The organism is Paenarthrobacter nitroguajacolicus (genome assembly GCF_051027655.1).
GTDB classification, from domain to species: domain Bacteria; phylum Actinomycetota; class Actinomycetes; order Actinomycetales; family Micrococcaceae; genus Arthrobacter; species Arthrobacter nitroguajacolicus.
This window is the reverse complement of record NZ_CP073234.1, coordinates 2620931-2736273: the sequence shown is the minus strand read 5'-3', so window position 1 is coordinate 2736273 and position 115343 is coordinate 2620931. Positions and strand designations below refer to the sequence as shown.

Annotated in this window: 107 protein-coding genes, 2 tRNA genes and 1 riboswitch (2 of these 110 running past the window's edge); of the genes, 85 read left to right on the top strand and 24 right to left on the bottom strand. The window is 61.7% G+C overall.

The window, feature by feature from the left end:
- On the bottom strand, window positions 1–284 hold the beginning of the coding sequence (gene valS / locus KCX59_RS12980) for a valine--tRNA ligase (protein ID WP_179017841.1). The gene continues 2338 nt to the left of window position 1, outside the view; 284 of the gene's 2622 nt are visible here — the first part of the coding sequence; the start codon lies at window positions 282–284; the stop codon falls past the left edge of the window.
- A 72-nt stretch (window positions 285–356) separates the two neighbouring features.
- On the opposite strand from valS, the gene KCX59_RS12975 reads away from it, so the two are divergent.
- Window positions 357–1148, top strand: coding sequence for an SDR family oxidoreductase (locus KCX59_RS12975; protein WP_179017842.1), 792 nt, complete (start codon window positions 357–359; stop codon window positions 1146–1148).
- 5 nt (window positions 1149–1153) lie between these two features.
- Here KCX59_RS12975 and KCX59_RS12970 read toward each other — a convergent pair whose 3' ends face one another.
- On the bottom strand, window positions 1154–2215 hold the full coding sequence (locus KCX59_RS12970; protein WP_179017843.1) for an endonuclease/exonuclease/phosphatase family protein: 1062 nt from the start codon (window positions 2213–2215) through the stop codon (window positions 1154–1156).
- Between the two features lie 329 nt (window positions 2216–2544).
- Between KCX59_RS12970 and ileS the strand changes: the two genes are divergently transcribed.
- Genes ileS through ndk form a run of 4 tightly spaced genes read left to right on the top strand, consistent with a single transcriptional unit; the run spans window position 2545 to window position 8112 of the window.
- Window positions 2545–5832 (top strand): isoleucine--tRNA ligase, encoded by a 3288-nt coding sequence (gene ileS, locus KCX59_RS12965; protein ID WP_179017844.1) that lies wholly within the window; start codon window positions 2545–2547, stop codon window positions 5830–5832.
- A 3-nt stretch (window positions 5833–5835) separates the two neighbouring features.
- A complete protein-coding gene (locus KCX59_RS12960) occupies window positions 5836–7197 on the top strand; it encodes a bifunctional folylpolyglutamate synthase/dihydrofolate synthase (RefSeq protein ID WP_091467963.1) in 1362 nt (453 codons plus the stop codon).
- 1 nt (window position 7198) lies between these two features.
- Window positions 7199–7651 carry a DUF4233 domain-containing protein gene (locus KCX59_RS12955; RefSeq protein WP_091467960.1) on the top strand — a complete coding sequence of 151 codons (453 nt, stop codon included), beginning with the start codon at window positions 7199–7201 and terminating at the stop codon, window positions 7649–7651.
- A gap of 41 nt (window positions 7652–7692) precedes the next feature.
- Window positions 7693–8112: a nucleoside-diphosphate kinase gene (ndk, locus tag KCX59_RS12950; protein WP_014922034.1), complete on the top strand. Its 420-nt coding sequence runs from the start codon at window positions 7693–7695 to the stop codon at window positions 8110–8112.
- Between the two features lie 79 nt (window positions 8113–8191).
- Here the strand turns inward: ndk and KCX59_RS12945 are convergent, their stop codons facing one another.
- Window positions 8192–8860: a vitamin K epoxide reductase family protein gene (locus KCX59_RS12945; RefSeq protein ID WP_179017845.1), complete on the bottom strand. Its 669-nt coding sequence runs from the start codon at window positions 8858–8860 to the stop codon at window positions 8192–8194.
- A gap of 471 nt (window positions 8861–9331) precedes the next feature.
- Here KCX59_RS12945 and KCX59_RS12940 point away from each other — a divergent pair, with 471 nt between their 5' ends.
- The 12 genes from KCX59_RS12940 (at window position 9332) to KCX59_RS12885 (ending at window position 22533) form a co-directional block, all read left to right on the top strand.
- Window positions 9332–12541 (top strand): Rne/Rng family ribonuclease, encoded by a 3210-nt coding sequence (locus tag KCX59_RS12940; protein ID WP_179017846.1) that lies wholly within the window; start codon window positions 9332–9334, stop codon window positions 12539–12541.
- Window positions 12542–12707: 166 nt separating this feature from the next.
- A riboswitch (TPP riboswitch) is annotated at window positions 12708–12806 on the top strand.
- The gene (gene thiD, locus KCX59_RS12935; RefSeq protein ID WP_179017847.1) at window positions 12797–14347 is read left to right on the top strand and encodes a bifunctional hydroxymethylpyrimidine kinase/phosphomethylpyrimidine kinase; all 1551 of its coding nucleotides are present in this window, start codon (window positions 12797–12799) and stop codon (window positions 14345–14347) included. Its footprint overlaps the riboswitch before it by 10 nt.
- A 375-nt stretch (window positions 14348–14722) precedes the next feature.
- A complete protein-coding gene (gene rplU / locus KCX59_RS12930) occupies window positions 14723–15031 on the top strand; it encodes a 50S ribosomal protein L21 (protein WP_024816904.1) in 309 nt (102 codons plus the stop codon).
- Between the two features lie 62 nt (window positions 15032–15093).
- On the top strand, window positions 15094–15357 hold the full coding sequence (rpmA, locus tag KCX59_RS12925) for a 50S ribosomal protein L27 (RefSeq protein WP_003803426.1): 264 nt from the start codon (window positions 15094–15096) through the stop codon (window positions 15355–15357).
- Between the two features lie 154 nt (window positions 15358–15511).
- Window positions 15512–17098 (top strand): GTPase ObgE, encoded by a 1587-nt coding sequence (obgE, locus tag KCX59_RS12920; RefSeq protein WP_179017848.1) that lies wholly within the window; start codon window positions 15512–15514, stop codon window positions 17096–17098.
- Complete coding sequence (proB, locus tag KCX59_RS12915) at window positions 17088–18269, top strand: glutamate 5-kinase (protein WP_179017849.1); 1182 nt, start codon at window positions 17088–17090, stop codon at window positions 18267–18269. The genes obgE and proB overlap by 11 nt, the downstream gene beginning before the upstream one ends.
- Window positions 18266–19627 (top strand): glutamate-5-semialdehyde dehydrogenase, encoded by a 1362-nt coding sequence (locus KCX59_RS12910; RefSeq protein ID WP_178994962.1) that lies wholly within the window; start codon window positions 18266–18268, stop codon window positions 19625–19627. The genes proB and KCX59_RS12910 overlap by 4 nt, the downstream gene beginning before the upstream one ends.
- A gap of 82 nt (window positions 19628–19709) precedes the next feature.
- Complete coding sequence (locus KCX59_RS12905) at window positions 19710–19949, top strand: hypothetical protein (RefSeq protein ID WP_011775040.1); 240 nt, start codon at window positions 19710–19712, stop codon at window positions 19947–19949.
- Between the two features lie 55 nt (window positions 19950–20004).
- Window positions 20005–20625 carry a nicotinate-nucleotide adenylyltransferase gene (gene nadD / locus KCX59_RS12900; protein WP_011775039.1) on the top strand — a complete coding sequence of 207 codons (621 nt, stop codon included), beginning with the start codon at window positions 20005–20007 and terminating at the stop codon, window positions 20623–20625.
- Between the two features lie 7 nt (window positions 20626–20632).
- A complete protein-coding gene (locus KCX59_RS12895; protein ID WP_179017850.1) occupies window positions 20633–21877 on the top strand; it encodes a hypothetical protein in 1245 nt (414 codons plus the stop codon).
- A gap of 58 nt (window positions 21878–21935) precedes the next feature.
- Window positions 21936–22340, top strand: a complete 405-nt coding sequence (gene rsfS, locus KCX59_RS12890) for a ribosome silencing factor (protein ID WP_054808905.1) — start codon at window positions 21936–21938, stop codon at window positions 22338–22340.
- A gap of 117 nt (window positions 22341–22457) precedes the next feature.
- Window positions 22458–22533: transfer RNA gene (locus KCX59_RS12885), tRNA-Ala, on the top strand.
- An 85-nt stretch (window positions 22534–22618) separates the two neighbouring features.
- Here KCX59_RS12885 and KCX59_RS12880 read toward each other — a convergent pair.
- Entirely contained in the window at window positions 22619–23209 is a 591-nt protein-coding gene (locus tag KCX59_RS12880) for a ScbR family autoregulator-binding transcription factor (RefSeq protein WP_178994966.1), read from the bottom strand.
- Between the two features lie 379 nt (window positions 23210–23588).
- On the opposite strand from KCX59_RS12880, the gene KCX59_RS12875 reads away from it, so the two are divergent.
- Window positions 23589–23661: transfer RNA gene (locus tag KCX59_RS12875), tRNA-Ala, on the top strand.
- 66 nt (window positions 23662–23727) lie between these two features.
- On the opposite strand, the gene KCX59_RS12870 is transcribed toward KCX59_RS12875, so the two are convergent.
- The gene (locus tag KCX59_RS12870) at window positions 23728–24105 is read right to left on the bottom strand and encodes a cupin domain-containing protein (RefSeq protein WP_178994968.1); all 378 of its coding nucleotides are present in this window, start codon (window positions 24103–24105) and stop codon (window positions 23728–23730) included.
- Between the two features lie 73 nt (window positions 24106–24178).
- On the opposite strand from KCX59_RS12870, the gene KCX59_RS12865 reads away from it, so the two are divergent.
- From KCX59_RS12865 to KCX59_RS12845, 5 genes are all read left to right on the top strand, one after another.
- Entirely contained in the window at window positions 24179–25432 is a 1254-nt protein-coding gene (locus KCX59_RS12865; RefSeq protein ID WP_179017851.1) for a class I SAM-dependent methyltransferase, read from the top strand.
- Between the two features lie 171 nt (window positions 25433–25603).
- Window positions 25604–26854: an ROK family transcriptional regulator gene (locus KCX59_RS12860; protein WP_178994972.1), complete on the top strand. Its 1251-nt coding sequence runs from the start codon at window positions 25604–25606 to the stop codon at window positions 26852–26854.
- A 137-nt stretch (window positions 26855–26991) separates the two neighbouring features.
- The gene (locus KCX59_RS12855; RefSeq protein WP_179017852.1) at window positions 26992–28356 is read left to right on the top strand and encodes an extracellular solute-binding protein; all 1365 of its coding nucleotides are present in this window, start codon (window positions 26992–26994) and stop codon (window positions 28354–28356) included.
- Window positions 28353–29222 (top strand): carbohydrate ABC transporter permease, encoded by an 870-nt coding sequence (locus KCX59_RS12850; protein WP_179017853.1) that lies wholly within the window; start codon window positions 28353–28355, stop codon window positions 29220–29222. Before KCX59_RS12855 ends, KCX59_RS12850 begins: the two co-directional genes overlap by 4 nt.
- On the top strand, window positions 29219–30037 hold the full coding sequence (locus KCX59_RS12845) for a carbohydrate ABC transporter permease (RefSeq protein ID WP_178994976.1): 819 nt from the start codon (window positions 29219–29221) through the stop codon (window positions 30035–30037). Before KCX59_RS12850 ends, KCX59_RS12845 begins: the two co-directional genes overlap by 4 nt.
- 7 nt (window positions 30038–30044) lie before the next feature.
- On the opposite strand, the gene KCX59_RS12840 is transcribed toward KCX59_RS12845, so the two are convergent.
- Window positions 30045–30248, bottom strand: a complete 204-nt coding sequence (locus KCX59_RS12840; RefSeq protein WP_243836799.1) for a hypothetical protein — start codon at window positions 30246–30248, stop codon at window positions 30045–30047.
- A 128-nt stretch (window positions 30249–30376) separates the two neighbouring features.
- Between KCX59_RS12840 and KCX59_RS12835 the strand changes: the two genes are divergently transcribed.
- The 6 genes from KCX59_RS12835 to KCX59_RS12810 are packed head-to-tail and all read left to right on the top strand — an operon-like array spanning window position 30377 to window position 35483.
- Complete coding sequence (locus KCX59_RS12835; protein WP_218649372.1) at window positions 30377–31375, top strand: AAA family ATPase; 999 nt, start codon at window positions 30377–30379, stop codon at window positions 31373–31375.
- Between the two features lie 12 nt (window positions 31376–31387).
- On the top strand, window positions 31388–32317 hold the full coding sequence (locus tag KCX59_RS12830; protein WP_179017855.1) for a DUF58 domain-containing protein: 930 nt from the start codon (window positions 31388–31390) through the stop codon (window positions 32315–32317).
- Window positions 32307–32783: a hypothetical protein gene (locus tag KCX59_RS12825; RefSeq protein ID WP_178994981.1), complete on the top strand. Its 477-nt coding sequence runs from the start codon at window positions 32307–32309 to the stop codon at window positions 32781–32783. Before KCX59_RS12830 ends, KCX59_RS12825 begins: the two co-directional genes overlap by 11 nt.
- Complete coding sequence (locus KCX59_RS12820) at window positions 32774–33781, top strand: vWA domain-containing protein (protein WP_179017856.1); 1008 nt, start codon at window positions 32774–32776, stop codon at window positions 33779–33781. The genes KCX59_RS12825 and KCX59_RS12820 overlap by 10 nt, the downstream gene beginning before the upstream one ends.
- The gene (locus tag KCX59_RS12815; RefSeq protein WP_179017857.1) at window positions 33763–34779 is read left to right on the top strand and encodes a vWA domain-containing protein; all 1017 of its coding nucleotides are present in this window, start codon (window positions 33763–33765) and stop codon (window positions 34777–34779) included. Before KCX59_RS12820 ends, KCX59_RS12815 begins: the two co-directional genes overlap by 19 nt.
- Window positions 34776–35483 carry a hypothetical protein gene (locus KCX59_RS12810; protein ID WP_179017858.1) on the top strand — a complete coding sequence of 236 codons (708 nt, stop codon included), beginning with the start codon at window positions 34776–34778 and terminating at the stop codon, window positions 35481–35483. Before KCX59_RS12815 ends, KCX59_RS12810 begins: the two co-directional genes overlap by 4 nt.
- Window positions 35484–35599: 116 nt before the next feature.
- Here the strand turns inward: KCX59_RS12810 and KCX59_RS12805 are convergent, their stop codons facing one another.
- Window positions 35600–36106: a DUF2004 domain-containing protein gene (locus KCX59_RS12805; protein ID WP_011775024.1), complete on the bottom strand. Its 507-nt coding sequence runs from the start codon at window positions 36104–36106 to the stop codon at window positions 35600–35602.
- 50 nt (window positions 36107–36156) lie between these two features.
- Window positions 36157–37122, bottom strand: coding sequence for a LysR family transcriptional regulator (locus tag KCX59_RS12800; protein ID WP_017200558.1), 966 nt, complete (start codon window positions 37120–37122; stop codon window positions 36157–36159).
- 394 nt (window positions 37123–37516) lie between these two features.
- Here KCX59_RS12800 and nrdH point away from each other — a divergent pair, with 394 nt between their 5' ends.
- The 5 genes from nrdH to nrdF all read left to right on the top strand — a co-directional run bounded on the left by nrdH (window position 37517) and on the right by nrdF (window position 41977).
- A complete protein-coding gene (gene nrdH / locus KCX59_RS12795; RefSeq protein WP_011775022.1) occupies window positions 37517–37759 on the top strand; it encodes a glutaredoxin-like protein NrdH in 243 nt (80 codons plus the stop codon).
- A gap of 63 nt (window positions 37760–37822) precedes the next feature.
- Window positions 37823–38293: a class Ib ribonucleoside-diphosphate reductase assembly flavoprotein NrdI gene (nrdI, locus tag KCX59_RS12790; RefSeq protein ID WP_091467904.1), complete on the top strand. Its 471-nt coding sequence runs from the start codon at window positions 37823–37825 to the stop codon at window positions 38291–38293.
- Window positions 38294–38325: 32 nt separating this feature from the next.
- The gene (gene nrdE / locus KCX59_RS12785; protein WP_179017860.1) at window positions 38326–40446 is read left to right on the top strand and encodes a class 1b ribonucleoside-diphosphate reductase subunit alpha; all 2121 of its coding nucleotides are present in this window, start codon (window positions 38326–38328) and stop codon (window positions 40444–40446) included.
- Window positions 40447–40681: 235 nt separating this feature from the next.
- A complete protein-coding gene (locus KCX59_RS12780; protein WP_243836797.1) occupies window positions 40682–40891 on the top strand; it encodes an ABC transporter ATP-binding protein in 210 nt (69 codons plus the stop codon).
- 111 nt (window positions 40892–41002) lie between these two features.
- Window positions 41003–41977, top strand: a complete 975-nt coding sequence (gene nrdF / locus KCX59_RS12775; RefSeq protein ID WP_090825132.1) for a class 1b ribonucleoside-diphosphate reductase subunit beta — start codon at window positions 41003–41005, stop codon at window positions 41975–41977.
- A 105-nt stretch (window positions 41978–42082) separates the two neighbouring features.
- Here the strand turns inward: nrdF and KCX59_RS12770 are convergent, their stop codons facing one another.
- Entirely contained in the window at window positions 42083–43450 is a 1368-nt protein-coding gene (locus tag KCX59_RS12770; protein ID WP_434122451.1) for an HNH endonuclease, read from the bottom strand.
- Between the two features lie 126 nt (window positions 43451–43576).
- Here KCX59_RS12770 and KCX59_RS12765 point away from each other — a divergent pair, with 126 nt between their 5' ends.
- Window positions 43577–44551 (top strand): dienelactone hydrolase family protein, encoded by a 975-nt coding sequence (locus KCX59_RS12765; RefSeq protein ID WP_179016500.1) that lies wholly within the window; start codon window positions 43577–43579, stop codon window positions 44549–44551.
- Window positions 44552–44557: 6 nt separating this feature from the next.
- On the opposite strand, the gene KCX59_RS12760 is transcribed toward KCX59_RS12765, so the two are convergent.
- Entirely contained in the window at window positions 44558–45646 is a 1089-nt protein-coding gene (locus tag KCX59_RS12760) for a PDDEXK nuclease domain-containing protein (RefSeq protein ID WP_179016501.1), read from the bottom strand.
- Between the two features lie 60 nt (window positions 45647–45706).
- Between KCX59_RS12760 and KCX59_RS12755 the strand changes: the two genes are divergently transcribed.
- Both KCX59_RS12755 and KCX59_RS12750 read left to right on the top strand, forming a co-directional pair.
- On the top strand, window positions 45707–46198 hold the full coding sequence (locus tag KCX59_RS12755; protein ID WP_179016502.1) for a DNA alkylation repair protein: 492 nt from the start codon (window positions 45707–45709) through the stop codon (window positions 46196–46198).
- A gap of 68 nt (window positions 46199–46266) precedes the next feature.
- On the top strand, window positions 46267–47769 hold the full coding sequence (locus KCX59_RS12750) for an FAD-dependent oxidoreductase (RefSeq protein ID WP_179016503.1): 1503 nt from the start codon (window positions 46267–46269) through the stop codon (window positions 47767–47769).
- On the opposite strand, the gene KCX59_RS12745 is transcribed toward KCX59_RS12750, so the two are convergent.
- Window positions 47766–48740, bottom strand: a complete 975-nt coding sequence (locus KCX59_RS12745; protein ID WP_179016504.1) for a hypothetical protein — start codon at window positions 48738–48740, stop codon at window positions 47766–47768. The genes KCX59_RS12750 and KCX59_RS12745 overlap by 4 nt on opposite strands.
- A 115-nt stretch (window positions 48741–48855) precedes the next feature.
- Here KCX59_RS12745 and KCX59_RS12740 point away from each other — a divergent pair, with 115 nt between their 5' ends.
- From KCX59_RS12740 to KCX59_RS12725, 4 genes are all read left to right on the top strand, one after another.
- Window positions 48856–49344 (top strand): VTT domain-containing protein, encoded by a 489-nt coding sequence (locus KCX59_RS12740; RefSeq protein ID WP_091467891.1) that lies wholly within the window; start codon window positions 48856–48858, stop codon window positions 49342–49344.
- 31 nt (window positions 49345–49375) lie between these two features.
- Window positions 49376–50179 (top strand): thioesterase family protein, encoded by an 804-nt coding sequence (locus KCX59_RS12735; protein WP_178993466.1) that lies wholly within the window; start codon window positions 49376–49378, stop codon window positions 50177–50179.
- The gene (locus KCX59_RS12730; protein ID WP_179016505.1) at window positions 50179–50928 is read left to right on the top strand and encodes a lipoate--protein ligase family protein; all 750 of its coding nucleotides are present in this window, start codon (window positions 50179–50181) and stop codon (window positions 50926–50928) included. The genes KCX59_RS12735 and KCX59_RS12730 overlap by 1 nt, the downstream gene beginning before the upstream one ends.
- 86 nt (window positions 50929–51014) lie before the next feature.
- Window positions 51015–53333, top strand: coding sequence for an FdhF/YdeP family oxidoreductase (locus KCX59_RS12725; protein WP_179016506.1), 2319 nt, complete (start codon window positions 51015–51017; stop codon window positions 53331–53333).
- Between the two features lie 35 nt (window positions 53334–53368).
- Here the strand turns inward: KCX59_RS12725 and KCX59_RS12720 are convergent, their stop codons facing one another.
- The 3 genes from KCX59_RS12720 to KCX59_RS12710 form a co-directional block, all read right to left on the bottom strand.
- Window positions 53369–54007 (bottom strand): MBL fold metallo-hydrolase, encoded by a 639-nt coding sequence (locus KCX59_RS12720; RefSeq protein ID WP_178993469.1) that lies wholly within the window; start codon window positions 54005–54007, stop codon window positions 53369–53371.
- Window positions 54004–55089 carry an S-(hydroxymethyl)mycothiol dehydrogenase gene (locus tag KCX59_RS12715; RefSeq protein WP_178993470.1) on the bottom strand — a complete coding sequence of 362 codons (1086 nt, stop codon included), beginning with the start codon at window positions 55087–55089 and terminating at the stop codon, window positions 54004–54006. Before KCX59_RS12715 ends, KCX59_RS12720 begins: the two co-directional genes overlap by 4 nt.
- A gap of 141 nt (window positions 55090–55230) precedes the next feature.
- Entirely contained in the window at window positions 55231–55488 is a 258-nt protein-coding gene (locus KCX59_RS12710) for a mycoredoxin (RefSeq protein ID WP_017197512.1), read from the bottom strand.
- A gap of 168 nt (window positions 55489–55656) precedes the next feature.
- Between KCX59_RS12710 and KCX59_RS12705 the strand changes: the two genes are divergently transcribed.
- Window positions 55657–56403, top strand: coding sequence for an SOS response-associated peptidase (locus KCX59_RS12705; RefSeq protein ID WP_243836841.1), 747 nt, complete (start codon window positions 55657–55659; stop codon window positions 56401–56403).
- A gap of 3 nt (window positions 56404–56406) precedes the next feature.
- Here the strand turns inward: KCX59_RS12705 and KCX59_RS12700 are convergent, their stop codons facing one another.
- Together KCX59_RS12700 and KCX59_RS12695 are read right to left on the bottom strand one after the other, a co-directional pair.
- Window positions 56407–56796, bottom strand: coding sequence for a hypothetical protein (locus KCX59_RS12700; RefSeq protein WP_091467874.1), 390 nt, complete (start codon window positions 56794–56796; stop codon window positions 56407–56409).
- A gap of 46 nt (window positions 56797–56842) precedes the next feature.
- Window positions 56843–57379, bottom strand: a complete 537-nt coding sequence (locus KCX59_RS12695; protein WP_179016507.1) for a TetR/AcrR family transcriptional regulator — start codon at window positions 57377–57379, stop codon at window positions 56843–56845.
- 52 nt (window positions 57380–57431) lie between these two features.
- Between KCX59_RS12695 and KCX59_RS12690 the strand changes: the two genes are divergently transcribed.
- The 7 genes from KCX59_RS12690 (at window position 57432) to pdxS (ending at window position 67014) form a co-directional block, all read left to right on the top strand.
- A complete protein-coding gene (locus tag KCX59_RS12690) occupies window positions 57432–58493 on the top strand; it encodes an FAD-dependent monooxygenase (protein ID WP_179016508.1) in 1062 nt (353 codons plus the stop codon).
- Window positions 58494–58574: 81 nt separating this feature from the next.
- Window positions 58575–58919 (top strand): DUF6504 family protein, encoded by a 345-nt coding sequence (locus KCX59_RS12685; protein WP_179016509.1) that lies wholly within the window; start codon window positions 58575–58577, stop codon window positions 58917–58919.
- Window positions 58920–58922: 3 nt separating this feature from the next.
- Entirely contained in the window at window positions 58923–62441 is a 3519-nt protein-coding gene (locus tag KCX59_RS12680; protein WP_179016510.1) for a DNA polymerase III subunit alpha, read from the top strand.
- A gap of 149 nt (window positions 62442–62590) precedes the next feature.
- Window positions 62591–64600, top strand: coding sequence for a threonine--tRNA ligase (thrS, locus tag KCX59_RS12675; RefSeq protein ID WP_091467866.1), 2010 nt, complete (start codon window positions 62591–62593; stop codon window positions 64598–64600).
- Window positions 64601–64619: 19 nt separating this feature from the next.
- Window positions 64620–65213, top strand: coding sequence for an HIT family protein (locus KCX59_RS12670; RefSeq protein ID WP_091467865.1), 594 nt, complete (start codon window positions 64620–64622; stop codon window positions 65211–65213).
- Entirely contained in the window at window positions 65203–65832 is a 630-nt protein-coding gene (gene pgsA, locus KCX59_RS12665) for a phosphatidylinositol phosphate synthase (RefSeq protein ID WP_091467863.1), read from the top strand. Before KCX59_RS12670 ends, pgsA begins: the two co-directional genes overlap by 11 nt.
- 255 nt (window positions 65833–66087) lie before the next feature.
- Entirely contained in the window at window positions 66088–67014 is a 927-nt protein-coding gene (gene pdxS / locus KCX59_RS12660) for a pyridoxal 5'-phosphate synthase lyase subunit PdxS (RefSeq protein ID WP_017197521.1), read from the top strand.
- A 198-nt stretch (window positions 67015–67212) separates the two neighbouring features.
- Here pdxS and KCX59_RS12655 read toward each other — a convergent pair whose 3' ends face one another.
- Window positions 67213–69225, bottom strand: a complete 2013-nt coding sequence (locus tag KCX59_RS12655; RefSeq protein ID WP_179016511.1) for a M3 family metallopeptidase — start codon at window positions 69223–69225, stop codon at window positions 67213–67215.
- A gap of 73 nt (window positions 69226–69298) precedes the next feature.
- Here KCX59_RS12655 and KCX59_RS12650 point away from each other — a divergent pair, with 73 nt between their 5' ends.
- Complete coding sequence (locus KCX59_RS12650; RefSeq protein ID WP_179016512.1) at window positions 69299–70564, top strand: CapA family protein; 1266 nt, start codon at window positions 69299–69301, stop codon at window positions 70562–70564.
- Between the two features lie 3 nt (window positions 70565–70567).
- Here KCX59_RS12650 and KCX59_RS12645 read toward each other — a convergent pair whose 3' ends face one another.
- Window positions 70568–71341, bottom strand: coding sequence for a type 1 glutamine amidotransferase (locus KCX59_RS12645; RefSeq protein ID WP_179016513.1), 774 nt, complete (start codon window positions 71339–71341; stop codon window positions 70568–70570).
- On the bottom strand, window positions 71338–72669 hold the full coding sequence (locus KCX59_RS12640) for a Mur ligase family protein (protein ID WP_178992608.1): 1332 nt from the start codon (window positions 72667–72669) through the stop codon (window positions 71338–71340). The genes KCX59_RS12645 and KCX59_RS12640 overlap by 4 nt, the downstream gene beginning before the upstream one ends.
- Before the next feature lie 102 nt (window positions 72670–72771).
- Between KCX59_RS12640 and pdxT the strand changes: the two genes are divergently transcribed.
- The 9 genes from pdxT (at window position 72772) to KCX59_RS12595 (ending at window position 82630) form a co-directional block, all read left to right on the top strand.
- Window positions 72772–73473, top strand: coding sequence for a pyridoxal 5'-phosphate synthase glutaminase subunit PdxT (gene pdxT / locus KCX59_RS12635; RefSeq protein WP_091467855.1), 702 nt, complete (start codon window positions 72772–72774; stop codon window positions 73471–73473).
- A gap of 3 nt (window positions 73474–73476) precedes the next feature.
- Entirely contained in the window at window positions 73477–74232 is a 756-nt protein-coding gene (locus KCX59_RS12630) for a YebC/PmpR family DNA-binding transcriptional regulator (protein ID WP_091467853.1), read from the top strand.
- A 65-nt stretch (window positions 74233–74297) separates the two neighbouring features.
- The gene (ruvC, locus tag KCX59_RS12625; protein WP_054809251.1) at window positions 74298–74876 is read left to right on the top strand and encodes a crossover junction endodeoxyribonuclease RuvC; all 579 of its coding nucleotides are present in this window, start codon (window positions 74298–74300) and stop codon (window positions 74874–74876) included.
- A 103-nt stretch (window positions 74877–74979) separates the two neighbouring features.
- A complete protein-coding gene (gene ruvA, locus KCX59_RS12620) occupies window positions 74980–75624 on the top strand; it encodes a Holliday junction branch migration protein RuvA (RefSeq protein WP_091467851.1) in 645 nt (214 codons plus the stop codon).
- The gene (ruvB, locus tag KCX59_RS12615; RefSeq protein WP_178992609.1) at window positions 75617–76693 is read left to right on the top strand and encodes a Holliday junction branch migration DNA helicase RuvB; all 1077 of its coding nucleotides are present in this window, start codon (window positions 75617–75619) and stop codon (window positions 76691–76693) included. Before ruvA ends, ruvB begins: the two co-directional genes overlap by 8 nt.
- Before the next feature lie 143 nt (window positions 76694–76836).
- On the top strand, window positions 76837–77220 hold the full coding sequence (yajC, locus tag KCX59_RS12610; protein ID WP_178992670.1) for a preprotein translocase subunit YajC: 384 nt from the start codon (window positions 76837–76839) through the stop codon (window positions 77218–77220).
- 114 nt (window positions 77221–77334) lie between these two features.
- Window positions 77335–79086 carry a protein translocase subunit SecD gene (gene secD / locus KCX59_RS12605; RefSeq protein ID WP_179016514.1) on the top strand — a complete coding sequence of 584 codons (1752 nt, stop codon included), beginning with the start codon at window positions 77335–77337 and terminating at the stop codon, window positions 79084–79086.
- Window positions 79086–80075 carry a protein translocase subunit SecF gene (gene secF, locus KCX59_RS12600; RefSeq protein WP_178992610.1) on the top strand — a complete coding sequence of 330 codons (990 nt, stop codon included), beginning with the start codon at window positions 79086–79088 and terminating at the stop codon, window positions 80073–80075. The genes secD and secF overlap by 1 nt, the downstream gene beginning before the upstream one ends.
- 161 nt (window positions 80076–80236) lie before the next feature.
- Window positions 80237–82630 carry a RelA/SpoT family protein gene (locus tag KCX59_RS12595; protein ID WP_017197534.1) on the top strand — a complete coding sequence of 798 codons (2394 nt, stop codon included), beginning with the start codon at window positions 80237–80239 and terminating at the stop codon, window positions 82628–82630.
- On the opposite strand, the gene KCX59_RS12590 is transcribed toward KCX59_RS12595, so the two are convergent.
- From KCX59_RS12590 to KCX59_RS12580, 3 genes are all read right to left on the bottom strand, one after another.
- Window positions 82627–83235: a hypothetical protein gene (locus KCX59_RS12590; RefSeq protein WP_179016515.1), complete on the bottom strand. Its 609-nt coding sequence runs from the start codon at window positions 83233–83235 to the stop codon at window positions 82627–82629. The two genes, KCX59_RS12595 and KCX59_RS12590, sit on opposite strands and share 4 nt — an antisense overlap.
- Before the next feature lie 102 nt (window positions 83236–83337).
- On the bottom strand, window positions 83338–84909 hold the full coding sequence (locus KCX59_RS12585; RefSeq protein WP_179016516.1) for a DUF349 domain-containing protein: 1572 nt from the start codon (window positions 84907–84909) through the stop codon (window positions 83338–83340).
- A 66-nt stretch (window positions 84910–84975) separates the two neighbouring features.
- On the bottom strand, window positions 84976–85770 hold the full coding sequence (locus KCX59_RS12580) for a peptidylprolyl isomerase (protein WP_179016517.1): 795 nt from the start codon (window positions 85768–85770) through the stop codon (window positions 84976–84978).
- Window positions 85771–85976: 206 nt separating this feature from the next.
- Between KCX59_RS12580 and hisS the strand changes: the two genes are divergently transcribed.
- The 3 genes from hisS (at window position 85977) to KCX59_RS12565 (ending at window position 90101) form a co-directional block, all read left to right on the top strand.
- On the top strand, window positions 85977–87335 hold the full coding sequence (gene hisS / locus KCX59_RS12575; RefSeq protein ID WP_178992613.1) for a histidine--tRNA ligase: 1359 nt from the start codon (window positions 85977–85979) through the stop codon (window positions 87333–87335).
- Window positions 87336–87445: 110 nt separating this feature from the next.
- On the top strand, window positions 87446–89251 hold the full coding sequence (aspS, locus tag KCX59_RS12570) for an aspartate--tRNA ligase (protein ID WP_178992614.1): 1806 nt from the start codon (window positions 87446–87448) through the stop codon (window positions 89249–89251).
- Between the two features lie 67 nt (window positions 89252–89318).
- Entirely contained in the window at window positions 89319–90101 is a 783-nt protein-coding gene (locus tag KCX59_RS12565; RefSeq protein ID WP_179016518.1) for a GNAT family N-acetyltransferase, read from the top strand.
- On the opposite strand, the gene KCX59_RS12560 is transcribed toward KCX59_RS12565, so the two are convergent.
- On the bottom strand, window positions 90098–90697 hold the full coding sequence (locus KCX59_RS12560; protein ID WP_178992616.1) for a Vms1/Ankzf1 family peptidyl-tRNA hydrolase: 600 nt from the start codon (window positions 90695–90697) through the stop codon (window positions 90098–90100). The genes KCX59_RS12565 and KCX59_RS12560 overlap by 4 nt on opposite strands.
- 41 nt (window positions 90698–90738) lie before the next feature.
- Between KCX59_RS12560 and KCX59_RS12555 the strand changes: the two genes are divergently transcribed.
- From KCX59_RS12555 to nusB, 14 genes are all read left to right on the top strand, one after another.
- Window positions 90739–92235 (top strand): replication-associated recombination protein A, encoded by a 1497-nt coding sequence (locus KCX59_RS12555; protein WP_179016519.1) that lies wholly within the window; start codon window positions 90739–90741, stop codon window positions 92233–92235.
- A gap of 204 nt (window positions 92236–92439) precedes the next feature.
- On the top strand, window positions 92440–93060 hold the full coding sequence (rpsD, locus tag KCX59_RS12550) for a 30S ribosomal protein S4 (RefSeq protein ID WP_011774968.1): 621 nt from the start codon (window positions 92440–92442) through the stop codon (window positions 93058–93060).
- 157 nt (window positions 93061–93217) lie between these two features.
- Window positions 93218–93592: a DUF948 domain-containing protein gene (locus tag KCX59_RS12545; protein WP_017197541.1), complete on the top strand. Its 375-nt coding sequence runs from the start codon at window positions 93218–93220 to the stop codon at window positions 93590–93592.
- 54 nt (window positions 93593–93646) lie between these two features.
- Window positions 93647–93877, top strand: a complete 231-nt coding sequence (locus tag KCX59_RS12540) for a hypothetical protein (protein WP_179016520.1) — start codon at window positions 93647–93649, stop codon at window positions 93875–93877.
- A gap of 115 nt (window positions 93878–93992) precedes the next feature.
- The gene (gene alaS / locus KCX59_RS12535; RefSeq protein WP_178992619.1) at window positions 93993–96671 is read left to right on the top strand and encodes an alanine--tRNA ligase; all 2679 of its coding nucleotides are present in this window, start codon (window positions 93993–93995) and stop codon (window positions 96669–96671) included.
- A 2-nt stretch (window positions 96672–96673) separates the two neighbouring features.
- On the top strand, window positions 96674–97264 hold the full coding sequence (gene ruvX, locus KCX59_RS12530) for a Holliday junction resolvase RuvX (RefSeq protein WP_179016521.1): 591 nt from the start codon (window positions 96674–96676) through the stop codon (window positions 97262–97264).
- Entirely contained in the window at window positions 97261–98985 is a 1725-nt protein-coding gene (gene mltG / locus KCX59_RS12525) for an endolytic transglycosylase MltG (RefSeq protein ID WP_179016522.1), read from the top strand. The genes ruvX and mltG overlap by 4 nt, the downstream gene beginning before the upstream one ends.
- Window positions 98982–99836: a shikimate dehydrogenase gene (locus tag KCX59_RS12520; RefSeq protein ID WP_178992622.1), complete on the top strand. Its 855-nt coding sequence runs from the start codon at window positions 98982–98984 to the stop codon at window positions 99834–99836. The genes mltG and KCX59_RS12520 overlap by 4 nt, the downstream gene beginning before the upstream one ends.
- 26 nt (window positions 99837–99862) lie before the next feature.
- The gene (aroC, locus tag KCX59_RS12515; protein WP_178992623.1) at window positions 99863–101062 is read left to right on the top strand and encodes a chorismate synthase; all 1200 of its coding nucleotides are present in this window, start codon (window positions 99863–99865) and stop codon (window positions 101060–101062) included.
- A 47-nt stretch (window positions 101063–101109) separates the two neighbouring features.
- Window positions 101110–101619 carry a shikimate kinase gene (locus tag KCX59_RS12510; RefSeq protein WP_091469547.1) on the top strand — a complete coding sequence of 170 codons (510 nt, stop codon included), beginning with the start codon at window positions 101110–101112 and terminating at the stop codon, window positions 101617–101619.
- Complete coding sequence (aroB, locus tag KCX59_RS12505; protein WP_179016523.1) at window positions 101616–102707, top strand: 3-dehydroquinate synthase; 1092 nt, start codon at window positions 101616–101618, stop codon at window positions 102705–102707. Before KCX59_RS12510 ends, aroB begins: the two co-directional genes overlap by 4 nt.
- Window positions 102704–103225 (top strand): tetratricopeptide repeat protein, encoded by a 522-nt coding sequence (locus tag KCX59_RS12500; protein WP_179016524.1) that lies wholly within the window; start codon window positions 102704–102706, stop codon window positions 103223–103225. Before aroB ends, KCX59_RS12500 begins: the two co-directional genes overlap by 4 nt.
- Before the next feature lie 155 nt (window positions 103226–103380).
- The gene (gene efp, locus KCX59_RS12495) at window positions 103381–103944 is read left to right on the top strand and encodes an elongation factor P (protein WP_024816828.1); all 564 of its coding nucleotides are present in this window, start codon (window positions 103381–103383) and stop codon (window positions 103942–103944) included.
- A complete protein-coding gene (gene nusB / locus KCX59_RS12490) occupies window positions 103944–104354 on the top strand; it encodes a transcription antitermination factor NusB (RefSeq protein WP_018777735.1) in 411 nt (136 codons plus the stop codon). Before efp ends, nusB begins: the two co-directional genes overlap by 1 nt.
- 86 nt (window positions 104355–104440) lie before the next feature.
- Here nusB and KCX59_RS12485 read toward each other — a convergent pair whose 3' ends face one another.
- Complete coding sequence (locus KCX59_RS12485) at window positions 104441–105724, bottom strand: PrsW family intramembrane metalloprotease (RefSeq protein WP_179016525.1); 1284 nt, start codon at window positions 105722–105724, stop codon at window positions 104441–104443.
- Between the two features lie 110 nt (window positions 105725–105834).
- Here KCX59_RS12485 and pyrR point away from each other — a divergent pair, with 110 nt between their 5' ends.
- The 9 genes from pyrR to gmk all read left to right on the top strand — a co-directional run.
- Entirely contained in the window at window positions 105835–106419 is a 585-nt protein-coding gene (gene pyrR / locus KCX59_RS12480) for a bifunctional pyr operon transcriptional regulator/uracil phosphoribosyltransferase PyrR (RefSeq protein ID WP_091467815.1), read from the top strand.
- On the top strand, window positions 106416–107423 hold the full coding sequence (locus tag KCX59_RS12475; RefSeq protein ID WP_179016526.1) for an aspartate carbamoyltransferase catalytic subunit: 1008 nt from the start codon (window positions 106416–106418) through the stop codon (window positions 107421–107423). Before pyrR ends, KCX59_RS12475 begins: the two co-directional genes overlap by 4 nt.
- On the top strand, window positions 107423–108748 hold the full coding sequence (locus KCX59_RS12470) for a dihydroorotase (RefSeq protein WP_179016527.1): 1326 nt from the start codon (window positions 107423–107425) through the stop codon (window positions 108746–108748). Before KCX59_RS12475 ends, KCX59_RS12470 begins: the two co-directional genes overlap by 1 nt.
- Complete coding sequence (locus KCX59_RS12465; RefSeq protein ID WP_091467810.1) at window positions 108748–109269, top strand: hypothetical protein; 522 nt, start codon at window positions 108748–108750, stop codon at window positions 109267–109269. Before KCX59_RS12470 ends, KCX59_RS12465 begins: the two co-directional genes overlap by 1 nt.
- The gene (carA, locus tag KCX59_RS12460; RefSeq protein WP_178992629.1) at window positions 109250–110497 is read left to right on the top strand and encodes a glutamine-hydrolyzing carbamoyl-phosphate synthase small subunit; all 1248 of its coding nucleotides are present in this window, start codon (window positions 109250–109252) and stop codon (window positions 110495–110497) included. Before KCX59_RS12465 ends, carA begins: the two co-directional genes overlap by 20 nt.
- On the top strand, window positions 110497–113805 hold the full coding sequence (carB, locus tag KCX59_RS12455) for a carbamoyl-phosphate synthase large subunit (RefSeq protein WP_091467807.1): 3309 nt from the start codon (window positions 110497–110499) through the stop codon (window positions 113803–113805). The genes carA and carB overlap by 1 nt, the downstream gene beginning before the upstream one ends.
- The gene (gene pyrF / locus KCX59_RS12450; RefSeq protein WP_179016528.1) at window positions 113798–114673 is read left to right on the top strand and encodes an orotidine-5'-phosphate decarboxylase; all 876 of its coding nucleotides are present in this window, start codon (window positions 113798–113800) and stop codon (window positions 114671–114673) included. The genes carB and pyrF overlap by 8 nt, the downstream gene beginning before the upstream one ends.
- A gap of 97 nt (window positions 114674–114770) precedes the next feature.
- A complete protein-coding gene (gene mihF, locus KCX59_RS12445; RefSeq protein WP_091467803.1) occupies window positions 114771–115097 on the top strand; it encodes an integration host factor, actinobacterial type in 327 nt (108 codons plus the stop codon).
- Between the two features lie 21 nt (window positions 115098–115118).
- Window positions 115119–115343: the 5' portion of a guanylate kinase gene (gene gmk / locus KCX59_RS12440; protein ID WP_011774946.1), read on the top strand. 348 nt of this gene lie beyond the right edge of the window; the window shows 225 of its 573 coding nt (coding positions 1–225); its start codon is at window positions 115119–115121; the stop codon falls past the right edge of the window.

Genomic DNA, 115343 nt, shown 5'->3' with positions numbered 1-115343 from the left:
ATGGGGTAGAAGACATTCTTGCCGGTCATGCGCATGTAGCGGGCCTGGACGTCAGTCTGGGTGAAGGAGAACATGTGGCCCACGTGGAGCGAGCCGGATGCCGTGGGCGGGGGAGTGTCGATCGAGTAGACCTGCTCCCGGGTGGTGTCCGGGTTGAACTTGTAGGTTCCTTCCTTCAGCCAGCGCTGCGTCAAGGCAGCCTCGAGGCCTTCAAGGGCCGGCTTGTCGGGAACGTTGATGGGGGCGGTGGCGGGCGTGTCTGTACCCTGCGTTGATTCAGCCATGGGTCAATTGTTTCATGGCCTGGCGTTACCGCCCGCCCTCCGTGCAGCCTGCACCCCCGATAAGGTGGTGCCATGACTTTGGCTGCGCACAACACGCCTTCCGGACAGAATGTAGACAACAACAAGACGGCAGTCGTAACCGGTGCAAGTACCGGCATCGGCGAGGCAACGGTGAAGGCGCTGGCTACCGCCGGATGGAAGGTCTTCGCGGTGGCCCGCCGGGCGGACAGGCTGGACGCCTTGGGGGCCGAAACCGGCGCCGTGCCGTTCCCGGCTGACATCACGGACGACGACGACGTCTCGGCCTTGCTCGCGGCCGTCACCAAAGCCGGGGGTGCCGACACGCTCATCAACATCGCCGGTGGGGCACGCGGCGCGGACACCATCGCGAACGCTGACACTGAAGACTGGGATTGGATGTACCAGGTGAACGTCCTGGGCACCATGAAAATCACCCGGGCCTTCCTGCCCATGCTGCGGGACAACGGCGAGGGCACCGTCCTCAACCTCACGTCCACGGCAGGGCTGTCCGCCTATGAAGGCGGTGCGGGCTACAACGCAGCCAAATTTGCCCAGCATGCCATGACCAATGCCCTGCGCCTGGAAGAGGTGGGCAACAACATCCGGGTCATCGAGGTTGCCCCGGGCTTGGTGCAGACGGAGGAGTTCGCCCTGAACCGCCTCGGTGACAAAGACGCAGCCGCCAAGGTCTATGCCGGTGTGGAGAAGCCCCTGACTGCCGAGGACGTGGCAGGCGTCGTGGCGTACTCAGTCTCTTTGCCGCACCACATCAACCTCGACCAGATCGTCATCCGCCCGGTGGCCCAGGCGGCGAACCACAAGCTTGTCCGCAAAGAAGGCTGAGACGCTCAACCAGCTGGAATGATCAGCCTGGCCATGATTGCCGCGTGGTCCGAACCGGGAACCCGATGGACGGCGTAGTCGCTGCTGCTGATCCCTGTCGAGGTGACCATGTGATCGATCACGATGCCCGGAAGCAGTGGCCCTTCCATGGGCCATGTGGGGGAGAACCGCGCACCAGCGGCCATCCCGACGTCGACGAGCTTTTTGCCGGCCGGAGTATCAGCCTGCGGCCCCCCACCCAACGCGGTGTCCAGCAAAGCCCGGAATTCGGAGTGATCGTACGTGGCGTTGTAGTCACCCATCAGCAGGTGATTCCCGGATTCTGATGCTTGGCGGGCGATCTTGCCGAGGTCGCTCCGCCATTGGTCAATCCGCTCATCCACCGGTGGGAGGGCGTGCACGTTGCTGAGGTTCAAGGAGGCCTTGGCGCCGGACTCCGGGTGTGAGACGAGTACTCGCGTGACGTCAATCCGGAAGGGCGTGTCAGGCAGGAGGCCGTCGGGCTCGAGCGGGAACACCGAATACACGGCGCCGCCGGATGCGTCGTCATTGGGTTCACTGACCCGGTTCGGCAGTACATCCTCCATGCCCGCGGAGGTTAGGCGATCCTCGAGTCCCTGCGTATGTTCCTGAATGGTCAGCAGCTGAATCCCGTTGTCCCGGACCAAATTTACGATGGTGGCGGCGTCCGCCTCTCCGTATCCGGAGTTGAGGCTCATCACTCTCAAAGGGATTGTTGCAGTACCGGCAGGCAAAGAATCCGGCTTTCCGGCGTCCAGCGGGAACAGCCAGAACAGCTGGGCCGCCAACAGGGCCGCCGTCGTGATGATGACCCAACGCCGCCGCCCTACCAAGGCAAGCACCAGGGCAAGAGCCGCCGGCAGAACCATCCACGGGGTGAAGGACAACAGCTGCACCACGATCAAGGGCCACTCCGCGGGGATCGCGCGGAAGATCGATACCCCCGCCACGGGCAGCGCAGCAAGGAACGCCATCACCGACCACGCCAAAGAAGCGTGGCGCGGCGCAGGGCGGGTTTCCATCACGGCAGTCCCGGGGTGTGTCATGGGCTTGAGTCTATGCATCGCCCAGCGCACCGGACTCCATCCACGGGATGAACTCACAAGTAGAGCGGGGCCCTCCGCTGCCGCTAGACTTGGAAGAGCAGCTTTGACCCGGCCATCACCGGTGAGCTTCCGGAAGAACAGCACTGACCACCTGCAAAGGTGGCAAGCGCCCAGTAGAGCCGGACGGGTAAGCCCGTCACAGCAGTAATGAGAGGCCGGAACTTCGCGTTCCGGTAAGTGAGGTGGTACCGCGGTACCTGCGCAGCCGACAGGCAGCACAGAAGCCGTCCTCGCATCCTGACAGTCAACCAGCTATCACAGGATATGAGATGACCCACTACCCCAAGGCCTCAGCGTCTTCGTCCGGCACGCACGGCGTGTCCGCTTCCGTGAAGTTCCCGGAAATCGAAGAGCGCATCCTCAAATACTGGGACGAAGACGGCACCTTCCAAGCCAGCATCGACCAACGTGATGCAGGCAAGGACGGCAGCAACGAGTTCGTCTTCTACGATGGCCCTCCCTTCGCCAACGGACTCCCGCACTATGGCCACCTCCTGACCGGCTACGCCAAGGACCTTGTGGGCCGCTACCAGACCCAACGTGGCAAGCGCGTGGAGCGCCGCTTCGGCTGGGACACCCACGGCCTCCCTGCAGAGCTCGAAGCCATGAAGCAACTAGGCATGACGGACAAGACCCAGATCGAAGCCATGGGCATCGACAAATTCAACGACGCCTGCCGCGCCTCGGTCATGAAGTACGCCAACGAGTGGAAGGCCTACGTCACCCGCCAGGCACGCTGGGTGGACTTCGAGAACGACTACAAGACGCTCAACGTCGAGTACATGGAGTCGGTGCTCTGGGCCTTCAAACAGCTGCACGAGAAGGGCCTCACCTACAACGGCTACCGCGTCCTCCCATACTGCTGGAAGGACGAGACACCGCTGTCCAACCACGAACTCCGTATGGACGACGACGTCTACAAGAACCGCCAGGACCAAACGGTCACTGTAACGTTCCCCGTCAAGGCAGGGGAGTCCGAGCTCTCCAACGCACTCGCCGGTGTTCAGGCACTCGCCTGGACCACCACGCCCTGGACGTTGCCCACCAACCTGGCGCTCGCCGTCGGGCCGGACATCGCTTACGCAGTCCTGCCCGCCGGACCCAACGGCGTCAAGGCCGCTTCAGCTGAAGCGCCCGTCACGGGCAGTTTCCTGCTGGCAGCTGACCTTGTGGGGGCGTACGCCAAGGATCTGGGGTACGACGACGCTGCTGCCGCGGCTGCCGCTGTCGTGTCCACTCACTCCGGCACCGAGTTGGCCGGTCTTGAGTACGAACCGCTCTGGAACGACTTTGCCGATGCTGAGAAGTACGGCACGCAGAACGCCTGGCGTTTCCTCGTGGCTGACTACGTCACCACCACCGACGGTACGGGCATTGTCCACCAGGCTCCGGCCTACGGTGAGGATGACCAGAAGGTCTGTGAAGACGCCGGCATCCCCGTGGTCCTGTCCGTCGACGAAGGCGCCAAGTTCCTGCCGCTGTTCGCGCACGGCGAGCTGGCCCCGATCGTCGGCCTCCAGGTCTTCGACGCCAACAAGCCCATCACCCAGGTGCTCCGTGCCGATGGCCGCTTGGTCCGCCAAGCCAGCTACGAGCACAGCTACCCGCACTGCTGGCGCTGCCGGAACCCGCTGATCTACCGTGCCGTGTCGTCCTGGTATGTGGAAGTCACCAAGTTCAAGGACCGCATGTCCGAGCTGAACCAGGAGATCAACTGGATCCCGGGCAACGTCAAGGACGGCCAGTTCGGCAAATGGCTGGATAACGCCCGCGACTGGTCCATCAGCCGCAACCGGTATTGGGGTTCGCCCATCCCCGTATGGCAGTCTGATGACCCCGAACACCCGCGCACCGACGTCTACGGTTCCCTGGCCGATCTCGAAGCCGACTTCGGCCGTCTTCCGATGAACAATGAGGGTCAGGTAGACCTGCACCGGCCGTTCATCGATGAACTGACGCGTCCCAACCCGGACGATCCCACGGGTAAGTCCACCATGCGCCGCGTCGAAGACGTCCTGGACGTCTGGTTCGACTCCGGTTCCATGCCGTACGGCCAGGTGCACTACCCGTTCCAGAACGAGGAGTGGTTCGACACCCACAACCCGGCGGACTTCATCGTCGAGTACATCGGACAGACCCGCGGCTGGTTCTACATGCTGCACATCCTGTCCACCGCACTGTTTGACCGTCCTGCGTTCCGAAATGTGATCAGTCACGGCATCGTGCTGGGCTCTGACGGCCAGAAGATGTCCAAGAGCCTGCGCAATTACCCTGACGTGTCCGAGGTCCTGGATCGCGACGGTTCCGACGCCATGCGCTGGTTCCTCATGTCCAGCCCCATCCTGCGCGGCGGCAACCTTGTGGTCACCGAGCAGGGCATCCGCGACGGCGTACGCCAGGTCATCCTGCCGCTGTGGAACGTTTACAGCTTCTTCACGCTGTACACCAACGCTGCCAATGGCGGCTCGGGCTACGAGGCGAAGCTGCGCTACGACGGCTACGCCGACACCCTCGACCAGTACCTCCTGGCCAACACCGGGGACCTGGTCCGCAATGTCACCGCAAGCCTGGACAGCTATGACATCTCCGGTGCCTGCGATGAGCTGCGCAGCTACCTGGACATGCTCACCAACTGGTATGTGCGCCGCAGCCGCCAGCGCTTCTTCGATGAAAGCGTTGACGCCTTTGACGCGCTTTACACCGCGCTCGAAGCGGTGTGCCGTGTATCGGCGTCCTTGCTGCCGCTGGTGACGGAAGAGATCTGGCGTGGGCTGACCGGTGGCCGCTCTGTTCACCTCGCCGACTGGCCTGACGCTTCGCTGTTCCCGTCCAATCCGCAATTGGTTGAAGCAATGGACCGCGTCCAGCAAATCTGCTCCACCGGCTCAAGCCTCCGGAAGGCAGCAAACCTGCGCGTCCGCTTGCCGTTGCAGGAGTTGACCGTGGTGGCACCTGGTGCAGATGCGCTGGAAGGCTTTGCCGCCGTCGTCGCAGATGAACTGAACCTGCGTTCCGTCCGGCTCCTGGACGCTGCAACTGCCTCGCCTGAGGAGTTCGGCATTGAGCAGAAGCTCGTGGTCAACGCCCGGGCCGCGGGTCCGCGCCTTGGCAAGAACGTGCAGCAGGCCATCAAGGGATCCAAGTCCGGCGATTGGTCTGTCAATGACGCCGGCGTGGTGGTGGCCGGTGGCTTGGAGCTCGAGCCCCAGGAATACACGCTTGAAACTGTCGTGGCAGACACGGCCGACGGCGGCAGCTCGGCAGTAGCTGTCCTGCCGGGCGGCGGTTTCGTTGTCCTCAACACCGAGGTCACTCCTGAACTTGCAGCCGAGGGGCTGGCCCGCGACATGGTCCGCGCCATCCAGCAGGCGCGCAAGGACGCAGGACTGAACGTGAGCGACCGCATCCGCACTTCCGTGGAGGCCGCACAGGATGTGGTTGACGCCCTGGAAGCCAACTCGGAACTCGTCAAGACCGAAACTCTGACGTTGGAACTGGAGGTTCTGTTGGCCAGTGTCGACGAACCGCAGGTCACCGTCGCAAAGGCAGGGGCCTGATCCATGACTGACGAATTCTCGGTTGAAAGTGTCTACGCCGAACTTCTGGGCCGTGCCCCGGAAAACAAGATGGAACCTCGCCTGGCTCCGTTGTTCCGGGCGATGGATGTGCTGGGGGAGCCGAACAAGGCCTTCCCGATCATCCACATCACCGGCACCAACGGCAAAACGTCCACGGCACGCATGATCGAGGCCGGACTGCGTGCCCACGGCCTGAGCACGGGCCGTTACACCAGCCCGCACCTGTCCAAGGTGACTGAGCGCATCAGCATTGACGGAGAGCCTGTACCGGATGCGACGTTCGTGCGTATCTGGGACGAAATCCGCCCCTACCTGGAGATCGTGGACAGCGAGCTCGTTGCCGAAGACCAGCCGCGACTGACCTACTTCGAGTGCCTGACTATTCTTGGCTTCGCGGTGTTCGCTGATCAGCCTGTTGATGTTGCCGTCATGGAAGTCGGCTTGGGAGGCATCACCGATGCCACCAACGTTGGCGATGGCCAAGTCTCAGTCATCACACCGATTTCGCTGGACCACACGGATCTTCTGGGTGACACCACCGAGGACATCGCCTACGAGAAATCCGGCATCATCAAACCGGGCGGCTTCCTGGTCAGTGCAGCTCAACCCGTTGACGCTGCGCAGGTCCTGTTGGAGAAAGCCCGTGAAGTTGACGTGCCGTTCCGTTTTGAGGGCGTCGAATTCGGTGTCGAGTCCCGCAGCGTCGCTGTGGGCGGCCAGGTCCTGACCATTCAGGGTCTCGCCGGCCGCTACGAGGACCTGCTGCTGCCACTGCATGGTGCCCACCAAGCCGAAAACGCCGCCGTAGCCGTCGCGGCTTTGGAAGCGTTCTTCGGTGGGGGAGAGAAAGAGCTCGATGCCGAGGTGCTCAAAGAAGCCTTTGGCAACGTGACTTCGCCCGGCCGGCTCGAAGTTGTGCGCACTGCGCCCACAGTTGTGGTGGATGCTGCACACAACCCGGACGGCATCCGCGTCTCGTCAGAAGCCATCCAGGAGGCCTTCAGCTTCAGCAAGCTGGTGGTTGTGGTTGGCGTTCTTCGGGAGAAAGACGCCGAGGAGATCCTCAAGACCCTCAAGGAATCACTGGGTGGCCTGGCCGAGGAATTCTGCTTCACCCAATCCAACTCGGCGCGCGCCGTTCCGGCAGCGGAACTGGCCGAACTCGCCGTCGACCTCGGCTTCGGCGAGGACAACGTCCACATCGCGGAGAAGTTGGACGACGCCCTGGAATGGGCTGTGGAGCGCGCCGAATCCAACGATGACCTGGCAGGCGGTGTCCTGGTAACGGGTTCCATCACTGTGGTGGCCGAGGCGCGGATCCTGCTTGGAAAGGCGAGTGCCTAGCATGGCGAAAATGACCAAGGCGCAGCGTGAATGGCGGCCCGGCATGCCCAGGAAGCGCCGATCCACCAAGGTGATGTTCGCTTCTACCGTGCTCCTGCTTGAAGCCTTCGTCGCGTTCTTCGGCACGTTGGCAGTCTTCGGCCTGAGGCGTGGAGAAGTTGACCCCGGCATCATTCTTGGGGTCGGCATCGCACTGACGGTGGTGCTGGTGTTGGCGTGCGCCGTACTGTCCAAGCCATGGGGCATCGGGGTTGGCTGGGCACTGCAGCTTGTGCTGATCCTGACGGGCTTCGCCGAGCCCACCATGTTCATTGTGGGGATCCTGTTTGCCATCTGCTGGTGGTACGGGATCAGGGCCGGTATGCGGATTGACCGCGAGGTGGCCCAGCGCGACCGCGAGCAGGCGGAATGGGATGCAGCCCACGGTGACCAGACTGGCCCGCAAACCCCGTAAACTGGCTGGGAAAACCACCGAACAACCACATTGGAGCAACTGTGAGCATTGAACGGACACTTGTCCTGGTCAAGCCCGACGGCGTCGCCCGCAACCTGGGTGGAAGCATCCTCGCCCGGATCGAAGCCAAGGGCTACACCCTGGCGGAGTTGAAGAAAGTCAACGCGACCCGCGAGCTGCTCGAGCAGCACTACGAGGAACACGTTGGCAAGCCGTTCTACGAGCCGCTGGTTGAGTTCATGCTCAGCGGACCGGTTATCGCTGCAGTCTTCGAAGGCCACCGCGTGATCGAAGGCTTCCGCTCGCTGGCCGGAACAACGGATCCGACGACGGCGGCACCGGGCACCATCCGCGGCGACTTCGGCCGCGACTGGGGCCTGGCAGTCCAGCAGAACCTCGTTCACGGCTCAGATTCAGTCGACTCCGCAGAGCGTGAGATCAAGATCTGGTTCGAGGGCTAAACACCCCCGCCGAGATAACAGTTAAGGCCAATGTTCTTCGTGAACATTGGCCTTAACTGTTATCTCGCGAGTGGTGGTTCTACGCTGTGGACGCCACGAAGAGGTGGATGAACGAGAAGAAGATCGTGGCGATCACGGCGATGTACAGCAGGGCAACGATGATCCATCCCGATCCGGACAAAAGCTTGACCAGTGCCGGCGGCGCCTTGATGACCCCGCTGGTGACGTTGCGGATGGTTACCCAGACAAACAGGGGGATCATGGCGGCCCACACCACCATGCAGAACGGGCACAGCACGTGAATGACGTAGAGTGCCTGCGACCATAGCCACACAACGAACGCGAAACCAAGGGTCACACCGGTTTGCAGGCCCAGCCAGTAGCCCCGTGAATACCTGGCTCCCGCGAGAATGCCCATGGCTGTAGTGATGATGACAGCGAAAGCAACGATGCCGATGAACATGTTGGGAAAGCCGAAAACCGAGCTTTGCGGTGTCTGCATCACTTCACCGCAGGAGACAAACGGATTTACATCGCACACTGTCACGTGGTTGGGATCCTTGAGGACCTCAAGTTTCTCCAGCACCAGGATTCCGGAAGCCAGCCAGCCAACGACGCCGGTGATCAACAGCAGCCACGCGAAAGGCTTGTCACGGACCGTATTCGGGAGGGAATCCTGCTGGGTGGATATGTCCTCCACATGGCTTGTGGATTTGTTGGCCAGGTTTTCCCTGGCGGTGCTTGGCATCGCGGATGTGATCCTTTTCGACAAATGGCCCGGCAAGCCGGGAAGGGCTCTTGGGAGGATTGTAACTCCGAAGGCTGGGCGCCGGCCCCAGCTTGTGCACGGAGCTCCACGACACAGCGACCTACCCTGGGAATGTGCAGGGGTGTGAGAGAATGAACATGGCCGGGAGTCGATCCACATTCGAATTCCGGTCCGGTGACTTTGTTCCCAAGACCGCCAGTATGAGCTGGGCATGCCCGGATCGTGTGATCCTCGGTAGGCCCGCCATGTCAATGGACGGCACCTGGTTGTGGCAGCAGAACAACGGGTTTCAGAATAAAGCCGCCGGCCTTCCAGGGCTGCCGCACCCCAATGCTGGTGCGAACCGGAAGGCATACTGCCGACTTCTGTCAACGCCTGCGGGTTTTGACAATATTTGCTCCACTGGGCGCCGGATGTGGCGGCGTCGCTGGGGCAGGAGTGTTGCCACATATGGATAATGACCAGGTTGTAGCCGTTAATGACGAGGCAGCTCCCGCGGAAGCCGCGGAAGCGCCCAAGAAAGCCACCCGGACCCGGCGCAAGGCAGCGCCCAAAGTCGCCGCTGACGTAGAGGCACCTGCGGCCGAGGCCCCCGCCTCGGAAGCCGCCCCTGAGGCCGCCGCCGCAGCACCAGTGCGTCGCACGCGTTCCCGCAAGAAGGCAGAGCCCGCCGAAACCCTGCCCGGTTTGGGCGACGACGCCACTGCTGTGGTCGAAGACGCCGCTGCCGCCCCGGCAGCTGCCGAAGCCACGCCCGAAGCGGCCGCTGAGCCGGCCCCCGAAAAGCCGGTCCGCCGTCGTCGTGCTACCAAGCCCAAAACTGAAGCCGTAGAGGCACCGGTTGCCGCGGAAGCCGCGCAGGAAACCACGACGCCGGAAAATGGCTCCCAGCCGGAAGTACCGGTCGCTGAGGTAGCCACCGATGTTGCTGCCCAAAACCCGGAAGCGGACGCCACCGCGGACGAAGCTGCCCCTGCAACATCCACCTCCCTGTTCATGGAGCCGGTTTCCATCACCTCCATGATCTTCCAGGCCCCGGACCTCACCACAGTTCCCCGCGTCGCCGCGGTGGAGGAGAAGGCTGAGGAGCCCGAAGAAGAAACCGAAACTACCGCTGAAGGCGAGCTGGAAGATGCAGGTAGTCGCCGGCGTCGCAGGAGCCGAGGCCGCCGTGGCCGCCGTGGAACCGAGCGGGACGAGAACGAGACCGAGGACGGCACCGAGTCCGAGGACGAGGAAGCGCCGGTAGTAGAAGCCCTCGAAGAAGGTGTCACGTCTCGGCGCAGGCGTCGTCGCCGCCGTGGAGACCAGGATCTTGAACTGACCGGCGGCTCGGATGATGATCCGCCCAACACCGTCACCCGTGTCCGCGCGCCGCGCCCCATCACGGAAACAGCACCCTCCAACCGTGTTACCGGCGTCAAGGGCTCCACGAGGCTGGAGGCCAAGAAGCAGCGCCGACGCGAGTCCCGTGAAACCGGACGCCGCCGCCAGGTCATCACCGAGGCTGAGTTCCTTGCCCGCCGCGAGTCGGTGGACCGCCAGATGATCGTCCGCCAGCGCGACGACAGAATACAGATTGGTGTCCTGGAAGACGGTGTGCTTGCTGAGCACTTCGTGTCCAAGACCCAGCAGGACTCCCTGATCGGCAACGTGTACTTGGGCAAGGTCCAGAACGTGCTGCCGTCCATGGAAGCTGCGTTCGTGGACATCGGACGGGGCCGTAACGCCGTCCTGTACGCCGGTGAAGTCAACTGGGACGCAGTCAACCTTGAAGGCCAGCCGCGCCGGATCGAGAACGCCCTGAAGTCCGGCGACTCCGTCCTGGTCCAGGTCACCAAAGACCCCGTGGGACACAAGGGTGCCCGCCTTACCAGCCAGATCTCCCTGCCGGGCCGCTACCTGGTGTACGTACCCGGTGGTTCCATGACCGGCATCTCACGCAAGCTGCCCGACGTCGAGCGCAACCGCCTCAAGCGCATCCTGAAGGACCGCCTGCCGGAAAACGCCGGTGTCATTGTTCGCACAGCAGCCGAGGGCGCTTCGGAGGAAGAGCTCACCCACGACATCAACCGTCTGCGTGCGCAGTGGGAAGGCATCGAAGGACAGGCCTCGTCCACCAAGGTCCTGGCTCCGGAACTGCTCTACGGCGAACCTGACCTCACCATCAAGGTGGTCCGTGACGTCTTCAACGAGGACTTCTCCAAACTGATCGTCTCCGGCGACGACGCCTGGGACACCATCGAGGCTTACGTGACATACGTTGCCCCTGATCTGGTGGGCCGCCTCGAAAAGTGGACCAAGGACCAGGACATCTTCGCGGCCTGGCGCATCGATGAGCAGATCCACAAGGCCCTGGAGCGGAAGGTCTTCCTGCCGTCCGGCGGTTCGTTGGTCATCGACCGCACCGAGGCCATGACTGTGGTGGACGTCAACACCGGCAAGTTCACCGGCAGTGGCGGAAACCTTGAAGAAACCGTCACCAAGAACAACCTGGAAGCGGCCGAAGAAGTTGTTCGCCAGCTTCGTCTGCGCGATATCGGCGGCATTATCGTCATTGACTTCATTGACATGGTCCTTGAATCCAACCGCGACCTCGTCCTCCGCCGCATGGTGGAGTGCCTCGGCCGGGACCGCACCAAGCACCAGGTGGCCGAAGTAACGTCGCTGGGCCTGGTCCAGATGACGCGCAAGCGCATGGGTACCGGCCTCCTTGAGGTCTTCGGTGAGCAGTGCGAGCACTGCGCTGGCCGAGGTGTCGTCACGCACGACGAGCCCGTTGAGCACCGACGCGCCAACGTGGTGGCTGCTGAACATCACCGCCCGCATACGGAAGCGCAGCAGCCTGCTGCGCGGACCGAACGCAAACGCCGCCGCGGCAAGGGCGGGGGACCGGCTGTTGCCGAAGCTCCCGCGCAGGTCCACACCACCACGTCCGCCCCGGTCGCAGCATCCACCACGGCTGAACCGCAGGATCCTGCCCGGATAGCCAAAGCCGAGGCAACCAGGGCCGCCCTGGCGACGATTGCCGCTGCAGCGCACGCCGCACACCTGCACGACGACGAAGTTCACCGTGCAGAGGAGGAAGCGCGGGCGGCAGGCCGGCACGAGCCGGACGCAAGCCCTACAGCCGGCACCGCCGCCAGTAGTGAAGCAGGCAGCGGCGAAGCAGGGACTTCAGCCCGCGATGCCGCAAACAGGGAAGCAGCAGTCCAGGAAGCAAGATCTACTCCCGTGCTGCGCTTCGGCGGGGAAGAAGTTGCCTTGCCGTTCGTTGAGCACCACGAGGAACCGCAGGCAGCCAAGCCTGCCATGAGCCTGGATCTGCTGGCCGAAGCGTTTTCGCACCTCGGTGCGGCTCCGGCACCCGAGCAAGAAGCCGCTCCGGTTTCAGCCCCGAAGGCTGCTTCTCCGGCACGGACTGCCGAGGAAGATCCCGAGGCTGTTTCAGCCTCGCGTGGTCGTCGTGGTCGCCGTAACCGGAGTGCCAGCAGGGCCCAGGGCGCGGCCAATGAAACCAGCGTTGAACACCATGAGGCGACAGCGTCGGCCACCCGGGGTTCGGCCCACGAGGCCAAGGCGCCTGTGGAACCGACCAAGAAGGCACCCAAGGATGAGCCCATCATCCTTGGCGTTGGAGTTCCTGCTTCCGAGCTCTAATCGCGACGAATAAGTTGAAGAGGGCCCTGCGCTATCTGCCAAACGGCGGGTAGTGCGGGGTCCTTTTGCTTCCGCTCTGCAAGCCACGCACAGGCTGCGTTCAGAGTCACATCCGGGCGTCGGTGTGGCCCGGTTCCCGCGGCGCGTTGCTTCCCGGCTACGCTTGGGGACTGACACGGGGTGCCGGGCGTTGGGCCAGGCTGAGATCCAAACCCGTTGAACCTGTCCGGTTAGCACCGGCGAAGGGATGTCCTCATGACTGCATCATCATATTCATCGGTGTACCCCCTCGACGCTACGGCTTCGGGCCGCCCAACCCCGCGCATTCTGAGTATTGCCGGCTCGGACCCTTCAGGTGGCGCCGGAATACAGGCGGACCTGAAGAGCATCGCCGCTTTCGGCGGGTATGGCATGGCTGCCATCACGGCCCTCACCGCGCAAAACACCAGGGAGGTCAGTGCCGTCCACGTCCCTCCCGCGCACTTCTTGCGTCAGCAACTGGAAGCCATTAGTGCCGACATCACCATTGACGCCGTCAAGATCGGAATGCTCGGCGACGCAGCCGTCATCAACGAGGTCCGGGGCTGGCTCGAAGAGGTGGGTCCCGCCGTCGTGGTCCTTGATCCGGTGATGGTGGCCACCAGCGGTGACCGGCTGCTGCGGGAGTCTGCTGAGAAGGCATTGCGTTCGCTGCTGCCTTTGGCCCACCTCATTACGCCGAACCTTCCTGAACTGGCCATGTTGCTGGGGGAGCCCGAAGCAACTGACTGGGCTTCGGCGCTGGACCAGGGCAAACGGCTGGCAGCGGAGTACGGAAACACGGTCCTGGTCAAGGGTGGCCACCTGCCAGGATCGGAGTGCCCGGATGCGCTGGTGAACACGAGCGGGCTGCTGTCCCAGGACGTGATCGAAGTGGCAGGTCCCCGGGTTGCAACGCGGAACAGCCACGGTACCGGGTGCTCCCTGTCTTCCGCCTTGGCCACAGTCCAGGCACGAACCTGTGACTGGGAAGTTTCATTGCGGGAAGTCAAGCCGTGGTTGCTAGGGGCATTGCAGGCCTCTGACAGCCTGCACGTGGGTCAAGGCAACGGGCCCGTGAACCACTTCCACCACTTCCAGCAGGCATCCACGCCGGGCACTTTCGCTGCGGCGATGTGGAACGAAGCCGTCCCGGAACTCGAAGCGATTTACGAGCTCCCGTTTATTCAAGGACTTCAATCCGGCGAGCTGCCGGAACGTGACTTCAATTACTACCTTGCCCAGGACGCCATCTATCTCAATGGGTACTCGAGGGTCCTGGCACGTGCGGGCGCCTTGGCGCCCACGGAGGAAGAACAACTGTTCTGGGCAAAGGCATCACAGCAGTGCCTGGAGGTTGAATCGGAGTTGCACAGGAACTGGTTGAGCACGCGGGAAGCCTCCACGGCAACCGGACCGGTTACCAAGTCCTACGTGGACCATTTACTGGCAAAATCCGCCGCCGGCAGCTACGCCGTGGTACTGGCGGCGATCCTGCCCTGTTATTGGTTGTACGCGGAGGTGGGTCAGCAGCTTCATACGGCATACGTAGACGCCGGCGCGCCTGCGGACCACGCATATGCGGACTGGTTGAAGACCTATGCCGACGAGGATTTCGCGGCGGCAACACGGAAAGCGATCAACTTCACTGCTGTCGCGGCCGTCGTGGCTTCTGGCACGGAGCGGACTGCGATGATGGATGCTTTCACTCAGTCCTGCCGCTACGAGACGGCGTTTTTCGATGCTCCCAGGCTGTTTGCCCAGGCTTCGTTCACGCGCGCTCAGTAGCTTTCCGGGCACGCACTTGAGGCCAATTGCGGCGACACGTCCGCGCGTCGCTGGCCGGATCGCGTTAATCTCGCTCAAACCCTGTAGGCTGTATGGGCACGGTGCCGGGAGAGTCCGTTACAACTGGTGATGCAAGTCACGAGGTAGCCTCCGGACCCGGCCTCATTTGCAGCTGAAGGTCAAACTAGCGTAATCTTGATCTTCGGTGCTTACGCCAACACTTGGGTTATGCCCCTTGGAATTGTTCATGGGATGACTCGCGGACTTCGATTTAGAAGTCCACGGCGTTGAGGCACAGCGCGAACCAGGGCTGATTCCGGTTCAAGGTTCCGCACGCAAATTTTGTAATAAACGTCGAGAGAAGTGAGTACCCAAGTGGTGTACGCGATTGTCCGCGCAGGCGGCCGCCAAGAAAAAGTTTCCGTTGGAGACTACGTAACGCTGAACCGCGTCCCCGGTGGAGCCGGTAGCACGCTTGAGCTGCCCGCATTGCTCCTGGTTGACGGCGAGAAGGTCACCTCCGCAGCTGCGGAACTGGCCAACGTCAAGGTCACGGCTGAGATCCTCGAGGACCTCCGTGGTCCGAAGATCGTCATCCAGAAGTTCAAGAACAAGACCGGCTACCGGAAGCGTCAGGGTCACCGTCAGGAACTGACCAAGATCAAGATCACCAGCATCGCGTAACTTTCGTTACCCGCTGTTCAGGTTTTTCAGTTTCCCCAGAAATTTAGAGGCAGGCATTTCACATGGCACACAAAAAAGGCGCGAGTTCCACTCGCAACGGTCGTGACTCCAACGCTCAGTACCTGGGCGTCAAGCGTTTCGGTGGTCAGGTAGTTTCCGCTGGCGAGATCATCGTTCGCCAGCGTGGAACCCACTTCCACCCCGGTGCAGGCGTCGGTCGCGGTGGCGACGACACCCTGTTCGCACTGCAGGCCGGTGCGGTTGAGTTTGGTACTCGCCGCGGCCGTCGCGTAGTGAACATTGTTGCTGCTGCAGCTGCAGAGTAACTACAAGTTCTGAACCGGTGGAGCGGGCCAAACGGCCCGCTCCACCGTTCTTTTAACCGCATTACAATCGACTAGGGCGCTTTAGCGCACTGGTTTTTGCAACAACGCTGGCAACAGCAACAAGCGCTGTAAGACAGCAACTGAGGAGATTCACGTGGCGAGCTTTGTAGACCGGGTAGTCCTGCACGTATCCGGCGGAACCGGCGGCCACGGCTGTGTCTCTGTCAAGCGGGAAAAGTTCAAGCCGCTCGGCGGCCCTGACGGCGGCAACGGCGGCAACGGCGGCGATGTCATCCTGCGCGTATCCGCCCAGACCACAACCCTGCTTGATTACCACCACGCTCCCCACCGCCACGCCACCAACGGTGGCCCCGGCATGGGTGACTGGCGTGGCGGCAAGAATGGTGAAACCCTGATTCTTCCCGTGCCCGATGGCACCGTGGTCAAGACCAAGGACGGCGACGTTCTGGCCGACCTCGTTGGCGAGGGTACTGAGTACATTGCAGCTGCCGGCGGCCAGGGCGGCCTCGGCAACGCGTCCCTTTCATCGCAGAAGCGTCGGGCTCCGGGCTTTGCCCTGCTTGGTATCGAAGGTGAATCCAGCGATATCGTCCTGGAACTTAAGTCCATCGCAGATATCGCCCTGGTTGGTTTCCCTTCTGCCGGTAAGTCGAGCCTCATTGCAGCCATGTCTGCTGCCCGGCCCAAGATTGCCGACTACCCGTTTACTACCCTCATTCCCAACCTCGGTGTGGTGCAGGCCGGCGATGTCCGCTTCACTATCGCCGACGTTCCCGGCCTGATCGAGGGCGCCAGCGAAGGCAAGGGCCTGGGCCACAACTTCCTGCGTCACGTAGAGCGTTGTGCTGCACTGGTTCACGTCCTCGATTGCGGAACCCTTGAATCTGACCGGGATCCTCTTTCCGACCTCGCCATCATCGAGGCCGAACTTGAGAAGTATGCAGTTGACATGAGCTACGCCGGTGTTGACGGTGAAGTGGTTCCCCTTAACGAGCGCCCGAAGCTGGTAGTCCTCAACAAGGTGGATCTTCCTGACGGCAAGGACATGGCCGAGTTCGTCCGTCCTGACCTCGAAGCCCGTGGCTACCGCGTTTTTGAGGTATCTGCAACGAGCCACGAGGGTTTGCGTCAGCTCGGCTTTGCCATGGCTGAGATCGTCCAGGCAGCCCGTGACGCCGTTCAGGCCACGCCTCCCAAGGTGACTGCTCCCGTCCTCAGGCCGCGCGCCGTCAACGAATCCGGCTTCAAGATCCGCCGCGAGGAGAAAAACCTCGAGCCGCTGTTCCGCGTCCTGGGCGAAAAGCCCGTGCGCTGGGTCAAGCAAACCGACTTCACCAACGAGGAAGCGATTGGCTACCTCGCCGACCGCCTCGCCAAGCTCGGTGTTGAAACCGAGCTCTTCAAGGTTGGCGCCAAGCCCGGCGACACCGTGGTCATCGGTGAAGACGATGGCGTGGTGTTCGATTGGGAGCCCACCATGATGGCCGGCGCCGAGCTCCTGGCGACGCCCCGCGGTACCGACATTCGCGTCGCGGACATCGGTGACCGCCCCACGCGTTCACAAAAGCGCGACGAGCAGATCGAGCGCCGCGAAGCCAAGGCTGCCGCGAGGGCTGAGCTTGAAGCTGAACGCAAGGCTGGCATCTGGACTGAATCCGTCAGTGGTCGCCGAGCCCAGGCAGTGAAGGAAAGCCACCTGGATTCCGGTGATGACGACTAAGACTGTCGACGCTCCGGACATAACTGAGGGACTTGAGCGCCAGGCCCTTGCCACCGCCAAGCGGATTGTTGTCAAAGTGGGGTCGTCCTCACTGACCAGCATCAAGGGGGGCATCTCCGAAAAGTCCCTCACGGGGCTCGTCAATGCCTTGGCTGAAAAGCGCAATGCGGGGACAGAGATCATCCTTGTGTCCTCGGGTGCCATCGCTGCCGGGCTTGCCCCTTTAGGCCTGGCCAAGCGACCCAAGGACCTCGCCACGCAGCAAGCTGCCGCCAGTGTGGGGCAGGGACTCCTGATGGCACGGTATACCCAGGCTTTCAGCGCCCACGGTGTAACAGTCAGCCAGGTCCTGTTGACCGCCGATGACCTGATGCGCCGGACGCAGCACACAAATGCCTTCCGGGCATTGGACAGGCTGTTGAACCTTGGTGTCGTCCCCGTAGTTAATGAGAACGACACCGTGGCCACGCATGAAATCCGTTTCGGTGACAACGATCGTCTCGCTGCCTTGGTGGCCCACTTGGTTCGCGCCGATGCGCTCGTGCTGCTGTCCGACGTCGACGCCCTCTACGACGGCCCGCCGTCCCAGGGCGCCCAGCGTATTCCTCTGGTCCGTGGTCCGCAGGACCTCGAGGACGTGACCATAGGCAAGGCGGGCAAAGCCGGCGTCGGAACCGGCGGCATGATGACCAAGGTGGAAGCAGCGTCCATCGCTGCCGGTTCGGGTATACATGCCCTGGTCACGTCCACGGCCAATGCTGCGGCGGCTTTGGCTGGCGAGGACGTTGGAACGTGGTTTGCCGTTAACGGCAATCGCAAGCCGGTCCGACTCCTCTGGCTGGCACACCTGGCCACCGTTCACGGCCGTTTAATACTCGACGACGGCGCCGTGAAGGCCGTGCGCGACCGGCACAGGTCACTCCTTCCCGCAGGCATTTCGGACATCAGCGGTGATTTCGAAGCAGGAGATCCCGTTGAGATGGTTGCCCATGACGGAACCGTGGTGGCACGCGGCCTGGTGAACTACTCTTCGGAGGAACTCCCGCGCATGTTGGGCCGTACAACGCAGGAGCTCGGACAGGCCATGGGTCGCGGCTATGACCGCGAAGTTGTTCATGTTGACGATCTGGTGCTCCTGAGGGCGTCGCGCTCATCTAAACTTGGAGCATGACTGAAGCGCTGACCCCTGACGCCCCTGTGATCTCCGACGTATCCGGTACCACCGGCCAGACGCCGGAGAACCCTGCGGCAGGCGTCCAGTTGTCACCGGAAGATGTCCAGACAGCTGTTCACGCCATCGCGGACCGTTCCCGTAAAGCTGCACGCCGCATGGGACAGGCCAACCGTGCATGGAAGGACCGCGCGTTGCGTGCCATCGGAACTGCCTTGGTGGAGAACCGGAAGCGCGTGCTGGAGGCCAACGCCAAGGATGTAGCCCTGGGCCGTGCCAACGGTACGTCAGCGGCTTTGCTGGACCGTTTGACCCTGACTGCTGCCCGCATCGACGGTTTGGTCGCTGCCTTGGAGAACCTGGCTGGCTTGCCCGATCCCGTGGGAAACGTGGTCCGTGGACAAACACTGCCCAATGGACTGCGCTTGCGCCAAGTGAACGTCCCCATGGGTGTTGTCGCCGCCATTTATGAGGCCCGTCCGAACGTTACGGTGGATATCGCAGGCCTGGCATTGAAGAGCGGGAACGCAGTAATCCTCAGGGGAGGTTCCGCCGCTGCGAACACCAACGAGGCACTGGTTCAGATCCTCCGCGAAGCGCTGGATTCCGTCGGCCTGCCCGCGGATGCCGTGCAGACTGTGGACCAGTACGGTCGCGAAGGAGCCAACGTACTGATGCGCGCCCGCGGCCGGGTGGATGTCCTGATTCCCCGCGGTGGACGGGATCTCATCCAGACTGTTGTGACTAACTCCGCTGTACCCGTCATCGAAACCGGCGAAGGCAATGTCCATATCTTCATTGACGAGTCCGCGAATGAAGAGATGGCCGTGGAAATCCTCCTCAACGCCAAAACGCAACGCCCCAGCGTCTGCAACACAGTTGAAACCCTGCTGGTGCACTCGGGTGCCACTGTGCTGCCTGCAGTTGCCAAAGCACTGCGTTCAGCCGGCGTCACACTCCACGTTGATGAGCGGATCGCTTCTGCCTTGGGCAAGGACGTTGAAACCGTTCCCGCCGACGATGACGATTGGGCCACCGAATACATGGACCTTGATCTCGCGGTTGCCATGGTGGACAGCCTGGATGAAGCGGTCAACCACATCCGCACCTGGACCACCGGTCACACGGAAGCGATCCTCACCAACAACCTGGCCAACGCTGAGAAGTTCATTGCGGACATTGATTCTGCTGCCGTGATCGTCAATGCCTCCACCCGGTTCACTGACGGAGGGGAGCTTGGCCTCGGAGCCGAAGTGGGTATTTCCACCCAGAAGTTGCACGCCCGGGGTCCCATGGGCCTCACGGAGCTGACCACCACCAAGTGGATCGTCCAGGGCGAGGGCCAGATCCGCGCCTAGCAACGCGGTAACATAGAACAGAAGTCCGGAACGGCGGGGAGTCCCGCCGTCGAAAATCCTTTGAGAACCAATAGGGGAGAAGATGCTGTTTCAGCAGATCGCCACGTCCATTGCCGCCCAAACTGAAGGCGGCCACGAGGAACTCGCTCCGCTGTGGGCCGAGCCGTGGGTTTTCGGCGTAGTGATGTTCGCCCTCATGCTGGTTCTCCTGTTCGTTACCCTCTCCTACACCAACCTTGGCAACCGTCACGAGGCAGTTGAAGAGCACTCCGATCCGCACCGCCAGCACCCGAACAAGCACACCCACGGCCAAGGCCACTAACATTATCGCCGCAACACCGCGTGGGGAGGCGGGGCGCAGGCTCCGGCTGGGCGTGATGGGTGGAACATTTGATCCCATTCATCACGGCCACCTTGTTGCTGCCAGCGAAGTCGCAGCCAAGTTCGGCCTTGACGAAGTGGTTTTCGTGCCCACGGGCCAGCCTTGGCAGAAGTCACACAAGCTGGTCAGCAGGCCTGAACACCGTTACCTGATGACCGTCATCGCCACGGCCTCCAATCCAAGGTTCACAGTAAGCCGGGTGGATGTTGATCGGCCGGGGCCGACGTTCACCATCGACACCCTCCGCGATCTCCGTGCAGAGCGTCCTGACGCTGACCTGTTCTTCATCACGGGTGCAGATGCCTTGGCGCAGATCCTTTCGTGGAAGGACGTTGACGAATTGTGGTCCTTGGCCCATTTCGTCGGCGTGACCCGGCCCGGCCATGAACTGCACGACATGGGCAGGGACGACGTCAGCCTGTTGGAAGTCCCCGCCATGGCCATCTCCTCCACGGATTGCCGGACCCGCGTTGGGGCCGGAAACCCTGTCTGGTACCTCGTGCCTGATGGAGTTGTGCAGTACATCGCAAAATATGGACTGTATGCGGCGCCGGCGAACGCAGCGGATCTGACACCAGCCCTGTCCGGATCAGACGACCAAGCACGTACTGAATGAGTTTTGAATGAGCAGCCAGGACCAGCGACCCATCCGTAGCAGGCGCGAGCTTCGACGTGCCCGGGAGGAAAACCCCGAGGCTCAGCAAGTGGATACGTCCGCGCCTGCGGACGTGGAAAACCTTCCTCAAGCCGATCGCCCGAACGGCCGCAATCGTCGTGCCGCCGACGTCCCTGTGGATGCAGTGGGACCGGCAGCCCAGGAACGGTCATCGCAGATCCGTGCCCGGGATCGTGCCGCTTTGCGCACCATCAAGGAGCTGGCGGACAAAGAGGAGCAGCTCTCCGGTGGGGGACCGCCTACTCGTCGCCAGTTGCGCCTCCAGCAACTTCAGGCCGAAGTTGCTACCTCAATGAATCCCATTGTTCCCGCCCCAGCGGCAAAGGACACGGGTCAGTCGGAGGGTACCAAGTCTTCCAAACCGGATTCTTCCAAGCCGCAGCCTGCCAGCAAAGCTCCCAACGAGAAGACTCAAGGCGCTCCCAAGCCCACAACGGGTGGCGCGGGAAGCGGCAAGGCTCCTGCTGAGTCCGAAATGTCTGTGGAGCAGGCGCTTGCGGTTCGGCAGCTGATCGCCGCGCAGGTGGAAAACCAGACGTCCAAGCTGGAACACATTGCCGAGCAGGACCCATTGGCTGTAGATCCTGAGGTCCTGGCCCAGCAGATCGCCCTTGCCGAGCGTGCTGCCGTCCTGAACAAGCGCGCCGCCGCTAAGCAGAAGCTTGCCGAGAAGACGCAGGGAGAATCCGCCAAAAACACGTCGGAACCCGCCAAGAATGCGTCGGGTTCCGGGGTTGACGGCAAGTCGCCGGCCGCTACGGTGGGTCCTTCCACGGCTAACAACCTGGCGATGGTGACTCCCTTGGAGTTCGTTAAGATGCCGGGGATCGAACGCCCCGTCATGAAGCGCCCGAGCACCACCTTTGTACCGCTGATCACTTCTGCGGGGCCAAAGCTCGACGCAGAACAAGCCCAGGGAAAAAAGCCGGCAGCACGCGGCCGTGCCGGCGTTCTTGCCCGCGCAGAAGCAGTTGCGAAGTCGGTCGGGAAACGTCCTGTCGCCGCCGCGGAGCCCAGCCAAGAAACCCAGCGCCCACCGGTTTCGGCCAGCGCCGCGTATGGTCTTGACCCCTTGGATGCCAACACCGCCGGTTTGGCCCGGGCGCACCGGAACAGGTTGCTGCAATTCGGCGTCCTGGGGTTGGGCATCGTGGCACTCATCGTCGGCATCATCATGATCACCAGCGGCTAATTCCGCTGAACAACGGCTCACGCCAAACATAGGCCACTGGCCACAACAAGGAGTACCCGTGTCTGCACATGAACAATCCATTACCCTCGCCCGTCACGCTGCGCGTGCCGCGGCAGACAAGCTTGCCGAGGACATTGTCGCCCTGGACGTCAGTGAGCGTTTGGCGCTCACCGACGTCTTCCTGATTGCGTCCGCTCCCACCGAACGCCAGGTCAACGCCATTGTTGACGGCATCGAGGAAGAACTGATGAAGCAGGATCTTCGTCCGGTGCGCCGCGAGGGCCGCTCTGAGGGCCGTTGGGTTCTCTTGGATTATGCGGACATCGTGATCCATGTCCAGCACGCTGAAGATCGTGTCTTCTATGCCTTGGAACGCCTCTGGAAGGACTGCCCTGTAGTGGACCTCGAATTGGGCGACGACGCTTCCGCGAAGGCTGTTTCGGCGGAAGATTCCGAACACTAGGAACAGCGGTCAGCAGAGATATGTCCGATTTGGAATTTTCGGAAATGCTGTTCTAAGATATTTGAGTTGCTTCGGCGCGGATGGTCCAAAAAACCAGTTGCGAAGCAGCAAGAATATGGGGCTGTGGCGCAGCTGGTAGCGCACCTGCATGGCATGCAGGGGGTCAGGGGTTCGAGTCCCCTCAGCTCCACCACCAAGGTCCTGTCTTCTTCATGAATTGCATGGAGAAGACAGGGCCTTTTTTCGTACCCGGAGGCAGTCGCTTGCAGAACTCGTGGCTATTTGGCCTGTGCCGGGCGTAACGCCGGCAGCATGAACTCCCACATCTGTTCGATCCTTGGCAGCACGTCTTCACGCGAGGTCAGTACTTCAGAGACCATCTGAACGCCGGTGAACGACGCAACCAAGTACCGGGCGAACGCTGCAGCGTCCAGCTCGGGACGTACGGCGCCATCCTCTGCAGCTTGCCGCAGCAGTTGCTCTGCCGTGCTGATCCAGTCCTGGTAGGGACCTGAGACGTCGGCATCGAAAGCGGAGGCTTCAAACGTGAGCCGAATGCCTCCTTGAACAACCGGCTCATCCAGCAGCTGTTGGCCGAACATCCTGCAGAGTCCTATGAGCCTGTCCAGGGCGGGTGCGCCTGAGGCGACGATTTCAGACCCCGCGGCCAAGACGATGGCGTGCTGCTCCTCGATGACAGCTAAAGCCAGGTCCCGCTTTGACGTGAAGTGGAAGTAAAGCGCACCCTTCGTCACGCCTGCACGCTTGGTGATGTCGGTCAGGCTGGCATTACCGTAGCCGATTTCCGCGAAGACCCGGGCAGCGCCTTCGATGACGGAAAGCCGGGTGTCTTTCGCACGTTGCTGCATGGGTGGTGGGTAGCCTCTCAGGTCAGGCAGGAGACGGAGGAGCGGGCCGCCGTCGAGACTCCACAACGCTACCACCGGCCGACCACGGCCTCACCGGAAACATAAACCGACTGAACGGTTTGGTTTTGTTCCGAAGAAAATCTAGACTTCAAGTGGAGCCGGGCAGTTTTGGCGGATGGCTCCTTCGCGGCCGGTTTGGGGGGAGGTGCGGTGGATTAATCCAGTGCACCTCGGCTGCGGATCGCCGTTCGTCGGACCGCAAGGGCGGCGTGATGCAGCTCATGTTCCGGCGATTTCGCTTCTCGTGGGATTGTGGTTAGTATTGACGAGTTGCTTCGACGGGAAGAGAAATTGAACCGTTTGCGGTCAACAAAACTCCGGGGCTGTGGCGCAGCTGGTAGCGCACCTGCATGGCATGCAGGGGGTCAGGGGTTCGAGTCCCCTCAGCTCCACTTCGGAAGAAAGACCCCGCTCACTGAGCGGGGTCTTTCTGTTATTGACCTCCCGGTCCCTGGAGGCTACTCCGCAGGACGCGCGAATTCGGCGCCGCTGACGAACTCGACGCCTTGGAAGGGTTGGTCGCCCACCACATGGGCGTTGTGACCCGGTGGGATGGAGTAGGAGTCACCGGCTGAAATGCTGATCTTGCCGCCGTCATTGGTTTCTACCTCCAAGTTGCCGGAAAGGCAGAACCCGACGTGGCTCAATTCGCAGGAGTCGGTGCCAACCACTGGCTTGATGCAGTCGGCCCAGGTCCAGCCTGGTTCAAAGGTCATACGGCCGATTGTGTAATCTCCCACGGTGACGAGGTCCAGGACCGTCTTATCGGGGCGTCGCGTTTCGTCGGGAGAGTTGTGGGACTTTACTTCAAGGTTCGTGACAACATTGACACTCATGGCTTCTCGCAGGGAAAGGGGAGCCCAATGATGAGTGGATCCCGGTGCCTGGCTCCAAGGGTCGCCGTGACCTGTGCCTGCCGCCTTGGTGGTCTCCAGCCGAAGGCATGACAGGTGTTTGCGTGGTGCAAGCACTAGGTTCCTCCCAAGCCGCCCTAAAGTCGAGACAGTTAAGCATGAAAGCGAGAACCACACCGTGACGGCAATGGATGTTGAAGCGCTCTTGGGTACGTTGAGCAGGCTTCCCGACGTCGAAGCGGACAACCTGCAGGCCTTCGATGCCACAGACAGGCTCCTGTTGGACACGGCGGCGGATCTGCTGGGGCCCGACGCGAAGGTGGTTGTCATCGGCGACCGCTATGGTGCGCTGACATTGGGCACCTTGGCTGGGCTCGGCGTCGGGCACGTACGCGTCAGCCAGGACCTTTTCACTGGAAGGCTTGCGCTGAAACGCAATGCCGTGGTTGCTGGCTTGGAGGGACGTTTCACCGAATACGAACTGAACCGGGACTTGCTGGCCGGTGCAGGCGTTGTGCTTCTGCAGTTGCCTAAGTCTCTGGCTGAGTTGGAGGAAATCGCCGACGCCGTAGCGCGGTTTGCGGCGCCGGATGCGGTCCTGCTGGCCGGGGGTCGCGTGAAGCACATGTCACTCGGCATGAACGAGGTCCTGGAACGCTACTTCTCATCAGTCCAGCCGCAACTTGCCCGGCAGAAATCCCGGGTCCTGGTGGCACGGGACCCCAAAGCGACGCCCGGAAAGCGTCCCTTTCCTGTGGTGGAGTCGCTGCCGGAGTTGGGAATCACGGTGTGCGCGCATGGTGCTGCTTTCTCCGGCGCCCGTCTGGACATAGGCACGCGCTACCTTCTGACGTTCCTGGATCGTATGCCGGCATCGAAGCAGGTCGTGGATCTGGGCTGCGGGACCGGTATTCTCGCCACAATGTATGCGCTTCGCCACCCGGATGCCCGCGTCGTAGCCACCGACCAGTCAGCTGCAGCCGTTGCTTCAGCCAGGGCGACGGCCGCTGCAAACGGGTTGGGGGAGCGGGTGGCAGTGATCCACGATGACGCCATGTCCACCCTTGAGCCTGGCAGTGTTGACCTCATCTTGCTGAACCCGCCGTTCCATCTGGGTGCCAGCGTGCATGCCGGCGCTGCGCTCAAGATGTTTCACGCGGCCGCCCGTGTTCTTGCCCCGGGGGGAGAGTTGTGGACCGTTTATAACAGCCACTTGCAGTACCGGGCCGCCCTGGAACGGAACATCGGGCCAACGGTGGAGGAAGGCCGGAATCCGAAGTTCACTGTGACCCGAAGCCGGAAGTCCTGAGCCTGGCCATCAAGGGCCCGCCGGAAAGACGGTGGCATGGAATGCAGCGGCATCGTTACCAAGCCCTGACACCTGCGTCAGCGTGTGCTCGTATCCGAAGCGGCGGCGGTATCGTACGATTCAGACAAAGACCATCTTCGACGAAGTTCATCCCAATGACGAGGGGCATCAGTGACTGAGATCCGGCAGCCGACACCGAGGCGCGGAACCAACCTTCCCCGCATGGGGGACTTCAACCTGACCGTGATTCTGGAGGCGATCCGGCGGTCATCGGGCGGTCTCAGCCGTGTTGAGCTGGCTCAGATCGTGGGCCTTTCCCCACAGACGATTTCGAATATCTCCCGGCGCCTCCTGGACCAGCAGCTGATAGTGGAGGCCGGCAAGGAAGGCTCGGGCCCCGGCAAGCCGAGGACCATCCTGCGCCTGAACCCGGCGGGTATGTACGCGGTGGGCGTTCATCTGGACCCGGCCGTCATCACCTTTGTCGTCCTCGACTTGCTGGGCGACGTCGTAAGGCATTCGCGGATGGCAACCCCCGGTGGTGACCCTGCCGACGTGATTACCAGCATCGCCGAACAGATCAATGTCCTTATCGAAGAGTCAGGCGTCGATGCTTCCAAGATCGCCGGGCTCGGTGTTGCGGTTCCGGGCCCGATCGACCTCGACGAGGGCTCCGTGGTGGAGCCGCCCCTCCTGACGCGATGGAACCGCGTGCGCATCCGCGAGGCTTTGGCCGAAGCCACCGGCATGGAAACTTTGGTGGACAAGGATGTGACAAGTGCCGCGGTGGCGGAAACCTGGGCCGGTGGCGCGAGTGGGGCCGGCAGCTTCGTGTTCATGTACATGGGAACCGGTATCGGCTGCGGCATTGTGCTCAATGACGAAGTAGTGCGCGGCACTTCCGGCAATGCCGGTGAAATCGGCCACATCGTGGTGGACCCCAACGGTCCGCAGTGTGATTGTGGATTGCACGGCTGCGTCAAGTCTTCCTGCATTCCGCAGGTGCTGGTGGCCGAGGCCGAAGCCGCCGGTTTGCTTGAAGGGCACCGGGAGGGGGCTGACGGCCCTGAAGTCCAGGAACGCTATGCCGCGTTGTGCGACAAAGCAGATGCTGGTGACGCCAAAGCCATTGCCATCCTGGACAAGTCCGCCACACTGGTGGCACGCGCCGTTTCCATCGTGACCAACACACTGGACGTGGAGCGCGTCGTCTTTGGTGGTCCGTTCTGGGCGCGGATGTCCCCTTACTTCCTGGAACGCGTTCCGGATTTGCTGGACAAGAACAACGCAGCCCGCATGATCCATGACCTGGAAGTCGTGGGAACCGGTGTAGGTGAAGACGTTGGCGCCATTGGTGCCGCCTGCCTGGTTCTGGAGCACATGCTGGCTCCGCGCGCGCAAAGGCTCCTGCTGGAAGGCTAGTTCAAAGCAGGACAACTGAATATCCACAAGGCTCGGCCACGTCGCATGGGTGTCACGGTGAAGTATGGGGGCTGTAGCCACGTTCGACTGAATGGAGCATCATGCGCCGCCCTGTGAAAAACAAGGCAATGACTAAAATGTCGGTGAAATCTGCCGCAGTTAAGTTCGCTGCCGTTGTCTCCGTCGCTGCCGTTCTTACGGCAGCGACGTCTTGTTCGCCCACACCTGAGGCTGCTGAGAGCAAAACGCTCAAGATCGTCTATCAGAAAACGGACTCGTTCACGGCCTTGGACACTGTCATGCAGGACGCCAAGAAGGAATTCGAAGCCTCCAACTCCGGTGTGACCGTGGACCTTCAGCCCATCCAGGCCAATGACGACGACTATGGGACTAAGCTCGCCCTGGCTCAGCGTTCCGCTGATACGGCGCCGGATGTTTTCTATGAGGACACCTTCAAGGTGCGGTCCGACGTCGACGCCGGTTACCTCCTCAAGCTGGACAGTTACCTTGAGAAGTGGGACGACTGGGGGGCGTTCAACGAAGCTGCCAAGGCAGCCGGCCGCGCGGATGACGGCGGCATTTATGCGGTGCCGTTGGGCACTGACACGCGGGCCATTTGGTATAACAAGTCCGTCCTGCAGAAGGCGGGAATTTCCGTACCCTGGCAGCCGAAAACGTGGGACGAGATCCTGACCGCCGCGCGCGCCATGAAAGCTGCGGATCCCAATGTGATCCCGTTCAACATGTATGCAGGCAAGGGGACCGGAGAGGGAACGGTCATGCAGGGCTTCTATGAACTGCTCTATGGCACAGACAGCAGCCTGTATGACGAGAACGAAAAGAAGTGGGTGGTGGGCTCCCAAGGGTTCACCGACTCGTTGGCGTTCTTGAAAACCCTGTACGACGAGAAGCTCGCCGTGAGCCCTGCCGAAGCCCTGGATGCGAACGTCTGGAAGAAGGTCTTTGGCGAGTGGTTCCCGCAGGGCAAACTCGGGGCAACTGTGGAAGGTTCCTACACGCCGTCGTTCTGGCAGAAAGGCGGCGCGTATGAGTGGGCCGGCTATGAGCAGGAGATGGGCGTAGCAATGTTCCCCACCCAGAAGGGACAGGACCCCGGTGGCGTGAGCATGTCCGGTGGTTGGACCCTGGCTGTGGGGGCGAAGAGTAAGAACCCTGAACTGGCCTTCCAGTTCCTCAGCACAGCGCTGAACAAGAAGAACGCCCTGGCCTATGACATCAACAACTCCCAGATTGCTGTCCGCACGGATGTTGCATCGGAGCCTGAGTATCTGGCAGCCAACCCGTTCGTGAAGGACGTTTCAGACTTGGTGAAGGTAACGCATTACCGGCCGGCGACTGCCGATTACCCGCGGATCTCCACGGCTGTCCAAGTAGCTACTGAGTCCGTTATCACGGGTAAGCAGAGTCCTGAGGACGCCGCGGCTGAATACGATGCCACCGTGCGCAAGCTGGTAGGTGAGGACAAGGTTCTGGAGAAATGAGAATGCGCCGCTTCCTGCGGCTGCTCCCCGTCGTCCCATCCGTTCTCCTGCTCCTGTTGTTCCTGCTGGCTCCTGTGGCGTGGTCCTTCTACGCCTCGTTCACGGACGCCGCGTTGTCAGGGCGGGCGGCCAAAGACCCGCAGTGGGTGGGTGCGGACAACTACGTCCGGATGTTCAGCGACGACTCTTTCCCTTTGGCCGCGTGGCTCACAGTAGTGTTCGTCGCCGCATCGGCGGTGTTGGGACAGAATGTGTTGGGCTTGCTGATTGCCCTGTTGATGACGCGTTCGCGCAGGGCAATGGCATCCTGGGTGGGGACCGCTGTGGTGGCGGCCTGGGTGCTTCCGGAGATCGTGGCTGCGTTTGCCGCCTACGCCTACTTCAACCGTGAGGGAACGCTCAACCAGATAGTGGGAGCCTTCGGTGGTGTGGGCCCGGATTGGCTGTACTCGTTTCCCCTGGTGGCGATCGTCTTGGCGAACACCTGGCGTGGAACTGCCTTCTCCATGCTGGTTTACCGGGCAGCGCTTGCTGACGTTCCCAGGGATATCGCAGAGGCGGCGCTCATGGATGGGGCACGAGGCTGGCAGCGGCTCGCCTTCATCACGCTGCCGCTCATCCGGAGCAGTATCGCCACCAACCTGATGCTGATCACGCTTCAGACGTTGGCTGTGTTCACCCTCATCTGGGTGATGACTGCCGGAGGCCCCGCCAATGCCAGCACCACCTTGCCGGTGTTGGCTTACCAGGAAGCGTTCAAGTTCGGTGACATTGGTTACGGCACAGCCGTGGCATCGGTGCTGATTCTGTTGGGGATGATTTTCGGTGGCGTGTACGTGCGGTTGCTACGGGAGCAACGGCCATGACCACCAAGGCCAAGTTGGGCGCGGACATCGCCCTGGCGGTCATCGGGATTTGTTTTGTCGCGCCGTTGCTCTGGTTGCTGCTGGCCGCCGTCGACCCTCAAGCCGGGTACCAGACCAAGGTCCCCTTGGCGCCTTCCACCGAGAACTTCCGTGCGGTGATGACTTCCGAGCTGTTGTTTCAACCCTTGGCAAACAGCTTTCTGTTGTCAGCGGGCACGGCTGTGGTGAATGTGCTTGCAGCTGTGCTTGCCGCCTACCCGTTGTCCAGGTATCAATCACGGTTCAACAAGCCCTTCATGTACACGGTCCTGTTTGGAACGTCGTTGCCCGTGACGGCCATCATGGTGCCTGTCTATGGCTTGTTTGTTCAGCTTCAGTTTTTGGATTCCATGGCTGCCACCATCTTCTTCATGGCAACTACCACGTTGCCCATGGCGATCTGGATGACCAAGAACTTCATGGATTCCGTTCCTCTTGAGTTGGAGGAAGCGGCGTGGGTGGATGGGGCCTCCACGATGGCGGCCCTGCGGAGCATCGTCCTGCCTCTGATGAGGCAGGGACTGGGAGTGGTGTTTATTTTTGTTTTCATCCAGGCGTGGGGGAACTTCTTCGTCCCCTTCATCCTGCTGCTGTCCACAGGCAAGCAACCAGCCGCCGTTTCCATCTTCAGCTTCTTTGGCCAGCACGGCGCTATCGCTTACGGCCAGTTGGCCGCGTTCTCCATCTTGTATTCGGTCCCTGTGCTGGTGCTCTATGCGCTGGTATCGCGTGGCATGGGAAATTCGTTTGCCCTGTCTGGCGCTATGAAGGGTTAGTTCGGTGTCAGTCGATGTCCTCGATGATCTCCCCGTAAGGTATGGAATCGTCCAGATGGGCTTGGTGACCGGTTGGGCCCCTGTTGAAGGTGATGCGGACGCCGTGGCGTTGGTCTGCTGCAGACTGGAGGAGAACCGGCCGTACGGCGTCGATGACGTGCTGGTCCTGGGAGGCGAGGTACTTCTGATAGGCGGCTGGTAGCGGATGCATGGCAAAAGAATAGACCCAGGAAGACCACATGGGGAGGGGTCCCCATTGCGGCGCTGCTCCAGGAAGGCTTGGATGAAGTGGCCGTTTCACATCAACGCCAGCAAGCAAGGGGACCACGAGTGCAACAGATGACAGCCATGGCCGGAATCGATGCGCCGGACATGGCCCGTGCCCAGCAACTCGTCGGGAGCATCGTACGAAGCTTCGAAAACAAGGTGGTGGGCCAGGTACGGCTGCGCGAGACGTTGGTTATCGGCCTGTTGACCGGTGGCCACGTCCTGTTGGAAAGTGTGCCCGGCCTGGCCAAGACCACCGCGGCCCAAGCAATCGCGGAGTCGGTAAGCGCAGAGTTCCGCCGGATCCAGTGCACGCCGGACCTGCTGCCCAGCGACATCGCCGGTACGCAGATTTTCGACGCCGTCAAAGGCACGTTTGTCACCCAATTGGGCCCGGTCCACGCCAACATCGTCCTGCTGGACGAGATCAACCGATCCAGTGCCAAGACCCAGAGCGCCATGCTGGAAGCGATGCAGGAACGGCAGACGTCCATCGGCGGCGAGTCCTACCCTTTGCCGCAACCCTTCCTCGTGCTCGCTACGCAGAACCCCATCGAGCAAGAAGGGACGTATCGTCTTCCCGAAGCGCAGATGGACCGGTTCATGCTCAAGGACGTACTGGATTATCCAAGTCCTGCGGAGGAAGCGGAAGTCATCCGGCGGATTGACGCCGGCGTGTTCAACGCGGATCAGAAGCCTCCGGCGGCCGCCTCCCTTGACGCCGTAGTCCAGGTCCAGGAATTGGTACGGCGGGTCTACATTGATCCGGCGATCGTCCGCTACATCGTGGGACTCGCCTACGTCACCCGCAACGCTTCACAGTATCTGGAGCCCAGGCTGGCCAGCGTCGTGGAATTCGGTGCCAGCCCGCGGGCGAGCATCGCCTTCAGCCAGGCAGCCCGCGCCATGGCACTGCTCAAGGGGCGTGACCACGTCATACCTGAGGACGTCAAAAACCTCGCACATCGGATCCTTCGTCACCGGATCATTCTCGGATTCGATGCCGTGGTTGAGGAAATTTCCGTGGAAACCGTGATCGATGCCGTGCTGGCGTCCGTCCAGACGCCGTAGCGGGGCCTGCACGTGCCCAGCCTCCTCCGACGCGTCAAGTCGAAGATGTTCATCTTCGCCCACCGTAGGACACTGACCCTCCTTGACGGCGAATACGGTTCGGTCTTCAAAGGACGCAGCCTGGACTTCGACGAACTCCGGGCGTATGTCCCCGGCGACGAGGTCCGTGACATCGATTGGAAAGCCACGGCACGGCACGGATCACCCCTGGTCAAGCGCTATGTCGCAGTGCGCCGCCACGCGGTCCTGTTACTGGTGGATACCGGAAGGAACATGGCGGCACAGGCGTTCTCGGGGGAGTCCAAGAAGGACATCGCCGTTCATGCGGCCGGGGTCCTGGGGTACCTTGCTTCCCGGCACGGTGACGACGTGGGTCTCCTTCACGGGAACGCCGTTGCGTCCAAGTACCTCCCGCCCCGCAGTGGCGAGGAGCATTTGGAGCGGCTGCTCCGTGAAGTGGATGCGAGTGCTTCCCTGGACGGCCCAGCCAGTGGCATCGCAGCGCAGCTGGATTATGTGCTGAGGTACCTGAAGGGGCGCCTGCTGATTGTCGTCATTGCGGACGAATTCCTGCCGGATGCCCGCACAGAGAGCCTGATGCGCAGGTTGCGCGGCCGGCACGAAGTCCTGTGGCTGACCGTCCGGGACGCCGAGCTCGCTGCTGAGACAGGGAGCCGCATGCAAGACAGCACGGACGTGGGCACGGGACGTGGAATTCCCCGGTCCGTGGCCGGGGATGGCAAAGTACGTGCCGCCTACGCTGCGGCAATGCTTAAACGCGACCAGGGGCGGCGGGACGTGTTTCACAGGCTGGGAATCGCCGAGGAACACACAACCGGCAATGAGAACGTCCTGACCGCAGTCTTCTCACTTCTGGAAAAGCACCGCTCCGGAACTTTCACCACAAGAACCTTTGCCCGGGGTGGCACTCGTGCAGGATGAAGCCGGCTTCTATTCGCCCCTGCAGTATCAGCCACAATGGTTGTGGCTTGGGCTCGTTCTGGTGCTCATCATCGGGGCTTGGTACGCATGGATCTTCCGGCCCGCCCGCAAAATGGTGGCGGTCCACGAAGATCCAGCACGTCAGGTGACGGTGGTGCCGGATCTTGAGACACTTCGGGCCGCCTGCCTGGCAGCAATCAACGCCACAGCTTCAGACGCCGACGCCGGCCGCCTACCCGAGCGCGACGCGCACCAGCGGCTCAGCTTCCTCGTGCGGGAGTTCGCCGGAGCGGCCACCAGCCTGCCAGTGACCTCCATGACCCTCGAGGATCTCCACCGCCACGACCTCAAGGAACTTGCGGCAGTTGTGGCCGGCATCTATCCCAACGAGTTCGCGCCGCTACCCGTCCATACGGTCAGGCAATCCGCGGAGACCGCGCGTCAGGTGGTCCTGGCATGGAACTAAGCTACTGGTGGATTCTTCCCATGGCCGCAGCAGCCGTGACAGTCACAGCGTGGCTGTACCGCCGCCGTCGTCCGCAAAAAACCAAGCCAATCGCGCACGGTGGGCGGCTCACTGACCTCCCCGAATACCAAAGGGCCCTACGCCGGCACCGCACCCGCTTGGCGCTCGCGGTGGTGTTGGGCGCAGTGTTCCTCGCTGCGACCGCCACGGCAGCCGCAAGGCCCATCCAACGCACAACAGAGCAGCCGGAAGTCAGGAACAGGGACATCGTGCTGTGCTTGGACGTCTCTGGGTCCATGACCAGCACGGATGCCGCCATCGCTGCGGTATTCGAAGACCTCGCCAAGGAGTTCGACGGCGAAAGAATCGGCATGGTCATCTTCGACAGCAGCAGTGTGCAACTCTTCCCGCTCACCGACGACTACCAGTTCGCCGCCGAACAACTCACGCAAGCGAAGGAAGCCTTGGACAGCGGCACCGGGTCCTTCTTCGACGGCACCTGGAACGGGGAAGGCTCCTCGCTCATTGGTGACGGACTGGCATCCTGCATACAGAGCTTCCCCGACACCGCCGCAGTGGATACCGAGCGAGGGGACAACCAGCCAGGAGACAACCAGCGCTCACGGTCCGTGGTGCTGGCCACGGACAACTTCCTCTCCGGGGAACCGATCTTTACCTTGGACGAGGCCGCAGCCCTGGCCGCCGGGAAAAACGTGAAGGTGTACGCCCTGAACCCCGGCGACATGGACTACGGCGAGCAACCCGAGCAGCCCGGTGCCCAGCTCAGGGCAGCAGCAGAAAGGACCGGCGGCTCCTACTTCACCTTGGACAGCCCCACCGCCGTGCCGGGCATTGTCCAAAAAGTGCAGGAAACCGAGGCCACAAGCTACCTCGCGGCACCGCAGGCAGTGGTCGCCGATACACCCGCTTGGCCTCTGGGTATCGCCTTGCTTGCCGGCTCGGGAATGCTGCTGCTCGGATGGCGGCTGGAGCCATGACCTTCGCCCCCATCATTCCGTGGCCCCTACTGGCCTTGGCATTCGTCGCCGTGCTGGGCTTCACTGCCTGGACCTACATGAGGCGTGTTCGAAGCCAGCCGCCTCGAACCTGGAGGCCCGCAGCCCTGCGGAGCGCCGCCGTCGTACTTCTTCTGCTCGCCGCTTTGCGTCCCGGTTGGGCAGGTGGCCAAGCCCAAACCGCCACCGCTGACCTCGACGTCTACTTCGTCCTAGACACCAGCACCAGCATGGCAGCCGAAGACTACAACGGAACCGGCACCCGGCTTTCAGGGGTCAAACAGGACGTCATGGCCATCGCAAAGGAACTCGCGGGAGCCAAGTTCTCCCTCATCACCTTCGATAACAAAGCAACCGTCCGCATGCCGCTCACACAGGACGCAACAGCCCTCCAAACCGCCGTGACCACCTTGCAACCCCAAAACAGCAGATACGCCAAGGGGAGCAGCGTCACGGGTGCGGCACGACTCCTGAAAGAAAGGCTCGCAGCCGCTAAACAGCAACATCCAGGTCGCCCGGCACTGGTCTTCTACGCCGGCGACGGTGAGAACACCAGTGCCGAGGCCCCGGCTCCCATGGATGCCACCCATGTGGCCGGGGGAGCGGTACTGGGGTACGGCACGGGCGAGGGCGGCCCGATGAAGGAAACCGCGGACCCTGACGCTGGATACGTGAAGGACAAAACCTCCAACACCCCACAGGATGCCGTCTCACGAATTGACGAAACGCAGTTGCGAACCATCGCAGAGCAACTCCACGTCCCCTACGCCCACAGAACAGGCGCCGAGCCAACATCGGACATGTTGGGCCAAACCGACCCTGGCGCCACGACCGCCATGACACACGACGGCCCGGGGCGCGTAGAACTCTACTGGCTGCTCGCCCTGGCCGCTTTCCTTCTGGCAATCCACGAGCCCTTGCGGCACTTCACCGCACTTCGAACGCTTCGGCCCACCATGCGGAAGGAGCCCACCCCATGACCGGCGACAAAGCACGACGGCGGCGAAGCAGCCTCGCGCTCTGGTCAGCGCCACCTGCGCTCGTTGCGCTCGCAGTTGCGGCGAAGCTTCTGAGTGTTGGGGTGTTGGGTGTCTCTGCCGGGCAGTCCTTCGATTCCGGGGAGCAGCAGGGTGTCGCCAGCGCGGCGTCTTGGCTGCAGATAGCCAACATCCTTGAGCCGCACAAGGCACATTTCGCCTCCGGGGATGCCCACGTTTTGGCGGGCGACTTCACAGCTGCGCGGAAGGACTTTGAGTCAGCCCTCAAAGCCGGCTCCGGCGTCGATGAGTGCAAAGTGCGCGTCAATCTGGTCCTCAGCATTGAGAAGCTGGGGGACGCCGCCGGGGATCGGGATGCCGCCGCCCAACTGTTCAGGGAAGCCATGGGGGCAGCAAAAAGCGCACCGCCGCAGTGCCACGCGGAAGGTCCGGCAAACGCCGCCGGAGAGGGTGACAGCCTGGATGCGGCCCAGGACCGGCTGGCCGGCAAAATCACCGAGGGCGAGTCGCGGAACGACGGTGCATCCCCGCCCAACCAGGAAACGCCGTCGCCACCGAAACAAGAACAGCTTCAGCAGCTTGAAGAGAACGCGCAACAGGCCCAGCGGGAGCGTTCGGAAGGTCAGGAACGTGGCGAGTACCTGCGAGGACCGGACAAAGCCCCGGGTATGGATAGGCCATGGTGACTTGACGAAGCATCTGCTGTGATCGCGTCCCGCGCAACCTCGTCAAGCCAGCCATAACGACGGCAGCCGGTCACCCGAAAGGTGACCGGCCGCCGTCGTTCGCGGTTAAAAGCTGTTTACGACTCCCACAGGATTTCGTCGTCCACCACGCCGTCCTCATCAGCGGCTACTACCAGCAGCTCGTCGGTGAAGTGCGAGCCGAGGGTGAAGTCCAACACGAAGTACCGCTCCGGCTGACCCGGGTAGATGGCCACATGGCCGAGTTTGAGGGCTTTCAGGAAGACGTCGTTGGTGAGCTGGCCCTTGTCGCTGACACCAAAGACCGATTCGAGTTGCTCTTCCTTGAGCTGCGAGCTGTGGAAGTGCAGGAACTGTTGGGGATTGGTGCCGTCCTGGTCGAGTTCATCGGCGATCATCTCCCTGACCTGATCCACTAGTTCCGGCAGGAAGCGCAATCTATAGTCCACCTTGCGCATGGCCGCCTCATCGAAGTGGTCGTGCGCGGTGACATTGAGGTCCAGCTCAAGCTGGTTGCCGCCAAGTTCGTGTCTCGCGACGAAGCAATGTTCACGCCCGTGATTGAGCTCGATCTCCCCAAAATGTTTGCTCGCTACCTTGCCCATGTGATCAATCTAACCCCATCAACCGGCGGGTTCCAGCACTTCGCAGCAATTCACCTCTGGAGCTTGCGACCCTTGACAGGAGCGGATTTCAGGGGGTGAAGACCACTCTTTCCCGAGGTGTCCCTGAGAGTGTCCGCAAGCAACTGTGTGAACAACTGCACTTGGGCTGTGCGCTTTTCGTTGATGAGAAGGGCGAACACGTTCCGGGCAAGCCGGATGTCCGGTACGTCAAGGACCACGACGCCGGGTGGCCGGTTCCGCAGGGCCAGTTCCGGTACCAGCGAGGCACCAAGGCCGGCGGCTGTCATCTCCAGGCTCGCGTGGAAATCGTCGCTGTAGGCCACCACCCGGGGGTGCAGGTTGCAACTGGCGAACAGGCGTTCGATCACCAGGGCATCGCTGGTGCCCGGGTGGTGGACGATCCATGGCATGTCGGAGAGATGTGCTGCTTCGATCTCGGCGTCCTCGCGGATTTTCCAGGATGCCGGCAGCACTACGCGGAAGTCGTCGTCGCCAATCCACTGGCGTTCCAGTGAATGCGGCCACGCCAGGCCGGACTGCCCCACCTGGTACACAAGTGCCACATCCAGTTCACCGCCGCTGCGAAGGCCTTGAATGGTTTGTGCCGGCTCAGCAACGGAGACCCGCAGCTCAATACCCAGTCCGCTCCATCGCTCATTCCTGAGGATGTCCGGCAGTACGTAGGTTGCGAGGCTGGGGAAAATGCCAAGCCTCAGCTCCTGCGCGGGGGAGTCATTGGTCCTTGAGGCAGCCGCCATGAGGGCCTCGACGTCGGTCAGCACTTTCGACGCGTGCCGGGTCATGGTCAACGCGGCCTCCGTTGGGACAACGCTGCGGGCTGACCGCTGGAAGAGCTCGACGCCGGTATCGCGTTCCAGCGCAGCCATCTGTTGGGAGACTGCGGAAGCTGTGTAGCCGAGTTGGGCGGCAGCGGCTGCGAAGGAACCCAACCGGGTGACCTCCATCAAGGTGCGGAGATGGAGAAGGTTGACCATCAGCCGATTTTAGCTGTTCGCCACGCCACATTTTCAAAGTGTCACGACACGCCGTATCCGGGCGACACGCTGAAGATTAAATGTGGCTAAGTAGTCCACAGGGTGTGGATGACATCTCTCAATTCGGCGGAATCACGGACATTTTGAGGGCCCCCGCCTGTGGACGAGCGGTGGATTGAATGACATACTTGTAATACATCATCTTGGGGTTCCGGCGAGGCGCTTGCACTACATGTAGTATCGATTTACGGATTGAGCGGGAAACCAGCACAAGACTAAATAAGCGTGTTGGCTGCCACAGCAGCCCGCGGGCCGGTATCGGATTCAGAAACTAGTTCCGGTTGAGCCCGCCAGATACGAAGAGCGACAGACTTCAACTAAGGGGACAGGGATCATGACCGTTACGGTTTACACGAAGCCGGCCTGTGTTCAGTGCAACGCAACCTACCGTGCACTCGACAAGAAGGGCATTGCCTACCAGAGTGTCGACATCTCCCAGGATGCCGAGGCCCTCGAGCGCCTCAAGGCCCTGGGCTACATGCAGGCGCCGGTTGTCGTGACCGAGCAGGACCACTGGTCTGGTTTCCGCCCGGACAAGATCGAGGAACTGGCCCAGGCTGTTTCCTCCGTGGCCTAAGTTTCCATTCAAACTTCGCCACCACAGCAAACTCAGAATTCCTATGTAGTGGAGGTGACTCCCATGGCACCGCTGGCAACGGCAACCGTACGCGAAGCTGCGGAAGCGGTCACCACCAGGAGTCACCTCATCTACTTTTCCTCGACCTCCGAGAACACCAAACGATTCGTCCAAAAATTGGGCAGGGATGCAGCACGCATCCCGCTCTATGCCCAGGATGCTCCGCTTCAGGCCCTTGAACCTTTCGTCCTTGTGCTGCCCACTTACGGCGGAACAAACGGCGAAGGTTCTGTGCCGAAACAGGTCATCAGGTTTTTGAACGATCCCCGGAACAGGAAACTGATCCGGGGTGTTATTGGAGCAGGGAACACCAATTTCGCGGATAACTACTGCGCAGCGGGGGACATCATCTCCGTCAAGTGCAAGGTGCCGCATCTTTACAAATTTGAACTCATGGGGACGCCGGAAGACGTTCAACGGGTCAACGAAGGGCTGGAAAAGTTTTGGACACAACTGTCGCAGAAACAGAAGTAACCGGGGGCGCTGTGGACACGGTCAAGAAGCCGCTGCCTGAGGCTTTCAAGGGCTTGGGCTATCACGAGCTCAACGCCATGCTGAACCTGTATGGCCCCAACGGTGAGATCCAGTTCGAAGCCGACCGTGAAGCTGCGCACCAGTACTTCCTGCAGCACGTGAACAACAACACGGTGTTCTTCCACGACCTGGAAGAGAAGCTCGACTACTTGGTGAAGAACCAGTACTACGAGCGCGAAACCCTCGACCAGTACACGATGAACTTCATCCGCGACCTCTTCAACCGCGCGTACAAAAAGAAGTTCCGCTTCGAGACCTTCCTCGGCGCCTTCAAGTTCTACACGTCTTACACGCTGAAGACTTTTGACGGCAAGCGTTTCCTCGAGCGCTACGAAGACCGCGTCTGCATGGTGGCCCTCCACCTGGCCCGCGGTGACGAAGAGCTGGCCAACCGCCTCGTCGAGGAAATTATTGACGGCCGCTTCCAGCCGGCCACTCCCACGTTCCTCAATGCCGGCAAGGCTCAGCGCGGTGAGCTCGTCTCCTGCTTCCTGCTTCGCATCGAGGACAACATGGAGTCGATTGCCCGCGCCATCAACTCCGCCCTCCAGCTCTCCAAGCGCGGCGGCGGTGTAGCTCTTTCGCTCACCAACATCCGCGAGCACGGCGCCCCGATCAAGCAGATCGAGAACCAGTCCTCCGGCGTCATCCCCGTGATGAAGCTCCTCGAAGACAGCTTCTCCTACGCCAACCAGCTCGGTGCCCGCCAGGGCGCAGGTGCCGTGTACCTGCACGCCCATCACCCGGACATCCACCGCTTCCTGGACACCAAGCGTGAGAACGCTGACGAGAAGATCCGCATCAAGACGCTCTCCTTGGGCGTCGTGGTTCCGGACATCACGTTCGAGCTCGCCAAGAAGAACGAGGACATGTACCTCTTCTCCCCGTACGACGTCGAGAAGGTCTACGGCGTTCCGTTCTCCGATATTTCGGTGACCGAGAAGTACTACGAGATGGTTGACGATTCCCGGATCAAGAAGACCAAGATCAGCGCCCGCGAGTTCTTCCAGACCCTCGCGGAGATCCAGTTCGAGTCCGGCTACCCGTACATCATGTTCGAGGACACCGTGAACCGGGCCAACCCGATTGACGGCAAGATCACCATGAGCAACCTGTGCTCGGAGATCCTGCAGGTTTCTTCGCCGTCCATCTACGCCGAGGACCTCAGCTACGAGACCGTTGGCAAGGACATTTCCTGCAACCTCGGTTCCATGAACATCGCCAAGACCATGGATTCGCCGGACTTTGGACTCTCCATTGAGACCTCCATCCGCGCCCTCAGTGCTGTTTCGGACATGTCGTACATCAACTCCGTGCCTTCCATCGCCCAGGGCAATGCCCAGAGCCACGCGATTGGCCTCGGCCAGATGAACCTCCACGGCTACCTTGCCCGCGAGCACGTCCACTACGGCTCCGAAGAGGGCCTGGACTTCACCAACATCTACTTCTATACGGTGCTGTTCCACGCCCTGCGCGCTTCCAACCGCCTGGCCATCGAGACCGGCCAGAAGTTCGGCGGATTCGAGAAGTCCACCTACGCTTCCGGTGAGTTCTTCGACAAGTACACCGAGCAGGAATGGGTTCCGGAGACGGAGCGCGTCCGCGAGCTCTTCGCCGGCCACCACATCCCCACCCAGGATGACTGGCGCGAGCTGAAGGCTTCGGTCATGGAGCACGGTATCTACAACCAGAACCTGCAGGCCGTGCCGCCTACCGGTTCCATCAGCTACATCAACAACTCCACGTCCTCGATCCACCCGGTGGCCGCCAAGATCGAAATCCGCAAGGAAGGCAAGATCGGCCGCGTTTACTACCCGGCTCCGTACCTGACCAACGACAACCTGGAGTACTACCAGGATGCCTATGAAATCGGCTACGAGAAGATCATCGACACCTACGCCGCTGCCACGCAGCACGTGGACCAAGGCCTGTCCCTGACGCTGTTCTTCAAGGACACCGCCACCACGCGTGACATCAACAAGGCGCAGATCTACGCATGGCGCAAGGGCATCAAGACCCTCTACTACATCCGTCTCCGCCAGATGGCCCTCGAAGGGACCGAGGTTGAGGGCTGCGTTTCATGTGCCTTGTAATGGTAGTGCTCCACCGCTGCGGAAGCTGCGCTAAGTAGGAGTTAAAAGTTTGAGGGGCCGTGCGCTAACACAGCCCCTCAAAATGTCCCGCTAACGAGACGCTCCAAATGGTTACTCTGGAACGTCGAATGTATCAGGCTGTTTGGACGGAAGTCCAATGCTTGAAGCGGGATGGCAATGGTCGGTATCTCCGACTATTTCATCGACGCCGATCTTCGGCAGAAGGGAGCCTACAGTGGCTCAGAAAATTGCTCGCGACGCCAAGTCCGGTGAGTTTGTACGCATGGCGGTCGCTGCGCGACGTCCGTCCACTACGACGGTGGAGTTCGTAGGGTCGGGTACCAACAATTCACGCACGGTCAACCGGTCAGCCGACTCTGGTCGCTTTGTCACAGCCGCAGCCGCTAAGCGGAACCCCGGCGGAACCATCAAGCAGAAGGTCTAGCCTTCTGTGCGTGCTGGTACGGTCGCGTGGAACCGTGGCCGTACCAGCAACTAGTATTTATCAGAGTTCAGTGGGCTGATCCCGTAAACAGCCGTCAGGTGGAGGAAGAAAATGACCGAGAAGGTTAAGCTGCTTAGCCATGTCGAAGCGATCAACTGGAACAAGATCCAGGACGATAAGGACGTGGAAGTCTGGAACCGCCTGGTCAATAACTTCTGGCTCCCGGAGAAGGTGCCGCTGTCCAACGACGTCCAGTCGTGGCACACACTGACGCCGGACGAGCAGCAGCTCACCATGCGCGTTTTCACTGGCCTCACTCTCTTGGACACCATCCAGGGCACCGTCGGCGCCGTTTCGCTGATTCCGGACGCGATCACCCCGCACGAAGAAGCTGTGTACACCAACATCGCTTTCATGGAGTCGGTGCACGCCAAGTCGTACTCGTCCATCTTCTCCACCCTGTGCTCCACCAAGGAGATTGACGACGCTTTCCGCTGGTCGCTCGAAAACGAGAACCTGCAGAAGAAGGCGCAGATCGTCATGGACTACTACCAGGGTGACGATCCCCTGAAGCGCAAGGTGGCCTCCACGCTGCTTGAGAGCTTCCTGTTCTACTCGGGCTTCTACCTGCCCATGTACTGGTCCTCGCGCGCCAAGCTCACGAACACGGCTGACCTCATTCGCCTCATCATTCGCGATGAGGCCGTGCACGGTTACTACATCGGCTACAAGTTCCAGAAGGGCTTGGAGAAGGTTTCCGAGGCCCGCAAGCAGGAAATTAAGGACTACACGTTCGAGCTCCTCTTCGAGCTGTACGAAAACGAAGTCCAGTACACGCACGACCTCTACGACGGTGTCGGCCTGGCCGAGGACGTCAAGAAGTTCCTGCACTACAACGCCAACAAGGCGCTCATGAACCTCGGCTACGAGGCTATGTTCCCGGCTTCCGTCACCGACGTGAACCCGGCCATCCTCTCGGCCCTGTCCCCGAACGCCGATGAGAACCACGACTTCTTCTCCGGCTCGGGCTCCTCCTACGTGATTGGTAAGGCCGTTAACACGGAGGATGAAGACTGGGAGTTCTAAGACGTCGCGTCGTCGTCTATTAGTCGACTGTAGAAGGCGGGCAGCGAGTGATCGCTGTTCGCCTTTCTGCGCAGTTTGAGGCATCGCAGCTCCGCCGGCGGGTGGTTACGTTCTGGAGGGGCGGTGTCCGGGTAGGGGTGGGGCTTTCGATTGATAGCTGTGTCCGGTGGGGGTGCTGATTTCCAGGGTGTGCGTCCCCCCGTGTACGTCGGCATGGACGGTTTTGCTGGTCCAGCCGGGGTTTTCCTTGGTGTGGTTGCACGCCTCGCACAGACCTGCACCGTTGGCGAGGTTTGTTTTCCCTCCGGAACGCCAAGGAAGAACATGGTCGATATGCCGGATGGGCGCATCGCAGTACGGCATCCGGCAGGTATCGTCGCGGGTTTCAATGAAACGCCGAAGCCTTGTCGGGAAGAGCCGGGCTTTGGAGTCCATGCTCAGGAGCTCACCCGTGGCCGGCGCGGTGTAGAGCCGGCGAAGCCAGATACTGAGCTCTGCATTCAGCGTTCCCGCGTGATCTTTGCCGGTTCGCCCCGAACCGACTATTTCCCTTCCCCATTCGGCCGGGACTATTCCGTAGCCCTTGAGCCGGGCTGGTTCGCTGTCGCCTTGGAACAGGGTGCGGTCGGTCATGACAAGGTCCAGGTTGATCCCTGAAATCCCGCCAGGTGTGCCGGTAACGCGCTCGACCAAGGTATCGGCCATGACCTGACCACGGGTCGGGACAACACCAGAGCCCGCATCCCCGCTGGAACGGGCCGAATCAGCAGCCTGGCAAAGAGCAGCGTAAACCGCCACCCCTTGCGCGACCGGCAGCAGGGCGGTCAGGTACGTCATGGTGTCCGGCGCCGGACGCAAGCTCACCATCCGTTCAGCGGCGGCACGGCTCGCACGCCCGACCACCGACCGCGGATCCCGCCGATACGCAGCAGCCTTCGCCGCCGCAACAATCGCCTTATCGCCCTTCCCCTCAAAAGTCCCGGTATCGGGAGCGAGCTCCTCATCCACAGCGCACCGGTCCTCAACAGACAAACACGCAGTCTCCTTCACCAGCAGCGTGGCCCGCCACTCATTCAACTGCCCCGACTTCAGAGCCGCCAACGTCCGCGGCATCTCCAGCACAAGGGCCCTCGCCAAACCCAGCAACCGGGACCCACGATTCGGCGACTCCCGCCGCGCCAACGCCACCTGAGCACCCACCCCACTGCCACGCTCCGAAACAGGAACACCCGCCTCGGCCTGCTCGGCACGCCGGGCAAGATCAAAAGCCACAGCAACCCGCGCCTGCAAAGCCGTAATGGCCGACTTCATCTCCTCCAAGACCCGCAACTGCTCAATCAAGTCCCCACTGATGGTGCCGGCCGAAACCGGACCGGCCGAAACCGCGCCGGGTTGAGACACGCCTCGGGAAATGGCACGAAGAGGCGCAGCGGACACCGCTGTCTTCGTTTGCCTTTCCCGGATCTGTTTCATGTCCCTACTCTCGCAGGAGGCACTGACATTTTTAGACGCTTCGCCCGGGACCGAGACTGAACCATCCCGCCCTTGTCCGCGTCTTCACATCAGGGGAGGATAAGTGCCATCTTCGGGAGGTTCACCATGGTGCAGCTTGAGAAGTTCGAAAAGTACTTGATTGAAGAGTTTTACGACGACTTCCGGTCGGGGGACATGTCGCACAAGACGTTCACCAGGCGGGTGGCGTTCATCATGGGAAGCATGACTGCGGCCGCGGCGGCCATGACTTTGGTGGGCTGTACACCGGACGAGGTTCCCCAAACCACCGATCCCATGCCCACGCCTTCGCCCACGTCAAAGGCCACATCGCCAGGGACCGCGACCACTGCGGTTCCCAATGCCAAGAGTCCGTTATCTGTCCCGGAAGGTGCTGCGGGCCTGACGACGGCAACAGTGTCGTTCCCCGCAAACGGAACGGAAATTAGCGCGTACCTGGCCAGGCCCGAGGGGAGCCAAAAGGGTCCCGGCGTTTTGATCTGCCACGAAAACCGAGGCCTCACCCCGCACATCCAGGACGTCGCCCGGCGCTTCGCCAAGGAAGGATACGCGGCTCTGGCGCTGGACCTCCTCAGCAGGGAGGGCGGCACAGCGAATATGGACCCCGACGCTGTCCCTGGCGCTCTGACGCAGGCAGGTGCCCAAAGGCACGTGGCCGATTTCAAAGCCGCCTTCGAGTACCTCAACGGCCAGGACTTCGTCGAAGAGGGCCGGATCGCCATGGTGGGTTTTTGCTTCGGCGGCGGCATCACATGGCAGGCAAGCACCGAGATCCAAGGACTCAAAGCAACATCCGCTTTCTACGGTCCCGCACCGGATCTGGCCAAGGTCCCCACCATCAAACCGGCGGTCCTTGGCGTCTACGCGGAGAACGATGCACGTATCACCGGGGCAATGCCCCAGCTGCAGGCGGCCTTGGATGCCTCAACGGTCAAGCACCAGCTCAAGGTGTACCCCGGCGTGGACCACGCGTTCCACAATGACACGGGTGAGCGCTACGTGGAGGCCCAGGCAACTGCGGCTTGGAACGACACCCTGACGTGGTTCAAGGACAACGTCTAAACACATCTAACCCTGCAACCGCGCAGCCTCACTTGCCAGCTCGGCCTCCAATGTCTCGATACTCGGCAGGCTCGCCACCAACTCATCGGGCAAGGAGTCGGCAACGGAGGTTTTCCACTCCGCGATGCCCACAGGAGCGTTGAACCCGCGCAGTGCATACTCCGCCACCACGCTGTTCTTCTCCTTGCACAACAGCAGGCCGATGGTGGGCTTGTCGTCGGGGTGAGCCATGAGGTCGTCGACGGCCGCCATGTACATACCCAATTGCCCGAGGAACCCAGGTTCGAACTTCACGGCCTTGAGTTCAATCACCATGTAGCAGCGCAGCTTCAGATGGTAGAAGAGCAGATCTGCGAAGAACTCGTCCCCGGCAATCTCCAGCCGCACCTGCTCACCAACGAAGGCGAAGCCCTGGCCCAGCTCCAGCAGGAATTTCTCCACGTGTTTCACCAACTGCAGCTCCAGGTCCCGTTCGGTGTGCCGATCACTCATGGACAGAAAGTCAAAGACGTAGGGGTCCTTGGTCGCCTGCTGCGCGAGGTCCGAATCGGCAGGGATCATGGTGGTTTTGAAGTTGGTGATGGCCTGCCCTGAGCGTTCGTGCAGACGCGTTGAGATCTGGTGGGTCAGCACGTTGCGCGACCATCCGTGTTGGGCAGCCGCCGCGGCGTACCAAAGGCGCGTGGCGGCGTCGTCGAGCTTTTCCAGCAGTGCGATCTGGTGGTACCAGGGCAATGTTGCAAGCGGCGCTTGCAACATTGGAAAGTCCGGCCATGCCTGGGCGAAGCTCTTCATGTACCTCAGGTTCCTGGGGGAGAAGCCTTTTGCTTCCGGGAACCGTGTACGGATGTCGGCGGACAAGCGGGTGACCACCTTGGCTCCCCAGCCTTGCTCGGATTCACGCTCGGCGAGCTGCCGGCCGATACTCCAGTAAGAATTCAACAACTCGCTATTGGCGGCTGCCAGCGCCCGGGTCCTGCCGACACGGACCTCTTGAGCCACGGTGTTGAGCAGTGTGGGGTACCAGTCGGGCATGGACGAAGCAGCGGGGACACCCGGAAAGGATGCCTCGGTGGCGAGCTCTTGGGACGGCATGTTGCTCCTGTCGGTTGCTGTTGTCATCACGCTAGGGGGAGGCACTGACAAAATAGACAGGTGAGTGAAGCCGGTGAATTCGTGGACTACACCCTGCAGATGGAATCGACCTGGGAGAAGGCGGCAGAGGCCAGTGAACGTCTGGGCGGGAGCCTGAAGGTATACGGCGCGTCCGTGGGCGCGGTGCGTGGCACGGTCCGGGATGCGCTGAAGCGGTACAAGAACCTCAACCATGACGACATCACCGCCCTGAGCTCGGAACTTTGGGAGGAGCCGGTCTTCGAACGCCGCCTCGCAGCGGTGGTTCTGCTGCAAACCAAGGTCGGGCTTCTCGTCAACACCGATCTGACGCGCATCGAGGGATTCATCAGGCATGCAGGAACCCGGGAGCTGGCGGATCCCCTGGCTGCAGACGTTGTGAGGCCTCTGATTGCGCGGCTGGAGGGACTCGCGAAGGAACGCGCAGAACGCGTACTGGAACGTTGGGCGACTGATCCGGACGCCGAACTACAGCATGCAGCGGCTCTGGCGAGAGACGCCGCCACCCCTTGATAAGCACCAGCGACCCGCCTAGCGTTTCCCTCAACACATGCCAGTGAGTTTGAGAGGCGGATTGTTCGATGAAATCGCTATGGCTTGACCGCAAATCTCACTTCACGTCTGACGCAATCCCCGCTGAGAAGCACTTTGACACGATTGTGGTGGGCGCCGGCCTCACCGGAATGGTCGCAGCGTTGCTCTTGTCCCGCTCCGGCCAGCGCGTGGTGGTTTTCGAGGCCCGGACACTAGGCGCTGTGACTACGGGAAATACCACTGGCAAGCTGAGCCTCCTGCAGGGCGGTGTGCTTTCCGCGTTGCGCAGCCAGTACTCCCTGAAGGTGGTCCAGGCCTATGTGGAAGCCAACAAGACCGGACAAGCCTGGCTTGCGCAGTACATGGAGCAGCAAGGCGTCCCCTTCCAGCGCAGGACCGCGGTCACCTTCGCAACCACCGACGACGGCGGGCAGCGGCTCCGCAAGGAAGCTGCCGTTTCGCGGGACGCGGGTTTGGATGTCCATTTCAGCCGTGATCCTGGATTGCCGTTCCCTGTTGTGGAGGCGCTGGAGCTCGAAGACCAAGCGCAGATCCACCCCATGGATGTCCTTGAGACCCTCGCCAGCGATGTCCGGGAGCACGGCGGCCTGATCGTTGAGGGCGTGCAGGTCCAGAACGTGGGCTCAGATCTGCCGTTGGAAGTGGCCACCCGCAAAGGAACGTTCACCGCGGACACTGTGGTGGTTGCCACAGGAACGCCCATCCTGGACCGCGGCTTGTACTTCGCGAAGCTCGAACCGAACCGTTCCTACGCCGCCGCCCTTCGCATGGCAGGGGACATTCCGAAGGGAATGTACCTGTCCATCGACGCGCCAACCCGATCCCAGCGGACCTATCCCACTCCCGAGGGCGAGCTGCTCTTGGTTGGCGGCTACGGGCATACCGGTGGCCGCGCCACTTCGCCGCAACAGCATCTGAATGACCTTCTGGGATGGGCCAATGAGCACTACCCCGGTGCCGAGGTGACCCACACCTGGTCGGCGCAGGACTATCAAGCCACTAACCTGATGCCGTTCTTCGGCAAGCTTCCCCGTGGCCACGGACGGATCTTCTTTGGCACCGGCTACAACAAATGGGGGATGAGCAACGGGGTGGCTGCTGCCCTGTCCATCACCTCGGACATCCTGGGTGGCCAGTCCGACTGGGCCACGGCCATCCATCACCGGGTCACATCACCCCAAGGTGCCATCCAAGCCATTCGCCTCAATGCCAGCACCGCCAAACGGATGATCGAGGACAAGGCCAAGGTCAGGAGCAACCCTGAAATCACTGACGCAACGCGCCCACCGGAAGGCAGTGGCGTCGTCGGGCTCTACAAGGGCGAGCCCGCGGCGGTGTCCACCGTGGACGGGAAGGTCTGCATGGTGTCTGCCAGCTGCGCGCACTTGGGCGGATTATTGACCTGGAACGACGCTGAAAAATCGTGGGACTGCCCCTTGCACGGTTCGCGCTTCACTCCGGAAGGAAAGTACCTGGAAGGCCCGGCCACGCACCACCTGCAGAAGTCGCCGGTCAAGAAGAAGGACTAGCTCAGCCGCTCGACGCGCCGCTGGGCTTGGTCCGCGGCGCGTCGTTGCTGCGTTGCGGCCCGGACCGCACGCTTCTTGTCTGATTCCGCGGATTCCGCATCACGGGTAATCCCAATGAGTTCGGCTTCAAGAGTGGCCAGACGCTTCTTGATGTCTTCGATCTCGGATTTGAGGTCTGTTCGACGGCCGGCCAACTCTTTGACGGTGTCCCACGCCTCGGATGCTGCCGCTTCTGCTTCCCTGGCGTCCTTGTCGGCGGCTTCGAAGTCGCGGCGGGCCTCTTCCAGTGCTGCTTGTTGTTTGGCGGCACGCCGATCGGCGAGGGACGTCGCTTCGTCTTTTGGTTCCTTTTCTCTGGACGGCTTCTCTTTGGAGGTCGTGGCGGCCCTGGGAGTTGTCGCCGGTTCCGTCTTGGCCGCGCGCTTTGCAGGCGTCTTCGCAGATACGGGGCCAGCTTCGTCATCCGGACCGGTCGCAGCGATGGCACCTGTAAGGTCCACTGCCTCAAAGCCGCTCCCGCTGAGCCCCCGCACCAGCCGCCCGGTTCCTACCGCCGCGGCGGCCCCGGCATCGGCCATGGCGGCCCTGAGCGTTTGCTCAACGTCGGATGCCGCGGCAGCACTAAGAGGAGCGCCAAGCTCGGAGGCAAGATCTTTAGCCGCATGCACAGCAGATGTCAGCTGGCCCTGGCGTTGCTGCCCGAGTTCGCGGAACGCTTCTGCGTCGCCCTCCTCTTGGGCGGTTCGCAGCGAAACACCAAAGCGTACGACGCCGTCAATCACCTCGGGCTTGTGAACGGCCAGCATGTTGATGGCCCAGGCACCGGCGGCCGGCTTGGGGAGGTTGCCAATCTCTTTAGCCAGGTCCTTCTGGCCGGCATCCTTCGCTTTGCGGACAACCGCAGTTCGTTCCGCCGTGAAATCACGGGGCGTCACGGCGTACAGCTCCTGGGCGGCATCGCGGAGGTCCATCCACTCATCCTAGGGTTCGCACTGGTCCTACGGTTTGGACACGTCCAGAGTTTCCACGGTGCAGTCCATGAGCCCGGGTCCTCATTGACCCGCTGCTTAGGGTAGCCTAAGTCGAGTGGACCAGATCATGAGTTTGCCTTTCGGCGTCGCACTCGCGGCGCTCTTCGCGATCGTCATGATCCGCGTCAACGTCACCTACTGGATTGGGCGGGGAGCGGTGGCAGGGCTGGCGCACACCCGCTTCGGTGATTCTTTGGAGCGACCCAAAGCAGCGCGGGCCCAGGCCCTGATACAGCGCTGGGGACCATACGCCGTCGTACTCTCTTTCCTGACCATCGGCCTCCAGACGGCCATCAACCTTGCAGCGGGCGCTGCCCGCATGCCGCTCCGGCGGTACTTGCCGGCCGCCGTGGCGGGTTCTGTCATCTGGGCACTGCTTTACGCGACCATTGGTCTTGCTGCTTTGGAGGCGTGGCTGGCGGTAGCGGCGGCGTCGCCAGTTGGTGCTGCGGTGGGAATCGCGGCCTTGGCGGCCATCGTCGTCTGGGTTGTCGTGTTCCGTCGGCGTCGGGCGAGGACCAAATCAGCGGATACAGTGGTCTGAGTTCTACAGCTGGATCGGCGAAAGGCCTGGGTTGACTACTGCATTACCGGAACTGGCGGACGGCGATTTTTACTACGAATCATTGGGCGAGGGCCGCTATCGCTCCACCATCCACGCCCAAGGTGCGTGGAATCCCCACGAACAACACATGGCCCCCGCCTCGGGCATCATCGCCGATGCCCTGGTTCGCCATGAGCCACGGGACGACGTCCGCCTGGCGCGGATCAGCTACGAAATCCTCGGGCTGATTCCGGGCGGCGAGTTCCAGGTCACCACCTCGACGTTGAGGCCGGGACGGACCATCGAACTCATCCAGGCAGAGCTTTCGGCGGGAGGCCGTGTGGCAATCCGTGCTGCCGCGTGGCGTATGGTCACCAGCGACACCAGCGCTGTAGCCGCAGTGGAAGATGAGTCCATGCCGGCCCCCGACGAATGCAAGCCATGGGATGGCGCCAGCGTGTGGCCCGGAGGATACATCCGGTCCTTGGAGATGCGCATTGCCGAAGGACACCGGCCTGGTTCGGGCAAGGTGTGGATCCGGACGTCCCACCCGCTGACCGACCAACACGACAGCACCGATCTCGCCCGCCTCATGGGCTTAGTGGATACCGCGAACGGCATCGCGGCCCGTGTTCCACCGGGCGAAAACAGCTATATTTTTCCCAATGTTGATCTTCAGATTCACATGTATCGTGCTCCGTCTGGTGAATGGTTGGGCCTGGACAACAAGGTCTCTTTCGGGGCTGACGGCATCGGCCTGACGTCCACTGTGCTCCATGACGCCAACGGACCTTTCGGGCGGGCTGAACAGATCCTGACGTTGAGGAAGAGTTGATGGTCGGCTCGGAAGCAGGGACCCGCCAGCTTACGGTTTATCGCCAGGAGGATTCGATGGGGGCGGCGGGTGACCTCGATTTCGCCTTGGAGCTGCTTCAGCGTGCCCGCAACGGCAAGCTCGGTCCGTCCCTCCGCCTGTATCGTCCGCAACCTACCGTGGCTTTCGGCCAGCGCGATGCAAACCTTCCTGGTTTTCACGCAGCGGAGGAGGCATGCCGGGAACTCGGTTTTGAGCCTCTGATACGCAAAGCCGGGGGCCGCGCCGCCGCGTATCACCAAGGGACCTTGGTCATAGATCATATTGAGCCGCATCCCGACGCGATCGTGCGTGCCAAAGCCCGTTTCTCGGAGTTTGGTGAGCTGCTGGCCGGTGCGCTTCGCAGCGTCGGCGTCCATGCCGCCGTCGGCGAAATTCCGGGGGAGTACTGTCCGGGGGAGTTCAGCGTCCACGGTGAGGACCCCGATTTTCCTGCTCACCGCATCAAGCTCATCGGCACTGCACAACGCGTCGTCTCCGGAGGTTGGTTGTTCAGCTCCGTGATCGTGGTGGAGGACTCCAAACCCATTCGCGAGGTCCTGGCCGCGAGTTATGCGGCCCTCGGCCTCGAATGGGACACTGCCACCGCCGGGGCTGCGAATGACCTGCTGCCGCATCTGGACGTAGCAACGGTGGAGGACGCCGTGATTGAGGCTTACCGCGGTTACGCAGACATCATCGACGGCGACTTCCAGACTTTGCTGGCCTAGTCGCCGCAGGTCCGTTGAGCGTGTTGGTGCCCGGGTCTAGTCTGAATTAGACAGGGTTTCCCAAGCACGCGGATCGCGGTGGAACAATGGGCCGGAAGAAGCACCCTATTGAGGATTCTGACGTAGGCATCAGCGTCAGCCCGCCCAAGAGATCCGCCGCGGGATTGCCCAGTCTTAGCGAAACACTCCCGCATGCCATGGCCGATATGGGGCCGTCCCGGGCGTGGAAGACACTACGGGCCGTCAACCAAAAGGATGGTTTCGATTGCATGAGTTGCGCCTGGCCTGACCCGCCGGAACGTAAGGCTGCTGAATTTTGCGAGAACGGCGCCAAGGCAATCGGGTGGGAGGCGGAGCCACTCAGGATTCCCACGCAGTTCTGGGCGGACAACACCTTGAGTGCCTTGGAGTCCAAATCCGAGTACTGGCTGGGACAGCAAGGAAGGTTGGTGGAACCGGTCTATAAGGCCGCGGGCTCTGATCATTATGAACCTGTGAGTTGGGACCGGGCGTTTGAGGTCATCGCCCAGGAGCTGAACGGGCTTGGGACCCCTGACCAGGCGACGTTCTATACCAGCGGACGCACGAGCAACGAGGCAGCGTTCCTCTATCAACTTTTCGTTCGGGCATTCGGAACCAACAACCTCCCCGACTGCTCCAACATGTGCCACGAATCTACAGGGGTCGCGATGGGGGAAACCATCGGGGTGGGGAAGTCTGCCATCACCTATGCGGACTTTGCCAAGGCTGACCTGATCATCATCATGGGCCAGAACCCGGGAACCTGCCATCCGCGGATGCTGACGGCCCTGGAGGAAGCGAAAGAAGCGGGCGCGGAAATTGTGGCCGTGAATCCGTTGCCCGAAGCTGGTCTGATCAACTTCCGGAACCCGCAACGGCCTCGGGGATTGGTAGGCAAGGGCACAGATCTGGCAGACCAGTTCCTGCAAATCCGCATTGCCGGGGATATGGCATTGTTGCAGGCACTTTCGAAGCGTGTCCTCGATGCCGAGAGGGCTGCCCCCGGAACGGTGCTGGACCGCACGTTCATAGATGAGCATTGCCAGGGCTTCGTCGGTTTGGCAGCCCACCTCGCCACATTGAGTGAACGCGATGTCGTCACTGCCACAGGGCTTGGCAGCGCGGAGATTGATGAACTGGCCGCAAGGTACGTCCGTGCCGATAAAGCCATCATCACGTGGGCCATGGGCATTACCCAGCACAAGAAGGCCGTGCCCACCATCAAAGAGATCATCAACCTGCTCCTGTTACGCGGCAACATCGGAAAGCCCGGCGCAGGGCCGTGCCCGATCCGTGGACACAGCAACGTCCAAGGTGACCGGACCATGGGCATTTGGGAGAAGATGCCGCCACGGTTCCTGGAGGCAATCAAGCGGGAGTTCGGCTTTGCCCCGCCACAGAAGCCCGGCGTCGATGCAGTGGACAGCATTAGGGGCATGCGGGATGGCAGGATCAAAGTCCTGATCGCGTTGGGAGGTAACTTGGTCCACGCCATTTCAGACACCAAGGTTGCTGAAGCGGCGGTGCGGAAAACGCGTCTGTCTGTACAAATCTCAACCAAACTCAACCGCTCCCATGTGGTGGTAGGTGAGCAGGCCCTGATCTTGCCGACGTTGGGTCGGACAGAGATCGACAGGCAGGGCGGCGTGGCGCAGTTTGTCACCGTGGAGGACACGGTCTGCGCGGTACATCGCTCGGTGGGTCCGCTTGAGCCAATAGCCCCGAATGTGTTGTCCGAGGTGGCCATCGTCAGTCGCATGGCCCAAGCTGTCCTGGGCGATAAAGTGCCGGTTGACTGGGTCGGGCTTGGACGCAACTATGACGCCATCCGGGATCACATATCCCGCGTCGTGCCGGGGTTTGAGGATTTCAATGCCCGCATCCGTGAGGAGGATGGCTTCGTCTTGCCGCACGGGCCAAGGGACAGCAGGACATTCCCCACAGCAACGGGCAAGGCCATGTTCTCCGTCAACGAGCTTGAGACAATTACGATTCCCAAGGGCCGCCTGCTCCTGCAAACAATCCGGTCACATGATCAGTTCAACACCACCACGTATGCCATGAACGATCGGTACCGGGGCATAAAGAAAGGCCGCATGGTCCTCTTGGTGAATCCATCGGACCTGGCCGAATTGGGTTTCGAGCACGGGGGCTACGTGGATGTACACAGCGAGGCCGACGACGGCGTTGACCGTTTCCTGCCTCAGTTGCGTTTGGTCGCGTACCCCAGTGCGCGGGGATGCGCAGCTGCTTACTATCCGGAGGCGAACGTCCTGGTGCCGTTGGATTCGACGGCGGAGGAGAGTAATACTCCGGCCTCGAAGTCGGTGATTATCAGGCTTGAGCCGGCCGCCGCCCCGGCATACGGGTCGGCAGCCGGCTGACGCGAACGAAACCGTGAAGCTTGCTCGCGCTGGAGCTAGTGACCCCTGGCGATCCACTCATCCAGGTGCGGCTTTTCCGCGCCGATGGTGGTGGAATCGCCGTGTCCGGTGCGGACCACGGTTGCCTCGGGCAGTGGGAGGAGCTTGGTCCGGATGGACTCGATGATGGTGGGGAAGTCGCTGTATGAGCGTCCCGTCGCACCGGGTCCGCCTTGGAAGAGTGTGTCTCCGCTGAAGAGTGTTTCTTCGCTGGGCAGGTGGAACGAGACAGACCCGGGCGAGTGTCCGGGAGTGTGGATCGCTTTCAGTGTTGCACCGGCAACGGTGAACTCGTCGCCGTCCATGATTGCCACATCGGGATCAATTTCGGGGAACACTGCCCGCCATAGCATCCAGTCGTCCTGGTGCAGGTGGATGGGAGCTTTGACGAGCTCCCAAAACGCGCCGGCGGAACTGATGTGGTCGTCATGGCCGTGGGTCAGCAAAATGGCTTTGACGGTGCGGCCGCCCACGGCCTCACGAATCGCTTCGGGGTTGTGGGCGGGGTCGATGACGATGCATTCGGAGTCGTCGCCGATGATCCAGACGTTGTTGTCAACGTCCCAGGTTCCGCCGTCCAGGGAGAATGTCCCGGAAGTAACGACGTGATCGATTGCGAGGTTGCCGGCGCTCACAGCTCAACCACCGATCGCAGGACGGCGCCTTGATGCATCTTGTCGAACGCTTCTTCGACCTGGTTGATGGTGATGCGCTCGGTCACGAATGCGTCCAGGTCCAGCTTGCCCTGCTTGTAGAGGTCCACGAGCATGGGGAAGTCCCTGGATGGCAGGCAGTCGCCGTACCAGGATGACTTGAGTGATCCGCCTCGGCCGAAGACGTCAAGAAGTGGTAGTTCCAGTGTCATCTCCGGAGTGGGGACACCAACCAGGACCACGGTGCCTGCAAGGTCGCGGGCGTAGAACGCCTGCTTGTAGGTTTCGGGACGTCCGACGGCGTCAATCACCACGTCTGCACCGAAGCCGCCTGTCAGGGCGCGGATTTCTTCGACGGGGTCTCCTGTGGATGAATCCACGGTGTGTGTCGCGCCGAGTTCTTTGGCGCGCTCGAGCTTCTTTGCGTCGATGTCGACGGCGATGATGGTGGTGGCGCCTGCGAGCGCGGCACCGGCGATGGCTGCTACGCCCACGCCGCCGCAACCAATGACGGCCACCGAGTCACCACGCTTGACGCCGCCGGTGTTCAGTGCCGCACCCAAGCCTGCCATGACGCCGCAGCCGAGCAGCCCGACAGCGGCGGCATCGGCGTCGGGGTCTACCTTGGTGCATTGTCCGGCGGCGACCAGGGTCTTTTCGGTGAACGCGCCGATGCCCAGGGCGGGCGAGAGTTCCGTGCCGTCTTCGAGGGTCATTTTTTGGGTGGCGTTGTGGGTGTTGAAGCAGTACTGGGCTTGGCCGCGGTTGCAAGCACGACAGTTACCGCAGACTGCCCGCCAGTTGAGGACGACGCGGTCGCCGGGGGCTACATCGGTGACATCGGGGCCCACCGCGCTGACAACGCCGGTGGCTTCGTGGCCGAGCAGGAACGGAAAATCGTCGCTGATGCCGCCCAGTTTGTAGTGGAGGTCTGTGTGGCAGACGCCGCTGGTGAGGATGTCTACCAGTGCTTCTCCCGGTCCGGGTTCGGGAACCAGGATGGTTTCTAGGGTTGCGGGTGCGCCTTTGGAGCGGACGACGACACCTTTGACTGCGTGGACCATGGAGATGTTCCCTTCGGGCTCTCGGAGGGCAGGCCCAATAATGCAGCAGGGCCCGCTACGGATTCCCATTCTGTCTATCACAGGTGACAGACAGTATGTGGATTGTTCCGTGCGGGCCCAGGCAGTAGCCGAGTGGACAGCTTATGCGGCCAAGCGGTTTTCGACTTCGGAGGCGGAGGGGTTGGTGGCCGCGGTTCCGTCGGGGAAGAGGACGGTGGGGACTGTGCGGTTGCCTCCGTTGAGCTGCTCGACGAGTTCGGCAGTGCCATCCACTTCTTCGATGTTGATCTCGGTGTAGCCGATGCCTTTGGCGTCCAGCTGCTTCTTCAGGCGGTTGCAGTAGCCGCACCAGGTGGTCGAGAACATGGTGATGGTGCCGGAGTCGGGAGTGAAGTCCACAGAGCTCTCCTCAGTATTGATCGTTTGCACGGGATGGTTCGTTGTTATCAACGGTAACCCGCGTCCGAATAATTCCCGTTCGGTGGCGAAGCCGGGTTACGTCACATGCCTGTGCTGGTGCGTTCGGCGGGGAGGGGGCAGACTGTTGCCATGTGTGGACGCTATGTGATGGCCCGTGCGGTGGGGGACCTGCTTGCCGATTTCGACGCCGAGCTTGAGAACGAGATTGCCCTTGGGAAATCGTGGAATGTGGCTCCTACGGATGCTGTTCCCATTGTGTTGGAGAGACTGATTGACGACGACGTTAAGCGACAGCTCCACGTCGCGAAGTGGGGGCTGGTGCCCTCATGGGCGAAGGACCCCAAGGGCGGCGCGAGGCTTATCAACGCCCGCAGCGAAACGTTGTTGGAGAAGCCGTCCTTCAAGAAAGCTGCGGTGGCCAGGCGTTGTGCGGTTCCCGCGGATGGCTACTACGAGTGGAAGAAGGGCGAGGGCAAGAACAAGCAACCGTACTATGTGCATCCGGCGGACGGCCACGGTCTGGTCTTTGCGGGCTTGTACGAGTGGTGGCGGGACCAGTCAGCTTCCCCTGATGATCCGGGCCGCTGGTTGCTGTCCATGTCCATCCTGACCGCCGACACCCCCACGGTGGAGGAGGCGCGAACCCGGCGCAGTGCTTCGGTGTTTGACGAACTGACTGCCCTCCATGACAGGGTTCCGTTGCCCATGAGCACTGAGACGATGGAAGCGTGGTTGGATCCGCGCGAGAAAGACGCCCAGGGGTTGGTGGACATGGTCCGGTCCAGGGCACACGACGCCGCCGCTGCTTGGACGCTGGACCCGGTGGGGGCCGCAGTGGGCAATGTCCGTAACAACTCACCGGAACTCATCGAACCGGTGGAGGGTCTCTTCTAGTAGTTAGAGGGCTTCGTTCACCGGCACGCCGGATTGGAACTCCCGGCCATCGGCTTCGCTGAAGCCCGTCATGACATGGCCTTTGCTGAGGCCGTGGATGGCCGACATCGGGAAGTTCCCCGTGATGACGTTGCCGGAGTGCTCCACGCCCTTGATGTCGTAGTTCTCCTCGGCACTGAGGGAGTGGTTGAAGGAGTAGAACGAGATTGCCTCGCCGTTCATGAACTCGATTCCGAGCCTGCGCTGTGAGGAATAGTCCTCGCTGGCAGCAACAAGGCCCACGACGTAAGCGCCGGAGCCTGGTATGTTGCCGTCGATTTCGAACCTTGCCACGAGGTTGTCGTCTTCGGCGGAGATGTTGACCTGCTTCAGGAGTGCGTCATTGGTGCTCATGCCACAATCCTGCTCTGTGGACCGGCTGCCGTCCACCCCTTGACTTTCAACCTTCCAGCAAGCGCCGGACGTTCCGTGCCACCGTAGCGCTATCCGTGTGCTGCCCTTTGCGGGCGGTCAGCAGGTGCATGGCCAGGCCGTCGCTGTAGTCGGATACTGCTTCCGCCCGGGCCCTGGCTTCTGGTATTCCCATGGCTTCGAGCAGTTGCGCCAAGGCCGATACCAGCCGCTCGTGCCCGGCAGCCACAACATCGGGCTGGTCAAGGGCAAAGGCGAAACGTGCCCGGGTCAGTTCCGCGTTCTCATGCGCGAGTCCCATGACCGCTCCGGCGATCTGCTCCGCCAAGGTGGCTGCCGACGTCGGGATTTCCCTTCCACCCTGCTGGAGCAGGAGGCGGTCCCGTTCTTCAACGCGGTCGACGGCGGCCCCTATCAGCGCTGCACGGCTGCGGAAATAGTTCGAGGTAGTTCCGACGGCGACGCCTGCCTGGGCGTCGACGGCCCGGTGGGTGAGTCCCTTGAGGCCCTTGGCAGCAACGACTGCGAGCGCTGCGTCGGCAAGTTCGGTTCGGCGGTCCGGCATGGCGAAAGTCTAGCTTCAAACCCTATCGGCACTACAAATGTAGTAGTACAGTGTGGCCATGGAAAAAGTGGACATCATTGGTGGAGGAATCGCCGGGCTTGCGCTCGCAGGGATGCTCAACCCCGGCAGGTTCGACGTCACTGTCCATGAACAGCGGACCGAACTCCCAACAGTCGGAACAACCTTGGCCATGTGGCCGGAAGCCCAGCAGGCGTTATCCAGACTGGGGATACTCGGCGCCGTGCGGAATCATGGAGCCATTATCAAAGCCGGCGCACTTCGACGGCCCTCCGGTGAAGCCCTGCTGTCCATGGAGGGTGAGGGTTTGTTGGGAGTATCCCGACCCGAACTGCTGAGGCTGCTGGACACCGCGGTGCCCGTCTCCGTACGCCGGGTAGCGGGGAGGGTGGATCAACCTTCGGGCGCAGCCACGTTGACCGTGGGAGCCGATGGAGTCAACAGCATTGTTCGGAGGGATTCGTGGGGCAAGCGAAGTGCGGCAAAGCCCACACCCTTCCTGGCAGTCCGGGGAGTCGTTCCCGGAACCCCGTCCCCACACGACGTTGGAGAATACTGGGGACGCGGTGAAATTTTCGGCTTGGCCCCTGCCATAGGGGGAAGCAACTGGTACGCCTCCTTCCGCTCCGAGTTGGGCCCGGACAAGGTAGATGTCGCAGAGGCACTCGAAGTGACACGTCAACGCTATGCCAACTACTCGTCCGCAGTGCGGGATGTACTCTCCCAGGCAAATCCGGAGACGTCACTGGCGCAACGCATCTGGACCACTCCACCCATGGGTCGATACACGCGAGGGAGCGTTGCGCTGGTAGGGGATGCCGCGCACGCCATGACCCCAAACCTGGGGCGTGGCGCCTGCGAAGCCCTCATCGATGCTGTGACCCTGGGCGAACTGCTGAACGACCAACCCATGGACCAGGCACTCGCCACCTACAACAGCAGGCGGGTCATACGAACCCAACTACTCCGCTCGGCTTCTTACGCCATGGGGAGCATTGCTCTTGCCCAGGGCGCACAACCATGGCGCGACGCCTTGCTGAAGCAGGTGGGAAAACGTGTGGCCGGAGCCCGGGAGAAGGCTGAAACTTCGAAGTAGGTTTTGTCGGTACGTCGGCGTAAACTTGATTTATTCGAACATACTTTCGAATATGGTTTCCTGGCGTAAAGAGGTGAGGGCATGGGGCTGTTCAGTGAATCTGTCGGAGTTAGCTGCACTGACGCAGGCCAGCCGCGGGAAGTCCACTGGAAAGGAACGCAATACACGGTCACCAACGAACCTGTTCGATGGTACGAACGGCGCCAATGGTGGCTTGAAGAAAGCCGCGCCCCCCTTGGCAGCGGAGCTGGCCTGGTTGACCACGAGATCTGGCGTGTCCAACTCCTGCCAACCTCATCTGACGCAGAAACCAGCCACCCCATCACCCTCGACCTGGTCCGGCACGTAGGAAGCGGACGCTGGAGACTCCTGCGCATCCACGACGCCGCACCAGCACGCGCCGTAGAACCCGAAGAAGCGGCGTAAACGTTGAGCTTCACCCACCTGCACGTCTCCACGGCATTCAGCGCACACTACGGCGTCTCCTGGCCGGATGAGCTAGCCCAAACAGCCGCAGCAGACGGAGCCACAGCGCTCGCCTGCACAGACCGGGACGGCCTGTACGGCACCATCAAACACCTCAAAGCATGCATGGACGCAGGCATCGACCCCATCGTAGGGGTGGACCTGGCGGTATTCGACGACGACGGCGACCACCGCACCCAAGTCGCGGGCCGCGTCGTCGTACTCGCCCACGGAAACAACAACGGCGCCGGGTATAGGGCACTGTGCCGCCTTATATCCGACGCCCACGCACGCACTTCAGGCAAAGCCGGGGGAGCGGTCCCCGCTGCAGTCACCCGCGGCGAACTCGCATCAAGGACCCTCGAGCCCAAAACCCTCAAACCAGTCCTGACCGTGCTGATAGGACCCGACTCAGACGTCGGCCAAGCCATGGGAGGCCGTAAATACCTCAGGCCCAGAACCCTCTTCAAACAATGGATCGACGCCATGCCACCCGGCACCATGGTCGCTGAAGTCGTATCACACCTCAGCGCCCCCGGAGAACCACTAAGCACCGCCCATGCCGTGCGCATGCTCAAGCTCGCACTCGAATACAACATTCCCGCAATCCTCAGCAACGCCGTCCGCTACTGTGCCCAGGACGGCGCCGCCACCGCAGACGTCCTCGACTCCGCACGAACCCTCAAATCCCTCCCTGAACTCTCAACGGCACCCCTGCTCCAACCAGCAGGGATGCTCCAACCAACAGGGCAGGGCTGGCTTAAGACGCCGCACCAAATGCTCCAACTCGGCAAAGAAATCATGGGCGCAGCAGGCCTGGGGAAAGCCGACCTCACCAAACTCCTCGCAAACACTGAAGCGCTCGCAGACAAATGCCGCATCAATCCTGTCCTTGATATGGGATGGAAGAAACCGGTAGTTCCCGAGGCCTCCATCATCGGCATCGACGCTGACCCCATGATTGAACTCACTCAACGCTGCGAAGCCGGAATCACCCGACGGTTCCCGGGCATCAATGGAGATGCAGAAGAACATCTGCGCTCGCGGTTGGAGCACGAGCTGGGAATCATCGGCAGGCTCGGCTTTGCCTCGTACTTCCTAACAGTGGCAGAAGTTTCAAGGATGATCCTCGATATGGGGGTCAGGGTAGCTGCGAGGGGATCCGGTGCCTCAAGCCTGGTCAATTACTTGATCGATATCAGCCAGGTTGACCCGATCCGCCATGACCTCATTTTCGAGCGCTTCCTCTCCGGCCGCAGGTCCACGCTTCCTGACATTGATATTGATGTGGAAAGTGCTGAAAGGCATAACGTCTACCGAAAGATTTTTGACCGCTTCGGTGCCGAACGCGTCACCCTGATGAGCATGCAAAACGGCTATAGGGCACGTGGTGCCGTTCGGGATGCAGGCATGGCCCTGGGAATGCCTGACGAAGAAGTGGGTGAGATTGCCAAGCAACTGTGGAGATTCTCTGCACGTAAATTCCGCGAAGCCCTGGTGGAGAAGCCCGAGTTGCGCGATTTTGCCGGGCGCGTGGAGCGGGGTGCCATGGAGGAGAACCAGCAGTTGGATTTGTTGGTGGATCTCACCGAAAGGCTGGATCGGCTGCCCCGGCATATCTCCATGCATCCCTGTGGAGTGATTTTGGGAGATGCAACACTCCTGGACCGAACTCCCGTTCAGCCCAGCGGTTTGGGCCTGCCCATGAGCCAGTTCGACAAACACGACATGGACCCCATGGGCATGCTCAAACTGGATGTCCTGGGAGTGCGCATGCAGAGCGCCATGGCATTCGCGGTTCGGGAAGTAATCAGGCTGCATCCTTCCAAGGCTGAAGTTGTCGCAGCCGGGCGGCATCCAGTGGAGCCAGGTGGCGCAGGTCCCGACTACATCGCCCCTGACGGCAGGATTGACCTCAACGCCGTACCGTTCGACGATGAGCCCACCTATGAGCTGATCCGGAGTACCCACACACTCGGTTGCTTCCAGATCGAATCACCGGGACAGCGTGAGCTCATTGGAAAGATGGCGCCCCGGGAATTCAACGATCTCATCATCGACATCTCACTTTTCAGGCCCGGACCCATGAAATCCGACATGGTGCGACCCTTCCTGGAACATCGGCATGGCTTTGCTCCTGAGATTTATCCCCACCAGGACCTGAAGCCCGTGTTGGAAGAGACCCATGGCGTTACCGTGTTCCATGAACAGATCTTGAAGACCTTCCACGTCATGACTGGCTGCGGTTTGGACAGGGCTGATGAGTTTCGCAGGGCCCTGGGCGACGAAGTGCATGAGCCGGGTGTGGAGAAGTACTTCCGCAGGGAAGCAATCAAGAACTACTCTCCCGAAGTGGTGGACAAGGTCTGGGGAACCTTGAAAGCCTTCGGCAGTTTTGGTTTCTGCAAAGCCCACGGTGCTGCCTTTGCGGTGCCCACTTATCAGTCCGCCTGGCTCAAGGCCCATCATCCCGAGGCTTTTCTTGCCGGTCTGTGGGAACATGACCCCGGGATGTATCCCAAACGCCTTCTGGTAGCGGAAGCCCGCCGACTCGGCATTCCCATCCTGCCTTTGGATATCAACAGGAGCCAGGCTGAATATCGAGTAGAGAAAATCCAACAGGGCCCCGACCAGGGCAAGCTCGGAATCCGCTTGAGCCTCACGGGAATCTACGGACTTTCAGGCGCAGAGCTGAAACGCATCGCGGCCGGGCAACCTTACGATTCCTTGGCGGACCTGCGCGCGCGGGCAAGGGTGAGCAAGCCGAACATCAAAAGACTTGCCCAACTTGGCGCCTTCGATGCTTTGCATAAAGACTCTGGCGGAAAAGCTAACCGGGCCGATCTTGTGCACCATTTGCAGGCACTCCAAAGCAGCCCTTCGAAAAAAGCTGCAGACGTCATCGAAGGTCAACTGTCATTTGCCTTGGGCGATATTGAATTGAGGAACCTGGCTCCTGAACTTCCCGAACCTTCCATGGTGGACAACGTCAGGGCGGAACTTGATCTCATGGCTGTGGATGTCAGCGAGCATCTGATGGATAGCCACAGGCCATTGTTGGACAAACTGGGAGTTACAACGGCAGACAAACTCCTGGGCTTGCGCAACGGGACCGAAGTCCTGGTGGCAGGGGTCCGAATAGCGACCCAGACCCCACCCATGCGAGGCGGGCGGCGCGTCGTCTTCATCAGCATCGACGACGGTACCGGCTGTGTGGATTCGGTCTTCTTCCATGAAGCGCAGGAAGAATCCGGGCCACTGCTGTTTGGTACCCGCCTGCTGCTGATCCGTGGAACCACCAGAAGGACAGGTCCCAAGGGAATCAGCCTGAGCGCCAGCAAAGCCTGGGACCTCAGCCGGCCCGAAGCATTGCCATTTGCCGAGCTCCTACCTGCCGAAACCGGGCTACCGGAGGAATACACCCAGCAGGGGCCGCTCCACGGCATCTCCAGGAACCTTGCCATCACCGGCCTGGGTAGCTGAACCCGGCAGAATCATGCCTCGGTTAGCCGGATTCGGCCACGGCGCGCTGCTTTGGCCGCCTTCGCTGAAGCGGATACGATTGACGGTGGCTGGCTGTGGTCCCCGTACGCCACAAGCTATGAAGCCTTAACTATGAATAGGAGACACCCGTGTCAGATGCCCAACAGATCACCCTCATCGTCGATGGCGAAGAGACCAAGGTGACGGAAGGGACTACCGGCGCGGAACTCTTCTTCGAGCGCCGCGACGTCGTTGTAGCCCGTGTGGATGGTGTGCTGAAGGACCTTGACCAGGTCCTCACCGAAGGCGCAGACGTCCAGGGCGTCACCATCGATTCCCCTGATGGGCTCAACGTTCTCCGCCACTCAACAGCCCACGTTATGGCACAGGCTGTTCAGCAGTTGCGCCCCGACGCCAAGCTCGGAATCGGCCCGTACATCACTGACGGCTTCTACTTCGACTTCGACGTCGCTGAGCCGTTCACCCCGGAAGACCTCCGCACGCTGGAAAAGATGATGCAAAAGATCATCAACCAGAACCAGAAATTCGTTCGACGTGTGGTTACCGAAGAAGAAGCCCGCGAAGCGATGGCCAACGAGCCCTACAAGCTCGAGCTGCTGGGCAAGAAGAACGACGCAAGCGATGCGGTGGAAGGCGTCAATGTCGAGGTAGGTGCGGGCGACATCACGATCTACGACAATGTGGATCGAAAGAGCGGCGAGAGCATCTGGTGCGATCTTTGCCGCGGTCCCCACCTGCAGAACACCAAAATCATCGCCAACGCCTTCGCGTTGACCCGCTCTTCCGCAGCGTACTGGCTCGGCAACCAGAACAACCAGCAGTTGCAGCGCATCTACGGCACCGCGTGGCCCACCAAGGAAGCCCTCAAGGCTTACCAGGAGCGCATTGCTGAAGCTGAGCGACGGGACCACCGCAAGCTCGGCGTCGAACTTGACCTCTTCTCCTTCCCGGATGAGCTGGGCTCAGGCCTCCCTGTGTTCCACCCCAAGGGTGGCATCATCCGCAAGGCAATGGAGGACTACTCCCGTCAACGCCACGTGGACGCAGGTTACGAGTTCGTCTACACCCCGCACATCACCAAGGGACACCTCTACGAGGTCTCCGGCCACCTTGACTGGTACAAGGACGGCATGTTCCCGGCGATGCAGGTAGACGCTGAATTCAACGAAGACGGCACCGTTCGGAAGCCGGCGCAGGATTACTACCTGAAGCCGATGAACTGCCCCATGCACAACCTGATCTTCCGCTCACGGGGCCGGTCCTACCGCGAACTTCCGCTGCGCCTCTTCGAATTCGGCTCTGTGTACCGCTACGAAAAGTCCGGGGTTGTGCACGGTCTGACCCGCGTCCGTGGCATGACACAGGACGACGCCCACATCTACTGCACCCGCGAACAGATGAAGGACGAGCTCACCACCACGCTGAACTTCGTCCTGGGCCTGCTCAAGGATTACGGCCTGGACGACTTCTACCTGGAACTCTCTACCAAGAACGAAGAGAAGTTCGTTGGTGACGATGCCGCTTGGGAGGAAGCCACCCGCACACTTTCCGAGGTTGCTGCGGCTTCCGGTTTGGAGCTGGTACCGGACCCGGGTGGAGCAGCATTCTACGGACCTAAAATCTCCGTCCAGGCAAAGGACGCACTCGGCAGGACCTGGCAGATGTCCACCATCCAGCTGGACTTCAACCTGCCTGAGCGTTTCGAACTGGAGTACCAGGCAGCCGACGGCACACGCCAGCGGCCGGTCATGATCCACCGAGCCCTTTTCGGTTCCGTAGAACGCTTCATGGGTGTACTCACCGAGCACTACGCCGGGGCGTTCCCGGCCTGGCTGGCTCCTGTCCAGGTGGTGGGAATCCCCGTAGCGGAAACTTTCAACGACTACATGTTCGACGTCGTTGGCCAGCTCAAAGCTGCAGGAATCCGTGCCGAGGTTGATATCTCCTCGGACCGGTTCCCGAAGAAGATCCGCACGGCCAGCAAAGACAAGATCCCCTTCGTCCTGATTGCCGGTGGTGAGGACGCAGAAGCCGGTGCGGTGTCGTTCCGCTTCCGGGACGGCAGCCAGGATAACGGGGTTCCCGTGGCCGAGGCGGTCCGCAGGATCGTTGACGCCGTCAAGAACCGCGAGAGCTGACGGAACGGACACATAGACGGTGCAGGAGAACACAGGCGCGGCAGCTGACCTTCCAGGCGACGCAGACGTAACCGATGACTTCGGATTGGCGGGCGTACCGGACGCGTTTCAGCGCCTGTGGACTCCGCACCGTATGGCCTACATCAAGGGCGGGCAGGATCAATTCAAAAACAAGGATGACTGCCCGTTCTGTGTAGGACCCACGCGCTCGGATGAGGAATCCCTCATCGTCCATAGGGGAAGGACCTGCTATGTGGTCCTGAATTTGTTCCCGTACAACCCCGGGCATCTGTTGATCTGTCCCTACCGGCACGTTCCCGACTACACGGACATCACGGCAGAGGAAACGGCAGAGTTCGCCGATCTTACCCAGACGGCAATGCGCGTGCTGCGGAAGGTTTCGAATCCCAGCGGGTTCAATCTGGGCATGAACCAAGGCGTTACCGGCGGTGCAGGCATCGCTGCGCATCTCCATCAGCACGTGGTTCCGCGCTGGGGCGGGGATGGAAACTTTTTCCCGATCATCGCTCAGACCAAGGCCATTACGCAGACCCTTGATGAGGTCCGCAAGCTTGTGGCCGAAGCCTGGCCGGGGGAGTCGAATGCTCAATAGGCATGCGCGCGGCTTTTTCACTTCACTTTTTACACCTCTAGCGCGTTGGCTCCTCAGGATCGGTGTGTCTCCGGACGCAGTGACCATTGCAGGGACCGCCGGCGTCATCCTGGGAGGACTCGTCCTCTACCCGCTGGGCTTCTTATGGTGGGGTTCAGTCGTGGTCGCCTTTTTTGCGTTCTCGGATGTCGTAGACGGAATCATGGCAAGGCTGCAGGGGCGGAGCGGTGGTTGGGGTAATTTCCTGGACTCTACCTTGGACCGTCTCGCCGATGGCGCGATTTTTGCCGGCCTCACCATCTGGTTTTTCACCGGCGGTGAGGATCCGGCAATAGGCACCGCCGCCGTCGTCTGCCTGGTTCTTGGCATGGTTGTTTCCTACGCCCGGGCCAAAGCGGAGTCCTTGGGCTACCAAGCCAGTGTGGGGATCGCTGAGCGCGCAGAACGCTTGGCTTCCGTGCTGCTCATCACGGGGCTCACGGGATTGGGGCTCCCGCCGGTTGTGTTGTTCGGGACCCTGATTCTTCTTGCCCTGGCCAGCCTGGTGACGATCGTCCAGCGAATGTCGGCAGTGCGGCGGCAGGCCATGGCTGAAGCCGATGGAACCGCTGCAGCGTAAAGGACCAGCAGGCAATGCATGCCAAAGGAACTGGCAAGCGACCAATGTGGCTCCTCCGAAGTTGTGCACCTGCCCTACTGGAGCCCGCTTTGTTGCCCGCTCAGGCAGTAATGAATGTACTGCCACCATGCAAGGTGCGACTACTATTACTAGTACTTGGTCACCTTGACCTGAAACCCGGTGTGCGCTGATAGCGGTCGTGTGGCTGCGTGCGCCCCCGGCAAGAAGGTCGTTTATCTACCCATAGGGGTTTTTGTGTCTACACCAGATGTAAGCAACGAAGCCGGTTCGTCCGCGAACAGCGTCACGGGCAGCAGCCGCGTCAAGCGGGGCATGGCGGAGATGCTCAAGGGCGGCGTCATCATGGACGTCGTTAACGTCGAGCAGGCCCGCATCGCCGAGGATGCCGGTGCCGTCGCTGTCATGGCGCTCGAGCGTGTCCCGGCCGATATCCGCGCCCAGGGCGGCGTGTCCCGCATGTCCGACCCGGACATGATCGACGCGATCATCGCCGCCGTGTCCATCCCGGTCATGGCCAAGGCCCGCATCGGCCACTTCGTCGAAGCCCAGGTCCTGCAGTCCCTCGGTGTTGACTACATCGACGAGTCCGAGGTCCTGACCCCGGCTGACTACATCAACCACATCGACAAGTGGAACTTCACGGTCCCCTTCGTTTGCGGTGCCACCAACCTTGGTGAGGCCCTGCGCCGCATCAACGAGGGCGCGGCGATGATCCGTTCCAAGGGTGAGGCCGGCACCGGCGATGTTTCCAACGCGACCGGGCACATGCGCAAGATCCGCTCCGAGATCGCCAAGCTCGCAGCCCTGCCCGAGGACGAGCTCTACGTTGCGGCCAAGGAACTGCAGGCCCCGTACGAACTGGTCAAGGAAGTTGCAGCCACCGGCAAGCTCCCCGTGGTGTTGTTCACCGCCGGTGGCATCGCCACCCCGGCTGACGCTGCGATGATGATGCAGCTCGGCGCCGACGGCGTGTTCGTCGGCTCCGGCATCTTCAAGTCCGGCAACCCGGCCGAGCGCGCCGCCGCCGTCGTGAAGGCCACCACGTTCCACGACGACCCCGATGTCATCGCCAAGGTCTCCCGCGGCCTCGGCGAAGCCATGGTCGGCATCAACGTCGACGACATCCCGCAGCCCCACCGCCTCGCAGAGCGCGGCTGGTAAGCCGCACTTAAGTCTCGGACAGCGGCAATCCTCTGCGTGCTATTCCCCGCGCCCCGTTGGCAGCTAAGTAGCTGCTCAGGGCGCGGGGCGCCTTTTACGCACACTGCCGGATCGCCCCTGCCCTCAGCTTGAGGTGCTTGAGGTTATGAACGACGCCGGACGGTCGCCTTATGAGGTGAGCGTCCGGCGTCGTTGTGTTTAGTTGAGGCCGCGGCGCTTTAGCAGGGGGGCCAGGTCGGCGTCATGGCCTCGGAATGAGCGGAAGGATTCCAGCGGATCGCGGCTGTTACCCCTCGATAGCAGCTCGGATCTGAACCGGTCCCCGTTGGATCGGGTAAGGCCGCCGTTTTCCTTGAACCACTCCACGGTGTCCGCGTCCAGCACCTCACTCCAGATGTAGGAGTAATAGCCGGCTGCGTAGCCCGCGCCGGCGAAGATGTGCTGGAAGTAGCCGGTGCGATACCGCGGCGGGATCAGTGGGTGCGCGACTCCCGCGTCGGCCAAAGCCTTGGCTTCGAAGGCGGGAATGTCGTCCGGAACTTCGGACGCGGACAGCACGTGCCACGCCAGGTCAAGGAGGGCCGCGCCGAGGTATTCGGTGGTTGCGAAACCTTCTCCCCACAACAACGACTCATTGAGTTTGTCCACCGTGTCCTGGGGGAGAGCTTCCCCGGTGGAGTAGTGACGTGCGTAGTTGGCCAGTACCTCCGGCCACATGATCCACATTTCGTTGACCTGGGACGGGTACTCCACGAAATCGCGCGGCACGGACGTGCCGGAGAACCGCGGATAGGTGACATCGGAAAAGAGGCCGTGCAGGGCGTGGCCGAATTCATGGAAAACGGTACGGACCTCGTCCAAGGACAACAGTGTAGGCTCGCCGGGCGCCGGCTTGGTGATGTTGAGGTTGTTGATGACCACGGAGCGCGTTCCCAGGAGGCTGGACTGTTCGACCAGGGAATTCATCCAGGCACCTCCGCGCTTTGATTCCCGCGTGTAGTAGTCGCCCAGGAAGAGGCCGAGGCCGCTGCCGTCTTCATTCCGGACCTCCCAGATTCGGACGTCGGGGTGATAGCCGTCCAAGTCTTCGCGCTCATGGAAAGTGACCCCGTAAAGCTGCGTTGCCGCATGGAAGACACCGTCGTTGAGCACGGTTTCAAGGCTGAAGTAGGGCAGGAGTGCCTGCTCGTCCACCTCGAACTTTTCCTTTCGGACAAGTGCAGAGTAGTACGCCCAATCCCACGGCTCGAGTTGCTGTCCGGCGGATTCCGCTAAGGCGTCTGCCTCCTTCCGGGCGTTACGCACAGCAGCAGGTGCCAACTTGCCCAGCATCGCCGCCACCTCGCTGAAACCGGGAGCAGTCTGTTGGTCCACGACCAACTCAGCGAAGTTGGCAAACCCCAGGAGCGTAGCTTTCTCTGCCCGCAAACGCGCGGTAGCCTTCACAAGTTCACGGACATCCAAGTCGCCGCCATCGGTGCCGCGTGCCAGGGACGCTTCGAATAGACGACGGCGGATGGTCCGGTTCTCCAAGGACGCCATGGCGGGTTGGTTGCTGGGTTGGATCAAGGTCAGTAGGTACTTGCCGTCATGCCCGGCAAGCTTGGCTGCTTCCGCGGCGCCGGTGACCACTTCGGGCTGCAGCCCGGCAAGATCAGCGGCGTCGTCAAGAAGCAGGGCGGCGGACTTCATGGCTTCCTTGACGCGCTGGCCAAACTCGGTGCCCAATCGGGACAGTTCGGAGTTAACTTCACGCAAGCGTTGTTGCCCGGTGTCATCCAGTTGAATTCCGGACTGCCGGAACTCCTTGAGGTACTCCTGCACCAGTCGGGACGATTCTGCATCCAAGTCTGTTGTATCGATTGCTGCGAACCGGTGGTAGAGCGCGCGGTTCATGTAAACAGCATCCTGGTGTGCCGACAACTTAGGTGACAGCTCTGTCTCCAGCGCCTTGATGGCGTCGGAAGCATCCGCGGAAACCAGGGTGAAGAATGCCGCAGCCGCCCTGTTGAGGAGAAGCCCTGACCGCTCCATGGCCAGTGCCGTGTTTTCCAAGGTAGCTGGCTCCTGATTGGCCACGATCCGGGAAATCTCCTGGAGGTGCGATGCCAATCCTGCCTCTATAGCCTCCGCATAGTGCTCTGCTGAGATGCCGGCAAAGGGCGGCAGCCCATAGGGCAGGGGGCTGGGGCTCAAGAGTGGATTAGTCATGAAGTGACTCTTTCACGTAAGAATCGTGTCCTCAAGGGCGGCACGCCCGCTTCCGCAAAGCTCCCGCCGTAGGATGAAAGCCATGGGCAAAATCACATTTTCCGGGGGATGGTTCGGTCCTCGCAAGGCGGTACTCGTGCTGAGTGCCGTGGTCATGTCCCTATCGGTGAACGCCTGCGGTGTCATCGCGGAAAATGATGACGGGAACCGCAGCAGCGCCACTTCCGCTCCGGCAAACGTGAGCCCAAGCCCAACCCGCACCCCTGCACCGAACCCTACCCCAGGTAAGGGGCCCGCCTGCCCGGAGCTACGCTGCACCTCCATCACGGTGACAGGCGACATGTTGGTCCATACGCAGCTCTGGCAACAAGCGAGAGCTGACGCTGCGGCAGCTGGTCAGCCCGGCTATACGTTTGTTCCGCTTCTCGAGGGGCAGCGTCGCTACATTCGTAACAGCGACCTCGCCATTTGCCACCAGGAAACTCCCGTTGCAACCCCGGAAGGGCCGTTCTCTGCCTATCCATCCTTCAACGTGCCACCGCAGATCATCACAGCATCCAAGGATGTCGGCTACCAGGCCTGCACCACGGCCAGCAACCACACCATTGATCGCGGTACTGAAGGTTTGCTTCGGACACTGGACGCGTTGGACGCGGCGGGCCTGAAGCACACGGGGTCCTACAGGACGGAAGCGGAGTCCAAAGAGATACTCATGCTCCAAACGGACGCTGCCAAGGTGGCGGTCATCATTGGAACGTATGGCCACAACGGGCAAATCCCGGAATACCCGTGGTTGGTTGACGAGCTGGACCCAGCGGCCATGATCGCTAAGGCGAAACAGGCAAAGGCGTTGGGAGCCGACATTGTCCTGGGCGTCATGCACGCCGGTGACGAGTACGCCAGCGAAGCCAATGCCCAGCAGCAGGAAGTTGCGCACGCGTTGGTGGACAGCGGCCAGTTCACCATGATCTACGGGCACCACACCCACTCGGTGTTGCCGATCGAGAATTACAAAGGCACCTGGATCGTCTATGGGCTGGGCAACGGCGTTACCGAACTGTCCCCGTGGTACGTCCTGAACAATGAGGGGCTTCTAGTCCGGGCACAGTTCAGCCAGAACGCAGCAGGTGTTTGGACTGCGTCGGATCTCGCCTGGGCCCCGTCAGTGATCGTTCGGGATCCCTATCGTTGGTGCTCCGTGGCCAGCGATGCACCACAGGGAGTCTGCGCTACACCCGCGGCCGATGCTGAGACCTACCAGCGGACCAAAGCGGTGGTTGAGTCCATGGGCGCAGCAACAGCAGGCGCGCACGAACTGCTGATCACCAAGGAAAAGTAGCGCCTACCGCGGCCGGCGTGCGGCGTGTTCGCGCGCAAGGCGGGCGTAACCGTCGTCGGGCGTTCCCGGCACGAATGTTCCGAACTTGCGTTCGGCTGCCGTTCGGATCAGGAAGTCCGCAATGGCCGGATTCTTCGGGAGCAGTGAACCGTGCAGGTAGCTCGCTACGACGTTGTTGTAACGGGCGCCTTCATGTCCGTCCTTGCTGTTGTTGCCGGCGCCTTTCGTGACAGTGCCGAGGGGCTCGACGCCGGGACCCAAAGTTGTCTGCCCGCTGTGGTTCTCGTAGCCCAGAATGTCGCCGAACTCGGCAGATTTCATGGTTACGTTGCCGATGAGTCGCTCGTCAGTACCGTGGGTTTCGACGTCAAGAATGCCGATGCCGGGAATGACGGGTCCGGTGCTGGTCTTGAAGAACTTGCCGAAAAGCTGGTACAGCCCACAAATCACCAACATGGGGGCACCTTCATCCGCGAGTTGCTTCAACTGCGAGGCACGCGCCTGGAGATCGTCCTGGATGACCAGTTGTCCACTGTCCTGCCCGCCTCCGCCCACAATAATGTCGACGTCGTCCGGGAACTCGTCACCCACGTTGTATTCGAGCAACTCGGGCGTATAACCGTGCCACTTGATGCGTTGCTTCAGTACCAGGGCGTTGCCCCAGTCGCCGTAGATGTTCATTTCCCGCGGGTAAAGCTGGAGGACGCGGATTGTTCCCTTGCTGGGCTGTGCGTCTGAGTGCGGCTGTACGTCTGAGTGCTGTGTTTCCGAGGTCATGAGACCACCTCAACTATGGTGATTTTGGCCAGTTCACGTCGAATGGCGAGCATGGAGGTGTAAGTGCAGAAGACGCGCTTGGGCTTGCCTCGCGAGCCGTCTATGAAAGTCCGCAGGGCAGCGGTGATGTCCGGTTCCACTGTTCCGAACGGCACATCGTCGTACTGGAGGCGGAGGGCCATGTCGTAGGCGCGGACGCCGGTGAGGACTTCCACGCCGCCTTCCCGCAGGGATTCGAACTCGACGTCCCAGAGCCAGGACATGTCCCTGCCGTCGGCGTAGTTGTCGTTGATGGCAATCATGGTGGCGTATCCGCCGGCGGGGAAGGACTTCAGTCCGAGTCGGAAACCGCTCGGGTTCTTCACAAGCACCAGCTCCAGGGGCTGGCCGTCCACCGTGAGGCTTTCGCCGCGGCCGAACGCGGGAGCAACTTCTCCCAAGGCCTTGACGAGTTTGGGCGTGTCCACCGGCCCGGTTCCCAGGATGGCGCGCGCCAGCGACAAAGCTGCCGCCGCATTGAAGATGTTGTAGACGCCACGCAGTTTCATCGATGTGGTGACGGTTTCGTCGTCGAACTCAAAGTCAGCGTCCTGGGCGCCTACCCGGCGGAGTACGACGTCGGCAGCCGGCAGTTCTACATCGTCACCGGTTTCCGCGGCAACAGAGGTGCCTGACGGGGACGGACCAATGCCCGTGGTGCGCATCTCGTCATCATTGGGAAAGGTGCTCCGCAACGATTCGTCGAGTCCGAAGTACCGGATTTCGGGGTGGTGAACAGCGTCTAGGGTGTTGAGGGCGGCGGCAATCCGGGCAACGCGCGGATCTTCCCGGTTGAGGACCACGGTGTCCGTCGTCTTGGAGGCGATGTGCTCCAGTAAGCGGGCGGTCTTGTCGATTTCTCCGAAGCGGTCCAGTTGGTCGCGCAGGACATTGAGCAGGAGGCTGAAGCGTGGCTCCACTTTGTTGACGAAGTGCACGGCGTGGGCTTCATCGAGTTCCAGGATGGCGATGTCCGCATCGAGTCGTCCACGCCAGTCCACATCGCCCAGGAGCGAAGCGGCCACACCTCGGGTGAAGTTGCTGCCGCTGCGGTTGGTGAAGACCTTTAAGCCCTGGCTTTCAAGGAGTTCCACCACCATTTTGGTGGTGGTGGTTTTACCGTTGGTACCACTGACCACGGCTACACCAAGGGGGAGCGACGCGAGCGTTCGCTGCATGAAGCCGGGGTCGATCTTCTCGACCACCAGGCCGGGAAAAGCTGAGCCTCCGCCCCGGAGCCGGGACAGTGTGCGGACCAGCTTGCCGAGGGGAACGCTGAAGGAAAGCATGCTCTGTAATATATCCCAGTCGGGGCATGGAACCCTGCCTGACGGCAGCGCCCGACGGCCGGACACAAGGTTACTGAGGGCTTGGACCACTATGATGGACCAATGACCAACCCCCTTTCCGACGCTTCGTCACGCGTGGGTGCAGGACTCCGAATAGGCGTGCTGGCTCTCCAGGGCGACTTCCGCGAGCATATCCACGCTGTTGAGGCCGCTGGAGCCACCGGCGTGGGTATTCGCCGCCCGTCAGAGCTCGACGACATCGACGGCCTGATTATCCCTGGCGGCGAGTCCACCACCATAGACAAGCTTTCCCGGATCTTCGAAGTCCGTGACCCCCTTCAAAAGCGCATCGCGGAGGGCCTTCCCGTCTACGGCTCCTGCGCCGGCATGATCCTGCTGGCCAATGAAATTGCAGACCCGGCTACGGACCTTGACGGAAATCCCCAGCAGACTTTCGGCGGCCTGGATATTACGGTCCGCCGCAACGCCTTCGGACGACAACGCGAATCCTTTGAAACCGACCTCGATTTCAAGGGCTTGGATTTCAGTGCCGGTGAATCCGGTGTGGATCCCGTTCACGCGGTATTCATCCGCGGCCCCTGGGTGGAACGTGTTGGTCCGGGCGTGGAAGTCCTTGCCCAGGTTGATCCCGACCACGCCAGCCACACGGCTACTTTGCATGGAGTGGCTAGAATTGTTGCAGTGCGTTCCGGCCAACTGCTGGCCACCTCCTTCCACCCGGAAGTGACGGGAGAGAAACGCGTGCATGAACTCTTTATTCGAATGATCAGAGGAGAAGCGTAAAGCATGTCAGGCCACTCCAAATGGGCGACCACCAAGCACAAGAAAGCCATCATTGACGGCAGGCGTGCAAAGTCGTTCGCGAAACTGATCAAGAACATCGAAGTTGCTGCCCGCATGGGCGGACCGGACCTTGCCGGCAACCCGGGCCTTGAGCTCGCCGTCACGAAGGCAAAGAAGACTTCGGTACCCAACGACAACATCGACCGCGCCATCAAGCGTGGTGCGGGCCTCACCGGTGAAGTGGTGGACTACACCGAGATCATGTACGAAGCCCGCGGTCCCCAGGGTTCGGCGTTGTTGATTGAATGTCTGACCGACAACAAGAACCGTGCCGCTTCCGAGGTGCGACTGGCGATTTCGCGCAACGGCGGCACCATCGCCGATCCCGGTTCCGTGAGCTACCTCTTCGCCCGCAAGGGTGTTGTTGTCCTGCCCAAGAACGGCCTTAGCGAAGACGACATCCTGATGGCTGTCCTTGATGCCGGAGCCGAGGAAGTCAAGGACAGCGGTGAAAACTGGGAAATCCACTCCGAGCCCTCCGATCTCCAGGCCATCCGTGACGCCTTGAAGGAAGCCGGCATCGACTACGAAACTGACGAAGCCGAATTCGTTCCGTCCATGCAGGTTGACTTGGACGTTGACGGCGCCAAGAAGTTCATGAAGCTCGTGGATGCGCTGGAAGACCTGGACGATGTCCAGAACGTGTACAGCAATGCGGACCTCAGCGAGGAAGTGCAGGCTGCCCTCGACGCCGAGTAATCGGGTGGGCGCAGCGCATCAATTTTGACAACCATCAGGCTTACAGCCATCAGGAAGGCCCGGACTTGACTCTTCGCGTATTGGGAGTCGATCCGGGCCTCACCCGTTGCGGCATCGGTGTGGTGGACATTGAGCGGAACCGCCGGGCAACCATGGTGGCCGTCGGAGTGGTGGGCACGTCCGCCGAGCTGACCTTGGACAAGCGCTTACTGGTCATCGCCCAGGCAATCGACGAATGGTTGGACCTGCACAAGCCGGATGTCGTCGCCGTCGAACGTGTTTTCTCGCAAATGAACGTGAGCACGGTGATGGGCGTAGCCCAGGCTTCGGGCGTCGTCATCGTGGCGGCAGCACGCCGGGGTATCCCGGTCGCCATGCATACACCCTCCGAGGTGAAAGCCGCAGTTACCGGCAGCGGCACTGCCAACAAGGATGCGGTCACCAAATTGGTGACCAAGATTCTGCGCCTGGATGCTCCACCCAAGCCGGCTGATGCTGCCGACGCCCTGGCCCTGGCCCTCACCCACGCGTGGCGCGCAGGCAGTGGCATGGGCTCAGCCGGTGGCGCCAACGGCAAGGCCGGACTTACTCCCGCGCAGAAAGCGTGGGCCGAAGCCGAAGCAAAAGCGCGCCGCAAACGGTGATTGTCTGCCGCTCTTGCTAGGGTATTCGTAGATATGTTCGGATAGTCCGCTTTGGCCGCAGTTTTCACGGCAACGGAGCAGGCAGTATTTCAGGAGCCGGGTCTTGATCAGTTTTCTCCGTGGAACCGTAGCCCACGTTGGTTTGTCCACCGCTGTTATCGACCTCAACGGTGCGGGAATGAGTGTCTTCGCCACACCGCAGACCTTGAGCCACCTCAAAACAGGAACCGAAGCCAAGCTCTTCACTTCCATGATCGTCCGTGAAGATTCACTCACGCTGTTCGGATTTGCCGACGACGACGAACGCGAAGTTTTCGACGTCCTGCTCAGCGTCAGCGGGGTTGGGCCCCGTTTGGCCTTGGCCGTCCTCGCCGTGCACGAACCGGAAGCCATCCGGGTGGCGGCTCACACTGGTGACAGCAAGGCATTCACCAAGGTGCCGGGCATCGGCCCTAAGGTGGCCGGCCGTATTGTCCTCGAGCTGGCCGGGAAGTTGGTTCCGCATGGAACCGGCACTGGTGCTGCTCCCGCCGCGGCCCCGAACGCAGAATGGAAGCCGCAGGTCGTCGCAGCCATGACCAGTTTGGGATGGTCCGAGAAAGACGCCAACGGCAGTATCGACAAAGCGATGGCCGATTCGCCGGAACTCGTAGACGCAGGAAACGTGGCCCAAATACTTCGGGCTACGTTGCGCTGGCTTGGCCAGGACGGGGCTCGCGCCGGCAATCGTGTAGGCAGCCGTGGTTGAGCAGTCACTCGTCAGCGGGGGAGAGGAACCGGAAGAGCGGGTCATTGAGGCTGCTCTCCGCCCCAAGAACCTGCACGACTTCGTAGGACAGCATCGGGTCCGCAAGCAACTTGCCCTGGTGCTTGAGGCTTCGAAGATGCGTGGCCGCAGCGCCGACCACGTGTTGATGTCCGGACCTCCCGGACTCGGTAAGACCACACTTGCCATGATCATTGCAGCGGAGATGAACGCGCCGCTGCGTATCAGCAGCGGTCCGGCCATCCAGCACGCCGGGGATCTCGCTGCCATCCTTTCCTCGCTCTCGGAGGGCGAGGTCCTGTTCCTCGATGAAATCCACCGCATGTCCAGGCCTGCAGAAGAAATGCTGTACATGGCCATGGAGGACTTCCGCGTGGACATCGTGGTGGGCAAGGGAGCAGGCGCAACTGCAATTCCCCTGGAGCTTCCGCCTTTCACCCTGGTAGGTGCCACCACCCGCGCGGGACTCCTTCCGGGGCCCTTGAGGGACCGATTCGGTTTCACCGGGCACCTCGAGTTTTATTCGGTGGCCGAACTCGAACTCGTCCTCCGCCGTTCTGCCGGGCTTCTGGACCTGAAGGTAAACTCCGCGGGTTTCACCGAGATCGCCGGTCGCTCCCGGGGAACGCCGCGTATAGCCAACCGGCTGCTGCGCCGTGTCCGTGACTGGGCGCTTGTTCATGGCATCGAGCAAATCGACGCCCGTTCGGCGTCAGCTGCCTTGGATATGTACGAAGTAGACGAGCGTGGCTTGGACAGGCTGGACAGATCCGTTCTGGAAGCCCTCATAACCAAGTTCAACGGTGGCCCTGTTGGCTTGTCCACATTGGCCATTGCCGTCGGTGAAGAACCCGAAACGGTTGAGACCGTGGCTGAACCGTTCCTTGTACGCGAGGGACTTCTGGGACGTACTCCGCGGGGTCGAATCGCGATGGCGTCGGCTTGGACCCACCTTGGCTACGCCGTACCGGCCGGAGTCTTTGGCCAAGAGACCCTCGCCTTGTTCGGTGAGGACGAAAACCACGCCGAAAGCATAGATACGGTCGGTTAACACGCTCTGTTCAGCTTTTCCCACTAGACTGGTATGACGCTCGGCACGTTCGAGTCCTTGATCAATGCCCGCCATGCGGATCTGCCAGGGACGTTGCCGTGAACCAAAACGTAAGTACAGAACGGAACTTCCCTGTGGATCCAATGACCATATTGCTGTTCGTCATGCTTGGACTCTTTGTCTTCATGATGTTCCGCCGCAACAAGAAGACCCAGCAGCAGCAGGCTGAAATGCAGTCCAAGTTCGCTCCTGGTGTTGACGTCATGACCAGCTTCGGTCTCTTTGGCCGCATCGTGTCCATCGACGAAGCCGAGAACAAGGTCGTCATCGAACTTTCCCCGGGTAACCAGGCAACGGTTCACCGCCAGGCAGTCACCAAGGTGGTCGAATCCACCCCCGAGGAAGCACCGGTTGTCCCGGATGACGCTTCTTCCCTGACCGCCGCGGAGGCTGAGGCTCCTGCCGCCGTCGAGACACCGGACGAAACCATCGCGCGCCTCAACAAAGAGGACAAGAAGGACAACTAGCACCGTCAGTCGCGGCGACACCGCGCAAGGCAACTTCTACGGCAGCGGAGAGCCGCCGGCAGACGCTCACCAGCGTCGGCCGGCGGCTGTCCGGCGATAACAGGAAGATCGATAATGGCACGGACCGGCCCCAAAAACTCAGCCCGCAGGGTGCTGACCTGGCTTGGAGCAATTTTCGTTGTATTAACCGCTGTCCTTGCTGGCGGAGTGGTGACTGGCAATGCCAGTTGGGCTCCCAAGCTTGCTCTGGACCTTGAAGGCGGAACCCAGATGATCCTGGCACCCCGCGTGGAGGGTTCCAGCGAGATCAATGAGGAGCAACTCAACCAGGCAGTCGCCATCATCCGGCAGCGAGTGGATGGCTCCGGTGTTGCTGAAGCCGAAATCAGCACGCAGTCCGGCCGCAACGTGGTGGTCAGCCTTCCGGGGACACCATCTAAGGAAACCCGCGACCTGATCCAGGCTTCGGCCGACATGAACTTCCGTCCGGTCATCACCTATGGCGACCCGGCAGCTATACCAGCCGAGCAGCGCACTCCTGAGGACCAGCTGAACAAGCCGACGGCGGAGCCGGCCAACGCGAGTGATGTCAACTGGATCACCCCGGAAGTCCAGAAGGAATTTGAAGCGCTCGACTGTGTTAATCCGTCACCGGAAAAGCGCGACCGGTCGGATCCTGCCAAACCGCTGGTAACCTGCGAGGCGGCCACTGCCACGACTCCGGCGATCAAGTACATCCTCGGGCCCGTTGAGGTCAAGGGCCAGGACATCAGCGATTCCACCTTTACCCAGGTCCAGGGTGCCCAGGGCTCCGTGACGAATTCCTGGGGCGTCAACATTGTCTTCAACTCGGATGCAACGGCAAAGTTCAAAGCCGTAACCGAACGCCTCAACCAGTTCTATGCTGCAGCGCAGACGCAGGGTACTGACGATCCCAAGTCACAGTTCGCGATCGTCCTGGACGACAAGGTACTTTCAGCCCCGCGAGCCCTGGCTGTCATCACCGATGGCAAGCCGCAGATCACGGGTAACTTCACCCAGGCGTCAGCGAAGGCCTTGTCTGACCAGTTGCGCTACGGCGCGCTGCCCATCAGCTTCGAGATCCAATCACAAGAGCAGATTTCGGCCACCCTCGGTGGCGACCAACTTCGCCTCGGCTTGCTGGCAGGCATGATCGGTCTGTTGCTGGTGGTTGTGTACTCCCTGTTCCAGTACCGCGCTTTGGGTCTTGTCACCATCGCGTCCCTTGTGGTGGCTGGTGTGCTGACCTATCTCGCCATTGCCATCCTTGGGTGGACGGAAAATTACCGTCTCTCCCTGGCAGGTGTGGCGGGCCTGATCGTGGCCATTGGCCAGACTGCTGACTCGTTTATCGTCTACTTCGAACGCATCAGGGATGAGCTGCGCGAGGGCCGTGGCCTGGTGTCCGCCGTCGAGAATGGTTGGAAGCGGGCCAAGCGCACCGTGCTGGCTTCCAAGGCCGTCAACCTCCTTGCCGCCCTGGTCCTCTATTTCGTAGCTGTCGGCAACGTACGTGGCTTTGCCTTCACCCTCGGCCTGACGGCCCTGGCTGACCTCCTGGTGGTGTTCATGTTTACGCACCCCATGCTGCAGGTCCTTGCCCGCACCAAGTTCTTTGGCGAAGGGCACCGTTTCTCAGGGCTTTCCCCGGACCGTCTCGGCGCAGTTCCCCTTTACCGGGGCGCGGGCCGCCTCCGTGCGCCTGAGGAAAAGCCTGCCGTGGTTCGCGCACGCAACACCGGCGCGGCAGCCGAAGCAGAACGACGCATGACCATCGCCGAGAGGCGCCTTGCCGAGAAGGGCCAGCTCACTGGTACTTCCAACGGCACCAAGGAGGAGAAGTAATGACCACGAGCTTCGCAACCTTCGGCCACGAGCTATACACGGGCAAGCGCTCGTACAACTTCGTCAATTCCAAGAAGATCTGGTTCATCATTGCGGCGGTCGCCGTGGCACTCTCCATCCTGATTCCGGTGGTCAAGGGCGGTTTCAACCTTGGAATCGAATTCCGTGGCGGCTCCGAGTTCACTGTTTCAAATGTCAGCACCACTGATGCAAGCCTGGGCGAAAAGGCCGTCCACGACATCGTGCCCGATGCCATTCCCCGCGTTGCCAACGTGGCAGGCAACACCATGCGGATCCAAACGGATCAGCTGACCGATGACGAGACGAACCGGATCAAGGATGGCCTCACCAGCGCCTACGGCGTGACGGAGAACGAAGTGACGTCCAACTTCGTGGGCCCAACCTGGGGTCAGGATGTCACTCGCCAGGCCCTCATCGGCCTGGTGGTCTTTGTTGCCTTGGCCGCTGTCCTGATGGCGCTGTACTTCAGGACCTGGAAGATGTCCTTGTCGGCACTCGTCGGCATGCTGGTCACCATGTTCACCACGGCGGGCGTCTACGCCCTGAGCGACTTCGAAGTGACGCCCTCGGCCATCATCGGCTTCCTGACGGTCCTCAGCTACTCGTTGTATGACACCGTGGTGGTCTTCGACAAGATCCGGGAAAACACCTCGGACATCTCCACCTCCACCCGCCGCACGTTCAGTGAAGAGGTCAACCTCGCCGTCAACCAAACCTTGGTCCGCTCCATCAACACCATGATGGTGGCCGTCCTCCCGGTGGCGGCAATCCTCTTCATTGGTGCCGGGCTTCTGGGCGCGGGCACACTTCGCGATCTTTCCCTGGCGTTGTTCGTGGGTATCCTCATTGGTACCGCGGCCACGATCTTCATTGCGGCACCGCTGTACGCGTGGCTCCGCCAGAGCGAGCCCGACCTCGTCAAGCAAGCCAAGAAGGTTGCCCACCGCAGGACTGAAGCCACCGTCTAGGGGTTTTAAGTACCGTTGTTTGGCCGGGAGCCGGCCTCCGCGCGACTGCGGAGGCCGGCTCTTTGACTTGCCTGCGTCATCGTCATGTGCTGCCCGGTTGCAGAAGCATTCACCTGCGGGAATAGACTGGGAGAATTAAATCGGTTGTGAGGGGTACTTCTGTGGAAGAACGTGCGACGTCGGCACCACCGGCGGGCGGGGATGACGGCCGCAAGACTGTGGCAGTTCCGGCAACGAGTGTGCCCGGACGGACTGCAGCTGCGGTTCCGGTCGATGCTCCCGGCGCGCGTCCCACCTTCCCGGGACGGCGGGAGCGTACGCGTTCCCGGCTTGCCCGCCTGACGGGACGGGGAATCGCTCCGTACTCGCCGATCCTGGAGCCACTGCTGCGGACGGTCCGGGCGAACAATCCCAAAGAGGACTTCGACCTGATCCAGCGCGCCTTCGCAGTGGCAGAGCAGAGCCACCAGGGTCAGAAGCGCAAGAGCGGTGATCCGTACATCACCCATCCGGTGGCCGTGGCCACCATCCTGGCTGAACTCGGCATGACCGGGACTACTCTGGCAGCAGCGTTGCTCCACGACACAGTAGAGGACACCCCCTACACACTGGCTGACCTTACGCGGGACTTCGGACCCGAAGTTGCCATGTTGGTGGATGGCGTCACCAAGCTGGATAAAGTCAGCTTTGGCGAGGCTGCGCAGTCGGAAACCGTTCGCAAGATGGTGGTCGCGATGGCCAAGGACATCCGTGTCCTGATGATCAAGCTTGCAGACCGCCTCCACAATGCGCGCACTTGGCGGTTCGTTTCCGCGGAGTCTTCATCGCGCAAAGCCCGTGAAACCCTGGAGATCTTCGCACCCCTGGCTCATCGCCTGGGTATGAACACCATCAAGTGGGAACTGGAAGATCTCTCCTTCGCTGCGCTGTATCCCAAGGTGTACGAGGAAATCGTGCGCATGGTGGGCGACCGCACACCGGAGCGGGAAAAGAGCCTCAGCGTCATCCGCAACCAGATAGCGGATGACCTTCGAACGGCACGAATCAAAGCGACCATCACTGGCCGGCCCAAGCACTACTACTCGATTTATCAGAAGATGATCGTCCGGGACAAAGACTTCGACGACATCAACGACCTCATGGGCGTGCGTGTCCTGGTTGATTCGGTTCGTGATTGCTACGCCGCCTTGGGGACGCTGCATTCGCGGTGGAACCCCCTTCCGGGCCGGTTCAAGGACTACATCGCGATGCCCAAGTTCAACATGTACCAATCACTGCATACAACGGTGATCGGCCCGGGTGGCAAGCCTGTGGAAATCCAGATCCGCACCCACGAGATGCACCGCCGTGCAGAATACGGTGTGGCAGCCCACTGGAAGTACAAGGACCAGCCCAACCGCACCGCGCAAGGCCCGGGCAGCCCTCGTGACGGCGACATGGGCTGGCTGCGGTCGCTGGTGGACTGGCAGCAGGAGACATCGGATCCCGGAGAATTCCTGGATTCGCTCCGCTACGAGATCAACGCCCGGGAAGTGTTTGTTTTCACGCCAAAGGGTGAGGTCATGGCCCTTCCGGCCGGATCAACCCCTGTGGACTTCGCCTACGCCGTGCACACGGAGGTGGGCCATCGAACCATTGGTGCCCGCGTCAATGGCAAATTGGTTCCGCTGAACAGCGAGCTGAACCATGGCGACTGGGTAGAGATCTTCACCTCCAAGGCGGAAGGCGCCGGGCCCAGCCAGGACTGGCAGCACTTCGTCAAGTCGGCGCGGGCACGCAATAAGATCCGCCAATGGTTCACCAAGGAACGCCGCGAAGAAGCCATTGAACGCGGCAAGGACATGTTGACGCGGGCGATGCGGAAGCAGAACCTGCCCTTGCAACGCCTGATGACGCACGACGCTTTGTCCGCGGTGGCGGAGGATTTCCACTATGTAGACATCTCCGGGCTGTATGCGGGCGTTGGCGACGGGCACACCTCGGCCCAGTCCGTCATGGAAAAGCTCGTGGAGCACTTGGGTGGTCATGAAACACCCGACGAAGACCTTGATGAAGTCAGTATTCCTACCCAGGTTGCGAAGTCGAAGTTCTCGGATTCGGGTGTCATCGTGCGCGGCGTCGGTGATGTGTGGGTCAAGCTGGCCCGGTGTTGCACCCCGGTACCACCGGACCCCATCCTGGGCTTCGTAACGCGTGGATCAGGAGTTTCTGTCCACCGGACTGACTGCACCAATGTCTCGGGTCTTCGTGACCAGCCGGACAGAATTGTTGAAGTTGAGTGGGCACCCACCCAGTCGAGCGTGTTCCTGGTGGAGATTCAGGTGGAAGCTTTGGACAGGAAGTCCCTGCTGTCCGACGTGACCCGTATCTTGTCCGAGAACCACGTGAACATCCTGGCCGCGTCGGTTCATACGTCGAGTGACAGGGTGGCGATCTCGAAGTTTGCCTTCGAAATGGGCGATCCGAAGTACCTGCATCACGTCTTGAACGCGGTTCGCCGCATTGATGGCGTTTTTGACGTGTATCGCACTACGGGAAACCGCCGTCGCAGCTAGCCCGGATCTGAGGAAGCCAGCTGGCCCAGTGTTGCCAAGGCACGCTTCTTATGTGGCACTCGGGGAGCCGTCTCGACGGCCAGGGTGAGCAGCCGCAGCCTGATGCCAAGCTCCTCGCGTTCAAGAAGGCGCTTCAACGCCGGCAGCGCGCGATCGGGTTCGACATGGAGGGCGATGTCCGCCGCGGTACGCAGTGGGCTGCTGACCAGCATTCCTCCGAGACTGACCACGTCCATCTGACCCAGCCGAACCTCATGGAGACTACATTGTGTGGTTCCCCGCAGGCTGGATATGCGATGTTTTGCATCGACCAGTAGTGACAGGTGCTCGGGCGGATTGGCGCAACCGTAGATCCATGCTGCCGTGAGCCGGCCGGCCACAACCTTGGTCCGGATTCTTTCCGGGACTGTGAGCGCCGCTGCTCGGGCTCTGAGGCGGTGAGTGACAGCAACACCAGGGGAGGCGTAACTCTTCCCGTACAGGGGCAACAGGATGCCATCGAACGCCATACTTTGCAGTTCGTTCCACGTAAAGATGCGGCTGGGGGAGTAGAGCTCGGAGATGACCGGCTCCAATAAATGCGGGGCGTTGACAGCGGGGACCATTCATCGATCATTCCGTGCGGCCACCCTACGAGTACAGGCTCCGTCCCGGTTATGTGGATAACCGGAACGGAGCCTGCAGGAAAGATTTTGGCCCGGAGTCCTCTAGGCGAGGTCGCTTGCCGAGCGCTGGATCTGGTCAAGCCATGCCTGGCGAGCTTCCAGAGCCTCTCGGGCGGCCTTGATACGGCGCTGGTCGCCGGCCTTCTCGGCCTTCTCCAGATCGTCCTTGAGGCCTGCAATAGCCGATTCGAGCTGTGACAAGGCGCTGTTGGTGCGGGCCTTGGTTTCCGGGTTGCTCCGGCGCCACTTCTCTTCCTCGGCTTCACGGACCGCATCTTCGACCTTGCGAAGCCCGGCCTCAATCCGACCCATGTCGGCGCGGGGAACCTTGCCGGCGTCTTCCCAACGGTCCCTGATGGACTGCAGGGCCTTCTTGGCGGCGTTGAGATCGTTGATGGGCAGGAGCGCCTGCGCCTCAGCGACCAACTGTTCCTTGACGGCCAGGTTCGCAGTGTATTCCTGGTCGATTTGTTCGTTGGCGGCCTGGCGGTTGCTGAAGAAGACGTCCTGGGCGGCGCGGAACCGGCCCCAGAGAGCGTCATCGTCCTTGCGGCTTGCACGCGGAGTGGTCTTCCACTGGTCCATCAGCCTGCGGTACTCGCCGGCCGCGAATCCCCAGTCGGTAGACGTTGAAAGCGCCTCGGCCTCCGCGATCAAGGCCTCTTTGGCTGACTTTGCCGCGGAGTTATTGCTGTCAAGCTGCGAGAAGTATGCGCGGCGGTGACGATCAAATACCGTCCGCGCCGAGCGGAAACGCTTCCAGAGCGCGTCTTCGTTACTGCGGCCAAGCCTGACCCCGCTCTTTTGTGCAGCCTTCCAGGTTTCAAACAACTCGTTCATGCGTGCGCTGGAAGTCTTCCACTGAATCTGCGCAGGGTCCTGGCCGGCAATGGTCTCAGCTTCAGCAACAATTGCTTCGCGCGCTGCGAGTTCGTTGGCGCGCACCGCCTCGTGGGCAGCCTTCTCGGACTTCTCGAGTTCTACGATCTGGGCTGACAGGGCGTCCAAGCGGGCCTCAGCAGCACGGATGTCACCCACCATGTTGCGTTCCGCGAGTTGCTCGCGCAAATGAGTGACCGTCTTCTGCATGTCGGTGGCAGGAGCCTTGGACTCCACGCGGTGTTCCAGGAGAACCACCTGCGCGATGATGTCGTCGAACTTACGGGCAAAGTAGCCAAGTGCTTCGTCGGCGCTGACACCCGGGTACTGACCGACAGGGATTTCCTCACCATCCAGCGTCAGGAAGACGTGGCCATCACCTTCAGCCCGTCCCCATTTGGCTGCCTCGGCCAGTGAGGCAGCGGAGACCGCCGGGGCGGCAGGTACGACGGCGGCAGGAGCCTTGGGCCGGGCCGCGAAGGCCGCGGGGGACGGCGCCGCGGAAGGCGTCGGACGTGGAGCGGCAGGGGCTGCGGGTTCTGCGACCGGCGCCTCTTCCGGTGTTTCCGCGGCTGGGGCGGCCTCCACCGGAGCTGATTCGGCAGCCGGAGTTGCTTCGTTGGCTGGAGTGGGCTCCGCCGGAGCTGGTGCCTCGGTACCGTTGGTGCCGGTTGCCTCGACTGTGTCTTGGTTGGCCACTACTGCTGTTTCGTCGGATTTCTGACTGTCTGTCACCGCTAAAAGTCTTTCGCTTGGAGGGAACTGCTCAGGTAATGCACCGCAGGCCGGGCCTGGAGCTGGTTACTTCAGAGAAAACGAGTCTATCGTGACAGGTGCCACAGGGGCGCCGTCGCTGGCGTTTTCACCGGGCTTAAGGCCTGCTGCGGCGATCTTGGTGACCACGTCCAGGCCGCTGGTCACCTTGCCGACCACGGTGTATCCGCCGGCGGTATCCGCCGGAATGGTGGTGTCCTTGTAGACGATGAAGAATTGGTGTCCGTTTCCATAGGCATCGTTGCCGGTGCGGGCAACGGCAATCGTCCCTGCAGGGTACTTGTTGTCTGCGGGGGTATTTTCCAGTGGTCCCCACCGATAATTTGCGTCGTCTGCGCCGTCTTCGGATTTGGCTCCGCATTGGAGGAGGCCAAACGTGTCGGACGTTGTCAGCCGGTGGCAGAACGCTCCGTTGTAGTAGCTGGCGTCGCTCAGGGACTTGAACACGGCAGCAGCTTGCGGAGCGGCGGTTCCGTTGAGTTCCAAACCGACAACACCGCTGTTCAACGCCAGCTCGCCGGTGAAGGTCTTTCCGGCAGCCGTATCCGGGCTGGGAATGTCGGCACTGTTGGAAGCGGACGGGGAAGCGGAAGGCGAAGTGAGCCCAGCCTCCGCGGCGGCGAACTCTGCCTCGGTGGGGTTGGAACTGAAGACGGTCAGTTGCAGCACGACGGCCAGAACCACTGCAATGGCAGCTGCACTCACGGCGATGGTGTTGTCACGTTTGCGTCGCTTGCCCTGTTCCTGCCGCAGGGCACGCTTCGCTTCCATCTGCCTGATGCGCCGTTTCGCTTCGCGGTCATCCCGCGACCTTGTTGCCAAGAGTCCTCCTGATTGTGTCCACTTTCGGTGGCTGCCGACAGGAACCGGGCGTGCTGCATTAGATGTGCACGCGCGGAAAGCATAAACTGGCTGCCGCACATAGTTTATGCATGACCGGCTGGACGCCCGCCCTGTAAACGCCGAAAGGGTGTTTAAAGCTGCGGTGCAAAGCCAGTTTCAGCTTTCTTCGAGGAGACTTTTCCACCATGGCACGTACCGCCTCCCTGTCCGGATTCCCCGAGTGGCTTCCCCAGGAGCGGTTGGTGGAGCTCCATGTGCTGGATACGCTCCGGAAGACGTTTGAACTACACGGCTTTTCTTCCATTGAGACCCGCGCTGTTGAGACCGTGGGCCAGTTGCTTCGCAAAGGCGAGATCGACAAAGAGGTCTATGGCCTGAGCAGGCTCCAGGACGATGAGGGCGAGGCTGCGAAGCAGACCCAACCCGACAAGGCTGACCCGAACGCCTTGGCCCTCCACTTCGACCTGACCGTTCCCTTCGCCCGCTACGTGGTGGAGAACGCCGGGTACCTGGCATTTCCCTTCCGCCGGTACCAGATCCAGAAGGTCTGGCGGGGCGAGCGGCCGCAGGAAGGCCGGGCACGCGAGTTCACCCAGGCAGACATCGATGTTGTGGGCGACGGCGAACTGCCGTTCCGCTACGACGTCGAAATCGCGCTGGTCATCGCTGAGGCCCTTAGCGCCCTGCCGATCCCGGACTTCAGGCTCCGGATCAACAACCGCAAGCTGGCCGAAGGCTTCTATCGCGGCATTGGGCTGACGGACACGGCCGGAGTACTGCGTAGCATCGACAAACTGGAAAAGATCGGCGCCGCGAAGGTGGCGGAGCTGTTGAAGAGCGAGCTTGGTGCTACTGATGAACAGGCCGGTCTGGCCCTCGAATTGGCCACGATCCGTACGGAGGACACCTCATTCGTGGACAAGGTCCGCGCGCTGGGAGTGAAGAACGACCTCCTTGAAGAGGGCCTCAATGAACTTGAGCAGGTCATTCAGGCGGCAGTCCAGCGCGCTCCCGGCAAGGTAGCGGCAGACCTCAGCATCGCCCGCGGCCTGGATTACTACACGGGGACTGTGGTTGAGACGGTGCTTGTGGGCCACGAGCAACTGGGTTCCATTTGCTCCGGAGGCCGCTATGACGCACTTGCCAGCAAGGGCAACCGCAAGTTCCCCGGCGTCGGACTTTCCATCGGCGTGACGCGGCTTGTTTCCCGCATCCTCAGCCAGGAACTGGCCACAGCGTCGCGTTCTGTGCCTACGGCGGTACTGGTCGCCCTGAACTCGGACGACAGCTGGTCGGCTGCGCAGGACATTGCAGCCCAATTGCGGGCCCGGGGGATTGCCACGGAGGTGGCCGCCAAGGCCGAGAAGTTCGGAAAGCAGATTAAGTTCGCTGATCGCCGGGGCATCCCTTTCGTTTGGTTCACCGACGACGACGGCAACCACCAGGTCAAGGACATCCGTTCCGGGGAACAGGCTGACGCTGACCCCGCCACCTGGACGCCCTCTGAAGAGGATTTGTACGTCCGCGTTACCACCGCGGGCTAGGCAACATCCATTGTTCCGTCCTCGTGGCATGAGCTGTGGCGGGGGCGGGTAAACTCGGACGGGATCGTCTTTGCAACGATCCCCCTATATTTCATGCTGAAAGGAATGCTGTGCTGCGCACACATGACCTCGGATCTCTTCGCTCCGAGCACATTGGACAAACCGTTACCCTGGCCGGCTGGGTGGGGCGCCGCCGTGATCACGGCGGCGTTGCATTCGTTGACCTGCGTGATGCGTCCGGTGTAGCCCAGGTGGTTGTCCGTGAGGAAGAGGTCTTCCACGGCTTGCGGAATGAGTACGTCCTGCAGGTGACGGGTACTGTCAACAAGCGTCCTGAAGGCAATGAGAACCCTGCGTTGGCTACGGGTGAGATCGAGGTCATCGCGGACAAGGTTGTCATCCTCAACACCTCCGAACCCCTGCCGTTCCAGATCGACGAACACGTGGAGGTCGGCGAGGAAGCCCGTCTCAAGCACCGCTACCTTGACCTCCGCCGCCCCGGCCCCGCCCGCAACATGCGTCTGCGTTCCGAGGCGAACCGTGTGGCACGTGAACTCCTCCACCAGCGGGGCTACGTCGAAATTGAGACCCCGACGCTGACGCGTTCCACGCCGGAAGGCGCCCGTGACTTCGTGGTTCCGGCACGTCTGGCGCCGGGTTCCTGGTACGCCCTCCCGCAGTCGCCTCAGCTTTTCAAGCAGCTCCTCCAAGTGGGCGGCTTCGAGAAGTACTACCAGATTGCCCGCTGCTACCGTGATGAGGATTTCCGCGCGGACCGCCAGCCGGAATTCACGCAGCTGGACATCGAAGCCAGCTTCGTGGACCAGGACGACGTCATTGAGCTCGGCGAGGCAATCGTCAAGGCTTTGTGGCAGCTGATCGACGTCGAGATCCCCACCCCGATCCGCCGCATGACGTACTTGGATGCAATGGCCAAGTACGGCTCGGACAAGCCGGACCTGCGTTTCGGTGTTGAACTGACTGAGCTCACCGAGTTCTTCAAGGACACCAACTTCGGTGTCTTCAAGGCGCCGTACGTGGGCGCCGTCGTGATGCCCGGTGGCGCTTCCCAGCCGCGGCGTACCCTGGACGGTTGGCAGGAATTCGCCAAGCAGCGCGGGCACAAGGGCCTGGCCTATGTCCTGTTCAAGGAAGACGGCGAGTTGGCTGGCCCGGTGGCCAAGAACCTGACCGAGGCCGAGCGCGAAGGTCTGGCGGACGCTGTTGGCGCCAAGCCCGGCGACTGCATCTTCTTCGCGGCAGGCGAAAAGTCCGCAGCCCGCGCCCTGCTGGGTGCTGCCCGCGTTGAAATCGGTCACCGCACTGGCCTGATCGACCCCAAGGACTGGGCTTTCGTCTGGATCGTGGACGCTCCCATGTTCGAACCCGCGGCCGCGGCTGTCGCGTCCGGTGACGTTGCAGTGGGCGGTGGCCAGTGGACGGCTGTGCACCACGCCTTCACCTCGCCAAAGCCCGAGTTCCTGGACACCTTCGACAAGGACCCGGAATCGGCGCTCTCCTACGCCTACGACATCGTCTGCAACGGCAACGAGATCGGCGGCGGTTCCATCCGTATCCATGAGCGCGAAGTACAGGAACGCGTCTTCCAGCTCATGGGCCTGGACAAGGAAGACGCCGAAACCAAGTTCGGCTTCCTGCTCGAAGGTTTCAAGTACGGCGCACCTCCGCACGGCGGCATGGCACTGGGCTGGGACCGTGTGGTTGCTTTGCTGGCCGGCGTCGAGTCGATCCGCGACGTTATTGCCTTCCCGAAGTCGGGCAACGGCTACGACCCCCTGACCGCGGCACCGGCACCGATCACGCCGCAGCAGCGCAAGGAAGCCGGCGTCGACTTCAAGCCGGAGGTCAAGTCGGAGTCCAAGCCCGCAGCCAAGCCGGAAACGAAGTCCGAGTAAGTTTCTGCCCAAAAGGCTCCTCACTGATGTGGGGAGCTTTTTGCGTTCCAGCCACAAGGAGACCCGCATGATGGAGCAAGCAGTCCTGGAAACGCTTATGGACAAGGCCTGGCCCGCCCTTGAGCGTGAAAAATCGGGGGAGTGGGTCCTCCGTGCTTCGGGCGGAGTGACCCAGAGGGCTAACTCCGTGTGGCCAAGCACCTCGGACGGCGGCCCGAACGGCAAGCCGGGCATCACAAGAGCCGTGCGTGCAGCAGCGGAGTGGTATCGGCATCGTCGCCTTCCCTTGATCTTCCAGGTGTTCGACGACTCCCGCAGTGCCGGACTCAATGCTGTCCTGGATGAGCAACGCTTCACCAGGCAATCCGCAACAAGGATCATGGTCCGCGGCATGGATGAGCTGCCGGTCAGCAGTTCGGGACGGAACGTTGAACTGGCTGATGAGCCCTCCGAAGAATGGCTGCGCGTCTGGTGGTCCGTGGACGGCCGTGGCGGTAGTGCAGAACTGTCCGTCGCCCATAAGATTCTCACCGGCTGTTCGGCGCTGTACGCAACGGTGAGGGACGACGACGGCGTCCCCGCCGCCGTCGGGCGTCTCGCCCTGGTGGATGGTTGGGGCGGAATTTACAGCATGGCGACGTTGGCCGGGCACCGCAGGCGCGGCTATGGGACGGACGTGCTGACTGCGTTGTTGCACGCCGGGACCCGGCAGGATCTTAATGGATTCTGGCTCCTTGTCACCGAGGCCAATCGTGGAGCGCAGATACTGTACTCGCAAGCAGGTTTCGCCCACTCCGGCAGCTACCTGTACCGGCAGGCGCCGCTGAGGCGTGCGTCCAGCGGCTGCTAGGGTTGCGGGTCGGTGACCGTAATGCGCACAGAGCAGGCGTCGGCAGCCGCTTTCGCCAGCACGGCAGTCTTTGGCCCTTGAATGTCCAGGAAGGCTAAGCGAGTCCGTCCTGCAAGGGCTTTGAGCAAGGGCTGGGAGAGAAGCTGATCCACCAGGACGCGGTCGCCGCCCGGGACGATGTACTCAATGCGGTGTTCGTTGAAGATGCGGGAAGCCTGTTCTGCCGTGGCTTTGGCTTCGAGGAAACGACTGCCGCTCTTCGAAGCCAGGATCGTGGAACCGCTGGCAGCAGCTATGGCGTAGCCGCCCCTGCGAATAAGGAGCAGTCCAAGCCCCCGTTCCTGGTTCGCAAGCGAAGCCAGGCGTTCCAGCTCAGTACCGCCACGTCCCGGACGTCCGTCAGCCGGCCAAGGGGCCTTCAACATTGCAGTCGCACCGTCGGCTGCCCGCAGGAGCAGCCCACCGTCGTCGAGGTCTTCAACAACGGCGCCGTGGCTCGCCGCGAACCGGTCGGCCCAACCCTGCAACCTGGCGGCGGGCACCAAAGCGGTCCGCCTGCCGGAAGGCTGGTGCGGGGCAGATGCTCGGCGATCCACGTCGATGTCTCCTTTGCTGGAACTATGAGTAGCCTATCCATGTGGAAGATCTCTTTGGTGCCGGTGCAGTTGACGACGACGAGTCGGAGGATCTGCCTGCGTCAGGGGGTCCTTCCGATGCTCATTGGATGGCTTCCCAACGCAGTCCACTGGCGGTAAGAATGCGTCCCCGGTCGCTGGACGAGGTGGTAGGGCAGCAGCACCTCCTGGGGCAAGGTTCGCCTTTGCGGCAACTGGCAGCGGGTGCTGAGGCTGCCGGCCCGGCGGGTCCGAGCTCGGTGATCCTTTGGGGGCCTCCCGGGACAGGGAAGACCACGCTCGCCCACGTGATCGCGCGCGGACACGGACGTAAGTTCGTTGAGTTGTCGGCAATCACCGCCGGAGTCAAGGACGTCCGGCGCGTCATGGACGAGGCCCTGACGGCCCGGGACCTGTACAAGAAAACCACGGTTCTCTTCCTCGACGAGATTCATCGCTTTAACAAGGCCCAACAGGATGCCCTGCTGCCCGGTGTCGAGAACCGCTGGGTTGTGCTGGTAGCTGCAACCACGGAAAATCCTTCCTTCTCCGTGGTGTCGCCGCTCTTGTCACGCTCACTCCTGCTCACCCTGAAGCCGCTCACCGATGACGACATTTCGGGTCTGCTGCAGAGGGCAGTGGCCGACGCCCGCGGCCTTGCCGGCCGTGTGGAGCTTAGCCCTGAGGCGCTGGACCACCTGGTCCGGCTATCCGGCGGTGATGCCCGACGGGCGCTGACAGCACTGGAAGCAGCTGCCGGCGTCGCCTTCGGTGACTCTACCGCCGTCGATATTTCGGACGACGCCCCAATAGTGGCCGAAGAGGAGGGCGACCCTGACGACGGCGAATCCGGACTCGCCAACGACGGCCTGCCTGACGCTCCGGTATTGGTGGAACTCCGGCATACTGAACGCGCTTTGGATGCGGCGGCCGTTCGCTACGACCGCGCCGGCGACCAGCACTACGATGTGGCCAGTGCGTTCATCAAGTCCATCCGGGGCTCGGACGTGGACGCGGCCTTGCACTATTTGGCACGCATGCTTGAAGCCGGGGAGGACCCTAGGTTCGTGGCGAGACGGATCGTGATCTCGGCGGCCGAGGATATTGGCATGGCCGACCCCACGGCGTTGCAGACTGCAGTCGCGGCGGCGCAGGCAGTGCAGTTGATCGGTATGCCGGAGGGCCGCATCGTGTTGGCCGAAGCCGTGGTCCACCTGGCCACTGCGCCCAAGTCCAATGCCGCCTATATGGGTTTGAACAAAGCGGTGGCCGACGTTCGTGCCGGTTTTGGTGGCGGCATTCCCATGCATTTGCGTGACGCGCACTACCCCGGGGCCAAACAGTTGGGCCATGGCAAGAGCTACAAGTACGCACACGACGAACCACACGGTGTGGCAACCCAGCAGTATCCGCCGGATGACCTGGTGGGTAAGGACTATTACCAGCCCACCAATAACGGAGCTGAACGGGATATTTCCGCCAGGCTGGAACGGCTCCGCAAGATCGTACGCGGGGAGTAGCCGGCAGGATCAGGCCAACTGCGGGTGGCGGCCCTGCGCGTGATAGGATAATTGCTTGTCTGGCATGGCCCGACGCACACCCCTTTGAAGATTTCTTCAATAGTGCTGTGCGCCCGGGCTAGTAGCAAGAGGCAGCGGTTGGCCGATGCTCTCCCTTATGGAGGCCAGTAACACTGACACACCGCAGTAATTGGAAGGACACAAGTGGCTAACAACACTCGTGCTCGCCGTACCGCACGCCTTTCGCGTGCACTCGGCATTGCTCTGACCCCCAAGGCCGCCAAGTACATGGAGCGCCGTCCGTACGGCCCCGGCGAGCATGGCCGTGCCCGCAAGAAGCAGGACTCCGACTACGCCGTACGTCTGCGCGAAAAGCAGCGTCTGCGCGCCCAGTACGGCATCCGCGAAGCCCAGATGACCCGTGCCTTCGAAGAAGCACGCCGCACCAAGGGCCTCACCGGTGAAAACCTGGTTGAGCTGCTCGAAATGCGTTTGGACGCCCTCGTGCTCCGTGCAGGCTTCGCCCGCACCATCGCACAGGCCCGCCAGCTGGTTGTGCACCGCCACATCATGGTTGACGGCATCCGCGTGGACCGCCCGTCCTTCCGCGTTGGCGAAGGCCAGCTCATCCACGTTCACAGCCGCTCCGAGGTTATGCCCCCGTTCCAGGTGGCAGCCGCTGGCGCACACGTGCTCAACAACGTGCCGGCATACTTGGACGTCAAGATTGACGCCCTTCAGGCCCGCCTGGTTCGTCGCCCGAAGCGCTCCGAGGTCCCCGTGATCTGCGAAGAGCAGCTCGTCGTCGAATTCTACGCTCGCTAAATTCAAGCAGCGCATACAAAGAAGCCCGTGGCACACGCCGCGGGCTTCTTTGTATGTAAGGTACCGGTCCAAATAGGTAAGGTACTTGGGGAGGCTTCGGCCAAAGCCGTGAACCGGCTGGTGCGAGGCAGCGAAACGATCCAAGGAGAGAAATTCTATGTCTGGTGGCGACATCGCCGGCCTCATCGCAGCAGGAGTCTTCGCGCTCCTCGTCTTGCTTTTGGCCGTGCCCATTTTGAAGCTGGGCGGCGTCTTTGACGAGGTGCGGACCTCCATCCGTTCCATCAGCGACGGCGCCACGCCCCTGATGGATGAAGTGACTGCAACGGTCACCACCACCAACCAGCAGTTGAAGAAGGTTGACGGCATCGCCTCCAACGTCTCCGATGCATCGGCCAACATCTCCGCGTTGTCCTCGCTCGTTGCAGCCACGGTAGGCTCACCGCTGATCAAGGTGGCTGCCTTCAGCTATGGCGTTCGTTCTGCCTTCGCCGGACGCCGGACGCCTTCCTCCGGCCGTCGCAGCCGCTGAACAAGTCAGCCGCCGAACAAGCCAACTGCTGAATTACAGGGAGACTGAAACCTCATGAAGAGAATTGTCTGGATGGGCATCGGCGTCGCCATCGGCGTCATTGCCTTCCGTAAGATCACCGAAGCGCAAGCAAGCCTTGGGCCGGAGGGCCTTAATCGTGCCGTCGGCCGGATGGCTGACGGACTGTTCGACTTTGCCGACGCCGTGCGTACAGGGATGCATCAACGCGAAGAGGATTTGCGGGCAGCGTTGGGGATCGACGACGCCGGAGCCGCTCGGCCCTAGTGGGAGCGGTTCGCCCCCACGCCCTCAACAGGGCAGAATGGAAAGCTGCGGAACGGCACCAGCCGGTTCCGCGCACATCGTGTGCAGTGAATTGAGAAGGGTAAGTAATCAGCTAATGAAGTCGCAGGAGATCACCAAGCGCTGGGTGGACTTTTTTGTCAACAAGGGCCACACCGCCGTTCCCTCCGCGTCGCTCGTTTCCAGCGACCCGTCACTTCTCTTCACTGTGGCCGGAATGGTGCCTTTCATTCCTTACCTGACCGCCCGCGAAGAGCCTCCCTACAGCCGTGCAACGAGCGTCCAGAAGTGCATCCGCACCGGAGACATCGAGGAAGTGGGCAAGACCGCCCGCCACGGCACGTTTTTCCAAATGTGTGGCAACTTTTCCTTTGGCGATTACTTCAAGGAAGACGCCATCAAGTTCGCTTTCGAGCTGCTCACCACCAGTGTTGACGACGGCGGTTACGGGCTTCCGGCCGAACGTCTTTGGGTGACTGTGTACGAAGAGGACGACGAAGCCAAGGAGCTGTGGCTCAAGAACACCGGAATTCCGGCAGAGCGCATCCAGCGCATGGGCAAGGCTGACAACTACTGGTCAACTGGCCAGCCAGGCCCGGCCGGCCCCTGCTCGGAGATCTATTACGACCGCGGCCCTGCCTACGGAATCGAAGGCGGCCCCTTGGCCGACGAGACCCGTTACATCGAAATCTGGAACCTCGTGTTCATGCAGTACCAGATCGAGAACGTCCGCTCCAAGGTGGACTTTGACATCGTTGGTGAACTGCCGCAGAAGAACATTGACACCGGCTTGGGCATGGAACGTCTCGCGATGATCCTCCAGGGTGTCGAAAACATGTATGAGACCGATCAGGTCCGTCCGGTCATCGACAAAGCTGCTGAATTGTCCGGCCGCGAGTACACCTCGGCTGAATCTCCGGAAGACCCGCACCACACGGACGATGTCCGCATGCGCGTCGTTGGCGACCACATTCGTTCTGCGTTGATGCTCATCGCTGACGGCGTCGCACCGTCCAATGAGGGCCGTGGCTACGTGCTGCGCCGGCTCATCCGCCGCGCTGTACGCGCCATGCGCCTGCTCGGCGTCGAAAAAGCTTGCCTGCCTGACCTCCTTCCCGCCTCCCGCGACGCCATGAAGGGTGTCTACCCGGTGGTGGAGACTGACTTTGCCCGCATCAGCCGTATTGCCTACGCCGAAGAAAAGGCGTTCCTGCGCACTATTGCTTCCGGTACGGCCCGCTTGGAGGATGCAGTAGCCGAATCCAAGGCTGCCGGCGTTCCCCTGTCCGGCGCGGACGCTTTCGCCTTGCACGACACTTACGGCTTCCCGATTGACCTGACCTTGGAAATGGCGGAAGAGGCCGGGCTCAAGGTGGACGAGGCAGGCTTCCGTGCGCTCATGCTCGAGCAGCGCCAGCGTGCCCAGGCCGATGCAAAGGGCAAGAAGGGCGGCCACGCCGACCTCAGCGCCTACCAGGAGCTCCTCGGCAAGGGCGAGACCGTCTTCACGGGATACGACGAACTTGAGGGCGAGGCAAAGGTCCGCGGCATCGTCAGCGGTGGCCGTGCCGTAGCGCACGCCTCCACAGGCGATGAGATTGAGTTGGTCCTCAACGAAACCCCGTTCTATGCAGAAGCCGGTGGCCAGTCAGCTGACACCGGCCTCATCACCGGCGATGGTTTCGTGGTGGAGGTCCTGGACGTGCAGCGTCCCATCAAGGGCCTGAGCGTGCACAAAGCAATTGTCCGTGAAGGTGAGATCGGTTCCGATGCGCTGGTGCGCGCCGCCGTCGACCGTGAACGCCGCCATGCTGCCGAGCAGGCCCACACCGGCACGCACATTGTGCATGCGGCACTGCACCAGATCCTAGGCCCGGAAGCTACCCAGCGCGGTTCCTACAACAAGGCCGGGTACCTTCGCTTCGACTTCGCCTGGGGCGAGGGTTTGAGCACCGCCACACGGTCTGAAATCGAAGAGGTCTCCAACATCGCCATCCGGAACAACTACCGGGTGGACACCAAAGTCATGGGGCTTGCTGAAGCCAAAGCACTGGGCGCCATGGCTCTGTTCGGTGAGAACTACGGCAGCGAAGTCCGCGTAGTGGAGATCGACGGCGCGTGGTCCCGCGAATTGTGCGGTGGCACCCACGTTTCCAACACTTCCCTGATCGGCAGCCTTTCCTTGCTGGGCGAACAGTCTGTTGGGTCCGGAAACCGTCGTGTCGAGGCTTTTGTTGGCTTGGACGCATTCCGTCACTTGGCAGCCGAGCGTGCTCTGGTTTCCGAGCTCACGGAGCTCTTGAAAGTTCCGTCCGGACAACTTGCTGACCGCATCTCCAGCACCCTGAACAAGCTCAAGGCCACGGAGAAGGAGCTTGACCGTCTCCGCAAGGAACAGCTTGCAGCAGCGGCCGCTAACCTGGTGGGTACGGCCAAGGATGCCGCTGGTGTTCGGGTGGTAGCTCACGACGCCGGTCAGGTGGGCGGAGCTGACGATCTGCGCAACCTCGCCCTCGATCTGCGTAATCGACTGGGTTCGGAGGCCTCCACCGTGGCTGTTGCGGGTGTAAGCAATGACCGGCCCGTCATTCTGATCGCTACCAACGAGGCTGCCCGGGAAGCAGGCGTAAAGGCCGGCGTGCTTGTCCGCCTTGCCGCAGGGATCCTCGGTGGCGGCGGCGGCGGCAAGGACGATGTCGCCCAAGGCGGCGGCACCGACGCTGGGAAGGTCTCCGAGGCCCTCACAGCGGTGGTGGATGCGATAGCCAAGCGCTGACGGTGAATTCCAGTACTGACAGCGGCGTCTACCCCCACGGCATCAAGCTGGGGGTAGACGTCGGTACCGTCCGGGTGGGTCTGGCCATTTGTGATCCCGACGGGATATTGGCCACCCCGTTCAAGACGGTAGGGCGGGACAGCAAGAAAAACTCCGATGTTCGCGTAGTGGTCAAGCACGCGGCGGAGTTGCCGGCGGTCCAGATTTTTGTGGGTCTACCACGAACCATGAAGGGCGAGGAACGCGCGTCTGCCCAAATGGCCATGGACTACGCGGACCTTCTTACCAGTGAGCTTTCGCGCGCCGGTTTGGACGTTCCCGTAAACCTCGTCGATGAGCGACTTTCCACTGTTACGGCACACCGCAACCTGCACGAAGCTGGCATGAGCAGCAAGAACCACCGTAAAGTGGTTGATCAGGTTGCCGCTGCTGGAATACTTCAGCAGGCAATCGACATGCAAAAAGCCCGAGGAACGGACGTTGGCCGCCGAGTGCAGGCACCGGCGCAGTCCGAGAAACCCAGCAGTGCCCCAACGCTGCGGGCTGCCTCAGGCCGTGAATCCGATTCTTCTAAGAGGGGACTGCAACTGTGAGCCCGGTCAACAACGACCCCTCCAGCGGTACCGCCGGCGGCGGTATGTCGCTAACCCGCAAAGAGCTGCGGGCGCGTGAACGATTCCTCGCCACGCAGAACCACAATGTGGTGCCCGTTCCTGAAGCGACTCCGGGAGAGGCGGCTTCCTCAGCGGAAGTTGAGCCGGAATTGCCCCGACCAGTCCCGGCCGTGCAACCTGCGCCCGTGACGCCGCCACCCACACCCGTCGCGCCCCCAACACCTGTAGCGCCCCCGACTCCTGTGGCACCCCCAACGCCCGCGCCGCCTGTCGAGGAGGCCGGCGACGCCGAGGTGCACGCAGCACAGGTGCTTGGTGAGCCGGAAGGTCATCACGAGGACCTGCGCGAGGCAGACGTCCACGTCCGCGAGGATGAAGTCCACGCCCAAGAGGCCAGTGAACACGAGGTCAGTGGACACGAGGTCAGTGAACACGACCTCAGTGAACACAACCTCAGTGAACACGCCGCCGTTGATCACGGTGATATTCACGACGGTCATAACCAGCACGAGTTCGCTGCGCATGACGGTCACTATGAGCTGGACATCCACGAAGAACTTCACGATGACGTTCATCTCCATGATGAGCACCACCATGACCTTATTGCCCCTGCTGCCAGTCCGGCGTCCAAGGCTGCCGCGAAGAAGGCCCGCCGCCGTCGTCGTGTCCTGGCTCTCCTGATCACGCTGGGTGTCTTCGTCGCCGCCATCGCCATTGGTGCGCAGTTCTTGAAGCCCCTGCTGGGAATGGATAGGGTCACCGATTACCCGGGTCCCGGAACGGGATCGGTGACCATCACCGTACCCGAGGGATCCGGTCCCAAGGCCGTAGCCAACGAGCTCGTTCAAAACCGCGTGGTTGCAGACTCCGATGCCTTTGTTGAGGCGTTCCTGAGTGAAGGCGGGGAACTGTCTCCGGGCGACTTCACGTTCCGTACCGAAATGAAGAATTCCGACGCCGTGGCTGTCCTCGTCAACAAGGACGCCGGCAAAGTGATGTATTTCGCTCTGAGTGCCGGCTTGCGCATCAATGAGTCACTGGAGGCCATTTCCAAGGGTTCCGGCATTCCCGTGCAGCAGCTCAATGCCCTGAACCAGGCACCGGCGCAGTTCGGAGTTCCTGCCAAGGCTAAAAACCTGGAAGGCTTTCTTGCCCCGGGCGAATACCGATTTGAGCTGGGGACGCCCGCGAAGGACATCATCCAGAAGTTGGTGACCACCACCCTTGATGAACTCAAAGCCCAGGGTGTTACGGACCCCGCCAAGCAGTACGACACCGTAACCATCGCCAGCATCGTGCAGGCCGAAGGTGGTCAGGCAGATTACGGGAACGTGGCCGGAGCCATTTACAACAGGCTCAAGCCCAACAACGTAGAGACCAGCGGCCTGATCCAGTCCGATGCCACTGTGACGTACGGCTTGGGCAAGAAGTCGTTCCACCTCACTGAGGAAGAAAAGGCCGACAAGTCCAACGCCTACAACACGTACGCCAACGTCGGGCTACCGGTAGGACCTATTGGCTCGCCTGGAAAGACGGCGATTGATGCTGCAGCCAAGCCAACGCAGAATGAATACCTCTACTGGGTGACCATCAACCTGGACAGCAAGGAAACCAAGTTCTCCAAGACGTTGGCTGAGCACAACACCTACGTTGAGCAGTACAACGCGTGGTGCCAGGCCAACGCTGGACGGTGTGTGTGAGTCGTCGCGCCGCGGTACTGGGGCACCCGATCTCACACTCGAAATCTCCGGCACTGCACTCTGCTGCCTACGCCAAGTTGGGTGTGGATATCGAGTACTCGGCCATCGACGTCACTGTGGAACGGCTTCCTTCTTTCATGGACTCGCTCCGCGGAGATGACGCTTGGTGCGGCCTCTCGGTCACCATGCCGCTGAAGTCGGCCATGGTCAAGGAAGTGGACGAAGTCCGTGGCGCCGGCGCCCATCTGGGCGTTATCAACACGGTGGTTTTCGAGCACGACGCCGGACAGGTCCGTCTGGTGGGTTACAACACTGATGTTGCCGGCATAGTGGAAGCGGTCCGCTACGCGGGCGTCGCATCCGCACCCCACGCGGCCATCCTTGGTGGCGGAGGCACCTCAGCTGCGGCTGTTGCCGCTGTGCAGGAACTTGGGGCCCGTCACGTCGACGTTTTCGTTCGCGACGCGGGACGTGCCGGCGATGCGCAAGCGGCCGCGGCCGCCGTCGGAATTTCCCTGGCCATCCGGCCCCTGACGGAAGCGGCAACTGCTGTGGCCGGCACGGATCTGGTGATCTCCACGTTCCCGCCTCGCGCTGCCGATTCGTTGGCTGAGGAGCTTGCGGAGTTGCCAGGCACCGGGGCTGGAGTCCTGCTGGATGTTGCCTACGATCCTTGGCCCAGTCGCCTCGCGGAAGTGTGGCATGGTCACGGGGGTGCGGTAGTCCCGGGCCTGGAGATGCTGATGTATCAGGCGGCCGAGCAGATCAGGCGTTTCAGCGGCTGTGACGTGGATGCCGCCGTCATAGATGTGATGTGCGACTCAGTCGGGCTTCCCCGGCGAGTGTTCTAGAAGCCTTACATGGCAGGATTGGTTATATGTTGCGTTGGTTGACTGCCGGTGAATCCCATGGTCCGGCCCTGATCGGAATTGTTGAAGGCGTGCCTGCCGGTGTTGAACTCACCAGTGGGCAGATTCGTGACGCGTTGGCGCGTCGACGCCTGGGCTATGGACGTGGTGCCCGCATGAAGTTTGAACAGGACGAGGTCACCATCATGGGTGGCGTCCGGCATGGACTTACCCAGGGTGGCCCTGTCGCCATCCAGGTTGGCAACACCGAGTGGCCTAAATGGGAGCAGATCATGTCTGCTGATCCCGTGGACCCTCAGGTCCTCGCCGACCAAGCCCGCAATGCACCTTTGACCCGTCCGCGCCCGGGGCACGCTGATTTCACGGGCATGCAGAAGTATGGCTTCGACGAAGCCCGTCCGGTCCTTGAGCGTGCCAGCGCACGCGAGACCGCCACGCGAGTGGCTCTTGGTACTGTCGCTGCACAGTTCCTGAAGCAACTGGGCATCGAGTTGGTAAGCCACACCGTTTCCATTGCCAGCGTGACAGTGCCCGAAGGCCGGCCTTTGCCGTTGCCGCAGGACGTCATAGCCCTCGACGCCGACCCTCTGCGTTGTTTCGACCGCGAGACGTCCAACGCAATGGTGGCTGAGGTTGATGCTGCCCACAAGGAAGGCGAAACCCTGGGTGGCGTGGTAGAGGTCCTGGCATACGGGCTTCCCCCGGGACTCGGCAGTTATGTGCACTGGGATCGTCGCCTTGACTCCCGCCTCGCGGCCGCACTCATGGGCATCCAAGCCATTAAGGGCGTAGAAGTGGGCGACGGCTTCCTCACGGCTGCACGCCGTGGATCTGCTGCCCACGATGAGATCCTCAAGGACGGAAACGGCAAGATCGTTCGCCAGACCAACCGGGCCGGTGGCATCGAAGGCGGCATGAGCATCGGTGAGGTTCTTCGTGTTCGAGCGGCCATGAAACCAATCGCCACGGTCCCTCGCGCACTTCGCACCATTGATGTCAGCACGGGTGAGCCTGCCAAGGCACACCACCAGCGTTCAGATGTTTGTGCGGTTCCCGCAGCCGGTGTTGTGGCGGAGGCGATGGTGGCTTTGGTTCTGGCCGAGGCTGTCGCCGAGAAGTTCGGTGGCGACTCCGTCGCGGAGACCCAGCGGAATCTGCAGAGCTACCTTGAGAGCATCCCGGCCACCCTGGACTCGGTCGGCCGGTAGTGGTTGGCGCTATCCCGGATGGCCGCCCCGTTGTTCTCGTGGGCCCCATGGCCGTCGGAAAATCGGCGATCGGCCAGCAACTGGCCCACCAACTCCGTGTCCCGTTCGTGGACACTGACGCGGTGGTGGTAGCTGCCCACGGCAGCATTGCAGACATCTTCGCCGGCAGGGGAGAGCATGCGTTCCGCGAGATTGAAGCGCGGGCAGTGGCGAAGGCCATTGAGTCTGCCAAAGTAGATCCGGCCATCATTTCCCTGGGCGGCGGGGCGGTGCTTGACTCCGGGACCCAGCAGTTGCTGGGGGAGTGCACCGTTGTCTATCTGGAATGCGATGCGGAAACGGTCGCAGACAGGATTGCCCGGAACACCGGACGGCCACTGCTGCAGGGTGACGCCATGACCCGCTGGGAAGCATTGTTTGCCACCCGGCGTCCCGTCTATGAGCGTCTCGCGGACATAGTCATGGATGTCCGTTCCGGATCCGTGGCAGAAATCGGCCTCCATTTGGAGGAGCGGCTGCTCCAGCATGCAGCCTTGAAAGAGGAAGTTGAAAAGTGAGCAACGAAGCAACTGTCATCAAGGTGACCGGCCAGTCGGTTAATGAGAACTACGACGTCGTGGTGGGCCGCGGGCTGTTGGACACCCTGCCCGCCAAGCTTGGCGAACGCGTACGACGAGTTCTGGTGATCCACCCGCGGGCCTTGCGCCTGACCGGCGATACCGTCCGGGACGAACTTGAGGCTGCAGGGTTCACGGCACTCACAGCCGAGATCCCGGATGCTGAAGAGGGCAAGCACATCCAGGTTGCGGCGTTCTGTTGGCAAGTGCTGGGCCAGAACGATTTCACGCGGTCCGACGCCATCGTGGCAGTCGGTGGCGGCGCTGTCACGGACCTCGCCGGCTTCGTGGCGGCAACGTGGCTCCGTGGCGTCAAAGTCATCCACATGCCCACGAGCTTGCTGGGCATGGTGGATGCCTCGGTGGGAGGCAAGACAGGCATCAACACTGCCGAGGGCAAGAACCTTGTGGGCTCCTTCCACCCTCCGGCCGCAGTCCTGGCTGACTTGGACACGCTCCAGACCCTGCCGAAGAACGAGCTCATTTCAGGGATGGCCGAGGTCATCAAGTGCGGCTTCATCGCCGACCCGGCAATCCTCGACCTCGTGGAAAAGAACACCGACGCAGTAATGGATCCGGGATCCGAGGTAGTTCGGGAGCTCATTGAACGCGCGATTTCCGTGAAGGCTGAAGTCGTTTCCCAGGACCTCAAGGAGTCCGGCCTCCGCGAAATCCTGAACTATGGTCACACGCTGGGCCACGCCATCGAGCTCGTGGAACGCTACTCATGGCGTCACGGCGCAGCCGTTTCCGTGGGTATGATGTTCGCCGCCGAGTTGTCGCGAAGTGTCGGGCGTTTGTCCGATGCTGACGCAGACCGGCACCGCACCATCCTGGAGAGCCTTGGCCTGCCCATCACGTACCGCAGGGACCGCTGGCAGGGTCTTCTGGATGGAATGCGCCGGGACAAGAAGTCCCGTGGCGATCTCCTCAGGTTCGTTGTCCTTGACGGCGTTGCCAAGCCGGGCATCCTGGAGGTCCCTGACACGTCACTCCTGTTTGCCGCCTACCAGGAGATCGCATCATGACCGTCACTCTTCGGGAAGGCATCAGCGACTGGCCTACTGCCGGTTTCCCCGGAGTCCGGATGAACCCGGACACTTTGCTTCCCGTGGTTGTCAATGAGGAAGTCATGGAGTCCGCCCTCGCGACGTCGGAAGACCCCGCGGACCGCATCATGGCCTTACTGCTGGACAACCAGCCCAACGAGGCGGCTGAGCTGTTGGCCGAGGCGCGCTACAAAGATCCGGAGTCGTTCCGGTTGAGGATTTTTGAAGCGGAAGTCCATCGGGCAACCAACCGGCTGGACCGTGCGGTGCAGTTGTTCAGGCACCTGTTGCAGGACGTCCAGGGCAGCTCCAAGGAAGCGATCGTGCACCAGTATCTGGGCAGGGCATACTTCGTCAGCGGCAATGCACTGGCCGCATCCGAGGAATTCGCCAAGGCCTTGGATCTCCGCGTCGCCATGGCCGCCGATGCGGCGCTGATCTACTCTTCCGCTGTTGCCCTGCAAAGGGCCCGGAATGTGCTTGAACTGGCTTCCTGAAGCAGCGGGAAAAGCAGCTCGCAAGCCGTGGCCGTATTTGCCGGTAGAATGGTTCTTGGATTTTTGATAAATACGCGCTGGCGGGCCGTTTGGCATGCCTGCTTGGCATAGACAAACTGGCAGCTTGAACCAGTGAGAGAAACCAGAGGATACGAGTGGCAACCACAAACGACATCAAGAACGGGACCGTACTGAAGCTCGAGGGCCAGCTCTGGAACATCATTGAGTTCCAGCACGTGAAGCCGGGCAAGGGCGGCGCCTTTGTTCGCACCAAGATGCGCAACGTCATGTCCGGCAAGGTGGTCGATAAGACCTTCAACGCCGGCCTGAAGATCGAAACCGCAACGGTTGACCGCCGCGACTACCAGTACCTGTACCAGGACGGCGAAGATTTCGTCTTCATGGACACCCAGGACTACGACCAGATCACTGTTTCCGGTGCCACTGTAGGCGACGCCACCAACTTCATGCTCGAGAACCAGATGGTCAACATTGCCATCCACGAGGGCACGCCGCTGTACATCGAATTGCCTCCGAGCGTCGTCCTCGAGATCACCTACACGGAGCCGGGCCTTCAGGGCGACCGCTCCTCGGCAGGCACCAAGCCCGCAACTGTGGAGACGGGCTACGAAATCCAGGTTCCGCTGTTCGTTGAGCAGGGCACCAAGGTCAAGGTAGACACCCGCGATGGCGGCTACTTGGGCCGGGTCAACGACTAGTGAGCGCACGCGGTAAAGCCCGTAGCAGGGCGCTCGAAGTACTTTTCGAGGCGGAGCAGCGCTCCGTTTCGGCTTTCGACGCGATGACAGCGCGCCGGGAGAAGACCGATCTTGTCATCAACCCCTACACGGTGGAAATCGTGGAGGGCGTTGTTTCCATGCAGGCAACCATCGATGAATTCCTGGAGACCTACGCCCAGGGCTGGACGTTGGAGCGTATGCCGTCCGTAGACCGCATCATCCTTCGTATCGGCGCTTGGGAACTTCTCTACAATGACGAGGTTCCTGACGGCGTAGCTGTCAGCGAAGCTGTGGCCCTTGCCAAGACGATGTCCACCGACGAGTCGCCAGCCTTCATTAACGGGCTGCTTGGCCGCTTGCAGAAGCTCAAGCCGTCACTTCTCGCTTAGGCATTCATGAGAAAAAGGACCCGCATCCACAGGATGCGGGTCCTTTTTGTATTACCAGCATTCGTATTACCAACAGGTCCGGTGCGCTACTGAAGCACGGCCGCCCGGAGGGAGGGGATGCTGCGCAGGTGCTCCAGTTCATCGTGCTGGTGAACGTGGACGTCCCGGCCACTGAGGATCCGCTGCCGGGTAAACGCCAGTGCCGTGGCCCCTTTGATGAACGACTTCATCTGGTTGCCGCGACCGCGCGACGACGCCCAACGAACAGCCTGCCGCCGGCCTCGTGACGTGGCCAGCATCTCCACTTCTGCTGGCGTGAACCAGCCTGCCCGGGCATACTCGAGAAGCCGTTGGCGGGTGATTTTTCCTTCGGCAACGCGGAGAAGGATGATGCCTGCAGCAGCGATCAGGAAGATCGGCACTTGGACCACGAAGTACTCCACCAGGAAGTTCTGCCCCATGCTGTTCCAGCGGTTGTGCAGGAACATCGCGGGCAGCAAACCGACGAAGAAGGCCAGCACGGCATAGCCCGAGTGCCATTTCCGGGCTGCGAAGCCCATGATCAGTCCGGTGGTCCCCGTGAACACCGCGTGGGCGAACGGCGACATAACGCCACGGAGGATGAAAATTCGGACCAAGTCGGTGCCCGGGTCGGCGGAGGAGGCTATTTCGCGGCCAAAGTAGAGGATGTTCTCAGTGAAGGCGAAGCCGGCGGCGATGGTGAAGGCGAAGACGACACCGTCCACAGGTCCGTCAAAGTACTTGCGGGCAGCCAGGATCAGGACCAGCAACCCCAGTGACTTGGTGAACTCTTCCACGATGGGAGCCTGGACCGTGGCCATGAAGTAGGTGAAGGCTTCTTCGCTGGAGGTTGGTGCGGCGAGTGCGAACACCGGCTGGATGAGCAGCGTCCCGGCAATGGAAACCGCGGCACCCCATGTGAAAGCGAACCACAGGAGCCTCTTTGGCTCGGGCTCCCAGCGATCGATCAGGCGTACTGTCAACAGCACCACGGACAGCGGAACAAGGGAGGCGATGAAGCCGACCACGAAACCGGTAATGCCCGTATTGCCCAACAGGAACGGCACCACCAGCAGCAGGCTGCCGAAGACCAGGACGGTTCCCACAATGAGTAACGGAAGCATGCCCCAGGACCTGCGACCTGGCGGCGCCGGCGGCATGGCCCAGGTTTGGCGGGGGAGGGACGTCGGATTACCCGGAGCCGGTTGATAGTTCCCCGGCTGGACGCGGCCGATCCAAGTGGGATTGGCGCCAGGTTCCAGATAAGGCCGCGGATACGGTTGGCCGTGGTGGTTCATGGTCATGGGCACGAGCCTATTCCACACTGCGAAGTGTGAGCTTAAACTCACGCATCACTACAGCCCCCGGTGAGGTGGGAAACGGGTGCTGTGGTAGCTTTGAAAAGCAAATATTCCTTTTTTAATTCCGTCCAGTGAGGCGGGGAAAGGGGAGACGAGCGATGACTGAAGTCACTTCAGCGCACGTGCCGTCGCGGGTTGTTCTCAATCAGGCGGACATTGACCGTGCGCTCACTCGTATCGCCCACGAGATCCTCGAAGCCAATAAGGGCTCCAAGGACCTGGTCCTGTTGGGCATTCCCAGCCGCGGCTATCCTTTGGCAGTGCGGCTTGCCAACAAGATTGCAGCGGCCGACCCCACAGTGAACGCCGAGACGATGGTCGGCCAGCTGGACGTCACCATGTTCCGTGACGACCTCTCCCACCAGCCCACGCGGCCCCCACGCCACACACGGCTTCCGTTGTCCGGGATCGACAACAAGGTTGTTGTCCTGATCGACGACGTCCTTTATTCGGGCCGGACCATTCGCGCCGCGTTGGATGCTTTGGTTGACCTTGGCCGTCCGCGGATAGTCCGCTTGGCTGTGCTGGTGGACCGGGGCCACCGCGAGCTTCCCATCCGTGCAGACCACGTGGGCAAGAACCTGCCCACTTCCTCATCTGAAAAGGTCCGGGTCCATCTCGAGGAGATCGACTCCGTGGACGGCGTGCCCGTCAACGAAGTAGTTATTGAGGCCGGCAAGTGAAGCACCTCCTTTCCACCGAAAACCTCAGTCTTTTCGACGCCATTCGTGTTCTGGACACGGCTGAGGAAATGTCCGCAGTCGGCGATCGTGAAGTTAAGAAACTACCGGCACTGCGCGGCCGTACCGTAGTCAACCTTTTCTTCGAAGACTCCACCCGTACACGTATTTCCTTTGAGGCCGCGGCCAAACGTCTGTCGGCCGATGTCATCAATTTCGCCGCCAAGGGGTCCTCGGTTTCCAAAGGGGAGTCCCTCAAGGACACGGCGCAGACACTCGCAGCCATGGGTGCGGATGCCGTCGTCATCCGCCACTGGGCTTCCGGGGCGCCACACCGGCTCGCTGCCACTGACTGGATTGACGCAGCTGTTATCAACGCCGGCGACGGCACCCACGAGCATCCAACCCAGGCGCTGCTGGACGCGTTCACCATGCGTCGGCACTGGTCGCAGGTCAACGGCACCGAGTCCACTGGAGCAGACCTGAAGGGCATGCGGGTAGCAATCGCCGGGGATGTCCTGCACTCCCGTGTCGCCCGGTCCAACGTCTGGCTGCTGAAGACCCTTGGCGCTGAGGTCACCCTGGTGGCACCGCCCACGCTGCTGCCCATCGGCGTCGAGCACTGGCCTTGCAAGGTCAGCTACAACCTGGACGAGACGCTGGAGGCCGGCATCGACGCCATGATGATGCTGCGTGTGCAGGGCGAGCGCATGAACGCGTCGTTCTTCCCCTCGACCCGCGAGTACTCGCGCCGCTGGGGTTTCGACGACGCCAGGCTCCGAACTCTGGACGATCTCGGCATGAAGGACACCATCATCATGCATCCCGGCCCCATGAACCGGGGGTTGGAAATATCTTCGGCAGCCGCGGATTCGCCGCGTTCCACTGTGCTCGCGCAGGTGCGGAACGGTGTCTCAGTCCGTATGGCTGCCCTTTACCTGCTGCTCTCCGGGGACTCCCGTGAAGCCGCCCCGAACGTAAGCCAGTCCAGCAAGGAGACCAACTGATGGCCGAGAACACCTACCTGATTCGTGGGGCTGCCATCCTCGGCGGCGAAGCTGAAGATCTCTTGATCCGTGACGGCGTCATTGAAGCACGCGGCAAGGACTTGTCAGCTGACGACGCAACAGTCATCGACGCCCAAGGCCTCATTGCCTTGCCTGGCATGGTGGACGTTCACACCCACTTGCGCGAACCCGGCCGCGAAGACGCCGAAACGGTGGAAACCGGCACCCGGGCCGCCGCGCTTGGTGGCTTCACCGCGGTCCACGCCATGGCCAACAGCAACCCCGTGGCAGACACCGCGGGCGTCGTGGAGCAGGTTCACAGCCTGGGCCAGGCGTCCGGCTGGGTGGATGTGCGTCCTGTCGGTGCCGTGACCGTGGGCTTGGCGGGGGAGCGGCTCGCCGAGCTGGGGGCCATGGCGGATTCCCGTGCCCAGGTCAGGATGTTCTCCGACGACGGCATCTGCGTCCACGATCCCGTCCTCATGCGCCGGGCCTTGGAATACGTCAAAGCGTTCGACGGCGTGGTGGCCCAGCATGCGCAGGAGCCGCGCCTAACCGCTGGCGCACAGATGAACGAAGGTGCTGTTTCCGCGGTGCTGGGACTCACCGGCTGGCCGGCTGTCGCCGAGGAAAGCATCATTGCCCGCGATGTCCTGCTTGCCCAGCATGTTGGTTCCCGTCTCCACGTATGCCACGTCTCCACGGCAGGTTCCGTGGAAATCGTGCGCTGGGCGAAGGCGCGTGGAATCAATGTCACTGCCGAGGTCACCCCTCACCACCTGCTCCTCACCGATGAGCTGGTCCGTAGCTACGACCCCGTCTACAAGGTCAACCCGCCGCTCCGTACCGACGCCGACGTTCAAGCCCTCCGTGAGGGCTTGGCGGACGGCACCATCGACGTCGTGGGAACCGATCACGCCCCGCACCCCAGCGAGCACAAGGAATGCGAATGGGCGCAGGCAGCAATGGGAATGACCGGCCTTGAAACCGCCTTGTCCGTGGTCCAGGAGACCATGATCGAAACCGGACTCATGACCTGGGCCGACTTCGCCAGGGTTACCTCGTTCGCGCCGGCAGTCATCGGCCGTGTGGCCGATCAGGGCCGTCCGCTGGAGGTTGGCGAGCCCGCCAACGTCATCCTGGTGGACCCGGCTGCGCGTTGGACCGTTGACCCCCATAAAATGGCAACCATGGGCCGCAATTCACCGTTCAAGGGCAAAGAGCTGCCCGGATCCGTGGTGGCTACTTTCTTCAAGGGTCACCCAACCGTCCTCGACGGCCAGCTCAACACGCCGTACAGGTACCCGGCAGTCAGCAGCAACTAATGGACAACCAAACACTGACCGTGCTCATCACGGTGCCGCTGATCGTCGTCGTCCTGGCGATGATCTGGCTGGGATGGCGGAACCGGCTGAGGCGACAAGCCGACGTCGAACGCCTTCCCGGGGTGCCGGAGCAGCTGACGCCGGCAACGGTGGTCGCGGACGGCCAATACGTTGCCACCACCACCGCGGGCGACTGGCTGGACCGGATCGCAGTGCAGGGCCTGGGTATCCGGACAAATGCGGAACTGAGCATCCACGCAGAAGGCGTGCTGTTCGACCGATCCGGTGCCGCCCCTGTGTTCATCCCGCGAGCCGCCCTGGTGGACAGCCGCGAAGCCAACGGTATGGCCGGGAAATTCGTCGAAAAGGACGGACTCCTGGTCGTCAACTGGAAGCTTGGTGACCGGGAACTCGACACCGGATTCCGTTCCAGGCACGCAACCGACAAGCAGCTCCTCCTCGAAGCCCTCCAAGAATTGATCTCCGCAGCCCCTCAGGCAGATGCCGATAGTGGAAAGTAATAAAGTGACGGATAGTAAAGCAGCCACCACACCCGCCCCCTCAGCAGCAGTACTCGTGCTCGAAGACGGCCGCATGTTCCGCGGCCGCAGCTACGGAGCCCAGGGAACCGCTCTTGGTGAGGCCGTCTTCGCCACCGGCATGACCGGCTACCAGGAGACCATCACCGACCCCTCCTATGCGCGTCAGCTGGTGGTCCAGACTGCGCCGCACATCGGCAACACCGGCGTCAACAGCGAAGACGCTGAGTCACGCCGCATCTGGGTGGCAGGGTACATTGTGCGCGACGCCGCCCGCCGCCCCTCAAACTGGCGGTCCGAACGAAGCCTCGATGATGAACTGGTGGATCAGGGGATCGTTGGCATCCAGGGCGTAGACACCCGCGCCATCACCCGCCACCTCCGCGAGCACAAGACCATGCGCGCAGGTATTTTCTCCGGCGAGGCCGCGCAGGCCACCGACAAGGAACTGCTGGACGCTGTCCTGGCCAGTGCGCCCATGGAAGGCGCAGCGCTGGCTGAGGAAGTCTCCATTGACGAGGCCTACGTCGTGGAGCCCAAGGACCACGGCTGGGAAGGTGAGCCGCGCTTCTCCATCGCTGCCGTTGACCTGGGTATCAAGGCAATGACTCCGGTGCGCTTCGCTGAGCGCGGCGTGCGCGTGCACGTCTTGCCGGCCACATCCACCCTGGAGGACGTCAACGCGGTCAAGCCTGACGGCTTCTTCATGTCCAACGGACCCGGCGACCCCGCTACGGCCGACCACCAGGTTTCCCTGCTGCGCTCGGTGCTGGACGAGAAACTCCCGTACTTCGGCATCTGCTTCGGTAACCAGATCCTGGGCCGTGCCCTGGGCTTCGGCACCTACAAGCTCCGTTACGGCCACCGGGGCATCAACCAGCCGGTGATGGACCGCCGGACCGGCAAGGTGGAAATCACGTCGCAGAACCACGGCTTTGCTGTTGACGCGCCGCTGAACGGCTCCACCGTAGCGCCGGAAGAGCGCTTCGGTCGCGTTGAAGTCAGCCACGTTTCGTTGAACGACGACGTCGTTGAAGGACTCGCCTGCCTCGACATCCCTGCGTTCTCGGTCCAGTACCACCCCGAAGCGGCGGCCGGACCGCACGATGCTGCCTACCTCTTCGACCGCTTCATCGACCTCATGGCCGATACCAAGTCCAAGGCCACAGGCGCCAACTCCACCGACTCCAAGACTGAGGACAAGAAGTAATGCCCAAGCGTACAGATCTCAAGAGCGTCCTTGTCATCGGTTCCGGCCCCATCGTCATTGGCCAGGCGGCCGAGTTCGACTACTCCGGTACCCAGGCACTTCGCGTCCTCAAGGAGGAGGGCCTGCGGGTCATCCTCGTAAACTCCAACCCGGCCACCATCATGACGGACCCCGAGTTCGCCGATGCCACCTACGTTGAGCCCATCACCCCTGAGGTGGTGGAGAAGATCATCGCCAAGGAGCGTCCGGACGCCATCCTGCCCACCTTGGGTGGCCAGACGGCCCTGAACACTGCCATCGCATTGGACAAGAACGGTGTGCTGGAGAAGTACAATGTGGAACTCATTGGCGCGAACATTGCTGCCATTGAGCTTGGGGAAGACCGCGAGAAGTTCAAGGGTGTTGTGGAGCGTTGTGGCGCGGAGTCCGCACGCAGCCACATCATCCACACCATGGAAGAGGCCTTCGCTGCTGCTGAGGATCTGGGCTACCCCATGGTGGTCCGGCCGTCCTTCACCATGGGTGGCCTGGGCTCCGGCTTGGCTTACAACGAGGACGACCTCCGCCGCATCGTCGGCCAGGGCCTCCAGTACAGCCCCACCACCGAGGTCCTGCTCGAAGAGAGCATTCTCGGCTGGAAAGAGTACGAGCTTGAAATGATGCGCGACAAGAACGATAACGTCGTTGTTGTCTGCTCCATCGAGAACTTCGACCCCGTGGGCGTCCACACCGGTGACTCCATCACGGTTGCACCGGCACTGACCCTCACGGACCGCGAGTACCAGAAGCTCCGCGACGTCTCCATCGCCGTCATCCGCGAAGTGGGCGTGGACACCGGTGGCTGCAACATCCAGTTCGCCATCGACCCCGCCACGGGCCGCGTAGTAGTCATCGAAATGAACCCGCGCGTATCCCGCTCCTCCGCGCTGGCCTCCAAGGCAACTGGCTTCGCAATTGCCAAGATCGCAACCAAGCTCTCCCTCGGTTACACACTGGACGAGATCCCGAACGACATCACCCAGAAGACGCCGGCCTCCTTTGAGCCCACGTTGGACTACGTAGTGGTCAAGGTTCCCCGTTTCGCCTTCGAGAAGTTCCCGGCAGCCGACAACACGCTGACCACCACCATGAAGTCTGTTGGCGAAGCCATGGCCATGGGCCGTAACTTCACCGAAGCCCTGCAGAAGGCCCTTCGCTCCTTGGAGCAGAAGGGCTCGCAGCTGGACTTCAGCTCCGTGCCGGAGTACGAGGTCGCCGAGCTCATCGAGAAGGCCAAGCGCCCCACGACGGACCGCCTGCACCAGGTGCAGCGCGCACTCCTGGGTGGTGCCACGGTGGAAGACCTTTTCGAAGCCACCAAGATCGACCCTTGGTTCCTGGACCAGCTGCAGCTTCTCAACGAGACCGCGCAGGAGATCCGCAAGGCCGGCGTGCTCACCGAGGAAATGCTGCGCAACGCTAAGCGCCACGGCTTCTCCGACGAGCAGATCGGTGCCTTGACGCACAACAACGAGGCAGTGGTCCGTGGTGTCCGCCAGGCCTTGGGTATTCGTCCGGTCTACAAGACGGTGGACACCTGCGCCGCTGAGTTTGCCGCTTACACCCCGTACCACTACTCGTCCTACGACGAGGAGGATGAGGTAGGCCTGCACGCGAAGCCCTCCGTCATCATCCTTGGCTCGGGGCCCAACCGCATCGGCCAGGGCATCGAGTTCGACTACTCCTGCGTCCACGCCTCCATGGCGCTGCGCAAGGCCGGCTACGAGACCGTCATGGTCAACTGCAACCCCGAGACCGTATCCACCGACTACGACGTTTCCACGCGCCTTTATTTCGAGCCGCTGACCCTTGAGGACGTCCTCGAGGTCATCGCCGCTGAAGAGCGCACCGGTGGCGTCATGGGTGTCTTCGTGCAGCTCGGTGGCCAGACTCCGTTGAAGCTGGCACAGCAGCTCGCCGACGCCGGTGTTCCGATCCTTGGCACGTCGCCGGAAGCGATCGACCTCGCCGAGCACCGCGGTGCCTTTGCCCGCGTCCTTGACGAAGCCGGCTTGACTTCCCCGAAGAACGGCACCGCCGTTTCCTTCGAGGACGCCAAGAAGATCGCCGACGAAATTGGCTACCCGGTACTGGTCCGCCCGTCTTACGTCCTGGGCGGCCGTGGCATGGAGATCGTGTACGACGAAGCAAACCTCTCCCGCTACATCGCCAATGCCACGGAAATTACCCCGGACCACCCGGTGCTGATTGACCGGTTCCTCGAAGACGCGGTCGAAATCGACGTCGACGCGCTCTTTGACGGCACTGATATGTACCTCGGCGGCATCATGGAACACATCGAAGAAGCCGGCATCCACTCCGGTGACTCCGCTTGCGTGCTTCCTCCGATTACCCTGGGCAATAACGTGATCGAGCGCGTGCGCACGGCAACCCGTGCCATTGCCGAAGGCGTGGGTGTCCGCGGCCTCATCAACATCCAGTTCGCGTTGGCCTCCGACGTCCTGTACGTCCTTGAAGCCAATCCGCGCGCTTCCCGCACGGTTCCGTTCGTCTCCAAGGCAACGGGTGTGCAGATGGCCAAGGCGGCAGCCCTCATCGGCACGGGGGTGACCATCAACCAGCTCCGCGGCGCCTACAAGATGCTGCCGGAGTCCGGTGACGGCTCCACCCTGCCCCTGGACGCCCCGGTTGCCGTCAAGGAAGCGGTCCTTCCGTTCAGCCGCTTCCGTACACCTGAAGGCAAGGTCGTCGATTCCCTGCTGGGCCCGGAAATGCGCTCCACCGGTGAAGTCATGGGCATCGATAAGCACTTCGACACCGCCTTCGCCAAGAGCCAGGCCGCTGCCAACAACGCGTTGCCCACCGAAGGCAAGATCTTCGTCTCGGTAGCCAACCGTGACAAGCGTTCGGTAATCATGGGCGTCAAGCGCCTCTCGGACCTCGGGTTCGAGATCGTCTCCACCGGTGGCACGGCTGACGTCCTGCGTCGCAACGGCATCCAGGCGACTCCGGTCCGCAAGGTTGCCGAAGGCAGCAGCGCAGAAGGCGAAGGCACCATTGCGGACCTGGTTATTGCAGGCGAGATCGACATGGTCTTCAACACGCCCTCCGGTGGCGAAGCCCGCAGCGACGGATACGAACTTCGTGCCGCGGCAACGTCCATCGGCATTCCCTGCATCACCACCGTTGCCGAGTTCAACGCCGCAGTGCAGGCCATTGAGGCGCTGCGCACCTACGAATGGTCCGTGACCAGCCTGCAGGAGCACGCTGCCAACCTGGCAGCAGCAGTGGAAGCAGCCAATGCCTGAGTCTGCTTCACCAGAGCAAGGGCAGCAGCCGGTCCGGGAGTCTTTTGGCTCCCGGCTGGCTGCCGCCATGGCCTCGCGCGGTCCGCTGTGCGTTGGAATCGATCCGCACCCGCAGCTCTTGGCTGAATGGGGATTGAACGACGACGCCGCGGGACTGGAACGCTTTTCGCTGACAGTGGTGGAGGCCGTGGCTTCCCTCGCTGCCGCGGTCAAGCCGCAGGTGGCACTCTATGAGCGTCACGGCTCCGCCGGCATGGCAGTCCTGGAGCGCACCCTGGCTGCCTCCACGGAGGCAGGTGTGCTCAGCATCGCCGATGCCAAGCGCGGGGACATCGGCTCCACCATGGCGGCGTATGCGGATGCCTGGTTGCGGGATGGTTCGTCCTTGGCTGCGGACTCCGTGACACTGAGCCCCTACCTTGGCTTTGAATCGCTGCGCCCCGCTTTGGACCTTGCTGCGCAATACGGCAGGGGAGTGTTTGTACTTGCACTGACATCGAACCCTGAAGGCAAGTCGGTCCAGCATGTCGGCGGAGGCGACTCGGTGGCGCGCAGGATCGTGGCTGCAGCTGCGGCCGAGAACCAGCGGTACGCGGGCTCCCTTGGTTCTGTTGGCTTGGTTGTTGGAGCCACTATCGGTTCCGCGCTTGAGGATCTGGACATCCACCTCGGCCCTGTCCGCGGGCCGATCCTGGCTCCTGGTCTTGGTGCCCAGGGGGCCACTCCGGCCGATCTTCGAGCGACGTTCGGCGTTGCCTACCCCACTGTCCTGGCGACCTCCAGCCGGGGGATCCTGGCCGCTGGTCCATCCCCGGCCGGCCTCCGTGCCGCAACGGAAGGGACGCTGGGCGGGCTTCGCTCAGAGTAAGTTGCCTACCCTCATTGCGCAACGCGGCCCCTGCCGGTAGGTTCAGGATCAGTCCGCGTGATCTGGATCACAATTGAGATCTGACAGGGGTTTGGCAGTGGGCCTTAAAGAGCTGACACCGCAGGAGCGTTCCGATGCGCTTGAAAAGGCTGCCAAGGCGCGGGCCGTTCGTGCCGCTGCCAAGGAAAAGCTCAAGCGCGGCGAAGTGAGTGTCGCGGAGCTGATTTCTTCCGGTTCAACGGACGAAGCGATTGCGCGCATGCGGGTGGTGGAGTTGCTGGAGGCCCTGCCGGGCATTGGGCCCGTCAGGGCTGCGGGGATCATGGCGGAGATTGGTATCGCAGGATCCCGGCGCATCAAGGGCCTGGGAATTCATCAGGCCCGGGCGCTGGTAGATTTTATGGATACCCAGCAAAGCGTTTGACGCATCTCCCCGAAGGAATCCGTGAGCAAGAAACCCGGACTGACTGTCCTTGCAGGCCCCACTGCCGTTGGCAAGGGAACCGTATCCACCTATATCAGGGACAACTATCCAGAGGTTTGGCTCTCGGTCTCGGCAACCACCCGGGCTGCGCGTCCGGGCGAAAAGGACGGCGTTCACTACTTCTTCAAGTCCGCCGAGGAGTTCGACTCCCTGGTAGCTGAGGGTGAATTGCTGGAGTGGGCTGTG

What these genes read in the sequence shown, in the direction of transcription:
- KCX59_RS12745 (WP_179016504.1), bottom strand. Translation starts at nt 48,740, where the DNA reads ATGGACCTCCGCGATGCCGCCCAGGAGCTGTACGCCGTGACGCCCCGT.
- KCX59_RS12500 (WP_179016524.1), top strand. Translation starts at nt 102,704, where the DNA reads ATGACCGTCACTCTTCGGGAAGGCATCAGCGACTGGCCTACTGCCGGT.
- pyrR (WP_091467815.1), top strand. Translation starts at nt 105,835, where the DNA reads ATGACTGAAGTCACTTCAGCGCACGTGCCGTCGCGGGTTGTTCTCAAT.
- KCX59_RS12835 (WP_218649372.1), top strand. Translation starts at nt 30,377, where the DNA reads ATGACAGCCATGGCCGGAATCGATGCGCCGGACATGGCCCGTGCCCAG.
- KCX59_RS12700 (WP_091467874.1), bottom strand. Translation starts at nt 56,796, where the DNA reads ATGAGCACCAATGACGCACTCCTGAAGCAGGTCAACATCTCCGCCGAA.
- KCX59_RS12945 (WP_179017845.1), bottom strand. Translation starts at nt 8,860, where the DNA reads ATGCCAAGCACCGCCAGGGAAAACCTGGCCAACAAATCCACAAGCCAT.
- yajC (WP_178992670.1), top strand. Translation starts at nt 76,837, where the DNA reads ATGACCATATTGCTGTTCGTCATGCTTGGACTCTTTGTCTTCATGATG.
- KCX59_RS12715 (WP_178993470.1), bottom strand. Translation starts at nt 55,089, where the DNA reads ATGGTCCACGCAGTCAAAGGTGTCGTCGTCCGCTCCAAAGGCGCACCC.
- KCX59_RS12940 (WP_179017846.1), top strand. Translation starts at nt 9,332, where the DNA reads ATGGATAATGACCAGGTTGTAGCCGTTAATGACGAGGCAGCTCCCGCG.
- KCX59_RS12765 (WP_179016500.1), top strand. Translation starts at nt 43,577, where the DNA reads ATGGTGCAGCTTGAGAAGTTCGAAAAGTACTTGATTGAAGAGTTTTAC.
- KCX59_RS12565 (WP_179016518.1), top strand. Translation starts at nt 89,319, where the DNA reads ATGATGGAGCAAGCAGTCCTGGAAACGCTTATGGACAAGGCCTGGCCC.
- KCX59_RS12800 (WP_017200558.1), bottom strand. Translation starts at nt 37,122, where the DNA reads ATGGTCAACCTTCTCCATCTCCGCACCTTGATGGAGGTCACCCGGTTG.
- KCX59_RS12650 (WP_179016512.1), top strand. Translation starts at nt 69,299, where the DNA reads ATGAAAGCCATGGGCAAAATCACATTTTCCGGGGGATGGTTCGGTCCT.
- KCX59_RS12725 (WP_179016506.1), top strand. Translation starts at nt 51,015, where the DNA reads ATGGGCCGGAAGAAGCACCCTATTGAGGATTCTGACGTAGGCATCAGC.
- hisS (WP_178992613.1), top strand. Translation starts at nt 85,977, where the DNA reads ATGGCACGTACCGCCTCCCTGTCCGGATTCCCCGAGTGGCTTCCCCAG.
- nadD (WP_011775039.1), top strand. Translation starts at nt 20,005, where the DNA reads ATGGGTGGAACATTTGATCCCATTCATCACGGCCACCTTGTTGCTGCC.
- pgsA (WP_091467863.1), top strand. Translation starts at nt 65,203, where the DNA reads ATGCTCAATAGGCATGCGCGCGGCTTTTTCACTTCACTTTTTACACCT.
- alaS (WP_178992619.1), top strand. Translation starts at nt 93,993, where the DNA reads ATGAAGTCGCAGGAGATCACCAAGCGCTGGGTGGACTTTTTTGTCAAC.
- KCX59_RS12880 (WP_178994966.1), bottom strand. Translation starts at nt 23,209, where the DNA reads ATGCAGCAACGTGCGAAAGACACCCGGCTTTCCGTCATCGAAGGCGCT.
- thiD (WP_179017847.1), top strand. Translation starts at nt 12,797, where the DNA reads ATGACTGCATCATCATATTCATCGGTGTACCCCCTCGACGCTACGGCT.
- KCX59_RS12655 (WP_179016511.1), bottom strand. Translation starts at nt 69,225, where the DNA reads ATGACTAATCCACTCTTGAGCCCCAGCCCCCTGCCCTATGGGCTGCCG.
- KCX59_RS12770 (WP_434122451.1), bottom strand. Translation starts at nt 43,450, where the DNA reads ATGAAACAGATCCGGGAAAGGCAAACGAAGACAGCGGTGTCCGCTGCG.
- KCX59_RS12545 (WP_017197541.1), top strand. Translation starts at nt 93,218, where the DNA reads ATGTCTGGTGGCGACATCGCCGGCCTCATCGCAGCAGGAGTCTTCGCG.
- pdxT (WP_091467855.1), top strand. Translation starts at nt 72,772, where the DNA reads ATGACCAACCCCCTTTCCGACGCTTCGTCACGCGTGGGTGCAGGACTC.
- ileS (WP_179017844.1), top strand. Translation starts at nt 2,545, where the DNA reads ATGACCCACTACCCCAAGGCCTCAGCGTCTTCGTCCGGCACGCACGGC.
- KCX59_RS12855 (WP_179017852.1), top strand. Translation starts at nt 26,992, where the DNA reads ATGTCGGTGAAATCTGCCGCAGTTAAGTTCGCTGCCGTTGTCTCCGTC.
- secD (WP_179016514.1), top strand. Translation starts at nt 77,335, where the DNA reads ATGGCACGGACCGGCCCCAAAAACTCAGCCCGCAGGGTGCTGACCTGG.
- KCX59_RS12810 (WP_179017858.1), top strand. Translation starts at nt 34,776, where the DNA reads ATGACCGGCGACAAAGCACGACGGCGGCGAAGCAGCCTCGCGCTCTGG.
- carA (WP_178992629.1), top strand. Translation starts at nt 109,250, where the DNA reads ATGCCGATAGTGGAAAGTAATAAAGTGACGGATAGTAAAGCAGCCACC.
- pyrF (WP_179016528.1), top strand. Translation starts at nt 113,798, where the DNA reads ATGCCTGAGTCTGCTTCACCAGAGCAAGGGCAGCAGCCGGTCCGGGAG.
- KCX59_RS12805 (WP_011775024.1), bottom strand. Translation starts at nt 36,106, where the DNA reads ATGGGCAAGGTAGCGAGCAAACATTTTGGGGAGATCGAGCTCAATCAC.
- nrdF (WP_090825132.1), top strand. Translation starts at nt 41,003, where the DNA reads ATGACCGAGAAGGTTAAGCTGCTTAGCCATGTCGAAGCGATCAACTGG.
- carB (WP_091467807.1), top strand. Translation starts at nt 110,497, where the DNA reads ATGCCCAAGCGTACAGATCTCAAGAGCGTCCTTGTCATCGGTTCCGGC.
- KCX59_RS12685 (WP_179016509.1), top strand. Translation starts at nt 58,575, where the DNA reads ATGGGGCTGTTCAGTGAATCTGTCGGAGTTAGCTGCACTGACGCAGGC.
- KCX59_RS12840 (WP_243836799.1), bottom strand. Translation starts at nt 30,248, where the DNA reads ATGCATCCGCTACCAGCCGCCTATCAGAAGTACCTCGCCTCCCAGGAC.
- aroC (WP_178992623.1), top strand. Translation starts at nt 99,863, where the DNA reads ATGTTGCGTTGGTTGACTGCCGGTGAATCCCATGGTCCGGCCCTGATC.
- KCX59_RS12955 (WP_091467960.1), top strand. Translation starts at nt 7,199, where the DNA reads ATGGCGAAAATGACCAAGGCGCAGCGTGAATGGCGGCCCGGCATGCCC.
- KCX59_RS12960 (WP_091467963.1), top strand. Translation starts at nt 5,836, where the DNA reads ATGACTGACGAATTCTCGGTTGAAAGTGTCTACGCCGAACTTCTGGGC.
- KCX59_RS12695 (WP_179016507.1), bottom strand. Translation starts at nt 57,379, where the DNA reads ATGCCGGACCGCCGAACCGAACTTGCCGACGCAGCGCTCGCAGTCGTT.
- KCX59_RS12630 (WP_091467853.1), top strand. Translation starts at nt 73,477, where the DNA reads ATGTCAGGCCACTCCAAATGGGCGACCACCAAGCACAAGAAAGCCATC.
- KCX59_RS12820 (WP_179017856.1), top strand. Translation starts at nt 32,774, where the DNA reads ATGGAACTAAGCTACTGGTGGATTCTTCCCATGGCCGCAGCAGCCGTG.
- KCX59_RS12850 (WP_179017853.1), top strand. Translation starts at nt 28,353, where the DNA reads ATGAGAATGCGCCGCTTCCTGCGGCTGCTCCCCGTCGTCCCATCCGTT.
- KCX59_RS12705 (WP_243836841.1), top strand. Translation starts at nt 55,657, where the DNA reads ATGGCCCGTGCGGTGGGGGACCTGCTTGCCGATTTCGACGCCGAGCTT.
- KCX59_RS12645 (WP_179016513.1), bottom strand. Translation starts at nt 71,341, where the DNA reads ATGACCTCGGAAACACAGCACTCAGACGTACAGCCGCACTCAGACGCA.
- KCX59_RS12470 (WP_179016527.1), top strand. Translation starts at nt 107,423, where the DNA reads ATGGCCGAGAACACCTACCTGATTCGTGGGGCTGCCATCCTCGGCGGC.
- KCX59_RS12905 (WP_011775040.1), top strand. Translation starts at nt 19,710, where the DNA reads ATGCTGTTTCAGCAGATCGCCACGTCCATTGCCGCCCAAACTGAAGGC.
- KCX59_RS12750 (WP_179016503.1), top strand. Translation starts at nt 46,267, where the DNA reads ATGAAATCGCTATGGCTTGACCGCAAATCTCACTTCACGTCTGACGCA.
- KCX59_RS12845 (WP_178994976.1), top strand. Translation starts at nt 29,219, where the DNA reads ATGACCACCAAGGCCAAGTTGGGCGCGGACATCGCCCTGGCGGTCATC.
- KCX59_RS12895 (WP_179017850.1), top strand. Translation starts at nt 20,633, where the DNA reads ATGAGCAGCCAGGACCAGCGACCCATCCGTAGCAGGCGCGAGCTTCGA.
- KCX59_RS12730 (WP_179016505.1), top strand. Translation starts at nt 50,179, where the DNA reads ATGGTCGGCTCGGAAGCAGGGACCCGCCAGCTTACGGTTTATCGCCAG.
- KCX59_RS12590 (WP_179016515.1), bottom strand. Translation starts at nt 83,235, where the DNA reads ATGGTCCCCGCTGTCAACGCCCCGCATTTATTGGAGCCGGTCATCTCC.
- secF (WP_178992610.1), top strand. Translation starts at nt 79,086, where the DNA reads ATGACCACGAGCTTCGCAACCTTCGGCCACGAGCTATACACGGGCAAG.
- rpmA (WP_003803426.1), top strand. Translation starts at nt 15,094, where the DNA reads ATGGCACACAAAAAAGGCGCGAGTTCCACTCGCAACGGTCGTGACTCC.
- nrdI (WP_091467904.1), top strand. Translation starts at nt 37,823, where the DNA reads ATGGCACCGCTGGCAACGGCAACCGTACGCGAAGCTGCGGAAGCGGTC.
- KCX59_RS12975 (WP_179017842.1), top strand. Translation starts at nt 357, where the DNA reads ATGACTTTGGCTGCGCACAACACGCCTTCCGGACAGAATGTAGACAAC.
- KCX59_RS12540 (WP_179016520.1), top strand. Translation starts at nt 93,647, where the DNA reads ATGAAGAGAATTGTCTGGATGGGCATCGGCGTCGCCATCGGCGTCATT.
- nrdH (WP_011775022.1), top strand. Translation starts at nt 37,517, where the DNA reads ATGACCGTTACGGTTTACACGAAGCCGGCCTGTGTTCAGTGCAACGCA.
- KCX59_RS12640 (WP_178992608.1), bottom strand. Translation starts at nt 72,669, where the DNA reads ATGCTTTCCTTCAGCGTTCCCCTCGGCAAGCTGGTCCGCACACTGTCC.
- KCX59_RS12815 (WP_179017857.1), top strand. Translation starts at nt 33,763, where the DNA reads ATGGCGGCTGGAGCCATGACCTTCGCCCCCATCATTCCGTGGCCCCTA.
- proB (WP_179017849.1), top strand. Translation starts at nt 17,088, where the DNA reads ATGACGACTAAGACTGTCGACGCTCCGGACATAACTGAGGGACTTGAG.
- KCX59_RS12970 (WP_179017843.1), bottom strand. Translation starts at nt 2,215, where the DNA reads ATGACACACCCCGGGACTGCCGTGATGGAAACCCGCCCTGCGCCGCGC.
- KCX59_RS12465 (WP_091467810.1), top strand. Translation starts at nt 108,748, where the DNA reads ATGGACAACCAAACACTGACCGTGCTCATCACGGTGCCGCTGATCGTC.
- KCX59_RS12760 (WP_179016501.1), bottom strand. Translation starts at nt 45,646, where the DNA reads ATGCCGTCCCAAGAGCTCGCCACCGAGGCATCCTTTCCGGGTGTCCCC.
- KCX59_RS12870 (WP_178994968.1), bottom strand. Translation starts at nt 24,105, where the DNA reads ATGAGTGTCAATGTTGTCACGAACCTTGAAGTAAAGTCCCACAACTCT.
- KCX59_RS12910 (WP_178994962.1), top strand. Translation starts at nt 18,266, where the DNA reads ATGACTGAAGCGCTGACCCCTGACGCCCCTGTGATCTCCGACGTATCC.
- KCX59_RS12510 (WP_091469547.1), top strand. Translation starts at nt 101,110, where the DNA reads ATGGCCGTCGGAAAATCGGCGATCGGCCAGCAACTGGCCCACCAACTC.